This is a genomic window from Pseudomonas sp. M5A4_2d (assembly GCF_053345295.1).
Genome location: NZ_JBKEZW010000002.1, coordinates 452,983 through 568,325 on the forward strand (window position 1 = coordinate 452,983; position 115,343 = coordinate 568,325).

Consider the following 115,343-nt stretch of genomic DNA (forward strand, 5'->3'; position numbering starts at 1 on the left):
GTCCCACACCGCGTTCATGCCGGCGAAGTCGGCGTCGATGTCTTTCAGGTAAATCGTCACCGACAGCAGCTTGGTTTTGTCGGTGCCGGCCAAGTCCAGCAACCGCTCGATATTGGCCAGGGTTTCACGGGTCTGCTGTTCAATCCCGGCACTCATGTCGTCGCCGACTTGCCCTGCCAGATACACGGTACCGCTGTGAACAACGACGTGGCTCATGCGCTCATTGGTGAGCTGGCGCTGGATGGACATGTTTTGCGGACTCCTGATGGTTGCCGTAACGGGAAATATCGAGGCCTTCGGCGCTGATCTGCGGCGTTTTCTTTGCCATCAGGTCGGCCAGCAAACGACCAGAGCCACAGGCCATGGTCCAGCCGAGGGTGCCGTGGCCGGTATTCAGGAACAGGTTCTTGAACGGGGTAGCACCGACAATCGGCGTGCCGTCGGGTGTGGTCGGGCGCAGGCCGGTCCAGAAAGTGGCTTCGGTCAAATCACCGCCCTGAGGATAAAGGTCGTTGACGATCATCTCCAGGGTTTCGCGTCGACGTGGGTTCAGCGACAGGTCAAAACCGGCTATCTCAGCCATGCCGCCGACGCGGATGCGGTTGTCGAAACGGGTGATCGCGACCTTGTAGGTCTCGTCGAGAATGGTCGACGTCGGCGCCATCGCCGGGTTGGTGATCGGCACCGTCAGCGAGTAACCCTTGAGCGGGTACACCGGCGCCTTGATCCCCAGCGGCTTGAGTAACTTCGGCGAATAACTGCCGAGGGCCAGTACGTAGCGGTCGGCGGTTTCAAGCTTGCCGTCGATCCACACGCCGTTGACGCGGTCACCCGCGTAGTCCAGGCGCTGGATGTCCTGTTCAAAGCGAAACTCCACGCCCAACTGCTTGCACATGTCCACCAGGCGCGTGGTGAACATCTGGCAGTCGCCAGTCTGGTCGTTCGGCAGGCGCAGGGCACCGGCAAGGATGTCGGTGACGCTGGCAAGGGCCGGCTCAACGCGGGCGATACCGGCGCGGTCAAGCAGTTCGAACGGCACACCGGACTCTTTCAATACGGCGATGTCCTTGGCCGCACCATCGAGTTGGGCCTGGGTGCGGAACAGCTGGGTCGTACCGAGGCTGCGGCCTTCATAGGCGATGCCGGTCTCGGCGCGCAGCTCGTCGAGGCAGTCGCGGCTGTACTCGGACAGGCGAACCATGCGCTCCTTGTTCACGGCATAGCGGCTGGTGGTGCAGTTGCGCAGCATCTGCGCCATCCACAGGTATTGATCGATATCGGCAGTGGCTTTGATCGCCAACGGTGCGTGGCGTTGCAGCAGCCATTTGATCGCCTTGAGCGGCACGCCCGGTGCGGCCCATGGCGAGGCATAACCCGGGGATACCTGGCCGGCGTTGGCGAAACTGGTTTCCATGGCAGCGGCGGGCTGACGGTCGACCACAACGACTTCGAAGCCGGCCCGCGCCAAATAGTACGCACTGGTCACACCAATGACGCCGCTACCCAAGACCAGAACGCGCATTTTTATATCCTCATCACGGGCTTAGCCGCTGACGTGTGTTATTCGAGCAATGATGGGCGCAGTATAAAAAGCAATCACCAGTGCATTTCACTATATAAATGCCTATATTTGGCGACAATTCTCGGCAAAAACCCTTTTCACAGAGGCGTATCCCCTATGCGTACCAACACCCAGACCAAACGGGAGCTGGACAAGATCGACCGCAATATCCTGCGCATCCTGCAAACCGACGGGCGCATTTCGTTCACCGAGCTGGGGGAAAAGGTCGGGCTGTCGACCACGCCGTGCACTGAGCGGGTTCGCCGCCTGGAGCGTGAAGGGATCATCATGGGGTACAACGCGCGGCTGAACCCGCAGCATTTGAAGGGAAGTTTGCTGGTATTTGTCGAGATCAGCCTCGATTACAAGTCCGGCGACACCTTTGAAGAGTTCCGCCGCGCCGTACTCAAACTGCCCCATGTGCTGGAGTGCCACCTGGTCTCAGGCGACTTTGACTACCTGGTGAAGGCACGGATTTCCGAGATGGCGTCGTACCGCAAACTGCTTGGCGATATCCTGCTCAAACTGCCCCACGTGCGCGAATCCAAGAGCTATATCGTGATGGAAGAAGTGAAAGAGAGCCTTAACTTGCCAATCCCGGATTGACGGACCCGACTCAGTCATTTTTGACCGAGTACATCCGCTAGACCAGCACTTGCCGGGTGCTGGCCATGTAGTCGTGGATCTGCTTTTCGACCCGTGGATGAATCAATTCCACCGGCCCGCGCCCGTTGGGGCACGGCAAAGTCTTTGTGGTACCGAACAGGCGGCAGATCAGCGGACGCTCGTCATACACCGTGCAGCCATTCGGCCCAAGGTGCACACAGTTCAGCTCGTCCATGGCCGCGTCCTGCTCGGCAGCAGTCTTACGTGGCAGGCGCGACATTTCCTCGGGCGAGGTCGTCACCGGCCCACAGCAGTCGTGGCAACCGGGGACACACTCGAACGAAGGAATCTGTCGGCGCAGCGCGCTGATTTTCTGACTGTTGCAACTCATCGAAACACGTACCGAACGGCGAATAGGCGTGGATTCTGCCGCAAAAAGCCCTGATGAGACAGCTTCGTCCGACCGCTGTATCCTGCGTCAAATTTTCCAAACAGGGATGCTCCCCATGACTGCCAGCGCCCGGCACACCACTTCCTACTACGCCGCCAGCAGCGTGCCGCAACCCGATTACCCGGCGCTGGCGGGCGAAGTGAGCGCCGATGTCTGCGTGATCGGCGGTGGCTATTCAGGGCTTAACACGGCGCTGGAGCTGGCCGAGCGCGGTTATAGCGTGGTGTTACTGGAGGCGCGCAAGATCGGCTGGGGCGCCAGCGGCCGCAATGGCGGTCAGTTGATTCGCGGCGTCGGCCATGGCCTGGAGCAGTTCGCCAACGTGATCGGCACCGACGGCGTGCGCCAGATGAAGCTGATGGGCCTGGAAGCCGTGGAGATCGTGCGCGAGCGCGTCGAGCGCTATCAAATCCCCTGCGACCTGACCTGGGGTTACTGCGACCTGGCCAACCAACCTGACCATCTTCAAGGCTTCGCCGAAGACGCTGAAGAACTGCGCAGCCTGGGCTATCGCCATGAGGTGCGCCTGCTGCAAGCCAACGAAATGAGCAGCGTGATCGGTTCCGACCGTTATGTCGGCGGGATGATCGACATGGGCTCCGGCCATTTGCACCCGCTGAACCTGGCACTCGGCGAAGCGGCCGCCGCGCAGCAGCTGGGCGTGAAGCTGTTTGAGCAGTCCGAAGTGACACGCATCGACTACGGCCCCCAGGTCAACGTGCACACAGCCCTTGGCAACGTCCGCGCCAAGACCCTGGTGCTGGCCTGCAATGCCTACCTCAATGGCTTGAATCCACAGTTAAGCGGCAAAGTGCTGCCCGCCGGCAGCTACATCATTGCCACCGAACCGTTGAGCGCGGCCCAGGCCGCCAGCCTGCTGCCGCAGAACATGGCCGTCTGTGATCAACGGGTGACGGTGGATTACTTCCGGCTCAGTGCCGACAACCGCCTGTTGTTCGGCGGTGCCTGCCACTATTCCGGACGCGATCCTCAGGATATCGGCGCCTATATGCGCCCAAAGATGCTCAAGGTGTTCCCACAACTGGCTGACGTAAAGATCGACTACCAGTGGGGCGGCATGATCGGCATCGGCGCCAACCGTCTGCCGCAGATCGGCCGATTGGCCGATCAACCCAACGTGTATTACGCCCAGGCCTACGCGGGGCACGGCCTCAACGCCACGCACCTGGCCGGCAAGCTGCTGGCCGAAGCCATCAGTGGCCAGCAGCAGGGACGTTTCGATTTGTTCGCCCGGGTGCCGCACATCACGTTCCCCGGCGGCAAGCATCTGCGCTCGCCACTGCTGGCACTGGGGATGCTTTGGCACCGATTCAAAGAATGGGTGTAATCAGTCACGCCAGAACGGTTTCAAACCTTCATGGCGCGCCTGCTCGGCGCTGAGCCCTATGTCGAGCAGTTGCTCGTGAGTCAGGCTCAGCAGGGCCTTGCGCGTGTGGCGACGGTGCCAGAAAAGACTCCAGCGGCCGCAGGTGGGCGTCGACATCGCCCGCTCCTGCCCCGCTTCCAACTCCTGACCGTGTAATGCCAACCGCACATCGCTCATGCCGCTCATTTTGCTGCCCCTCATTTGCCTGTTGCCATGAGTGACTAGCTTGAGCGCGCGAGCAAAACCATTACAGATTCAACCCACTCTTATTAAATCAATACAGATGCTGCCTTCAGGTGGCTGAATCCTGTATTTTCTGTGTATCTGTAATGGTCCCCCGGGAGCGACCGCCATGACTCTCTACGTCAATCTCGCCGAAGTGCTGGGCACTCGCATAGAGCAGGGCTTCTATCGCCCCGGCGATCGCTTGCCTTCCGTAAGGGCCTTGAGTGTGGAACACGGGGTCAGCCTGAGTACCGTTCAACAGGCCTATCGCCTGCTGGAAGATAACGGCCTGGCAATGCCCAAGCCCAAATCCGGCTACTTTGTGCCCGCCGGGCGCGAGCTGCCGGCCCTGCCCGAAGTCGGCCGCCCGGCGCAGCGACCGGTAGAAATCTCCCAGTGGGACCAGGTACTGGAACTGATTCGCGCAGTCCCCCGCAAAGATGTAATACAGATGGGCAGAGGCATGCCGGATGTATTGTCGCCTACCCTAAAACCCCTGCTGCGTAGTCTTGCAAGGATCAGTCGTCGCCAGGATATGCCCGGACTGTATTACGACAACATCTTTGGCTGTATGGAATTGCGCGAGCAGATCGCCCGTCTGTCTCTGGATTCCGGCTGCCAACTCAACGCCGAAGATATCGTCATCACTACGGGCTGCCATGAAGCGCTGTCCGCCAGTATTCATGCCATTTGCGAACCCGGGGATATCGTCGCAGTCGACTCGCCAAGCTTCCACGGTGCCATGCAAACCCTTAAGGGCCTGGGTATGAAGGCCCTGGAAATACCAACAGACCCGCTCACCGGCATCAGCCTCGAAGCACTGGAATTGGCCCTGGAACAGTGGCCGATCAAGGTCATCCAGCTGACACCAAACTGCAACAACCCCTTGGGCTACATCATGCCGGAAGCCCGCAAACGCGCGCTGCTGACCCTGGCCCAACGCTTTGATGTGGCGATCATCGAAGACGACGTGTATGGCGAACTGGCCTACAGCTACCCGCGCCCGCGCACGATCAAGTCCTTTGACGAAGATGGCCGCGTACTCCTTTGCAGCTCGTTCTCGAAAACCCTGGCGCCCGGTTTGCGCATCGGCTGGGTTGCACCCGGCCGCTACCTGGAGCGGGTGCTGCACATGAAATACATCAGCACTGGCTCCACGGCGACACAGCCGCAGATCGCCATTGCCGAATTCCTCAAAAACGGCCACTTCGAACCGCATTTGCGGCGGATGCGCACGCAATACCAGCGCAATCGCGACTTGATGCTCGGCTGGGTCAGCCGCTATTTCCCGGCGGGTACACGGGCGAGCCGGCCACAGGGCAGTTTCATGCTGTGGGTCGAGCTGCCTGAAGGTTTCGACACCCTCAAGCTCAATCGCATGCTGGTGGAACAAGGCGTACAGGTGGCCGTGGGAAGTATCTTCTCCGCTTCCGGCAAGTACCGGAACTGCCTGCGCATGAATTACGCTGCCAAGCCAACCGCGCAGATCGAAGAAGCGGTGCGCAAGGTCGGCGCTGCGGCGATAAAAATGCTCGCAGAGACTGCAGACTGACCTTTCGCAGGAATTAGCCGTCATATGCCGACAATTGCCCTGACGTGGAAGCAGCGCCCTTGATGATTCGACGGCTTTTACCGTTTTTCCTGCTGTTTGCCCTGGCGCTGGGCGGCTGCGCGACAGTCACTGCGCCGCGCATTCCCAGCGATGCGCTGCCCGCTGCGCAATCGTCATTCGGCCGCTCGATCCAGGCCCAGGCCGCGCCATATCAGGGACGCTCAGGTTTTCGTCTGCTGCCCAATAGCAGCGAAGCCTTCATGGCCCGCGCCGAGCTGATCCGTAACGCCCAAAGCAGCCTCGACCTGCAGTACTACATCGTGCACGACGGCATCAGCACCCGCATGCTGGTGGATGAACTGCTCAAGGCCGCTGACCGTGGCGTGCGCATCCGCATCCTGCTAGACGACACTACCAGCGACGGCCTCGACCAAATCATCGCCACGCTCGCCGCCCACCCACAGATCCAGATTCGCCTGTTCAACCCACTGCACCTGGGCCGCAGTACCGGCGTAACGCGGGCCATGGGGCGGTTGTTCAACCTGTCGCTCCAACACCGGCGCATGCACAACAAGCTGTGGCTGGCGGATAACAGCGTGGCCATTGTTGGCGGGCGCAACCTGGGTGACGAGTATTTCGACGCCGAGCCGAACCTGAACTTCACCGATATCGACATGCTCAGCGTCGGCCCGGTGGCTGAGCAGCTCGGGCACAGTTTTGATCAGTATTGGAACAGCGCGCTGAGCAAACCGATTGATGACTTTGTCTCAAACAGCCCGTCCAAAGGCGACCTGGCCGCCGCACGCGTGCGCCTGCAAGACTCGCTGGCCGAATCTCGCCAGCAGAACCACGCGCTGTACAACCGCTTGCGCACCTACCAGACCCAGCCGCGCATGGACATCTGGCGCCGCGAGCTGATCTGGGCGTGGAACCAGGCATTGTGGGATGCGCCGAGCAAGGTGTTGGCCGAAGCTGACCCAGACCCCCGCTTGCTGCTCACTACCCAACTGGCGCCGGAGCTGAACGGCGTCAGCCGTGAGCTGATAATGATCTCGGCGTATTTCGTACCCGGGCAGCCCGGGCTGGTGTACCTCACCGGCCGTGCCGATGCAGGCGTGTCGGTAAGCCTGCTGACCAATTCTCTGGAGGCCACGGACGTGCCGGCCGTGCATGGCGGCTACGCGCCTTATCGCAAGGCTTTGCTGGAACACGGCGTGAAACTCTACGAGCTGCGCCGCCAGCCCGGCGCCCCAAGCGGCGGCAGCGGCCCGCACCTGTTTCGCCGGGGCGCCTTCCACGGCTCGGACTCGAGCCTGCACAGCAAGGCGATGATCTTTGATCGGGAGAAGTCGTTTATTGGCTCGTTCAACTTCGACCCGCGCTCGGTGCTGTGGAACACCGAGGTCGGCGTGCTGGTGGACAGCCCCGAGCTGGCGGAGCACGTACGCAACCTAGCGCTGCAAGGCATGTCGCCAGCCTTGAGCTACCAGGCGAAATTGCAGGACGGCCAGGTGGTATGGGTGACCGAGGACAATGGCCAATTGCACACGCTGAGCCGTGAACCCGGCAGCTGGTGGCGGAGGTTTAATGCCTGGTTCGCCACCTCAGTCGGATTGGAACGCATGCTCTAGGAACAATGAAGATCCCGTGTGGGAGCGGGCTTGCTCGCGAATGCGGTGGATCAGTCAATATTTCCGTTAACTGACACACCGTATTCGCGAGCAAGCCCGCACACATTCGATCCCGTTTAAAATCAGGCGGGCTGCGCAACGCCAAATGCGCCCTGACGCAGCAACAAAACCACCAGCCCCAGCGCGCCGGCAGCCATCAACAACGGCAATGCATGCCCACTGATCCACTGGCTGCCCGCACCGGCCACCAGCGGCCCGATCAGGCAACCGATGCCCCACAACTGCGCCACGTGAGCGTTGGCGCGTACCAGCGCGTCGTCGCGATAGCGCTCGCCGATCAGGATCAGCGACAACGTGAACAACCCGCCGGCGCTGGCGCCGAAGATCACCCACACCGGCCAGATCAGCGGCGTGTGCAACAGCAGCGGAATCGCCAGGCTCGAGCCCAGCAACAGCACCGCACAACTCAAGAACAGCGTGCGTCTCGGCAGGTAGTCAGCCAACGCGCCGATGGGCAATTGCAGCAGCGCATCGCCAACCACCACCGTACTGACCATGGCCAAGGCGATCTCGGCGGTAAAGCCTTGTTGCAGGCAATACACCGGCAGCAGCGTCAGAATCATCGCCTCGAACGCAGCGAATAACGCCACCGCCCAGGCAATCGCGGGCAGGCTCAGGCAAAAACGCCATAGATCGCCGAAGGTGACACTGAAGGAATCGGCCGTTGGCGCGCCGGAACGCCCCAGCAACAGCAGCGGCGCGACCATCAGCAGGCCCACGCCCACCCAGAAACCGTAGTCATGGTCGGTGCCCAGCACGCCCAACAGCAGCGGGCCTGACAGTTGGCTCAAGGCATAGCTGCAGCCATACAGCGCCACCAATCGGCCACGCCACTGCTCCACCACCAACTGGTTGATCCAGCTTTCGCCGAGAATAAACACAATGGTCAGGATCACCCCGATCATCAGTCGCAGCACCAGCCACACCGGATAGCTGGGCAGGACGGCCAGCAACCCGATGGACACCGCGCCGGCCCACAGGCACAGACGCATCAGGTTGGCGGTGCCGAGCCATGAGGCCATACGGCTGGAGACCTTCGCCCCCAGCAGCACGCCGAAGGCCGGCATGGCTGCCATCACACCAATGGCGAAACTGCCGTAGCCCCAGCCTTCGAGGCGCAGGGACACCAGCGGCATGCTGACGCCCAGGGCCAGACCGACGCTGAGTACCGAAGCCAGGACGGCGAAATAGGTCGCCCAACGCATTTCCACGCTCCTGTGGATAATTTCCGAGGTTGCAAACGAACTGTAGGAGCGAGCTTATGTGGGAGCCGGGCTTGCCCGCGATAGCCGATGCTTCGGTGTGTCCGTCACACCTTGGCGCTGCTATCGCAGGCAGCCAGCTCACTCACAAGCTTGCTCCTACAGGGGATCAGCGGTGTCGCTTACAGCTTGATCCAGGTCGACTTCAACTCGGTGTACTTGTCGAACGCATGCAGCGACTTGTCGCGACCGTTACCCGACTGCTTGAAGCCACCAAATGGCGCGGTCATGTCACCACCATCGTATTGGTTGACCCACACGCTACCGGCGCGCAGGGCCTTGGCGGTCAGGTGCGCCTTGGAGATGTCCGCCGTCCATACCGCTGCGGCCAGGCCGTATTGGGTGTCGTTGGCGATGGCGATGGCTTCTTCGGCACTGTCGAAGGTGATTACCGACAGGACGGGGCCAAAAATCTCTTCCTGAGCGATCTTCATGGCGTTGGTCACACCGTCAAAAATCGTCGGTTCCACGTAGGTACCGCCGGTTTCTTCCAGCGTGCGCTTGCCGCCCGCGACCAGTTTGGCGCCGTCGGCGTGGCCGGCTTCGATGTACGACAGCACGGTGTTCATCTGCTGGGTGTCCACCAGTGCGCCGACGTTAGTCGCCGGGTCCAGCGGGTTGCCCGGCTTCCAGCCCTTGAGGGCCTCAATCACCAGCGGCAGGAAGGTGTCCTTGATCGAACGCTCCACCAGCAGGCGCGAACCGGCGGTGCACACTTCGCCCTGGTTGAAGGCGATGGCGCCAGCGGCGGATTCGGCAGCGGCTTGCAAATCCGGCGCATCGGCAAACACGATGTTCGGGCTCTTGCCGCCGGCTTCCAGCCACACGCGCTTCATGTTCGACTCGCCGGAGCGAATCAACAGTTGCTTGGCAATCTTGGTGGAACCGGTGAACACCAGGGTGTCGACGTCCATGTGCAGCGCCAACGCGTTGCCCACGGTGTGGCCGTAGCCCGGCAGCACGTTGAGCACGCCTTTTGGAATACCGGCCTCAACGGCCAAAGCCGCGATTCGGATGGCGGTCAGCGGGGATTTTTCAGACGGCTTGAGGATCACCGAGTTACCGGTGGACAGCGCCGGGCCGAGTTTCCAGCAGGCCATCATCAACGGGAAGTTCCACGGCACGATCGCGCCGACAACACCGACCGGCTCGCGGGTCACCAGACCCAGTTGATCATGCGGGGTGGCGGCAACTTCGTCGTAGATCTTGTCGATAGCCTCGCCGCTCCAGCTGAGCGCATTGGCTGCGCCAGGCACGTCAATTTCCAGGGAGTCGGTGATCGGCTTGCCCATGTCCAGGGTTTCAAGCAGCGCAAGCTCTTCGGCATTGGCCTTGAGCAACGCGGCGAAACGGATCATGGTGGATTTGCGCTTGGCTGGCGCCAGGCGCGACCAGACACCGGAGTTGAACGTGGCGCGGGCATTCTCAACGGCACGCTGGGCGTCGGCGACGTCACAGCTCGCAACGGTGGCCAGCAGGCGGCCATCGACCGGGCTGATGCATTCGAACGTGTCACCGGAAACAGCGGCGGTGTACTCGCCATTGATATAGGCGCGGCCTTCGATTTTCAGGTCCTTGGCGCGTTGTTCCCAGTCGGCACGGGTCAGGGTGGTCATGCGAGTGTCCTCCTCTTATTGAATACAAGGGCCAGGTGATGTCCCCCGGCAGCCTCAAAGAATTCTTGCCCGGCCAGCCTGCTGTTCGGCTCAAGGCAGCTGCCACCCTAAACCAGCGGCTGGGGATGTTTCAATATATTTGACATAACGGCGGTAAACGCCCTTGCGATGTTCATTTTAATAAACATAGACTTTGGGCTCACCAACCCCAGGCCAGACGGGACACGCACATGAGCATCCAGGACATCGTCGACTTCAGCCAAGCCAACACCGCCCCAGACCGCTACCGTCCGGCCGCCGAGAAAATCCTCAAGGGCGATCCCGAACAAACCATCTACAACCACTACAACAGTCCGTGCGGCCAGATGAGCGCGGGCGTGTGGGAAGGTGAAGTCGGGCAGTGGAAGGTCCATTACACGGAGCATGAGTACTGCGAGATTGTGCAGGGTGTTTCCGTGTTGCGGGATGCCGACAGCAACGCCAAGACTTTGCGCGCCGGCGACCGCTTCGTGATCCCCGCCGGGTTCAGCGGCACCTGGGAAGTGCTGGAGCCGTGCCGCAAGATCTACGTGGTGTTCGAACAGAAAGCCTGATCAAGAAATCACAGGCAAAAAAAAGCCCGCATCGTGAGATACGGGCTTTTTTTCACAAGGAAGAAAATCAATTACTTGATTTTGCCTTCTTTGTAGATCACGTGCTTGCGAACGCGCGGGTCGAACATTTTCTTTTCGAGCTTGTCCGGGGTAGTACGCTTGTTCTTGTCGGTAGTGTAGAAGTGACCAGTACCGGCGCTAGAGATCATTCGAATCAATTCACGCATGATAAAGCTCCTTAGATCTTGCCAGCGGCGCGGATTTCGGCCAGCACGACAGTGATGCCACGCTTGTCGATGATACGCATGCCTTTGGCAGATACACGCAGGCGAACAAAACGTTTCTCTTCTTCAACCCAGAAGCGGTGATGCTGCAGGTTCGGCAGGAAACGACGACGGGTTTTGTTATTTGCGTGGGAAATGTTATTCCCAGTCACCGGACCCTTACCGGTAACTTGACAGACTCTCGACATGCCTCAGCCCTCTAAAACCACATGCCCAACCCGGCATGGGTTGGCCGCTTAATCTCTCAGTCATTTGGCGCCAGGCGCCGCGTTTCTTTAGGGTCTTACCGGCTACACCTACTAGCGAAGGAACCGGGCCCCTAGAAAAGAGCGCTGCTTTATACCAGAAAGACCCTAGTGCAACAACAGCCCGTGTGTTTTTACCGGCATAAATCTTGGCGACAGACGCCTGAACCGTTGCCAGGAGGGGCCGCTGTAACAGCCGACCGCTCGTCGCACAGAATGATTTACAGCGCCCCGCAGGCACAATGAAGTGCACGGCGAAACGCGCTGAGGCGCCATCAAAACAGCATTTGCGCCAAAAGCACAGGCAAAAATGGGCTAGTCATTTATCAAACAGACCACTACGGTAGGCTTTTTCCAGACTGCACTCGCAGATGGGCCTTCGATCTGCAAAGGAAACCGAATATGCGCCTCGCTGCCCTACCGCTATTGCTAGCCCCTCTATTTATCGCGCCGCTGGCCCAAGCCGCCACCAGTTTGAGCGTTTGCACCGAGGCCAGCCCCGAAGGGTTCGATGTGGTGCAGTACAACTCCCTGACCACCACCAATGCCTCCGCCGATGTACTGATGAATCGCCTGGTGGACTACGACGCCGTCAGCGGCAAGCTGGTGCCGAGCCTCGCAGACAGCTGGGAAGTGTCGCCGGATGGCCTGACCTATACCTTCAAGCTGCACCCGGGGGTTAAATTCCACCGCACCGACTATTTCACCCCGAGCCGCACCCTGACCGCCGAAGACGTGCGCTTCAGCTTTGAACGCATGCTCGACCCCGCCAACCCGTGGCACAAGATCGCCCAGAGCGGCTTCCCGCATGCGCAGTCTCTGCAACTGCCGACGCTGGTCAAGAAGATCGACGCCCTCGACCCGCTGACCGTGCGCTTCACCCTCGATCACGCCGACTCGACCTTCCTCGCCGCTCTCAGCATGGGTTTTGCCTCGATCTACCCGGCCGAGTACGCCGATAAACTGCTCAAGGCCGGTACGCCCGAAAAGCTCAACAGCCAACCGATCGGCACCGGACCGTTCGTTTTTGTGCGTTTCCAGAAAGATGCCGTCGTGCGTTACAAAGCCAACCCGGATTACTTCGCCGGCAAACCGGCTGTGGATAACTTGCTCTTCGCTATTACGCCGGATGCCAACGTGCGCCTGCAGAAACTGCACCGTGATGAGTGCCAGATCGCGCTGTCGCCCAAGCCGCTGGATGTGGGTGAAGCAGAGAAAGATCCCGCGCTCAAAGTAGAAAAAACCCCAGCCTTCATGACCGCATTCGTTGCGATCAATAGCCAGCACCCGCCGCTGGACAAGCCCGAAGTGCGGCAGGCGATCAACCTGGCCTTCGACAAGAACAGCTACCTGAAAGCCGTATTTGAAGGCACCGCCGAAGCAGCCAATGGCATTTACCCACCGAATACCTGGAGCTACGCCAAGGACTTGCCGGGTTATCCACAGGACATCGCCAAAGCCAAGGCGCTGTTGGACCGGGCCGGCCTCAAGAATGGTTTCAAGACCACCCTCTGGACTCGACCCACCGGAAGCCTGCTGAACCCCAACCCTAACCTGGGCGCACAGCTGTTGCAGGCGGACCTCGCCAAAATCGGCATCCAGGCAGAGATCCGTGTGATCGAGTGGGGCGAGCTGATTCGCCGCGCCAAAGCCGGTGAGCATGACCTGCTGTTCATGGGTTGGGCCGGCGATAACGGCGACCCGGATAACTTCCTGACCCCGCAATTCTCCTGCGCGGCAGTGAAATCCGGCACCAACTTCGCCCGCTACTGCGACCCAACCCTGGACAAACTGATCAGCGCCGGCAAGACCACCAGCGAGCAAGGTGTGCGCAGCAAGCTGTATCAACAGGCCCAGGCACAGATCCAGCAGCAGGCTTTATGGCTACCGCTTGCGCACCCTACGGCGTTCGCTCTGGCGCGCAAGAATGTCGAGGGATACCAGGTGAGCCCGTTTGGACGCCAGGACTTCTCCAAGGTCAGCGTCAAGCCTTGAAAACCTGCCCCGCCCTAATGGGGCGGGGCTACATCCACCCATATTCCGCCATCGACAGCGGGTCACCGTCGCCCACAATGATGTGATCCAGCACCCGCACATCCACGACTTCCAACGCCTTTTGCAGCAACTTGGTTAATTTTCGATCAGCCGCACTCGGCTCGACACTCCCTGATGGATGGTTATGGCACAGGATCAACGCTGCCGCGTTGTATGCAAGCGCACGCTTGACCACCTGGCGGGGGTAAACGATGGCGGTGTCGATGGTGCCCTCAAACAACGCCTCGAAGCCCAGCACACGATGTTTTGAGTCGAGAAACAGGCAGCCGAAGATCTCGTGGGGCTCATGACGTAAGAGCGCCTTGAGGTAGTCACGCACGGCCAGCGGACTCTCCAATACCGAATCGCTACGCAGGCGCTCGGCCAGGTGGCGCCGGGACATTTCCAGCACCGCCTGCAACTGTGCAAACTTCGCCGGCCCCAACCCCAAATGCTGGATGAACAGCGTCTGGCTGGCCTCCAACAACGGTCGAAGGCCGCCGAATTGCGCCAAGAGATGGCGCGCCAGATCCACCGCACTTCTGCCCGAAACCCCAGTGCGCAGGAAGATTGCCAACAACTCGGCATCGGACAGACTCGCCGCGCCCCACTCCAAAAGTTTCTCCCGTGGACGTTCAGCCACAGGCCAATCGCGAATACTCATCCCACCTCCGTGTGCATGTGCGCCGCTGTTGCCCGACGGTCGCTGTGTTATCTTAAGCCCTCTTTTTTGCGTGCGATTTCACCTGGGGAGGGGGCATCGCAGGCGTCACTGAACTGGCATCACTGAACTGGAAAGGCAAACCAATGCAGCGTCTGTATCGGAAACGCATCGTTCTCGGCGTCGGCGGCGGCATTGCCGCCTACAAGAGCGCAGAGCTGGTTCGCAGGCTCCTGGACCAAGGCGCCGAAGTGCGCGTGGTCATGACACGCGGTGGCAGTGAGTTCATCACCCCACTGACCATGCAAGCCCTGTCCGGCCACCCGGTTCACCTGGACCTGCTGGACCCGGCGGCCGAAGCCGCCATGGGCCATATCGAGCTGGCCAAATGGGCTGACCTGGTGCTGATCGCCCCAGCCACTGCCGACCTGATCGCGCGCCTGGCCCAAGGCATTGCCGATGACCTGCTGACCACACTGGTACTGGCCACCGACGCTACCGTCGCCATCGCTCCGGCCATGAACCAGGCCATGTGGCGCGACCCGGCCACCCAGGCCAACACCCAGCTCCTGCAAAGCCGCGGCCTCAAGGTGTTCGGCCCGGCCTCCGGCAGCCAGGCCTGCGGCGATGTGGGCATGGGCCGCATGCTCGAAGCCACCGACCTGGCGCAGTGCGCCGCAGAGTGCTTCCAGCACCTGGCACTCACCGGCAAACATGTACTGATCACCGCTGGCCCGACCCAGGAAAACATCGACCCGGTGCGTTACATCACCAACCATAGCTCAGGAAAAATGGGCTTTGCCTTGGCCGAAGCCGCGGTTGAGGCAGGCGCACGCGTCACCCTCATCACCGGTCCGGTGCACTTGCCAACCCCCGATCGCGTCACGCGAATCGACGTAGTCAGCGCCAGGGACATGTTGGCGGCCTGTGAAGCAGCCATTCCCTGCGACCTGTTTATCGCCTCGGCAGCGGTTGCAGACTACCGCCCGGAAGTCGTCGCCCCGCAAAAGCTTAAGAAAGACCCTACAAGCGGCGACGGCCTGCTCCTGCAAATGGTGCGCAACCCGGACATTCTGGCGACCATCGCCACCCGCCCGGACCGGCCATTCAGTGTCGGCTTCGCCGCCGAGACCGAGCACCTGCTCGACTATGCCGCACGCAAATTGAAAGACAAAAACCTCGACCTGATCGTTGCCAATGATGTCGCCAACCCGAGCATCGGCTTCAACAGTGAGGAAAATGCTATCAGCGTGATCGACCGCGGGTTGCACGCCACCGTTTTCGCCCAGACCAGCAAAGGCAAGATTGCCCGCCAACTGATCTCATTTATCGCCCAACGGCTGAACCAGGTTTAATTTACATGCACGCTTTGCAAGCCAAGATCCTCGACCCACGCATCGGCAACGAATTCCCGCTGCCGGCCTACGCCACACCGGGCTCCGCCGGCCTGGACCTGCGCGCCATGCTCAAGCAGGACACGGTCCTTGAGCCGGGCCAGACCCTCCTCATCCCTACCGGCCTGTCGATCTACATCGGCGACCCTGGCCTGGCGGCGTTGATCCTGCCGCGCTCCGGCCTGGGTCACAAACACGGCATCGTGCTGGGCAACCTCGTGGGCCTGATCGACTCGGATTACCAGGGCGAACTGATGGTGTCGTGCTGGAACCGAGGCAACACCGCGTTCAACATCGCCGTCGGCGAGCGCATCGCCCAATTGGTGCTGGTGCCGGTGGTACAGGCGCACTTCGAACTGGTACAGGAGTTCGACGAGACTCAACGCGGCGCAGGTGGTTTTGGGCATTCCGGCAGCCACTGACTAAGCTGAATCTTGCCGGACGCAGTTGTCCGGCAAGACGCCACCGCATGGCTATTCAGGATGAAGAATGCGCGGATTTATTCAGCGAGATTTCTATAACAAAATCAAAAGGTTACGCGACAGACCAAACGGAGCCAGCACTCCGATGGCACTTTTACACCACGAACTCTCTGCCGAAAACGCCGTCTTACCCTTCAGTTTGAGCCTGCCGGTCAGCCACTTTAAGGCCAGCCTTGCCCCCTTCAGATGGAGTTTCCCCCCGCGATGAGTACCGCAGCCCGAGTAGCCCCGACATTCCCCGACAGCATCTTTCGCGCCTACGACATTCGTGGCGTGGTGCCCAAGACCCTGACCGCCGAAACCGCCTACTGGATCGGTCGCGCCATTGGCTCCCAGAGCCTGGCCCAGGGCGAGCCCAATGTTTCGGTAGGCCGTGACGGCCGCTTGTCCGGCCCGGAGCTGGTGGAACAGCTGATCCAGGGCCTGGCCGACAGCGGCTGCCACGTCAGTGACGTCGGCCTGGTGCCAACGCCTGCGCTGTACTACGCCGCCAACGTACTGGCCGGCAAGTCCGGGGTGATGCTCACCGGCAGCCATAACCCGTCGGACTACAACGGCTTCAAGATCGTCATCGCCGGCGACACCCTGGCCAACGAACAGATCCAGGCCCTGCACAACCGCCTGAAGAACAACGACCTGACCAGCGGTAAAGGCAGCATTACCCAAGTCGACATCCTTCAACGCTACTCCGACCAAATCACCGGCGACGTCAAACTCGCACGCCGCCTGAAAGTGGTAGTGGACTGTGGCAACGGCGCAGCCGGCGTGATCGCCCCGCAGCTGCTCGAAGCCCTGAACTGCGAAATCATCCCGCTGTTCTGCGACGTTGACGGCAACTTCCCCAACCACCACCCGGACCCGGGCAAACCTGAAAACCTGGTGGACCTGATCGCCAAGGTCAAGGAAACCGGTGCCGACGTGGGCCTGGCCTTCGACGGTGACGGCGATCGCGTCGGCGTGGTGACCAACACCGGCGAGAACGTCTTCGCAGACCGCCTGCTGATGCTGTTCGCCCGTGACGTGGTGGCGCGCAATCCGAATGCCGAAATCATCTTCGACGTGAAATGCACCCGCCGCCTCACCCCGCTGATCAAGGAATACGGGGGCCGCCCACTAATGTGGAAGACCGGTCACTCGTTGATCAAAAAGAAAATGAAGGAAACCGGTGCGCTATTGGCCGGCGAAATGAGCGGCCACGTGTTCTTCAAGGAGCGCTGGTTCGGGTTTGACGACGGCATTTACAGCGCCGCCCGTCTGCTGGAGATCCTCAGCAAGGAAAAATCCACGGCGCAGGAGCTGTTTCAGACCTTCCCGAATGATATTTCTACGCCAGAGATCAATATCCATGTGACCGAGGAGAGCAAATTCAGCATCATTGACGCACTGCACGATGCGCAATGGGGTGAAGGCGCCAACCTGACCACCATTGATGGTGTGCGAGTCGATTACGCCAAAGGCTGGGGCCTGGTTCGCGCGTCCAACACCACACCGGTGCTGGTCCTGCGCTTCGAGGCGGATACCGAGGCTGAGTTGCAGCGCATCAAGGACGTGTTCCACGCCCAGTTGAAACGTGTTGCCCCTGATCTCCAATTACCGTTCTGATTTTTTTACCGGAGCCCTGAATGACCCTCGAACGCGAAGCCGCTGCCAATACTGCCAAGGTCCTGTCCGAAGCGTTGCCTTACATTCGACGCTACGTCGGCAAGACGCTGGTGATCAAGTACGGCGGCAATGCCATGGAAAGCGAGGAGCTGAAAACCGGCTTTGCCCGCGACATCGTGTTGATGAAAGCTGTCGGGATCAACCCGGTAGTCGTGCACGGCGGCGGCCCGCAAATCGGCGATTTGCTCAAGCGCTTGTCGATCGAGAGTCACTTCATTGATGGCATGCGCGTCACGGACGCGCAGACCATGGACGTGGTGGAGATGGTCCTCGGCGGCCAGGTGAACAAGGACATCGTCAACCTGATCAACCGTCATGGCGGCAGCGCCATCGGCCTGACCGGCAAGGACGCGGAGCTGATTCGCGCGAAAAAACTGACTGTTACCCGTCAGACGCCGGAAATGACCCAGCCGGAAATCATCGACATCGGCCAGGTAGGCGAAGTCATCGGGATCAACACCGACCTGCTGAACCTGCTGGTCAAAGGCGACTTCATCCCGGTGATCGCGCCGATCGGCGTGGGTGCCAACGGTGAGTCCTACAACATCAACGCCGACCTGGTGGCCGGCAAGGTGGCCGAGGCGCTGAAAGCTGAAAAGCTGATGCTGCTGACCAACATCGCCGGCCTGATGGACAAGGAAGGCAAGGTGTTGACCGGCCTGACAACCCAACAGGTGGACGAGTTGATCGCCGACGGCACGATCTACGGCGGCATGCTGCCGAAGATTCGTTGCGCGCTGGAAGCAGTGCAAGGCGGCGTCGGCAGCTCGCTGATCCTGGATGGCCGGGTACCGAATGCGATCCTGCTGGAAATCTTCACCGATACCGGTGTGGGCACGCTGATCAGCAATCGCAAGCGCCCTTAAACGCTGCAAACGAAAAGGCCCCGCTCAATCAGATTGAGCGGGGCCTTTTTTGTGAGGGCTTCAAAGTGGAATGCAATCCAATGTGGGAGCGGGCTTGCTCGCGAATGCGGTGGGTCAGTCACTGAATATGTTTCTGAACCACCGCTTTCGCGAGCAAGCCCGCTCCCACACAAGCCCTCTCACACAGAGAAATCAGTGTCAGACGCCGAACTGCTCGCGGTACGCCTTGACCGCCGGCAAATGCTGCTTGAGCTGCGGGTCATCTTCCAGGAACTGCAACACCTGGTTCAACGACACGATGCTCACCACCGGAATGCCGAAATCACGTTCAACTTCCTGGATCGCCGACAACTCACCGTTGCCGCGCTCCTGGCGGTTCAATGCGATCAGCACGCCGGCCGCCTTGGCGCCCTCCTGGGAAGCGATGATCTGCATCACTTCACGGATCGCGGTACCGGCAGTGATCACGTCGTCGATAATCAGCACGTCGCCTTTAAGCGGAGCACCCACCAGGCTGCCGCCTTCGCCATGGGCCTTGGCCTCTTTGCGGTTGAAACACCATGGCAGATCAAGCCCATGATGTTCAGCCAACGCCACGGCAGTCGCGGCCGCCAGCGGGATGCCCTTGTAGGCCGGACCAAACAATACGTCGAAGGAAATACCGCTTTCAACGATGGCCGCCGCGTAGAAACGACCCAGCTGAGCCAGGGCCGAGCCCGAGTTGAACAAGCCGGCATTGAAGAAGTAGGGGCTGGTGCGCCCGGACTTCAGAGTGAACTCACCGAAGCGCAAAACGCCGCGATCGATGGCAAAACGAATGAAATCGCGTTGATACGCCTGCATGAAAAAAGCCTCAGATACCACGGATTTAGCTAATTAGGTAGACGGCGTGTATCATACACGCACGCGATTTTTGGGGCCATTTATGCGGATCATCAGTGTGAACGTCAATGGTATTCAGGCTGCAGTCGAGCGTGGTTTGCTCAGTTGGCTGCAAGCACAGAATGCCGACGTCATCTGCCTGCAGGACACCCGCGCCTCCGCCTTTGAACTGGACGACCCAGCCTTCCAACTGGATGGCTACTTCCTTTATGCCTGCGATGCCGAAGTGCCCACCCAAGGTGGTGTGGCTTTGTACTCGCGGTTGCAACCCAAGGCGGTCATCAGCGGCCTCGGCTTCGAGACAGCCGACCGCTACGGGCGCTACCTGCAAGCCGATTTCGACAAGGTCAGCATCGCGACCTTGCTGCTCCCTTCGGGGCAGAACGGCGATGAAGACTTGAACCAGAAGTTCAAGCTAATGGACGATTTCGCCCGTTATCTGGATAAACAGCGACGCAAACGTCGCGAGTACATTTACTGTGGCTCGCTGTACGTGGCGCAACAGAAGCTGGATATCAAGAACTGGCGCGACAGCCAGCAATCCCCGGGTTTCCTGGCACCAGAACGTGCCTGGATGGACGAGATTGTCGGCAACATGGGCTATGTTGATGCCCTGCGCGAAGTCAGCCGTGAAGGCGACCAGTACAGCTGGTGGCCAGATAACGAACAGGCTGAGATGCTCAACCTGGGTTGGCGTTTCGACTACCAGTTGCTGACCCCAGGTCTGCGCCGGTTTGTTCGCAGCGCACGCCTGCCGCGCCAGCCACGCTTTTCGCAGCACGCACCACTGATCGTGGACTACGACTGGACACTGACCATCTGAGGTCTTTCCCAGGCACAAAAAAACCGACATCGCTGTCGGTTTTTTTGTGGATGCCTGTCGGCTGAACCCGCGTTATTTGACCACGCGCCAGGTCAAGGGATAGCGATAGGCGATCCCTTTGTTGGCTTTGATCGCACCGATGATCGTCAGCACGATGGTGGCGATTGCCAGCGCAAACATCAGGAAAAAACCGATGACCGCGAAAGCCAGCACGATGCAAGCCATCCAGGCGATGGCCACAGTGATCTGGAAATTCAAGGCTTCCTTACCCTGATCATCAATGAACGGGTCCACTTCCTTTTTCATCTGCCACAGGATCAGCGGCCCTACGACGCTGCCGAAGGGGAACACAAACCCCAGAAACGCCGCCAAATGACACAACATGGCTCCCTGACGGACTTCGTAGGAAGGCGTAGGCACGGGTAGTTGGCTGTCATTCATGGCGTTTCTCCTTGAAGCCGACTCAGTCAGCCAGTGCGGCGTTCTGCAGCTCGAAAATTTCGGTCATGCCTTTCTGGGCCAGGGCCAGCATGGCGTTCAGGTCGGCCGGCTGGAATGGCGCGCCTTCGGCGGTGCCCTGCACTTCGATGAAACCACCGGTGCTGGTCATCACCACGTTCAGGTCGGTCTCGGCAGCCGAGTCTTCCAGGTAGTCCAGGTCCAGCACAGGCTCGCCCTGGTACATGCCGACCGACACCGCAGCAATCATCTGCTTGAGTGGGTCGCCGCCCTTAAGGCCGCCGCGCTTCTTGATCACTTTCAGTGCATCGACCAGGGCCACCATGGCGCCGGTGATGGAAGCGGTGCGCGTGCCGCCGTCAGCCTGGATCACGTCGCAATCGACGTACAGGGTGACATCGCCCAGCTTGGACATGTCCAGGGCGGCACGCAGGGAGCGACCGATCAAACGCTGGATTTCCAGAGTACGGCCGCCTTGCTTGCCGCGGCTGGCTTCACGCTGGTTACGCTCGCCGGTGGCGCGCGGCAGCATGCCGTACTCGGCAGTCAACCAACCCTGGCCCTGGCCCTTGAGGAAACGCGGCACGCCGTTTTCGACGCTGACGGTGCAGATAACCTTGGTATCGCCAAACTCGACCAGTACAGATCCCTCGGCGTGTTTGGTGTAGTTGCGGGTGATGCGGATCGAGCGGAGCTGATCGGCAGCGCGACCACTTGGACGTTTCATAGGGGATACCTGTACGGAGGACGAAAAACTGCCGAGCATTATAGAGCCGCGAACCGATTCGGGGCACTTCTAAAAAATTCGGTTACGAATGGCTAGCCTATTGCCCATTGTTTGGGCGCGCTCGCCCCACTGCGCTACAATCCTGCGCCTTCGCAGCCTGTCGGCTTCAATTTACCCATCAGTCCGCATTTGTGGGACTGCATCGCGAGGTACCTCCATGGTGCACAGCATGACCGCCTTCGCCCGCGTCGAAAAAGCCGGCGTCCAAGGCACCCTGAGCTGGGAACTGCGCTCGGTCAACAGCCGCTACCTGGAGCCGCACCTGCGCCTGCCCGAGTCCTTCCGTGACCTCGAAGGCGCCGTGCGTGAAGCGCTGCGCCAGGGCATCTCCCGTGGCAAGCTGGAATGCACCCTGCGCTTTACCGAGGAAACCACCGGCAAGCCACTGCAAGTTGACCGCGACCGCGCCGCGCAACTGGTTGCCGCCGCCGAAACCATCGCCGGCCTGATCAAGCAGCCCGCCGCACTCAACCCTCTGGAAGTGCTGGCCTGGCCCGGTGTACTCGTGGCCGACGCCGCCGACCCGCAAGCCCTCAACGCCGAAGCCCTCGCCCTGTTCACGCAGGGCTTGAAGGAGCTCAAGGCCGGTCGCGAGCGTGAAGGCGCCGAACTGGCCCGCCTGATCAACGAGCGCCTGACTTCGATCGAAGCCGACGTAGTCACCCTGCGCGAGCTGGTGCCGCAGATGCTCGCCACCCAACGCCAGAAGGTCCTCGACCGCTTCACCGACATGAAGGCCGACCTCGACCCGGTGCGCCTGGAGCAGGAAATGGTCCTGCTGGCACAGAAGAGTGACGTGGCCGAAGAGCTCGACCGCCTGAGCACCCACATCCTCGAAGTGCGCCGCGTGCTCAAGTCCGCCGGTGCCGCCGGTCGGCGCCTGGACTTCCTGATGCAGGAACTCAACCGCGAAGCCAATACACTGGGCTCCAAGGCGTTTGATCCGCGCAGCACCACGGCCGCGGTCAACCTCAAGGTGTTGATCGAGCAGATGCGCGAACAAGTACAGAATATTGAGTAAGGCAACCTCCATGACCCACAGCACCGGCACCCTTTACATCATTTCCGCCCCTTCGGGCGCGGGCAAGAGCAGCCTGGTCAAGGCCCTGACCGACGCTGACGAGCAAATCCGCATCTCGGTCTCGCACACCACTCGCGCCATGCGCCCGGGTGAAGTAAACGGCGTGCACTATCACTTCGTCGAGCGCACCGAGTTCGTGAAGATGATCGAACACGGCGACTTCCTTGAGCGTGCCGAAGTCTTCGGCAACCTCTACGGCACCTCGCAAAGCCATTTGCAGCAGACCCTGGACGAAGGCCACGACCTGATCCTGGAAATCGACTGGCAAGGCGCTGAGCAAGTGCGTCAGTTGATGCCCAAGGCGCGCTCGATCTTCATCCTGCCGCCGTCGCTCGAAGCGTTGCACCAGCGTCTGACCAACCGTGGCCAGGACAGCGACGAGATCATCGAAGGCCGCATGCGTGAAGCCGTCAGCGAAATGAGCCACTACGTCGACTACGACTACCTGATCATCAACGACGATTTTGCGCATGCCCTGGACGATTTGAAGGCGATTTTTCGCACCAATCAGCTCCAGCAAAAGCGCCAACAACAGCGTTTCGGTAAATTATTGGCCGAACTGCTCGGTTGATTGGCTCTTCCCAAAACCGCTGCTAGGGCTTTACATTGGCACTTGTAGCGGTTTTGCGAGGGTCTGCGAAAAATCAGCGCTTCCCTAAACGCTGGTGATTTTTTAAACTGTTTAGTCCGCTCGCCCAACCGGGCAGCGCGCATCTTGCATTCGCTCCGAGGAATACCATGGCCCGCGTAACCGTTGAAGACTGCCTAGAACACGTGGATAACCGCTTTGAGCTGGTCATGCTCTCTACCAAGCGTGCCCGTCAATTGGCCACTGGCGGCAAAGAGCCCCTGGTCCAGTGGGAAAACGACAAGCCTACCGTTGTAGCCCTGCGTGAAATCGCTGAAGGCCTGATGAGCTACGAGTTCATCGCCAACGCCGAAATCGTTGAAGACGAACCGCTGTTTGCAGCGTTCGAGGACGAGTCCAACGAGGCCGTCTAAGCCTATGCCTGGTCGACGTAGCACGGCGCGGGGTCACAGCCAACGGCAGGAGTTAACACTTTGCCGAGCATAGACGCCCTCGCCGATCGCTTATCGGCCTACCTCGGCCCAGACCAGGTCAACCTGGTCCGCCGAGCGTATTTCTACGCCGAGCAAGCCCACGACGGCCAACGCCGCCGTAGCGGCGAGGCGTATGTCACGCATCCTCTTGCGGTGGCAAATATTCTGGCCGACATGCACATGGACCATCAGAGCCTGATGGCTGCGATGCTGCATGACGTGATTGAAGACACCGGCATCGCCAAGGAAGCGCTCAGCGCGCAATTTGGCGAAACCGTGGCCGAACTGGTCGACGGGGTCAGCAAACTGACCCAGATGAACTTCGAGACCAAGGCCGAAGCCCAGGCAGAAAACTTCCAGAAGATGGCCATGGCCATGGCCCGCGACATTCGGGTCATTCTGGTCAAGCTGGCCGACCGGCTGCACAACATGCGCACGCTGGAAGTGCTGTCCGGTGAAAAACGCCGGCGCATCGCCAAGGAAACCCTGGAAATCTACGCGCCCATCGCCAACCGGCTGGGCATGCATGCCATCCGTATCGAATTCGAAGACCTCGGCTTCAAGGCCATGCACCCCATGCGTTCGGCGCGCATCTACCAGGCGGTCAAGCGCGCCCGTGGCAACCGCAAGGAAATCGTCAACAAGATCGAAGAGTCGCTGAGCCATTGCCTGGCGATCGACGAGATTGAAGGCGAGGTCAGCGGCCGGCAGAAACACATCTACGGCATCTACAAGAAGATGCGCGGCAAGCGCCGGGCCTTCAACGAGATCATGGACGTGTATGCGTTCCGGATCATCGTCGACAAGGTCGATACCTGCTACCGCGTGCTGGGCGCTGTACATAATTTGTACAAACCCCTGCCAGGCCGCTTCAAGGACTACATCGCCATTCCCAAGGCCAACGGCTATCAGTCGCTGCATACCACGCTGTTCGGTATGCACGGGGTGCCGATCGAGATCCAGATCCGCACGCGGGAAATGGAAGAAATGGCCAACAACGGGATCGCCGCCCACTGGCTGTACAAATCCAGTGGCGACGAGCAACCCAAAGGCACTCATGCCCGCGCCCGCCAGTGGGTCAAAGGCGTGCTGGAAATGCAGCAACGTGCCGGCAACTCCCTGGAATTTATCGAAAGCGTGAAGATCGACCTGTTCCCGGACGAGGTCTACGTATTCACGCCAAAAGGCCGGATCATGGAGCTGCCCAAAGGCTCCACGGCGGTCGACTTTGCCTACGCGGTGCACACCGACGTCGGCAACAGCTGCATTGCCTGTCGGATCAACCGTCGTCTCGCGCCGCTGTCCGAACCGCTGCAAAGCGGCTCCACGGTCGAGATCGTCAGTGCACCCGGCGCGCGCCCGAACCCGGCCTGGCTCAACTTCGTGGTCACGGGTAAAGCGCGGACACACATCCGCCACGCGCTCAAACTGCAACGCCGCTCCGAATCCATCAGCCTGGGCGAACGCCTGCTGAACAAGGTGCTCAACGGATTCGACAGCGCCCTCGAAAAAATCCCGGCCGAGCGCGTGCAAGCGATGCTCCACGAGTACCGCCAGGAAACCATCGAAGACCTGCTGGAAGATATTGGCCTGGGCAACCGCATGGCCTATGTGGTCGCCCGCCGCCTGCTCGGCGAAGGCGAGCAGTTGCCAAGCCCCGAAGGCCCGCTGGCCATTCGCGGCACCGAAGGCCTGGTGCTCAGCTACGCCAAGTGCTGCACGCCGATCCCGGGCGACCCGATTGTCGGCCACTTGTCTGCCGGCAAAGGCATGGTGGTGCACCTGGACAACTGCCGCAATATCAGCGAAATCCGTCACAACCCCGAAAAATGCATCCAGCTCTCGTGGGCCAAGGATGTCACCGGCGAATTCAACGTCGAGCTGCGGGTGGAGCTGGAGCACCAGCGCGGCCTGATCGCCCTGCTGGCCAGCAGCGTCAACGCGGCCGACGGCAATATCGAGAAAATCAGCATGGATGAGCGCGATGGCCGCATCAGCGTGGTCCAGCTGGTGGTCAGCGTGCACGACCGCGTGCACCTGGCCCGCGTGATCAAGAAACTGCGCGCCCTGACGGGAGTGATCCGCATCACCCGCATGCGTGCATAGCCGTTCTCTTACAAGGAGTCACTCATGACCAAGACTGTTATCGCCAGCGACAAGGCCCCGGCCGCCATCGGTACTTACTCCCAGGCGATCAAGGCGGGCAACACCGTCTACATGTCCGGCCAGATCCCGCTGGACCCAAAGACCATGGAACTGGTTGAGGGCTTCGAAGCACAAACCGTACAAGTCTTCGAAAACCTCAAGTCCGTGGCCGAAGCCGCTGGCGGTTCGTTCAAGGACATCGTCAAGCTGAACATCTTCCTCACCGACCTGAGCCATTTCGCCAAGGTCAACGAGATCATGGGCAAGTACTTCGAACAGCCGTACCCAGCCCGCGCCGCCATCGGCGTTGCTGCCTTGCCCAAAGGCGCACAGGTTGAGATGGACGCGATTCTGGTCATCGAGTAAAACACCCGGCGCAGCCCCCAAGGGCTGCGCCGACTTCGTTTCAGAAGGATTTCGTAATGCGCAAAGCGCTTGTAGCCTCTTCGTTGCTCGCCCTGTTGCTCGGCGGCTGCGCCAGCAACCCCGCCGACCTGGATGTGAGCGGCACCTGGATCAACCAGGCCGCCATCAACGCGGCAGCCAAGGGCGGCCCTTTGCGTGAAGCCCTGCAATCCTTTGGCCCGAACCTCGAGTGGGAGGTCAACACCAAGGCTTCGCAGGCACGCTACTACAACGGTTTTGAAGTAGCGGAAGGCAAGTTGCTGGGTGAGAAATCCGGCGCCTGGAGCGTCGAGTTCTACGGCAGCTCGGCCACCGAACTCAAGCGCAAGGGCAAACAACTGCTGCAAGTGGCCAACGATAACGAGCCAGAACAAGTGTTCGCCCGCGCCAAAGACCCAGCCCCGGAGGGCGCGCCATTGGGCGCCAACTTCGAGCGGGCGCTGTATGCGGCCTATATGGGCGGCGACTGGAAGATTACCGACGGCAACGGCGACGGTGCCACGGTACAGTTCCAGGCCGACGGCAAGGTCGCTGGCCTGCCAGGCGTCGACCGGTACTCGCTGTGCCTGGCGGGAGACTGCGCCTCGATGAGCGGTGGCTATGACAGTATCTGGCTGCAACTGAACGGCCAGGGCAACCCGTGGATCTTCGTGCGCAAAGGCAAGCAGCTGGAAATTTTCCAGGCGGTGAACACCGCGCATACGGACGAAGTACCTTCGTTTACACCCGGCCCGCGACAGTGGTTGCTTGAAAAAAAATAGGCAGCCAAACACAAATCTAAATGTGGGAGCGGGCTTGCTCGCGAATACGGTGTAACAGTCAAATCATCAGTGACTGAACCACCGCATTCGCGAGCAAGCCCGCTCCCACATTTTTTAATCGCGTTTAGCCCTTTAGAATCGCTGCATACCCCTCGCGATAGGTCGGATACGTCGGCGCCCAGCCCAGCGCCTTGGCTCGGGCATTGCTGCATTGCTTGCTACCAGCCCGCCGTACACTTGCGTCATCCGCCCACTCGGTCACGCCCAGGTACTCGCGCAACCAGCCCACGACTTCCGCCAATGGCGCAGGCGCATCGTCGACGCCGATGTAGATCTTATCCAGCGAACCGCCCTGCTCCACATGCTGCAACAAAAAGGCGAGCAAGCCAGCGGCGTCATCCGCATGAATCCGGTTGCCATATAAAGGTGGATCAACCGCCACGCGATAGCCTTGGCGCACCTGGGTCAACAGCCATTCGCGGCCGGGACCATAGATCCCGGTCAACCGCACGATACTCGCCGCAATACCGCTGTTGAGGGCCACTTGCTCGGCCTCCAGCATCACCTGGCCCGAATATCCCTTCGCCAGGGTGTCGGAGGTTTCGTCGACCCACTCCCCATTCTGCTGGCCGTACACACTGCTGCTGGACACAAACAGCAGGTGCTTGGGTTCCTGGCCGTAGTCGCCCAGCCACTCCAATACATGCTGCAACCCTTGCACATACGCCGCGCGATAGCCGGCTTCATCGTGGTCCGTGGCAGCAGCGCAGTACACCAGGTAATCCACCCCGCCGATCGGCCAGGTGTCAGGACAATCCTTTTTGAACAGGTCGCCGGCAATGCCGATTACACCGTCGGGAAGCCGCGAGATATCGCGTCGCAGACCATGAACCTCCCATCCCGAGGCCAGCAATTGGCTAGCCAGCCGACTACCCACATCGCCGCAACCGGCAATTACAACAGAAGGCGCAGACATCACAAAACTCCATTCTTAAAGGCGCAGATTAGCCGCCAGAGATGACCAGCGGCCAGCAAAAGGACAAATTAAGTAACTGTATTACTTTTGTTAACAAGAATTACTTGCAATAATAACCCCCCCATTTGTCCTCGGCCTCCAAGGGTCTGGCAGGACGATCACTCATTTCTCTCTCAGGTCCGGCCAGCATGACACGTAATACAAACCCCGCTTCGCCAACCAAGCTTCACAGCCCATCCCGCGCCTGGCGTGCGATTGCTGCGCTGCTGTTCAGCGTACTGCTGGCACCGACCGCCGCATTCGCTGATGCCACCGCCCCAGCCACTCCGGCTGCTGCCGAGCACACGCCTGCAACCCCGAGTGCGCCTGTCGCAGCGCCGGTCGCTACCGACCCTGCCCAGGCTGCAAACCCAGCGCCTGTCGAAGACTCCGGTGTGGTACTCGAAGAAGACAACACCTTGGGCATGGCCCATGACCTATCGCCATGGGGCATGTACCAAAACGCCGACATCGTGGTGAAAGCCGTGATGATCGGCCTGGCCATCGCTTCGATCATTACCTGGACCATCTGGATCGCCAAGGGCTTCGAGCTGCTGGGCGCCAAGCGCCGCCTGCGCACTGAAATCGTCCACCTGAAAAAGGCCACCACCCTCAAGCAAGCCAGCGAAACGGCGACCAAGAAGGGCACCCTGGCCAACCTGCTGGTACAGGACGCGCTGGAAGAAATGCGCCTGTCGGCCAACACCCGCGAAAAAGAAGGCATCAAGGAACGCGTCAGCTTCCGCCTGGAGCGGCTGGTTGCAGCCTGTGGCCGTAACATGAGCAGCGGCACCGGCGTACTGGCCACCATTGGCTCCACCGCGCCTTTCGTCGGCCTGTTCGGTACCGTGTGGGGCATCATGAACAGCTTCATCGGCATCGCCAAAACCCAGACCACCAACCTCGCCGTCGTTGCCCCCGGCATCGCCGAAGCCCTGCTGGCAACGGCCCTGGGCCTGGTTGCGGCGATTCCTGCGGTGGTGATCTACAACGTCTTTGCCCGTTCGATTGCCGGCTACAAGGCCCAGGTATCGGACGCATCGGCAGAAGTCCTGCTGCTGGTCAGCCGCGACCTCGATCACCTGCCTACCGAGCGCAGCTCGCAACCGCACATGGTGAAAGTGGGGTAATCGGCCATGGGCCTGCATTTGAATCAAGGCGACGACGAACTCGTCGAGAACCACGAAATCAACGTCACGCCGTTTATCGACGTGATGCTGGTGCTGCTGATCATCTTCATGGTGGCGGCACCGCTGGCCACCGTGGACATCAAGGTCGACCTGCCCGCGTCCAGCGCAAAACCTGCGCCGCGGCCGGAAAAACCGATTTTCCTCAGCGTCAAAGCGGACCAGCGCCTGTTCCTGGGCGAAGAAGAAGTCAAAACTGAAACCCTGGGCCCGGTACTCGACGCCAAGACCCAGGGCAAGAAAGACACGACGATCTTCTTCCAGGCCGACAAGGGCGTGGACTACGGCGACCTGATGAGCGTGATGGATGCCCTGCGGGCAGCCGGCTACCTCAAGGTAGGCCTGGTCGGACTTGAGACGGCAGCCAAGAAATGATCACGACGCGCCACAAACTGACGCGTTATGGCACCAGCCTCGCCGTCGTGCTGGGCGTGCATGCCGTCGCGATCATCATCGCGCTCCAATGGTCCGCGCCACATCCGGTGCAACTGCCACCGGCGGCCATGGTCATCGACTTGGCGCCAATGCCCGCACCGCCGCCGCCGGCACCGCCCAAGGTGATTACGCCGCCGCAGCCGCCGGCACCGGTGGAAGAGCTGCCCCTGCCGAAAATGGCCGAGGCGCCCAAGCCAACAATCCAGGTACCCAAGCCGGTCAAGCCCAAACCGAAGCCTCAGCCACCCAAGCCAGTGGAGAAGAAGCCCGAGCCGCCCAAGGAAAAACCTTCCGAGGAGCCGCCGAGCGAAACCCCACCAACCAACACACCGGCTGAAAAATCGGCGCAGCCAGCTCCTGGCCCATCGCCACAACAGGTAGCGGCCAAAGCTTCCTGGGAAGGCACCCTGCTGGCGCACTTGCAGAAGTACAAGAAGTACCCGCCAGGTGCCCAACAGCGTGGCAAGGAAGGTTTGAACCGCCTGCGCTTTGTAGTCGATGCCGAAGGCAACGTGCTGTCTTACGAGTTGGTCGGCCGCTCCGGCAACGCTGACCTGGACCGAGCGACCCTGGACATGATCCGTCGTGCCCAGCCACTGCCCAAGCCACCGGCCGATATGTTGAAAGGTGGCAGCGTCGAAATCGTCGCGCCGTTTGTTTACAACATCGAAAAGCGTCGCCGATAACCCTCTCCGTGGGCACTCCAGGTGCCCACGGTTGCTTTTCCCCCTCCCATCGCTTCAAACCTGAACAGAGATTGAACAGGTTAAGCGTGCGCTCGATCTTCACTTGTAACATTTCAATACGAAGCTAATTATTCGCGAATGGTTCTCATTAGTGGATATTCGGCATGCCCGACCTTGCCCGATTGACTCTCGCCCTGCTCGCGCTACCTGTCGCCGCCCATGCGGATCGACTGGTCACAGTGGGCATTCAAAACCACACCTTCACACCCTCGAGCATCGAGGTGCCGGCGGGCGAACGTTTTCGCATCCAGCTCACCAGTCATGACGAGAGCGTCGATGAGTTCGAAAGCTATGACATGAAGTTCGAGAAGATCATCGTTCCCGGCAACACCGTCACCGTTTTCGCCGGCCCGCTGCACCCCGGCACCTACACCTTCTTCGATGACTACCACCCGGACCAGGCCAAAGGCACGGTCACCGCCGTCGCGCCGAAGGAGTAGGCCATGCTCGCTTGTTTATTGATTGTGTTTCGTGAAGTGCTGGAAGCCGGGATTGTGGTCGGGATTATCATGGCCGCCACTCAGGGCCTGGCACGACGCGGCCTGTTTATCGGCGGCGGGATCGCCGCCGGCGTGCTGGGTGCAGGCCTCCTCGCCCTGTTCACCGGAGCAATCACCCAGGCGCTGGAAGGGTTCGGTCAGGAAATCTTCAACGCGGCGATTCTGATTGTCGCGGTCATCATGCTCGGCTGGCACAACCTGTGGATGGCCACCCATGGTCGTGAATTGGCGACTCAACTGCGCAGCGCTGGCAGTGCCGTACTGCGTGGCGAAAAATCACTCTGGGCATTGGCCGTCGTGATCACCGTGGCGGTGTTGCGCGAAGGCTCGGAAATCGTGCTGTTCCTTTATGGCATTGCCGCCTCGACCCAGACCGACCCGCTCACAATGCTGACCGGCGGCGTACTCGGCATCATCGCCGGTGCAGCGCTTTCTTGGCTGCTGTATCGCGGCCTGATCGCCGTCAGCCTCAAGCGCCTGTTCTCGATTACCGCCTGGATGATCGCCCTGCTCGCCGCCGGTATGGCCGGGCGCGCGGCCGCGATACTGGCCGGTATCGACCTGATTCCTGCCTGGGGCTATCAGCTCTGGGACACCTCCTGGCTGGTTTCCGATGCCAGCCTCACCGGCAGAGCGCTGCAAGCGCTGGTGGGCTACACCGATCGACCGCTCGGTGTTCAGCTGGTTGCCTGGGTGGTCACGCTGCTACTCCTGGTCACGGGTAATCGATTGATTCATTCACGTTCCCCCTCCAAAGGAGCTGCCACATGAAATACCTGAGTAAACCATTGGCCACCGCGCTGGTGCTCGTCGGCGCTGCGTCCGTATCCGCCCTGGCCCAGGCCCGCGAATACCCGATTGGCGGGCCGGTACAAGCCAACGACATGGAAATCGCATCGTCCTATCTGGTGGGCATTGAGATGGCGCCTATGCCGCCAGGCATGGTCATGAGCAAGGATTCAGTGCACCTGGAAACCGACGTCCACGCCACCGCCGACAACAAGTACGGCCTGGCCAACGGAGAATGGGTACCGTACCTGACCATCACGTACTCCCTGGTCAAGCAAGGCGCGCCGGACTACAAGGAGATTGGCACCCTGCTGCCAATGGTCGCCAAAGACGGCGCACACTACGCCAACAACGTGAAGATGGACGGCCCTGGCACCTACACCGTCGTACTGCGCTACGAAAGCCCGCAAATCAAGGGTTTCTTCCACCATGTCGACAAAGAAACCGGTGTGCCCGAGTGGTGGTCTCCCTTCACCGAAACCTTTACATTCAAGTACCCACAGAGCTAAACGCGTACTTACGACACTCGATTACTGGGTGTCGTAAACACCACCGTGTCTGATAACGTGCGTCTATCGATTGCAGCCGGTATGCTTGGCCCGCAACCTCATGGACGCCCGCTATGACTCTTACAGAATTACGCTACATCGTGACCCTCGCCCAAGAACAGCACTTCGGCCATGCGGCCGAGCGTTGCCATGTCAGCCAGCCGACGCTGTCGGTGGGCGTGAAAAAGCTTGAAGACGAACTCGGTGTGCTGATTTTTGAGCGCAGCAAGAGCGCCGTGCGCCTCACGCCAGTGGGCGAAGGCATTGTTGCCCAGGCCCAGAAGGTACTGGAACAAGCCCAAAGCATTCGCGAGCTGGCCCAGGCCGGCAAGAACCAGCTGACCGCACCGCTGAAAGTCGGCGCCATCTATACCGTCGGCCCGTACCTGTTCCCGCACCTGATCCCGCAACTGCACCGCGTTGCGCCGCAGATGCCGCTGTATATCGAAGAAAACTTCACTCACGTACTGCGCGACAAACTGCGCAACGGCGAGCTGGACGCGATCATCATCGCCCTGCCGTTCAACGAGGCAGACGTGTTGACCCTGCCGCTCTACGACGAGCCGTTCTATGTATTGATGCCGGCCTCACACCCGTGGACACAGAAAGACACCATCGACGCCGGCCTGCTCAACGACAAGAGCTTGCTGCTGCTCGGTGAAGGCCACTGCTTCCGCGACCAGGTACTGGAAGCCTGCCCGACCCTGACCAAGGGCAACGACGGCGCCAAGCACACCACCGTGGAATCCAGCTCCCTGGAAACCATTCGGCACATGGTGGCTTCCGGCCTGGGCATCTCGATCCTGCCGCTGTCGGCAGTCGACAGCCATCACTACGCCCCTGGCGTGATTGCTGTGCGCCCACTCACGCCGCCCGTGCCGTTCCGTACCGTGGCCATTGCCTGGCGTGCCAGCTTCCCGCGGCCCAAGGCCATTGAGATCCTCGCCGACTCGATCCGCCTGTGCTCGGTGGCCAAGCCGCCTGCTGCGAGCTAAGCAAGCGTATGACTGAGCTGTCGCGAGTGTCGGTGACGGCACTCAAAGGTGTCGGTGAAGCCATGGCCGAGAAGTTGGCCAAGGTCGGCCTGGAGAACCTCCAGGACGTGCTGTTTCACCTACCCCTGCGTTATCAGGACCGCACACGTGTGGTGCCCATCGGCCAGTTGCGCCCGGGGCAGGACGCCGTGGTTGAAGGCACCGTCAGCGGTGCCGATGTGGTAATGGGCAAGCGCCGCAGTCTGGTCGTACGGCTGCAGGACGGTACCGGCGGGCTGAGCCTGCGCTTCTATCACTTCAGCAATGCACAAAAGGAAGGCCTCAAGCGTGGCACCCGCGTGCGCTGTTACGGTGAAGCCCGGCCTGGCGCCTCGGGCCTGGAAATCTATCACCCGGAGTACCGCGCTATCACCGGCGACGAGCCGCCTCCGGTCGATACCACGCTCACGCCGATCTACCCGCTGACCGAAGGCCTGACACAGCAACGCCTGCGCCAACTGTGCATGCAGACCCTGACCCTGCTCGGCCCGAAAAGCCTGCCCGACTGGCTGCCCCTGGAACTGGCCCGCGACTATCAACTGGCGCCGCTGGACGATGCGATTCGCTACCTGCACAACCCGCCAGCCGATGCCGATGTCGACGAACTCGCGCTCGGTCATCATTGGGCACAACACCGCCTGGCCTTCGAAGAACTGCTGACCCACCAGCTGTCTCAGCAACGCCTGCGCGAGAGCATGCGTTCGCTGCGCGCCCCCGCGATGCCCAAGGCCACGCGCCTGCCGGCGCAATACCTGGCCAACCTCGGCTTTGCGCCAACGGGCGCCCAGCAACGTGTGGGCAATGAAATTGCCTATGACCTCAGCCAGCACGAACCGATGCTGCGGCTGATCCAGGGCGATGTGGGCGCGGGCAAGACCGTGGTCGCCGCCCTCGCCGCCTTGCAAGCATTGGAAGCCGGTTACCAAGTGGCGCTGATGGCGCCCACCGAGATCCTCGCCGAACAACATTTCATCACCTTCAAGCGCTGGCTCGAACCGCTGGGCCTGGAAGTGGCGTGGCTGGCGGGCAAGCTCAAGGGCAAGGTCCGCGCGGCGGCACTGGAACAGATCGCCGGTGGTGCACCGATGGTGGTGGGCACCCACGCGTTGTTCCAGGACGAAGTGCAGTTCAAGAACCTCGCACTGGTGATTATCGACGAACAGCATCGTTTCGGCGTGCAGCAGCGCCTGGCATTGCGCCAGAAAGGTGTGGGCGGGCGCATGAACCCGCATCAACTGATCATGACCGCCACGCCGATCCCGCGCACGCTGGCCATGAGCGCCTACGCCGATCTCGACACGTCAATTCTGGATGAGCTGCCGCCGGGCCGCACGCCAGTCAACACCGTGCTGGTCACCGACACGCGGCGTGTGGAAGTGATCGAGCGCGTGCGCGGCGCCTGCGCCGAAGGGCGTCAGGCCTACTGGGTGTGCACGCTGATTGAAGAGTCCGAAGAACTGACCTGCCAGGCCGCCGAAACCACCTATGAAGACCTCACCAGTGCCTTGGGCGAGCTCAAGGTCGGGCTGATCCACGGCCGCATGAAGCCAGCGGAAAAAGCCGCCGTGATGGCCGAATTCAAGGCCGGCAACCTGCAACTGCTGGTGGCCACCACCGTGATCGAGGTCGGTGTGGACGTGCCCAACGCCAGCCTGATGATTATCGAAAACCCCGAGCGCCTGGGCCTCGCCCAACTGCACCAGTTACGCGGCCGCGTTGGCCGGGGCAGCGCAGCCAGCCACTGTGTGCTGCTCTACCACCCGCCGCTGTCACAGATCGGCCGTCAGCGCCTGGGCATCATGCGCGAAACCAACGATGGTTTTATCATCGCCGAAAAAGACCTTGAACTGCGCGGCCCCGGCGAAATGCTCGGCACCCGCCAGACCGGCCTGCTGCAATTCAAGGTCGCCGACCTGATGCGCGACGCCGACCTCTTGCCCGCCGTGCGTGATGCGGCGCAAGCGCTGCTTGAGCGCTGGCCGGATCACGTCAGCCCGTTGCTCGATCGTTGGCTCAGGCATGGGCAGCAATACGGCCAAGTGTGACGCCTGACTCACTTATCCAACCAACAGTTGTATCAAGCTGGTTATACTTCGATGACTGTAAGAAATTGGATCAGGCCATGTCAGAAGTCGCCCTCGCCACAGCCCCACTGACCGCCCCGCCGGTCATTCGGGCTCTGCTCGCAAAGCTCGCCATCCCTTACACGGAGGTTGTCGAACAGCCTGGCCTGAATCCCGCGCAAAAAGTCCAGGCAGTGTTGCTGGAAGACGCCGTCGGCGCGCTCATGGTGTTGTTCCCGCAAAGCCAGTTGCTTGACCTCAACCGTCTCGCCGAACTGACCGGCCGCCGCCTCATAGCCGTGTCGCCGGAGCGCATCGAGCGCATGTTGGCCAAGCATGATCTGAGCCTGCTGCCCGGACTGCCGGCACTGACCAGCTCGCCTTGCCTGTACGAAGGCAGCCTGCTCAGCGAGCCAAGCCTGCTGGTGCACTCAGGCGAAGCCGGGCTGCTGCTGGAAATCGCCAGCGGCGACTTCAAGACCATGCTCACCAAGGCCAGCGCCGGGCACTTCGGCGAACCGTTGAGTAACATCCGCCCCAACCTCGACCGCCCCAATGATGACCGCGAGGAAATCACCCAGGCCATGCAGGCTTTCACCGCTCGCCGAATCCAGCAGCGCCTGGAAGCAACTATCGAGATTCCACCCCTGGCCGACACGGCGCAGAAGATTATCAAGCTACGTGTCGACCCCAACGCCACCATCGATGACATCACCGGCGTAGTCGAGACCGACCCGGCCTTGGCCGCCCAAGTGGTGAGCTGGGCGGCGTCGCCGTACTACGCGTCGCCAGGCAAGATTCGTTCAGTGGAAGACGCCATTGTGCGCGTGCTCGGCTTTGATCTGGTGATCAACCTGGCACTGGGCCTGGCCTTGGGCAAAACCCTGAGCCTGCCGAAAGACCACCCGCACCAGGCCACGCCGTACTGGCACCAGTCGATCTACACCGCCGCCGTAATCGAAGGCCTGACGCGCGCCATGCCCCGCGCCCAGCGCCCGGAAGCTGGCCTGACTTACCTGGCCGGCTTGCTGCACAACTTCGGTTATCTGCTGCTGGCCCACGTGTTTCCGCCGCACTTTTCGCTGATCTGCCGCCACCTCGAGGTCAACCCGCACCTGTGCCACAGCTATGTCGAGCAACACTTGCTGGGCATCAGCCGCGAGCAGATCGGCGCCTGGCTGATGCGCTACTGGGACATGCCAGACGAGCTGTCCACCGCCCTGCGCTTCCAGCACGACCCGACCTATGACGGGCAATATGCTGAATATCCGAATCTGGTGTGTTTGGCTGTGCGCTTGTTGCGCAGCCGTGGCATTGGCTCCGGGCCGGATGAGGCGATTCCGGATGCGCTGCTTGAGCGTCTGGGCTTGAGCCGTGACAAGGCTGAGGAAGTGGTCGGCAAGGTGTTGGATGCCGAGGTGCTGTTGCGTGAGCTGGCATCGCAGTTCAGCCAGGGCTGACACTGTCGCCTGATAAACCGCTATCGCACGCAAGCCAGCTCCCACATTCAACTGCATTCCAACGGTGCAGCTCGGTCGAATGTGGGAGCGGGCTTGCTCGCGAATGCAGGCGGCTCGGTATTACTGAATAACCTTCAGCCCTTCTTCTTTTTCTTCGGCTTCAAATACTTGGTCAGCCCCTGGAACCAGATCACCAGCGCCGGGTTGCCCTTGATCTGGATCGATTTGTCCTGAATCCCCGTCATGAACGCCAGTTGCTTGTTCTTCGCCTGCATCGTGGCGAAGCCGTAGGCCGCATCTTTGAAAGCAATGGCAAATGCCGGTGCAGGGTGAACCCCTGAACGGCTGGTGATGCGCTGGTCTTTGACGATGAAGTGACGGGCAACCTTGCCGTCGAGGGTCTGCAACTGGAACGCCAGGTCTTTGTCACCCAGTTGTTGCTGGAAAGCGGGGTTGGTGCGGCTGGCTTTGCCCATCATCAGGCCAAGCACCCACAGCAGAAGACGAAATTTCATGCACACGGCCTCGGTGTATTTATTAAGTGGCCGCAGCAGTGTAACGATTTGCAGAAGGAACGCCACCGATCTCGTGCTTTAGCAGGAGATCGGTTGGCGTTTAACGCTTATAGCAACATGTTGCTTAAACGTTAGGGCAAGGCACCGGCGCCCAGTCGGCGAGGTTTGGATCGCGGCAAGTGCCTTCGATCTGTGCTTTACCGGCGCTGGCGACCTGCTTGCTTTCAGCTTGTTTGGCCTGGACGGTCTGGATGCTCTTCTCGGTGGTCACCGCTTCTTTCGGCACGGTTGGCAATACCGGCTTCTTCGCAACTTTTGCCGGCGTCTTGCCCTTCTTGGCCGGCACGACTGGCGGCGTCACGTCTGCCTGGGCAACGGTTACCACGTCGTTGCGCTGCACACCGACTTGCTGCAGGTCTTTCTCGTAGGCCTGGGTGTAGTTATTCAGGTCTTCGCTGGCTTTACCGTTGACCGCAACGATCAGGTCATTGGATTCCTTCAAGCCTGCAACGATTTCCGCCAGGCGCTTGCGGCCTTCGGTGTCGTTGACGGTCTTGGCTTTACGATCGGTCACCAGCTTGGTGAACGCGCTCTGATAGCACTGCTGGGACGCCTTGGCGTAGGCGGTGCTACGGTCGATGTCGGAAGCGCTTTTGTTGAAGTCCGTGGAGTAGGACGCGATGCGCTGGTTGTCATCCGTGATCTGCTTCTGACGCTCGGTGTAGTAACCCGCTGCGCCGCCGGCCAGGGCGCCGCCCGCTGCACCGATAGCGGCGTTACGGCCGCGCTTTTCGGAGTCGCCGGTCAGGGCACCCAACAGAGCACCGCCGGCCGCGCCGAGGGCCGCACCGGTCACAACCGACTTGGTCATGTTCGAATCGGTCGCGCGCAAGTGCTGCACCGGCTCGTAGCAGTTCGGGTAGTACTCGACCTTGGTGCTTGACGCGACCTTGGAGGCCGGCGACGTGGCGCAACCAGTCAACACGGTGCTAAAACCGGCTGCGATCAGCAGCAGGTGACGCTTGGAAACCGCCTTACGGGAAAAAAGCATAGGTGTGTTCTCTTTTAAGTTTGACTTGCCCAGCACGGCCCACCGCCGCCTGAGTCCCTTCCAAGCTCGCCATACAACCAGCGGTCAAGACCGCTGACCGCTCGCTGCGAGCAATTCCTTCAATATCGTTGCCGGGTCGGCCCGCTGTTGCTTGCGGTAGTTGCCGACATGGCGAACGAACAGTGTCGCGCGCGTCACCAGGCTTTTACCGAGCACTGGCTTGCGATCCAACTCTTCCTTGATACGTTGAAACTGCGCCTGGATAACCGCATCGGTGTAGCGCGTGCCGGTGGCCAGGTTGTCGATGTAGATCGCCACCGCGCCATCAAGCGCGCTGCGCCCATTGTCGATGGCCGTGGCAAACAGCTGGGCGCTGGCCGTGTCCTTGTTGTCCACGGCCTGCTGGCGACTCTTCTGCAGGTTGGTCAGGCGAATGTTGTAGTTGCTGATGGTCTCGGCCACCAACGCGGCCGACTGGATCAGGTTGCCCGCCGCTTCTTCGCGTTGTTGGGCGATCAGCGAGACGTTGCGCTTGAGCTCTTCGTTGACCAGCCCCAGTTCGGCTTGCAGCTTGGGATCGACGCTGGCCGAGATAATGCTGTCCAGGCGCTTGGTCGGGTCCTGGGCGTCGTCAATCGCGTCGGTCAACGAGGCCAGGCGGCCCTCTTTTTGCCACTGGGCGAATAGCTCCTTGTAACGCGAGCGCGGCGCCGACAACGCCCCCACCGCCACGCGAAAACCGGTGGTCTCGTTGCTTTGCTCGGTGCCGTCAGCGGCGAACAGCGGATACTCGCGGCGCATGCCGGTGAACAGCGTACCCTCGCCTTCCAGGTAATTGCCGCCCTTGACCACAAAGCCGCCGTAGGTGCCCTGGCGACGCCCGGCATGCACCAGCTGGAAGGATTCCTGGACCATTTCCGCCGCATTGCCGATCACGTCGAACATGCCGATCGGGTTGGGCAGTTTGGTGCCGATGGGCATCAGGCGCGCGGCCTGACCAGTGCCGCCGGCAACCTGGTTGAATACCGCGTAATCCGCCAGCGGGCCGTCGCTTTCGCTGCCTTCGACGCGCCGTGGAAACAGGCGCCCTTCCAGGTCCTGGCGGCTCACTGCCTGGCCACCGCGCGCGGCGTATTCCCATTCCACTTCGGTGGGCAGGCGCACAAAGCCCAGGCCACCGTCTTCCGCCGAGGAGCCACGGCCGCTTACCGGCAGCAAGTCACGGTGGTATTTCATCAGCCAGGCGCTGTACACCGCCGAGAAGCGCTCGGCTTCAAAGCGCGACAGTTTCACCTTGGGCAAACGCGCGGCCATGCCGGTGGGCAAATCGCAGGCCGGGGCCGGCTCGCCGCTGGCCAACGACTGCGCCTGGGACATCACCTGGGCGTACTGGCGTGCGGTCACTTCGTACTTGCCGATGAAGTACAGCATCGGCTTGAGCGGGGTTTTCGCGTCGGTCTTCGGCATCAAGGGCGCGATGACTTTGTTCCAGTCTTTGGGCAAATCCTTGAGGGTGAACTGGCCGTTAATAAAATCGCGGCGGTAGCCGGAAATAAACGACTGCTGATAGCCCGCCTCACCTTCGGCGAAGGGGTAGCCGAGGCTGATCTCACGGTCATCCAAGGTGCCCTGGGCCAGCACGTAGGCATAGCGGAACACCATGTTGCCTTCGCAGGGCAGCGGCAGGCTGACGTCGTCCGGCAGCGGTTTGGGGTTGTCGAGTTTGTCGCTGGCCTCATCGGCCCACGCCATCGACGCCAAGCTCAGCGCCACACAGGCGCCCAGTAACTTATACATCTCTGATTCCTTCAGAAGCCTGGATACGCGCCACTCGCCAACCACCACAGGCCGCCGCCACGGCGCTGACGCCAAGGATTGCAACCAGGGCCAGGCCGTAGTGACGCGCCAGCAGGTGACTGGCGTATTCGCCCGGCACCTGCACAAATAATTGATTCAAACCCATCTCGGCCAAGCCATAGAGCCCGGCACTCAGCCCGGCGGCGAAACCAGCGCTGTAGAGCGCCTGCGTCACCACAAACAGCAACAGTGCGCCGGTGGAAAACCCCAGCAGGCGCAACACGGATAACTCCCGGCGCTTGCGCGCCACGGCGGCCAACGCCCCGGCAAAGATCGCCGCAAACGCGCCAGCCAAGGCCAGCCCGGCGATAATCCAGAACACGATCGACAGGTTGCGGCTCAACGACTGCACTTGGGCGATGGTTTGCGCCTGAGTCGAGACCAACAGATTCTGCCCGGCGAAATACACTCGCAACGGCTCTACATCGGTGAGGGTGCGTGCGTACAGGCGAAACGCCGGGTACACACGCTGCTCACTCACACCGACCGCGTCACCTTCCCAACCCAATGCGGGCACCGCTCGACCGTCGCGGTAATCTTCGGCCGCTTCCAGCAGGCCCAAATCAGCGAACAAACCATCGCGGGCAAAGGCTTCCAGCGGCAATACCGCCTGCACCTGCAACCGTGTGCGCTGGGCTTCGACGCGCCCCGCCACTTGCCGCGCAAAACTGGTCTCCAGCCAATCGCCAGGCCGCGCCGCGAGCTTTTCAGCGGCGGTGTGGCTCAGCACAATCTGGTCCAGGCCCCGAGGCATCGGCAAACCCGCCAGCAAGGGATCGCCCGGTGCCGTCGGCAGCATTTCCAAGGTGAGTGTGCCCACCTGCGCGGTCGCCGCAATCTGCCGGGTACGCGGCACGGCAAACCCGACATCGCTGCGCAGGCCGAGCTGCTCGATAAACCCGCTGCTGAATCGACCACCGCCCAACGGAATGATTTCACGGGTAGCGGGATCGGTCTCCAAACGTTCGGTCAAACTGCTAACCAGTCCAAATTTCAGGCCGAATAACACCAGCAACGGCACCATGACTGCCACCAGCGCCAGCACCGAACAGGCGGACAGCCAGGCATCGTTGCGGTAATCCTGCCAGGCCAGTGAGGCAACCAGACCACTGCGCATCAGCACGCCTCCCCGAGGGTAGCGGTGACGCCGCCGTCAGTGTCACGACGGCAAGTGATGCGCCGCACCGGCAAGCCGCTGGCACGGGCCAGGGGTTCGTCATGCGTGGCGATCACGCAGGCCGCACGGTGTTCGAGGGCCTGCGCCAGCAACGCCTGCATGACACGCTCAGCGTTAAGCGGGTCCAGGGACGCCGTCGGCTCATCCGCCAGCACCAGTTGCGGCGCATGGGCCAGGGCTCGGGCGCAGCTGACGCGCTGGCGTTGGCCCACCGACAGCGCGGCCGGTTTTTTGGCCAACTGATCGCTGATTTCCAGTTGCTCGGCCAGTCGCGCCACGCTGCCGTCGTCCTTCAACCCCAACAGTTGCCGGGACAGGGCGATATTGCCGCGCACATCGAGAAACCCCAGCAGTCCACCGGTTTGCAGCACATAGCCCAGGTGCCGGCTGCGTAACTCGGCCAACGCGGATTGCTGATCGGCACGCCACAGGCCGCCAATGTCGACCTGGTTGAAGGCAAACCGGCCAACCTGATCCGGCGCCAACACCAGCGCCAACAGATCCAGCAACGTGCTTTTGCCACAGCCACTCGGCCCGACAATTGCCAGTTGCTCACCGGCACCCAGCGTCAGCGCCGGAATCACCAGGCTATAGCGCTGGCTACCGAGGCCCCGGGTCTTGTGCACTGCGCTCACATTCAACATCACGGCAGCGTCGACAACGGTACGCGGTACAACGCATCGCCCGGTTCGGCATCGCCGAAACGGACCCAATTGGCCACGTCATTGTGGAAGGTTTCGTAAAGACGGATTTTCGAATCCAGCTCGTCAATAAAGTCTTCCTGCTCGGCGACGCTCAACGACAACCACAAGTCCTGCGTCATGTTCAGCGACTTGCTGCGGTACGGCAGGCCTTCCAGGTATTCACCGAGAAGGCCGCCGTCGGCCAGGTTGCCGCCCTTGCGCAGGGCTTGCGGGTCGCGGCTCATATAGGCCGAGGCGCTGGCGATTTCCTGGAAGAAGTCTTTGGGCGAAGTTTGGGTTTTGCGCGCGGCATCGACGATCAGCTTCAACGACTGCTGCAGGTCATTGAGCTGCAACTTGGTCAGCATCACGCACACCTGGAACGCCGGCAGCGCCGGGTTCGTCAGGTCACGGTCGGCGGTCCAGGCGCTGACCAATTGCGGGGCCTGGCTCGCGGTTTTGCGGCCGAGAAAATCCATGTGCATGGCGTAGCCGACAGCGGCGGACTTATCGGCCAGGCTTGGCGCGGAACTCAACAGGGGCACCGGTTGCGGCGTATTGCTGCGCACTTGATGAACGAGGTTGGCAAACACGCTGCCGATCTCATCGACACGCTCACCCAGCTTGCGTACATCACCGCCCGGCACCGGCGTATAGAGGTCGCCGATCTGCGGGTTGGCGTCGGCGGTGAGCACGCGATATTGGCTTTCCGCACCGGCATGGGTTTTCTTGCCGGCGTCGGTGCGCAGGTGCAGGGCGTAGATCTTGATCTGCTTGCCCAGTGCCGCCTGGCGCACTTCGGCTTCGTTCATTTGGGTGGCGGCAAACGGGTCGTTTTTGCGCAGCGCGCCGGCGTCGGTGACCAGCAGGATAATGCGCCCGCCGTAGCCGGACCAATCCATGTCATCCACCGCCTGCATGACCCCGGCAAACGCATCCTCGTTGAAGGAGTGGCTGGAAACGGTGGACGCCTTGACCTGGCGCGCCATGTCGAGGAAGCGTTGCGGATCGCGCCCCTGGTCGAGGGTGATCAGGGTCTTGGCCACGTATTCCAGGCCAGGGGTTTTCTTGATGCTGTTGCGGAAACCCACCAGGCCGAAGCTGACGCTGTCCAACTCGCCGCGCTCGGCAATGCGCGTTTGCAGCTCGTGTACGACGTCGCGGACTTGGTCGATATACGGCTGCATCGACACGGTGGTGTCGACCACCAACACCACGGCGGTGCGGAACGCATCGGCGTTGGTGCTGATCACACGGGCGGCCGGTTTGGCGGCGGCAGCACTCCCGGGGTCGATGGACGCCACGTTAAGCAACTGCACCGGCTGGCCGTTTTCATCGAAGCTCTCTTTGGCGTCGAAGATCGGCAACAGGTAAAACTGGTTTTGCGGGACCGCGCTGGCCGTCGGCTCAAGCGCCAGCACTTGTTGATTGTCTTCGCTGTTTTTCTGCGCCTTGGCCAATACGGTCTTGGCGGCGGCGGGATCAGCCAGGAGCTTTTCCACCTCCGAGGATTGGCGCAGGAACATCACCGGCGCCCGGCCCGAGCGCTCGGTGAACTTGAGCACCAGGCTTTGCTTCCAGTCGCTGACCTGGGAAGCCGGCAACCAACCATCGCTGCGCCCATCGGTGGCGGCACCAACACGCACCCATGGGCTGCCATCGACGTCTTTGCGCTGGTAAACGTAGAGCACGGAAAACGCCGGCAGCGCTTCGCCGGCTGCACCACCGGCGTCATGGGACAGCTTGGCGCCCGGCTTGCTGAGCACACGCTGAAACAAGGTCTTTTTGCCGGCCATCAGCAAAGGCCGCTGACCGCCATCCACATCCGCCACGGCCGGTTTTACTGGCGCAGATGGCGGCGTCGGCGTCGCAGGTGTTTTCGGGACTACGGCGGCGGGCGGTGCAGCAGGCGTATCGCCGCTGCTCAGCCACCAGTAACTGGCACCGCCTATCGCCAGCGCAACGGCCACCGCGACTGCCGCCAACGCCAGCACCGGCCCACGACGCTGTTCGGACACGGCGTTGTGCTGCGTCGGCGTCACCACCGGCTGGCGAATCGGTTGCGGCTGAGGCTTTTCAGTCGGAATTTCGATGGACACCGGCGTCATGCCCGCCAGATCAAAACTCAGCGGTATCGGCAGCGGCCGCACCAGCGTCGCTTCAGGCGAGTCCGCCGGCAGTTGATCCAGGGCCCGCAACAACGCCGCCGCATCCGGGAACCGCTCGGCCGGGTCCTTGGCCAACAGCTTACGCAGCACGTCCTGATAACGGCCGTGGTGCACCGGCAACTCCGGCAGCGGCTCGGTCAGGTGAGCCAGCGCGGTGGAGAGCGCATCGGTGCCGGTGTAGGGCAACTTGCCGACGAGGATTTCATAGAGCACCACGCCCAGCGCGTACAGGTCAGCGCGGCCGTCAATCTCCTGGCCCCGCGCCTGTTCAGGGCTCATGTAGCTCGGCGTGCCCACGGCAAATCCAGCCTGGGTGAACTGGGTGCGGTCGTCCAGCGACTTGGCGATACCGAAGTCCGACAACACGGCGGTGCCGTCGGCGCGGAACAGAATGTTCGCCGGCTTGACGTCGCGGTGCACCAGACCCTGGGCATGCGCATAGCCCAGGGCGGAGGCGATCTGGCGGATCAGGGTCACGCCCTGCTCCGGTGTCAGCCCGGCGGCGATGCGCTCCTTGAGCGTGCCGTTGGGCAGGTACTCCATGGCCATGTAATACAGCTCACCGACATTGCCGATGTCATGGATGGTCACCGTGTGCGGGTGGGACAGGCGCGCCAGGGTCTTGCCCTCGCGCAGGAAACGCTCGCAAAAGCTCGGGTCAGCCGCCAGCGCCGCCGCCATCACCTTCAACGCCACCTTGCGCTCCAGCGAGCGCTGGGTCGCCAGGTACACACTGGCCATGGCACCTTCGCCAATCTCGCCTTCGATGTCGTAACCCGCAATCACAATGTTCATGGCGAGACCTTCACGACGATAGCGGTGATGTTGTCCGGTGCGCCGCGATTAAGTCCCAGGTGCACCAGGCTGCGTACGATTTCATCCGGTGCGTCATGGCTGAGCACCTCGCAGATTTCATGGTCTTCGACGGTCTTGTTCAGGCCATCGCTGCACAGCAGGTAGCTGTCACCGGGGGCGATCAGCAGGTCAGCCACCGCCAGCTCCAGCTGCGCTTCCACGCCAACCGCGCGGGTGACGATATTGGCGCGCGGGTGAACGCGGGCATCAGCTTCGCTGAGCAGGCCGCTGTCTTGCAGGTCTTGCACGTAGCTGTGGTCGCGGGAGATGCCTTCGAGCACGCCATCGCGCAGGCGATACAGGCGACTGTCACCGGCCCACAAACACACGCCACGCAGGCCGCGCGCCGCCAGCACAACGACGGTGCTGCCCATCATGGTCACACCACGGTTGGCGGTTTCTTCACGCACGGTCGCGTTGATGCGGATCAGGTCATTGCGCAAGGCCGCCGAATACTCATCCAAAGAGCGACCCACCGGCACACTGCGCAGGCTGTCGACGATCAGGCTGCTGACGTAGTCCCCGGCCGCATGCCCGCCCATGCCATCAGCCACCACCCACAGGCGGTTTTCCGACAGGTCCAGGCACGCGTCTTCATTGACCTGGCGCACCATGCCCACATGGCTTTTGCTCGCGGATTTGAACGTCGACCCCATCTACACCACACCTTCTTGTCCGAGCAAAAACTGCGCAAAATCGCCGGCGGCAGGCAAACCCTGACACCGCAATAAACCAGGGGAAATACGTTGGGAGCCACGGCCCCACCACAGGCTGGCGCCTTCGCAGGCCTGTTCGGCGAGCGCGGTCATTCGGCTGTGGGGCACGGTGGCGGCAACCCGTTGCAGGCCTGCAAAGCGGCTGTCCACAGCGCGCGGCTCACTTGCCGGAATGCCGAGTTTGTCGAGGTCGTCGTTGAAGCCTTCAAAGGTCGCGCCAGTATCCAGGGTGCTGAGCAACAGCTCTTCAGCCTGTTCGAACCAGGTGTCCGGGCCGCCGACCAGCGACGCCGGATTGGTGTCGTGATCCAGCAAAGCGACCACCGCCAACGGAAAATACCGCCCGACCCGGTCAATGCTCGGCATCACCACGCCCGCCGCAGCGTCCGGCCCGCACACACCCGGTGCCAGCACAAAGCGCCACAAGGGGCTGACCAGGTACACGTTGAGCCAGTCGCCGCCCAGGCGGTTCTGGCTGGCGAGCAAACCGGCCGCCAGCCAGCTGTCCCACGGGCCGATAAAACTCTGGGGCAAGGCGCGACTGACAAAGTCACCGCGGCTGGCCAACTTGCCGTAGAAACCCAGCGTCGTCATAACCGCTCCGGCAGGCTGAAGCCGCTGAGTACTCGGCTCTTGAACGGGTTGAAGGCGCTGTTGGCGCGCAACTCGTAGGCGATGCTCGCCCCGTCCACCCGCAGGCGCAGGTTGAAGCGGTCCGGCGAATTACCGGCGGTGAGATCCGATTGCTCCAGCAGGCGGAACCAGGCCCACGGCCCGTCCAGGGTCACGCCCGAACGGCCGCTGGCCGACGGCGGCATGATAGAAATACGCACCACGCCAATGCTGCCCGGGTTCGGCCATTGCATGGCCACCGGGCGGCTTGGGCCGTGGTCGTAGCTCAATTGCTGGCCGTCCAGATCCAGCAGGAACTGAGTGATCGTCGGGTCCATCGACACCGGCTTGAGTTCGAAACGCACAATCGGTTGGGTGCCGCCAGCGCGGAAGAACGCATCACGAATGGCCGCCGCACGCTGGAAGGTTTGCAGCACGCCCGGCGCAATCCCGAGCTTCTGCGCCGCGCCCGGCTGCCAGCGCCAGGTCGGCGCAGACGTGTCCACATAAGGCTGCAGGTATTTGCGGAAGTAGTTATCCATCACCCCGCCCACACCAAAAAACTGGCCAAAGTCATCCAGCGTGGCGTCGCGCGCGCTGCCCGGCGACATCGGGTAACGACCGGCCAGGGACTGGCGGTACACGTTGACCACTTCGCTGACCCACGCTGCGTTCAGTTGGTTGCGCACGCCGCCCATCATGCTGTTGGTGGTGGAATTGACCACCGACTTGACCATGCCCTGCACCAACGGCGGCTGGCGCTCGGCATTCAGGCTGACCCGCGTGGCTGCTGCCGCCGCCTGGTTCTTCGCCTCGCCGAGCAAGGCATCGCCACTGGCACCGACCATGGCGCTGACCTGCACATACAGCGCGTTCATATCCGCGAGCAGGCCGTCGATGGCGGCCGGTTCGCCTTCATTCTTGCTGACGATGCTGTTGAGTTCAGCGAAATGCGCGGTCACCGGATCATCCGCCGCTTGCGCAGTGCTGGTGGTCTGTTGCTCCTGGCCGAGCAGGCTGCCGAGGCGCTCCTTGAGCTTGTCGACACCCCCTTCCACCGGCACGCCTTTGGCGGCCAATTGGCGCTCTTCGGCTTGCAGATCAGTTTCCTTGGCCACCGCCACCAGCAGTTTTTTCAGCGGCGACGTCGGGCCGGAAATCACTCGCAGCACATCGGCCGCCTGGGCCACGCTGGTGATCGGCACAAAGTCGATATCCGCAAGCAAGGCATCCCACTGGCGCTGGTAATCCTGGAAATACAGGCGGCGCACATCGGCGGCGAGGCTCGCCACGTTTTGCTGGTCTGCCTGTTCGCGGCCCAGCACCCACTGCTCTTCAGCCAGGGTGCCGGTTTGATTCAAGCTGCTCAGCAAGAACGCCTGACGATAGCCCTTGGCGGTGAAAAACCCACTCAACGGCTCGCCCAGCGGCTTGCCACTTTTACGGCTGAACACCAGCGCGGCATCACGGCCTGCGGCTTCGTTGATACGGAAGTCAGGAATGCCGTCGGGCAGTTTCTGGCGTTTAACGCGGTCATAGACGCGCTGAGCCACCGGCAGTTGTTGCAGTTGGCGACGCAGGTCGTCGATCAGCCGTGGGTCGAGTCGCGCGCTCGGCGGATGGCGCTCGAACAGCGCCTGCAAATGCCCGGTCAACGCCTGGCGCTGATCGGCCGGCAGGTCACGCGGCAGGCTACGGTCCCAGTCGAGGGCGATCCAGGCCTTGATGAAGTCCGGGTCGTAATGCTCGTTGTCGGCGAGCATCAGGTAAGCCTTCAGGCCTTCATAGAGGAAGTCGGAATTGCCACCGCCGTGCAGTTGTTCTTCGATACGCGTCACCAGACGGGGGGCGAATACGGCGATCAACAGCTTGCGGTAGACACTGGCGGACTCGGCTTCGAGCATGTCGCCTTGATACAGGCCCAGCCCTTCGGACCAACTCGGCGAATCACCCGCGAGGTTCTTCACCGCATTGAGCAACGGCAGCACGGCGAGGACTTCGCGCTGCGCCGGGCTGAGGTTCTGTACCGTCTGGCCCAGCGGCGCGACCTTCTGGTCGACTTGGGTGATGTAGGCCTGATTGGCGCGATAACTCACCCACCACAAACTGCTCACCACCACCACCAAGGCCACGGTAGCGGCTAATACGCCGCGTGCGATCCACTTGCGCCGCCGCTCGACCTTCGGGTTCACCCCCACCAGCCCACGCTCGGCGAACGCCACGGCGGTGAACAGTTTTTCGATGAAGTAACTGCGCCCGGTACCACTCTGGCGCGCCAGGTGCTGGCGGTCCAGGTTCATGCTCTGGGCCATGGCGCCGATCAAGCGATCAATCGGGCTGCCTTCCTGGGTGCCGCTGGTGAAGTACACGCCGCGCAGCAATACGCGCTCTTCAAAGGCATTGGGCTTGAACACGCCTTCAAGGAAGCTTTGCAGGCAATCCTTCAACGCACCGAACTGCTGCGGGAAGCCGTAGATCAGGTCGCGCCGCGCCGGGTCGCGCTCCTGTTGCAAGCGTTCCACCAAGCGTTCGTTGAGACGCTGCTCCAGGCCTGCAAATTCGCTTTGCAGATGGGCCAGCGGGCTGTCGCTGTTCTTGCCGTCATCCAGGGCAAAGGTCATGCCCCACACCTGGGCGCGGTCTTCCTTGCTCAGGTTGTCGAAAAACTCCATGAAGCCCGGCACCAGGTCGAGCTTGGTCAGCATCAGGTAGATCGGGAAACGCACGCCCAACTGGGTATACAGCTCCTGGATACGCAGGCGAATCGCAGCGGCATGCGCGGCGCGCTCGGCGTCGCTGCCCAGTAGCAAATCGGACAGGCTGATAGCGATAAAGGCGCCATCGATCGGGCGGCGCGAGCGCTGCTTTTTCAGCAGGTCAAGGAAGCCCAGCCACGCGGCTTTATCCACCGTGGAGTTGCTGTCCTGCGTGGTGTAGCGGCCAGCGGTGTCGAGCAAAACCGCTTGATCGGTAAACCACCAGTCGCAATTGCGCGTACCGCCAACGCCTCGCACCGCACCGGCGCCCAATTGCGCGGCCAGCGGAAAATGCAGGCCGGAATTGACCAGCGCGGTGGTCTTGCCCGAACCCGGCGGGCCGATGATCACGTACCACGGCAGCTCGTAGAGGTTGCGGCGCTCGTCACCGCCGAGCTTGGCCTTTTTCAGCAGCGTGAGGGCTTCGTCCATGCGCTGACGCAGGGTCGATAGCTCTTCGGCAGTGGCGACGCTGTTGGGGTCGGCCGGTGTTTCGGCCGCTAGGCTGCGCATCACTTCGGCGGCCTGACGCCGGGCCTGGATAATGCGGAACACGCGGTAAGCGATCCACACGGCAAACACCAGGATGATCAGCGCCCAACGGCGCCCTTCCGGCACCAGGAAGTCGAGCAACGGCCCGACAAACCAGATGATCAGGCTGAGGGCGATCAGGCCCAGCAATGGGATCACCCAGCGAATCATGAAACTGAAAAACGCCTTCACTCGACGCCCTCCGCCAATACGGTGATTTCAACCCGACGATTGCGGGCACGGCCTTCGGCAGTGGCATTGGTAGCCACCGGCGTGGTGTCGCTTCTGCCTTCGGCGCTGAAGCGATCCGCCTGGCCGGTCTTGGCCGCCAGAATCTCCAGCACCGACTTGGCGCGCGCTTCGGACAGCGCCCAGTTGGACGGAAACCGCAGCGTGGCAATCGGGCGGTTATCGCTGTGCCCGGTGACGCGCACCTGGCCCTTGACCTTGCGGATGGCATCGGCGATGCGCAGCATCAGCGGCTGGTAGTCATCGACAATGCTGGAACTGGCTGACGCGAACAGCTCATCACCCCGAATCGTCACGACGGAACGGTCGACCTTGTCTTCCACGGCCACGCGGCCCGCCTTGATGTCTTCCACCAGGAAGCCCGCCAGGCGTGGCCGTTCAATCACTTTCGGTTGCGCCACGGGACGGTCGATGGCCTGCACCGGGATCTCGCCCAGGGCATGGATATTCTTGAACACCGGCTCGGCATCCGACGCCAGCTTCATGCGCAAACCGAACAGCAACGCCAGCAGCAGCGCCAGGCCGATGGCCACGGCGATCCATGGCGGCATGAATTGCGCCAGGCGATCACGCGCCACGGTCACGCCGCGCCAATGCGGCGACAGCTCACGCTCGTGCTCGCCACGGGCGCTGCGAATGGCCGCAGCGGTGCGCTCACGTAAGGCTTCCAACTGGCTGCGACCGTCGTTCATCACGCGGTAGCGGCCCTCGAAACCCAGGCACATGCACAGGTACAACAGTTCCAGCAAATACAGGCGCTCGCGCGGGCTTTGCAGGCAGTGGTCGAGCAACTGAAAGACTTTTTCGCCGCCCCAGGCTTCGTTGTGCACGGTGATCAACAAGCTCTGTTTGCCCCAGTCACTGGTGCTGCCCCATGGCGTACTCAGCACGGCCTCATCGAGCGCGGTGCATAGCGCGTAACGCGCCAACAGCACTTCGTTGCGCGCCACACCGGCGGCTTCGGCGCGTTCTTCGAACTGGCGCAAGTAGGCCAGTAACTGCGCACGCAAGCTGGCCGGCGCCGGGTGCGCGATGGTGTTGCGCAGGCGTGTCAGCAGCGCAAGCAACGGGCCAGCAGCGCTTTCCAGCGGGTTGAGGCCTTGGCTTTTACCGGTCAGGATCGGCGCGGCCGGCATCGAAAGCGGTGCCGGCTCTGCGCGCGCAGGTTCCGGCGCGCGGCCACCCGGACGCGGCATGAACTGGGTGCGGTCATCATCATTGGGATGCATCGCGGATTATCCTCGGATCGCCCAGAAGGCCAGATTCAAACCCGGGAACTGCCCGGCGATATGGAAGGCAAAACCGCCGGAGTTGTTCAGTTGCTGCCAGTGCTCGCTGCCCCGGTCCAACTCGTAATAGGTGCTGCCTGCGTGGTACGGGATCTGCCGTGGCGCCACCGGCAATGGCAGCAGGCCAATGCCCGGCAGTTGCAGGTTGACCATGTCGCGGATGTGTTCCACCGAACCAACCTTGCTCTGCTGGCCGAAGCGCGCGCGCAGGGTTTCGCCAGGCACGTCAGCGCGCACCACCAGGATGAAACTGGCGCTGTCGAGCAGGGTTTTATCAGCAAGCATCGCCACGTGGATGCCGTAGGCTTTCTCCACAATCGGGATGGGCGTGGCCTTGCTGTCGATCAGCATCGACAGCGCTTCACGCAGGGCCGCCATCACCGGGACGAAACTCAGGGACAGGTCGTCGTGCTGGTATTGCGGGTATTCCTGGGGGCGACGGCCCGAGGTGGAGAAGGTGGAAAACTCCCCGGCCAGGCTCACCAGCTCGCTGAAAAAGCGTTCCGGGTGCAGCGGGCTCAACTGGCTGAAATGCTGGAGCAGCGGCTGCGCGCGGTTGACCAATTGCAGCAGCATGAAATCGGCAATCTCCGACGCGCCACCGGCGCCCGAGGCGACGACACGGCCAGCCAGGGCTTCGCCGCGCTGGTGCAGCAGGCCCAGCAATTCGCTGCGAAAGGCGCTCAGCGGTTTGCTCGCGGCCACGTCCAGAACCGGCGGAATGTAGGTGTCATCGAGGACCAGCGCGCGGTCAGCGCGTTTTTCCTTGATGCGTACCACGCCGATGGCAGCGTAATCGCTGATGCCATCTTGCGCGGTCAGCAAGCGCAGGGCACGGGAACCCACGGCCACCGGCGCGCGGTTTTCGAACGGCGCGTTGTCGTCACGGACTTCACGCACCTGGCTCACATAACGTGCGGCGCCAAGGTCTTCGCCCTCGTCGACGGTGTCACGGGCACCCGCGCGCTTGAGCGGCAAGGCCAGGTACACCAGGCCATCGCGCAGGTTATCGTCGATGTTCAGCGGGCTCGGCGCCAGGTCGTCCTGGGGGATATTGAACGGCGTGCCATCAGGCAACAGGCCGCGCGCCGAAACGATCGCCAGCTTGCCCTGCGCCAGCAGGCCTTGGTCGATCAGCAATTCGGAAAAGCCCCACGCGCCAGCGGATAACGGACGACTGCGGGCGTCGATCAGGTTTTCCAGATAACGGTCATGCTGCTGGAAGTGCTGCGTTCCAATGAACATGCCTTCCGACCAGACCACGCGATTGTTCCAGGACATGGGGGCTCCGATTGCTTCTTATTGGGCAGGGCTGGATGGGGGAACCACGACGTCGGCGCGCACGGCGCGCACATCGAGGCTGATCTGGTATTCGGTGTACTGGCGAGCCGGCACGTTGAGCACCGTGCGCCATTGCGCGCGGTCCAACTCGCGATAGCCCACCAGCAAACCGATTTGGCGTGTGGAGGGGTCGAGGTCGCGTTGAATGCTCAATTGCTGGCCGGGTTGGACCATCACTTCGTCCTGGTCCAACAGGTCCAGGCCGAGGGTGGATTGCGCGCGGTCAGCCAGCGCGAAGTAGTCGGAGCGGCTGAAGGTGGCGGCGTTTTTCAGTTCGAAGATGCGCACCCGCACCGGCGCTGCCTGGCCGTTGGCGCCGGGGTTGAGCCCGGTAATCGCGTGAAAGTGCAACTCGACGGCGGCGGTGTCCGCCTCGGCCTCGGCAACCGCCTGGGGTTTGGCGGCATCCTTGGCACACGCCGTCAGCAGCAACGCGGTGGCTGCTGCGAGTAAAAACCTGGGAATCATCCTGCGTCCTCAATGACGTACTTAGCTATCCGTTTTATCCATTACTGCGGCGCGATTTAGCGTCGCTGTCGTGCGCTGTGTGCTTCGTAGGCTCGGCTGAATTCGCGGCCGAACAGGTCCTGGAAATCTTCCTGGGCCTCGCGGGAAATATTGCTGTAAAGCTCGGTGAACTGCTGCCAGTACTGGGCCTGGCGCGAGCCGTTAAAAAGGCTCGACAGCCCGCCGGGCTTGCCCATGCGCTCTTCCAGCTGTGCCGGCTCAAAACGCGTGAGCAGGTGTTTGATCGCCGCTTCCACACCGGCCATTACTGCCAGTTGATGGGCGCGCAAGTCGTCGAAACTGTCGCGCACGGCGATGTCCGGCGCCATAAACGCTTGGTTACCGTGGCGAAGCAGCAGCAGTAAAGCTTCGTCGGCATTCGGCGCGAATTTCAACGGATTGTTTTCGGCTGGCCGGATCATCGTCTGCTGCATGCGGAACTCGCCCTTGAGGCTGGCACGGGCACGCAAGACGTCGATCAGGCCTTCGACCATCAACCGGTAGCTGCGGCCGATGCTTTCCATTTGCGCGCAGGCGTCGGCTTTGTCGAGGCGCAGTTGGTCAAGGCCGGCGCCGCGCAGGAAGGCTTGCAGCAGGTCGGGCTGCTGGGTGTCCGGGGCGGCTGGCGGGAGGATCGGCGCAGGTGGCGGTTCGGGCGGCGCAACAGGCTGGGGGGCTGTGACGACAGGCGCTGGCGTGTCGCCAAACAGGTCCCAGTCTTCGGGAATGACTGAACCGGATACGACCGGCTTCTCGACCACCGGCACGGCCACCGGCGTCGGTGGACGGAAGTCGTGTTGCTCGGAGGGTACGTGGTCCGCCACAGTCGGCGGCGGTACGGTGGTCGGGGTGAGGAAGTCGAACAGATCCGGCAGCGTGTCCATCGACGAGGCGCCCTGGAACTGCGGCGCAATTGCCGGCGTCGGCGCAGGCGAGTTCACCACCGCCCCCATCAGCGCCTCAAAGCTGTTCGGCGAATCGCCAGCAAACAACTGGCTATCAACCGCTTGCACGTTGAAGTCGATACGCGCCTGGATTTCGTAATCGCCGATGCGGATCAGCTCACCATCTTGCAACGGCTCGCTGTTACCCCGGCGCATACGAATACCGGCGTTAACCAGCTCCACGCCGTTTGTACTGTTATCGGTTAAATAGTAACGGCCATCTTTGTATTGAATAACGCAGTGCTGCGAAGAGACAAGGCGCTCTGGGTCGGGCAATACCCAGTCATTATCGGAACTGCGGCCAATAGCCATCACGCCCTGATTCATGGACTTTTCAGGGCATTGCCCAGGGGTGATTTTGTGATAACTAGTGATAGTCAAACACAGCGACATCTTGCCTCCTTGCTGATACATCGCGCGCGGTCTATCCAGGGGCTACCCAAAGGGACCCGTCTTCCCGAGAGATCACCGCCAGGTCGTGCAAACGACCTTGAAAACCTGCTTTTATCAGCATGATCGCTGATCTTACTCGGCCTCTATGACAAAAATCCTGCCTTGGGGCGCCGTTAGACCCGTCAGTCGCGCAGGGTGTTAAACACCGCACATCTGTCACAGAGGGCGAATAGCTTACCTTGACAAGGCGTAACTACTACACCAAAAATGCACAACTTCTTGAACATCGGTAGTGGCACATTAGTGGCACCGCTGCATATATGACCAAGAACCCATGCAAAGTTCATTACGCAACTATTGCATGAATTGCCCGATATCTAACGGGCCGATAGGGAGATCGAATCAAGTGGATGTGCCGTTGCTGCTCGCCGCCGTTTCCGCGACTTCGCCATGTGGCGAAGACATGGAATATGACGCGGACTTTCTCCACCTGGAGCGTGCCGCCAAGGGCCAACCCGAGCGCAGCATGGGCGACTCCATCCTGCCCGCTGAACCGCCGGACTGGCGCAGCATCCAGCAGCAAAGCCTCGACTTGTTGCAGCGCAGCAAAGACCTGCGTATCACCCATTTTCTGTTGCAAAGCTCCCTCGCCCTGCAGGGTCCGGCCGGGCTGGCCGAAGTCCTCACGCTGATCAACGCGCTGCTGCGCGAATACTGGGCCGACCTGCACCCGCGCCTGGATGCCGACGACGATAACGACCCCACCGTGCGCATCAACGCCCTCTCGGGCTTGACCAGCGACGCGACCATTCGTCTGCTGCGCGAAAGCATCCTCACGCGCTCACGCACGTTCGGGCCGGTGAGCCTGCGCGCCGCGCTGAACGCCAGCGGCCTGATGAGTTTCCCCGATGAACAACTCGGCGCCCAGCAACTGAACGCCGCGTTCCTCGACAGCGACCCGGAACAACTGCAAGCCACCCACGACGCTTTGAGCGCTGCGCGTGCCGCCTGCGAAGCCATCGAACAACAGGTCAGCGACCAGGTCGGTTCGGCCCAGGGCGTGGACCTCAGCCTGTTGAAGCAACCGCTCAAGCAGGCGCTGCAAGTCCTCAACCAATTCGTACCGAATAGCGATACCAGCAGCGAGCCCGAGGCCGTCAGTGACGACAATGCCCCCTCGGTTGAATACGCCGCTGCCCCCGCCGCACCGCGCCCAACGGGTGACATCGCCAGCCGCGATGACGTGCTGCGCAGCCTCGACAAGATCCTTGCGTACTACACCCGGCACGAGCCTTCGAGCCCGCTGCCGGTGCTGTTGAACCGGGCGAAAAATCTGGTGCACGCCGATTTTGCGGCCATCGTGCGCAATCTGATTCCCGACGGCATGTCCCAATTTGAAAACCTGCGCGGCCCGGACGGCGAGTAAGCCGCTCGACTGTGCAGTAACAACACCGTCGCTCAAGCGACCAGGAGCAGCAACGTGGCGAAGCAAAGTTCTCAGAAATTCATCGCGCGCAACCGTGCGCCTCGAGTGCAGATCGAGTACGACGTCGAGCTTTACGGCGCCGAGAAAAAGGTCCAGCTGCCCTTCGTGATGGGCGTGATGGCCGACCTCGCCGGCAAGCCTGCCGAACCGCTCGCACCTGTGGCCGACCGTAAGTTCCTTGAAGTGGACGTCGATAACTTCGACTCGCGCCTCAAGGCCATGCAGCCGCGCGTGGCGTTCCATGTACCGAACGAGTTGACCGGCGAAGGCAACCTAAGCCTGGACATCACCTTCGAAAGCATGGACGACTTCAGCCCGGCCGCCGTGGCCCGCAAGGTCGACTCGCTCAAACAGCTGCTCGAAGCCCGCACTCAGCTCGCCAACCTGCTGACCTACATGGACGGCAAGACCGGCGCTGAAGAAATCATCATGAAAGCGATCAAGGACCCGGCATTGCTGCAGGCCCTTGCAAGCGCGCCTAAGCCGGCAGGGGACCAGTAATCATGACCGAGAATACCGTCCGCGAAGGCTCCCAGATCCTGGGCGCTACCGAAGAAGCCAGCGAGTTCGCGAACCTGCTGCTGCAAGAATTCAAACCCAAGACCGAACGTGCCCGCGAAGCCGTGGAAACCGCCGTGCGCACCCTGGCCGAACAGGCTCTGGCGCAGACGGACCTGGTGTCCAATGACGCGATCAAGTCGATTGAATCGATCATCGCCGCCATCGACGCCAAGCTCACCGCCCAGGTTAACCAGATCATCCATCACCAGGATTTCCAGCAACTGGAAAGCGCCTGGCGTGGCCTGCACTACCTGGTCAACAACACCGAGAGCGATGAGCAGCTGAAGATTCGCGTGCTCAACATCTCCAAGCCGGACCTGCACAAGACCCTGAAGAAATTCAAGGGCACTGCGTGGGACCAGAGCCCGATCTTCAAGAAGATGTACGAAGAAGAATACGGCCAGTTCGGCGGCGAACCCTACGGCTGCCTGGTGGGCGACTACTACTTCGACCAGTCGCCACCCGACGTGGAGCTGTTGGGCGAGCTGTCGAAAGTCTGCGCCGCCATGCACGCCCCATTCATCGCTGCGGCTTCGCCGACCGTGATGGGCATGGGCTCCTGGCAGGAACTGTCGAACCCGCGCGACCTGACCAAGATCTTCACCACCCCGGAATACGCCGGCTGGCGCTCGCTGCGTGAATCGGAAGATTCGCGCTACATCGGCCTGACCATGCCGCGCTTCCTGGCACGCCTGCCGTATGGCGCCAAAACCGACCCGGTGGAAGCCTTCGCCTTCGAAGAAAACACCGACGGTGCGGACAGCTCCAAGTACACCTGGGCCAACGCCGCGTACGCGATGGCGGTGAACATCAACCGTTCGTTCAAACACTACGGCTGGTGCTCGCGCATCCGTGGCGTGGAGTCCGGCGGTGAAGTGGAAAACCTGCCTGCTCACACGTTCCCGACCGATGACGGCGGCGTGGACATGAAGTGCCCGACCGAAATCGCCATCAGCGACCGCCGCGAAGCGGAACTGGCGAAGAACGGCTTCATGCCGCTGCTGCACAAGAAAAACACCGACTTCGCTGCCTTCATCGGCGCCCAGTCGTTGCAGAAACCGGCCGAATACGATGACCCGGATGCCACCGCCAACGCCAACCTGGCCGCGCGCCTGCCGTACCTGTTCGCCACCTGCCGTTTCGCTCACTACTTGAAGTGCATCGTGCGCGACAAGATCGGTTCCTTCAAAGAGAAGGACGAGATGCAGCGCTGGTTGCAGGACTGGATCCTCAACTACGTCGACGGCGACCCGGCGCACTCCACCGAAACCACCAAGGCCCAGCACCCGTTGGCAGCTGCCGAAGTGATCGTGGAAGACGTCGAAGGCAACCCGGGTTACTACAACTCGAAGTTCTACCTGCGCCCGCACTATCAGCTTGAAGGGCTGACCGTGTCGCTGCGCCTGGTATCGAAACTGCCTTCGGCGAAAAGCGCGTAAGTAGCTGTTGAACCGGCTCTTCTGTGGGAGCCGGGCTTGCCCGCGATTCAGGCGACGCGGTCTGTCAGTCAGACCGCGTTGATGCGATCGCAGGCAAGCCTGCTCCCACAGAAAAGCACTGCCCCATTGGCAGTAACCAAATCGAGTGGCGCACGCCACACAGGGAGAAAACATGGCTGTTGATATTTTCATCAAGATCGGCGACATCAAGGGCGAGTCCATGGACAAGGCCCACAAGGACGAAATCGACGTGCTGAACTGGAGCTGGGGCATGGCCCAGTCCGGCAACATGCATGTTGGCGGTGGCGGCGGCGCAGGCAAGGTGAATATCCAGGACCTGTCGCTGACCAAGTACGTCGACAAGGCGTCGCCGAACCTGATGATGCACTGCGCCAGCGGCAAGCACATCGACAAGGTCAAGCTGACCGTGCGTAAAGCCGGTGGTGAAAGCCAGGTCGAGTACATGGTGATCAACCTGGAAGAAGTGCTGGTCACTTCCCTGAGCACCGGCGGCTCGGGCACTGATGATCGCCTGACCGAAAACGTCACCCTCAACTTCGCCCAAGTGATGGTCGACTATCAGCCGCAGAAAGCCGACGGCACCAAAGACGGCGGCGCGATCAAGTTTGGCTGGAACATCCGTTCCAACACCAAACGCTGATAGCCCTGGAGGCCGTGGCCCTGCGCTACGGCCCCTGGCACCTGCCCCGCTGCAAAACCGTCCCTCTCACAACCCGTCCGTGGAGCTGCTTTGGTGGTAACTGAAATCGCTTCCCGCGACCGTCTGCAACCGTCCTTGCTGGACCGGCTGACCGACGACGACCCAACCAATCCCAAGGAAAGCGCCGACAAACGCGTGCTGTCCCTGACCCAATTGAAAGCCTCGGTTCTGCGCGACCTGGCGTGGCTGCTCAACACCACGTCGTTGCTGGATGCCGATGCCACGCTGCACACCCCGGCCGATACGTCGGTGGTCAATTACGGCCTGCCGGCACTGGCGGGCAACAGCGTTTCCAGCGTCGACATTAAAGCTCTGGAAGCCCTGATCTACCAGGCAATCGCCACCTTTGAGCCACGTATTCTGCGCCACACCCTGCGCGTCAAAGCCCGCGTCGGCCATGGCGAGATGAACCACAACGCCCTGAGTTTCGAGATCGAAGGCGACCTGTGGGCACAGCCGGTGCCGTTGCGCCTGTTGCTGCAAACCGACCTCGACCTGGAGTCCGGCCATGTGCGCGTGGTGAATGCCGACCAGCGGAGGCGCCCATGAACCCGCGCCTGCTGGAGCTGTACAACCAGGAACTGCACCACGTGCGCGAAAGCGCCGCCGAGTTCGCCAAGGAATACCCGAAGATCGCCAGTCGGCTGACCCTGTCCGGTATGGACTGCGCCGACCCTTACGTCGAACGCTTGCTCGAGGGTTTTGCCTACCTCACGGCCCGCGTACAGCTCAAGCTCGACGCCGAGTACCCGACCTTCACCCATAACCTGCTGGAAATCGCCTACCCGCACTACCTGGCGCCGACGCCGTCGATGACCGTGGTGCAATTGCAGACCGACCCCGACGAAGGCTCGCTGGCCAGCGGCTTCCCGCTGCCCCGCGACACGGTTTTGCGGGCCGCACTGGGCCGCGAAACCCAGACCTGCTGCGAGTACCGTACCGCACACCCGGTGACGTTGTGGCCGTTGCAGGTCAGCGGCGCCGAGTACTTCGGCAACCCCGCCGCCGTACTCGGGCGACTGGCTGCCAGCGAGCCGAAAGCCAAGGCCGGCTTGCGCCTGACCCTGCGCACCGGCGCCGAGTTGGCGTTCAACAGCCTCGACCTCGACAGCCTGCCGCTGTACCTCAGCGGCGCCGATGAGCAACCGTTTCGCCTCTACGAACAATTGCTCGGCAACGCCTGCGCGGTGTTTGCACGCAAGCCCGGCGGTGACTGGGTTGAACGCCTGCCGCAAGACGCGCTGCGCTCACGGGGTTTTGACGATGCCGACGCGGCCATGCCGGTGGTGGCGCGCGCGTTTCAGGGCTACCGGTTGTTGCAGGAATATTTCGCCCTGCCCCATCGCTTCCTGTTCGTCGAGTTCGCCGAACTGAGCCGTGCAGTCAAACGCTGCGACGGCCAGGAGCTGGAACTGATCGTGTTGTTCGACCGCCACGAGCCGAGCCTGGAAGGCAGTGTCGGCGCGGCGCAGTTCATACCGTTCTGCACGCCCGCGATCAACCTGTTCCCGAAACGCGTGGACCGTATCCACCTGTCTGACCGCGTCAACGAACACCATGTAATCGCTGACCGCACCCGGCCGATGGATTTCGAGATTCACTCGCTGAGCGGCATCACGGGGCACGGCACCGGGCCGGAGCAGCCGTTTCTGCCGTTCTACGCGGTGCGCGACCCATCGCGCTATGGTCGCGACAAAGCGTATTACACCGTACGCCGTGAACCACGCGTACTGTCCAGCGACCAACGCCGCAACGGCCCGCGCTCCACCTATGTGGGTAGCGAAACCTTCGTCAGCCTGGTCGACAGCCAACAAGCGCCGTACCGCCACGACCTGCGCCAACTCGGCGTGACCGCACTGTGCACCAACCGCGATTTGCCGCTGTTCATGAGTATGGGCAACGGCAAGACCGACTTCACCTTGGCCGACAGCGCGCCTGTGTTGTCTGTGCGCTGTGTGGCCGGCCCAAGCCGCCCGCGCGCCAGCCACGCCCACGACGCCAAGGCCTGGCGCCTGATCAGCCAGTTGTCGCTCAATTACTTGTCGCTGAGCGAGCAAGGCCAGGGCGCCGGCGCCTTGCGCGAACTGCTGCGTTTGTACGGCGATAGCAATGACGCTGCCCTGCAATTGCAGATCGAAGGCCTGCGCGAAGTCAGCAGCAAAGCCGTGACCCGGCGCTTGCCGATGCCTGGCCCGATCGTGTTTGGCCGCGGCTTGGAAATCACTCTGGAATTTGATGAAAACGCGTTTCGCGGCACCGGCGTGTTCCTGCTCGGTGCGGTGCTGGAACGCTTTCTGGCACGTTACGTGTCGATCAACAGTTTTACCGAGACGGTGATCCGTACCACCGAACGCGGCGAGATCATGCGATGGAAAGCCAAGCCCGGGCGTCGTCCGACCCTGTGAACACACTGGATGCGATGCATCAGGAGCCCTGGGAATACGATTTCTTCCAGGCGCTGCGGCGTATCGAGTGCGAATCGCCAGAGCTGCCGCGACTGGGCCATTCCCTGCGCCTGGCGGATGACCCGTTGCGTCTGGGGCAGCAAGCCGATTGCACCTTCGCCCCGGCCACCTTGGCCTCGGTCGATCCCGGCGGCGACGGTAAGCCTGCGCGACTGGAACAGTTCTTCTTCGGCCTCGGCGGCCCCAACGGCCCGTTGCCGCTGCACATCACCGAGTACGTGCGCGAGCGTCAGCGCAACAACGCCGACAGCACCAGCAAACAGTTTTTGGATGTGTTCCACCATCGCCTGCTCAGCCTGTTTTACCGGGCCTGGGCCGAAGCGCGGCCGACGGTCAGCCACGACCGACCGGACGATGATTACTGGTCGGCACGCCTGGCAGCACTGAGCGGCCGAGGAATGCCGAGCCTGCTGAATCAGGGGCTGATTCCCGATACGGCGAAGCTGCATTACAGCGGCCACTTGTCGGCACAGACCCGCTACCCGGACGGTTTGAAGGCGATCCTCAGCGAATACTTCGGCTTGCCGGTTGAGATTGAAGAATACGTCGGCCAGTGGCTGGAACTGCCCGAGCGCAGCCGCGTCAGTGTCAGCGCCAACCAACTGGGCGTGGACTTTTGCCTGGGCAGCCACGTGTGGGACCGCCAGCATAAGTTCCGCATCCGCCTGGGCCCGCTCAAGCTGGATGACTACATGGGCATGCTGCCTGGCAGCCAGCCATTCAACGAGCTGGTGGCGTGGGTGGCCGAGTACCTGGGCCATGAATTGGACTGGGACTTGAACCTGGTTTTGCAACAACCTGAAGTCCCGAAGCTGCAGCTTAACGGCCAGTTCCGCCTGGGCTTCAACACATGGCTCGGCTGCCCCGCGCACGACGCCAACGACCTAATCCTGGCCCGGCATTACGCCGATCACGCCACCACCTCAAGGAATCCAGAGCATGGGTGAAATCAGTCGCGCCGCACTGTTCGGCAAACTCAACAGCGTGGCCTACAAGGCCATCGAAGCCGCCACCGTGTTCTGCAAACTGCGGGGCAACCCGTACGTGGAACTGGCTCACTGGTTTCACCAACTGCTGCAGCTGCAGGACTCGGACCTGCACCGCATCGTTCGCCAGTTCAACGTGGAGCCGGCGCGCCTGGCCCGCGACCTGACCGAAGCCCTGGACCGGCTGCCGCGCGGCTCGACGTCAATCACCGACCTGTCGTCCCACGTGGAAGAAGCCGTGGAACGCGGCTGGGTTTACGGCAGCCTGATGTTCGGCGAGAGCCAGGTGCGCACCGGTTACCTGGTGCTCGGTATTCTCAAGACGCCGAGCCTGCGCAATGCGCTGCTGGGCTTGTCTTCCGAGTTCAACAAGATCAAGGCCGACACCCTGAGCGAACGCTTTGACGAATACGTCGGCGACTCGCCGGAAAACGCCCTCAGTGCCAGCGACGGCTTTAACGCCGGTGCAGTCCCGGGCGAGGCCAGTGGGGCCATGGCGCCGAGCGCGATGGGCAAGCAGGAAGCGCTCAAGCGCTTTACCGTCGACCTGACCGAACAGGCCCGCAGCGGCAAGCTCGACCCGATCGTTGGGCGTGATGAAGAGATCCGCCAACTGGTGGACATCCTGATGCGTCGGCGCCAGAACAACCCGATCCTCACCGGTGAAGCCGGTGTGGGCAAAACTGCCGTGGTCGAAGGTTTCGCCCTGCGCATCGTCGCCGGTGACGTGCCGCCCGCACTCAAAGACGTGGAGCTGCGCAGCCTCGACGTGGGCCTGCTGCAAGCCGGCGCCAGCATGAAAGGCGAGTTCGAACAGCGCCTGCGCCAAGTCATCGAAGACGTGCAGGCCTCGCCCAAACCGATCATCCTGTTTATCGACGAAGCCCACACCCTGGTGGGTGCCGGTGGCGCTGCCGGGACCGGTGACGCAGCAAACCTGCTCAAGCCCGCCCTCGCCCGTGGCACCTTGCGCACCGTAGCCGCCACGACCTGGGCCGAGTACAAAAAACACATCGAAAAAGACCCGGCGCTGACCCGCCGCTTCCAAGTGGTGCAAGTCGCCGAGCCGTCGGAAGACAAGGCGCTGCTGATGATGCGCGGCGTGGCCTCGACCATGGAAAAACACCATCAGGTGCAGATCCTCGATGAGGCCCTGGAAGCCTCGGTGAAGCTGTCGCACCGCTACATTCCCGCCCGCCAGTTACCGGATAAATCCGTGAGCCTGCTGGACACCGCCTGCGCCCGTGTTGCCATCAGCCTGCACGCGGTGCCCGCCGAAGTGGACGACAGCCGCCGCCGTATCGAAGCGCTGGAAACCGAGCTGCAAATCATCGCCCGCGAGCATGCCATCGGCATCGTGATTGGCGCGCGCCAAAGCAACAGCGAAGCCTTGCTGAGCGCTGAACGTGAACGCCTCGCGACGTTGGAAAGCCGCTGGGCCGAAGAGAAAGCGCTGGTGGATGAGCTGCTCGCCACTCGCGCGACGCTGCGTGAGAAAGTCGGTGAAGTCGACAGCGGCAACGATGCATTGCGCGCACAGCTGGTGGACCTGCAACAACGCCTCACCGCCCTGCAAGGCGAAACCCCGCTGATCCTGCCGACCGTGGATTACCAGGCTGTGGCCTCGGTGGTCGCCGACTGGACCGGCATTCCAGTGGGCCGCATGGCGCGCAACGAACTGGAGACGGTGCTTAACCTCGACCAGCACCTGAAAAAACGCATCATCGGCCAGGACCACGCCCTGCAGATGATCGCCAAGCGCATCCAGACCTCTCGCGCCGGTCTCGACAACCCGAGCAAGCCGATTGGCGTGTTCATGCTCGCCGGCACGTCCGGCGTGGGCAAGACCGAAACCGCCCTGGCCCTGGCCGAAGCCATGTACGGCGGTGAGCAGAACGTGATCACCATCAACATGAGCGAGTTCCAGGAAGCCCACACCGTGTCGACCCTCAAGGGCGCGCCACCGGGCTATATCGGCTACGGCGAAGGCGGCGTGCTGACCGAAGCGGTACGGCGCAAACCCTACAGCGTCGTGCTGTTGGACGAGGTGGAAAAAGCCCACCCGGACGTGCATGAAATCTTCTTCCAGGTGTTCGACAAGGGCGTGATGGAAGACGGTGAAGGCCGCGTGATCGACTTCAAGAACACGCTGATCCTGCTGACCACCAACGCCGGCACTGAACTGATCTCCCGCGTCTGCAAAGACCCGGCGAACATGCCCGAGCCGGAAGAGATCGCCAAGGCGTTGCGCCAGCCGTTGCTGGAGATTTTCCCGCCGGCACTGCTGGGCCGTTTGGTGACGATCCCTTACTACCCGCTGAGCGACGAGATGCTCAAGGCAATCACCCGCCTGCAACTCAACCGCATCAAAAAGCGCGTGGAGAATACGCACAAAGTTGCCTTCGACTACGACGACGCGGTGGTCGACTTGATCGTCTCGCGCTGCACCGAAACCGAAAGCGGCGGGCGCATGATCGACACCATCCTCACCAACAGCCTGTTGCCGGACATGAGCCGTGAATTCCTCACGCGCATGCTCGAAGGCAAGGCACTGGCGGGTGTGCGCATCAGCAGCCGGGACAATGAATTGCACTACGACTTCAACGACGCCGATTGACCTGACGAAATGCGATCACAACTGTGGGAGGGGGCTTGCTCCCGATAGCGGTGAATCAGTCACCTCATGCATCAACTGACGCACTGCTATCGGGAGCAAGCCCCCTCCCACAGTTGGATTAGGTTTCGTCAGATATAACGACATTTACGGGTTAACCGATGCTATTCAACCAAGCCTCACGCCTGGCCAAGATCACCAGCCCCCTTGGGCCGGATGTGCTGTTGCTCAATGAAATGGGGGGCGGCGAAGAGCTGGGCAGGTTGTTCAACTATGAGCTGCAACTGACGTCACTCGACGCCAACATCGACCTCAACCAGCTGCTGGGCAAGCCGATGAGCGTGGGGGTGCAACTGGCGGACGGTGGCGAGCGGCATTTCCACGGCATCGTCGCGCGGTGCAGCCAGAACATCGACCAGGGCCAGTTCGCCAGTTACCAGGTGACGCTGCGCCCATGGTTCTGGCTGCTGAGCCGCACCTCGGACTGCCGGATTTTCCAGAACCTGAGCATCCCGCAGATCATCAAGCAGGTGTTTCGCGACCTGGGCTTTTCCGACTTCGAAGACGCCCTGAGCCGCCCGTACCGCGAGTGGGAATACTGCGTGCAGTACCGCGAAACCAGCTTTGATTTCGTCAGCCGCTTGATGGAACAGGAAGGCATTTACTACTTCTTCCGCCATGAACAGGACCGCCATGTGCTGGTGCTGGCTGACGCCTACGGCGCCCACACCACGGTGCCGGGCTACGCGTCGATTCCGTACTACCCCAAGGACGAGCAGCAGCGCGAACGCGACCATATGCACAACTGGCACCTGGCGCACGAGGTGCAGCCGGGGTCGCTGGAGCTGAACGACTACGACTTCCAGCGCCCCAGCGCCAGCATCGACGTGCGCTCGGCGATGCCGCGCCCGCACACTGCCGGCGACTACCCGCTGTACGACTACCCCGGCACTTATGTGCAAAGTGAAGACGGCGAACACTACGCGCGCACCCGCATTGAAGCCCTGCAAACCCTGCATGAGCAGATCGAGTTCAGCGGCAACGCGCGAGGCCTTGGTGCGGGCCACTTGTTCAGCCTCACCGGCTTCAGCCGCCAGGACCAGAACCGCGAATACCTGATCGTCGGTTGCCGTTACTACATCGTCCAGGAAAGTCTGGAAAGCGGCGGCGGCTCGGGCTCGGCGCAATTCGAAAGTAGCCTTACCTGTATCGATGCCCAACAAAGCTTTCGACCTTTAGCCAGCACGCACCGGCCCATTGTCAAAGGCCCGCAGACTGCTCTCGTGGTCGGCCCCAAAGGTGAAGAAATCTGGACCGACCAGTATGGCCGCGTAAAGGTGCACTTCTACTGGGACCGCCATGACCAATCCAACGAAAACAGCTCGTGCTGGATTCGTGTATCGCAATCCTGGGCTGGTAAAAACTGGGGCTCGATGCAGATCCCGCGGATCGGCCAGGAAGTGATTGTGAGCTTTCTGGAAGGTGACCCGGACCGGCCGATCATTACCGGCCGGGTGTACAACGCCGAGCAGACGGTGCCTTACGACCTGCCGGAGAATGCCACCCAGAGCGGCATGAAAAGTCGCTCCAGCAAGGGCGGCACACCAGCCAACTTCAATGAAATCCGCATGGAGGACAAGAAGGGGCTGGAGCAGTTGTATATCCATGCCGAGCGCAATCAGGACATCGTGGTGGAAGTGGATGAAAGCCACTCCGTCGGGCATGACCGCAACAAGAGCATCGGGCATGACGAGACGGTGACCATCGGGAATAACCGTACGCGCATCGTCAAGCAGCAGGACGTCCTCTTGGTCGGCCAGAGGAAGACCGACAGCATCAGCCAGAGCTACATCATCGAAGTGGGTGAAAACCTGCGCCTGGTCTGCGGCAAAAGCATCCTGGAGCTGAACGCCAGTGGGCAGATCAACCTCACCGGCGTGAATATCAGCTTCTATGCCAGCGGCGATGCCGAGTTCAACACCGGCGGCGTACTGCATCTGAACAACGACCACGGCCCCGGCGCCACGCCCGATGGCCAGGGCATCAAAAAAAGCATCGACGCCAATATCAAAGCCGTCTTCCCCGCGCCTAAAAGCTCCTGACGAGACCCGTTTGCCATGACGTACCGAATCAACGAATTCCAGTTCCAACTGCCTGCGGGCGAGCTGCAAGACGCGTCGATCAACATCCTCAAGTTCCCTGAGCTGGGCACGTCCTTGATCATCAGCCGCAGCTTCCTCACCGACGGCGAAACCCTGCACAGCAACTTCGACGACCAGCTCAAGCGCCTGGAAAAACAGGTGCAGGACTTGCGCTGCCAACCGAGCGTGACCGTGCGTTTGGGCGCCGCCCAAGAGGTGGAAGGCATTGAGCTGCGCAGCCAGTTCAACAAGGGCAATGACAAGGTGTTCCAGTACCAGCTGGCGCTGGTGCTGCCGGGTACGCGCAAGATGCTCGCCTTGAGTTATGTGAAGGCGGACACGCTTGGGGATGCCGAGGCGGCGCACTGGGCATTGATAAAAAATTCGCTGTCGTTCGACGCTATTTCTTGATGAGCAGCCTGCATGTCTGACGCGTTATGGGCGGCCCGCTTGGGCGATGGTTTATCCCATACATCAGTGATGGCCGATATCCTTGGCGGCGTGTTGGAGATCGCAGCCAACGTTGCAATCACCGCGCTGGCGACGGCAGCGGTGGTGGCCGCTACCGGTATCACCGTCGCGACGGGAGGCCTGGGTGCCTGCCTGCTTGGCGCAGTGGTTGGTGTGGTGGTTGGCCTTGCCATGAGCAAGACAGGGGCTGACAAAGGTCTAAGTAACATGTGCGAGGGCATCGCTAACGCGCTGTTTCCCCCCATGGTCATGGCCACGATACTTAGCGGTTCTACCGATACGTTGATCAATTCGACACCCGCTGCCAGAGCGGCTGGAGCGGTGCCGTCCCATGTCTCCCCCTCGGGCACGGAAAGTGAGCAACCGCCAGCCGCTCAGGAGAACCCCGAAGATCCGAGCTATCTGGATATGGCCAAGGGTTTTTTCTCGCAGATGTGGCGCCCCACGGTCGCAACCCCTGCACCCGGTGCTGTACCAAAACCGCTGGACCTGGTGACCTGCATGAAGCATCCGCCGATGCCACCGCAGTTCCTCGCCGAGGGCTCAGAAAAGGTTACGGTCAATAGCCAGCCCGCCGTACGTAGCGGCGACCGCAGTACATGCGATGCGACCGTCGTATCGTCCGGTCTTATATCGCCAAACGTGACCATCGGCGGCGGTTCAGTCGTTGTGCGTGAAATACGCAGTGGTAAAACGCCAGGTGTCGGTCTGGCTGTTACCGCGCTAATGATGCTTAAAGGTAGCAAAGGCAAGTTTCTCAGCAACCTACCCTGCATGTTGCTTAGTGGCGTGAGTTCCTATGCAGTCAGCCAGGCAGTCAACGCCGTGGCCAATGCCGCCATTGGCTCACCCAATCCTGTTCATGCGGCAACAGGCGCCAAAGTTCTCGGCGCCGAAGATGAACTGGACTTTGTCTTGCCGGGAACACTGCCCATCGAGTGGCAACGCGTCTACAACAGTCGCGACGAGCGACGAGACGGTTTGTTTGGCGCAGGCTGGAGCGTTGCCTACGAAATCAGCGTGCAGGTTCTTGAGCATCCGGATGGTGGCGACCAATTGCTCTACATTGATGAGCAGGGACGCCGCATCGACATGGGCTCAATTGCTCTTGGAAGTGCAGTATTCAGCACAGGTGAGGGGCTTGCCGTACGAAGGAATAGCAATGGTCAATTGCTGATTGAAAGCGCCGATGGTGTGTATCGCTTGTTCGAACCCACCCCGCAGGCGCCTGCACGGCTGCGGCTGGCGCAACTGGGCGACCGCAACGACAACCGTATTTACCTAGACTATGACAACAGCGGTCGACTGAAACATCTTCGTGACACGCTGGACCAAGTTCGTATCGAGTTGAGCTATCACCTGGGCCGCCTGAGCCAAGTCGAACGCCTCTATAGCGATCAACGACGCGAGGTGTTGGTTAATTATTCCTACACTACCAGCACGGATTTGGCTGAAGTCCGTGATGCGAGCGGCCAGGTCCAGCGCCGCTTTGCCTACGACACCGGGCGACGGATGATTGAGCATCAATTGCCAGCTGGCCTACGCTGTTTTTACCAGTGGGCCTGCATAGACGACTTGGAGTGGCGGGTTGTCCAGCATTGGACAGAGGATGGCGACCTCTATCGCTTCGACTATGACCTAAAGTCGGGAACTACCCGTATCACCGACGGCCTTGACCGGGTCAGTACGCGCAAATGGAATCGTCAGTTTCAAATTATCCAGTTCACCGATGCGCTCGATCAGACCTGGCTTTTCGATTGGAACGAAGAACGCCAGTTCATCGGTGCAACGGATCCCCAAGGTGGGCGCTACGAACTCAGTTATGACGATACCGGTAACTTGACTGGCAGCCTCGATCCACTGGGGCGCAACGAGTCCACAACTTGGCTGGAACATTGGGCGTTGCCGGTATCAGGCACTGACAGTGAGGGAAACTCCTGGCAGTTGCGCTACGACCAACGAGGTAACTGCATCGCTGAGACGGACCCTCAGGGCCATGTCACGCAATATCGTTATGACAATTGCGGGCAATTGGTGGAGATCATCGATGCGGCCGGAAAAAGTAAAAAGCTGCGTTGGAACCCCTTCGGCCAGCTCATTGAGCATATTGACTGCTCCGGTTACCCGACTCGTTTCAATTACGACGAAAGAGGCTATTTGCAAGCCATCACCGATGCACTGGGTGAACGAACGACCTTTGTTTGCGATGTGCGGGGCCTGGTGCTGAGTACCGAGCTGCCTGACGGCCGCGTTGAACATTTCCAACGCGATGGCAGCGGTCAATTGATCGCCCATACCGACTTCGCCGGGCACTCTACGTACTATCAACGTAATCGCCAGGGGCAGGTTTGCCAACGCCTCGATGCGCACGGACGCCAAGTTAACTTTGCCTACGACAGCTATGGCCGCCTTCAAACCCTGACCAACGAAAACAGTGAGCGATATCGCATCGCCTGGGATGCCAACGACCGCGTAGCTGAACAGCAAGACCTGGATGGTAGCGTGCGCCGCTATCACTATGACGCACTGAACAACATCACACGGATGGAAGCTATTCCAGCACCTCACGGTAGCGGGATGGCACTGGTATCAATAACGCCCGAAGCACCTATCGTGCATTGCTTTGAGCGCGACGCGTCAGGGCGTCTGGTGGCAAAGGTCACCGATGATGGACGAACGGAATACACCTACGACTCGCTGGACCAACTCAAGGCCATCACGTTTACCGACAATGCCGGTGAGCACCAAACGATCAACTTCGGCTACGACACGGTTGGTCAACTGATCGAAGAGAGGAGCGCCGCAGGAGTACTTCAGCATCATTACGACGAACTTGGAAACCTGGGCCAAACTCACTTGCCTGACGGACGCTGGCTCAATCGGCTGCACTACGGCAGTGGGCACCTCCATCAGATCAACCTCGACGGGCAGGTCATCAGCGACTTCGAGCGCGACCGCCTGCACCGCGAAGTACTACGTACCCAGGGCCACCTCAGCACTCGTCACTATTATGACCGCTGTGGGCGCTTGCGTGCTTGTGAGCGAGGCCAGATCACTCGGGGATCAGTACTTCCTGCAGCGGTACAGAAGCAGTTCGAGTACGACCCCGCCGATAATCTAATTGGCAAACTTGAGCAACAGCCTAGCGGCCAGCGCAGACAACTGCTGCACTACGACGCCACCGACCGGGTAGTCGCCAGCCAAGACAATCTCGTGGGCCAGCGCGAAACCTATTCCTACGATGCAGCCGCGAACCTTCTCGACGGCCCGCGACCTGGGGCGGGGCTGGTGCAGCACAACAAACTCCTGACGTTTCAGGACAAACGTTATCGTTACGACGGTTTCGGTCGAATGATCGAAAAACGCAGCGCCAATCGTGGTGTCCAGCGCTTCACCTATGACGCCGAACATCGCTTGATTGAAGTGCACAACGAGCACGGCGGGCAGCGGTCAGTCGTCAGGATGACCTATGACCCCTTAGGAAGACGAACAGCCAAGGCCACCCACGATGGGAATGGCTATTTGTTGAGCGAGACCCGCTTCACCTGGGACGGACTGCGCTTGCTCCAGGAACACAAGCATGCCCAGACCAGCCTTTACATCTACAAGGACGAGGGCCACGAACCGCTGGCGCGCGTTGATGGTAGCGGCGCCCAGCAGAAAGTCCGCTATTACCACAATGACCTCAATGGCCTGCCCGAGCTGCTCTCGGAAGCAGAAGGTCAGACCGTCTGGCATGCCAGCTATCAGATTTGGGGAAATACAGTTCAGGAAACACGTGAACCCTACTATATCGAAGAACAAAACCTGAGGTTCCAAGGCCAGTACCTGGACAGAGAAACCGGCCTGCATCACAACATATTCCGCTTCTATGACCCGGATATCGGCCGCTTCACTACTCCCGATCCCATCGGGCTCGCAGGGGGGCTAAACCTTTACCTGTACTCAACCAATCCACAGACCTGGATCGACCCTTACGGATTAAGTCCCGAAGACTTGATGCGTTACAAACCCAAGGCATCTATCACACCGGAAGCCGGTGATCGTGCAACGGCGATCAACCGGGCATGGGGGCAGGAACGAGAGTTGGTATCACGTGGTGGCGGATCAAGAAATTGGACAGCCCCCGAACGCGATATGATCAAGAACACCACGAACAACGCTCAACTCAATTCCAAGATGTCAAAAGCAGGGTATACCGGACACCATATCAATAGCGTCAAGGGCAATGGTGCATTGGGCCCGGCGTGGAAAGGTGACCCGAGGAACATCGTATTCTTGCAGAACGCCAAACACCCCAGTGGTGTAGACGAGCATATGAATAGCCCTCAAGGACACCGTAAAAGCTATACCAGGGCAAGCAAGGGACGATTGATCGACCGTGTTAACACTCCCGGAAAGCCGGGCTGTGGTAAATAATTTTCTGCTGGAGAAGACATGAGCGCACTAGATAATTCATTCAATGAACTGCGCCGGGTCCACAAGAAATTTGATCTTGAGGGCAGCTTTGAAACCAACCGACAGGCAAACGCCAAATGGCCAAAGACACTGGCCCACTCTGCCGAGATCGACTATTTCTACGATAATTGCGAACCGGTCGACGTGGAGATTGAAACCGGTACCACGCCAATCTGCTTCTTCGATTTGAGCAAGATAGAAGATGCCCAGGTTGGCTATAAATGGATGGGCGATTCGAACAAAACAGAAATCAACGAGGACTGGCTCGATGATTACTTAGTGCTTATGGATGATATGGGTGGCGGTAAACCCATCATTGCAATCACGAGCACCATTGGTACGCCCGTGTGGGCGAGCTACGACGCGGTCGACCCTTTCAAGATTGCCGATACACTGGCCGATTTCTTTTTGGCGTTTGCCAAACTGATTGAGATCGTCCATGGCGAGTACGATATTTTTGGTATCTATAACGATGACGATACGCTATCGACGGCCTTTAGAGAGCGGTTGATTGAGGATGTCAGCCCTTTGCTCGGAACGGGAAATTTCGAACGCTTTTTTGATTACTTCTATGGCTAAGGGTTAACCAAGGCTATGCCGCTGATAAGTCCAGCTGGGCAATACCAAGGTGTTCCAGTGCTGCCGGGCACGCGCAAGATGCTCGCCTTGAGTTATGTGAAGGCGGACACGCTTGGGGATGCCGAGGCGGCGCACTGGGCATTGATAAAAAATTCGCTGTCGTTCGACGCTATTTCTTGATGAGCAGCCTGCATGTCTGACGCGTTATGGGCGGCCCGAATGGGCGATGCGCTGTCCCACACCTCGATGATGGCGGACATCCTCGGCGGTGTGCTGGAAGTGGCGGCCAATATCGCGATCACTGCGGTGGCGACCGCTGCCGTGGTGGCTGCCACCGGCATTACCGTGGTCACCGGCGGCCTCGGCTGCTTCCTGCTGGGCGCGGTAGTGGGCACGATTGTCGGCCTCGCCATGAGCAAGAGTGGCGCGGACAAAGGCCTGACCAAGATATGCGATGCCTTTAGCAACGCCCTGTTTCCTCCCTCGGTGCAGGCGAACATTCTCACCGGTTCCACCGATACCCTCACCAATAACATGCCTGCCGTCCGCGCGGCCGGGGCGATCAGCTCCCATGTCACACCGGCTGGCACCGAGCTGGAAGCGTCCAAGCCTGAACCAGAACCCAGCTACCTGGACATGGCCGAAGGTTTCTTCTCGCAGATGTGGCGCCCCACCGTCGCGACGCCCGCGCCGGGCGCCGTGCCGAAGCCGCTGGACCTGGTCGTGTGCATGAAGCACCCGCCAATGCCGCCGCAGTTTCTTGCCGAAGGTTCGGAAAAGGTTACGGTCAATGGTCAACCTGCCGTGCGCAGCGGTGATCGCAGTACCTGCGATGCGACGGTGGTGTCGTCCGGCTTGATCTCATCCAACGTGGCCATCGGCGGCGGCTCGGTGGTGGTGCGTGAAATTCGCAGCGGCAAGACCCCGGGTGTCGGCCTGGCGGTCACGGCGTTGTTGATGCTCAAGGGCGGCAAGGGCAAGTTCTTCAGCAAGTTGCCGTGCATGTTGGTCAGCGGCGCGACCTCGATGGCAATCAGCAGTGCGATGGGGGCTGCGGCCAACGCCGCGATGGGCTCGTCGAACCCGGTGCATGCTGCGACGGGCGCGAAGATACTCGGCGATGTCGAGGAACTGGATTTCGTGCTGCCGGGCATTTTGTCGATCGGCTGGCAGCGCTTTTACAACAGCCGCGACGAACGCCAAGGTAGCCTGTTCGGTACCGGTTGGAGCGTGGCCTACGAGGTGTGCGTCGACATCCAGCCGCATCCCGAGGGCGGCGAAACGCTGGTCTACACCGATGAACAGGGCCGGCCCATCGACATGGGTTCGATTCCGTTGGGCGGCGCAGTATTCAGTGCCGGTGAAGGGCTCGCGGTGCGGCGACACCTGAATGGGCAGTTGCTGATCGAAAGTGACGCCGGCGTGTACCGCTTGTTCGAGCCGACACCGGCAAACCCGTCGCGACTGCGCCTGAGCCAGTTGGGTGACCGTAACGACAACCGCATTTATCTCGACTATGACGACGCCGGGCGCCTGGTGCGTCTGCGCGATACGTTCGATCTGGTGCAGGTTGAGCTGATCCGTGATCAGGGCCATGTGACCCACATCGAACGCCTCTATCCGGATCAACATCGTGAATTGCTGGTCAGTTATGGCTATGACGCCGAGGGCAATCTGGCGCAGGTGCGCGACGCAACCGGCCAGGTGCAGCGACGCTTCGCCTACGATGCCGGGCGGCGCATGGTTGAGCATCAATTGCCCACCGGGTTGCGCTGCTTCTATGAGTGGGCGTTGATTGAAGGCCTGGAATGGCGTGTGGTCCGGCACTGGACCGATGAGGGTGACGCCTACCAGTTCGACTACGACTTGCAGGCGGGCCTGACCCGCATCACCGACGGTTTGCAACGCGTCAGCACTCGACACTGGAACACTCAGTACCAGATCATTCAATACAGCGACAATCTCGGCCAGACCTGGCTGTTCGAATGGAACGACGAACGCCAGTTACTCAGCGCCACCGACCCGCAAGGCGGCCGCTATGAGTACAGCTACGATGAGAGCGGCAACCTGATCGGCGAAACCGACCCGCTCGGGCGCAGCGACTCCACCTTATGGCTGGAGCACTGGGCATTACCGCTGGTGGAGACCGACGCCGCCGACAACAGTTGGCAGTATCGCTATGACCCGCGCGGCAATTGCATCGCCGAGACCGATCCGCTGGGTTACATCACCCGCTATCGTTATGACGCCCACGGCCAGGTCGTGGAAATCATCGACGCCACCGGCAAAAGCAAACAACTGCGCTGGAACCCGTTCGGGCAACTGGTCGAGCATATTGATTGCTCGGGCTACCCAACGCGCTTCAGCTACGACGAGCGCGGTTATTTGCAGCTCATCACCGATGCCCTCGGTGAACGTACCCAATTCAGCTACGACGCCCAGGGCCGATTGCTCAGCAGCCAACTGCCGGACGGCCGCACCGAACATTTCCAGCGCGATGCCAGCGGGCAGTTGGTGGGCTATACCGATCCCGCCGGGCACACCACGCTCTATCAACATAACCGGCGTGGCCAGGTGCGCCAGCGCACCGACGCCCATGGTCGCCAGGTGCAGTTCGGCTACGACAGCTACGGGCGGCTGCAAGCGTTGGTCAATGAGAACGGTGAAAGCTATCGGTTTGCGTGGGATGCCGGCGATCGGCTGGCTGAACAGCAAGACCTCGACGGCAGCGCCAAGCGCTACGACTACGACCGGCTGGCCAACATCACAGCGGTGACTGCCGTTCCGGCGCCTTATGGCAATGGCTTGGCGGTGGTCCCCGAAACGCCGCCAGCGCCCATCGTTCATCGGCTGGAGCGTGATGCGGTCGGCCGACTGGTCGCCAAGACCACCGACGATGGCCGCACTGAGTACAGCTACGATGCGGTGGATCAGCTCACGGCGGTCACCTTCACTGATCTGCAAGGCAATGCCCAGGCGTTGGGTTTCGCCTACGACGCTGTCGGCCAGTTGCTTGCCGAACAAAGTGCCGGCGGCAGGCTGCAACATCACTACGACGAACTCGGCAACCTGATCCAGACCCAACTGCCGGACGGGCGCTGGCTCAATCGCCTGTACTACGGCAGCGGCCACCTGCACCAGATCAACCTCGACGGCCAGGTCATCAGCGACTTCGAACGCGACCGCCTGCACCGCGAAGTACTGCGCACCCAAGGCCAGCTCAGCACCCGCAGCGAATACGACCGCAGCGGCCGCCTGCGCTCACGCCAACGCCGCCTTAACAGCCAGCCATCGCTGATGCCTGCGGCGACGCAAAAGCAGTTCGAATACGACCCCGCCGACAACCTGATCGGCAAACTCGACCAGCAACCCGCGGCACAACACCGCCAACTGCTGCACTACGACGCCACCGGCCGCATCATCGCCAGCCAGGACAACCTGCACGGCCAGCGCGAAACCTTCGCCTACGACGCCGCCGCCAACCTGCTCGACGGCCCGCAGACGGGCGCCGGGTTAGTGGTGCATAACAAGCTGCTGACCTATCAGGACAAGCGTTATCGCTACGATGCGTTTGGACGGATGATCGAAAAACGCAGCGCCAAGCGCGGTGTGCAGCGGTTTGTGTATGACGCAGAAAGCCGGTTGGTTGAGGTGCGTAATGAAAGCGGCAGCGTGGTCAGAATGGTCTACGACCCGCTGGGGCGGCGGGTTGAAAAAACCGAGCATGGCAGCGATGGGTATCCGTTGGGGGAAACCCGGTTCATGTGGGATGGGCTGCGGTTGTTGCAGGAGCACAAGCACAGTCAGACGAGCCTTTACGTCTATGAAGACGAAGGCTACCAACCTTTGGCTCGCGTCGACGGTGCCGGGCCGTTGCAGAAGATTCGTTACTACCACAACGACCTGAACGGGTTGCCGGAGCAACTGACCGAAGCTGACGGACACAGCGTCTGGCAGGCGACTTATCGGGTGTGGGGCAGCACGCTGGAAGAGGCGCGCGAGCCTTATTACATCGAGGAACAAAATCTACGGTTTCAGGGGCAGTATCTGGACCGGGAGACGGGGCTGCATTTCAATACGTTCAGGTTTTATGATCCGGATGTGGGGCGGTTTACGACGCCGGATCCGATTGGGTTGGAAGGAGGCCTTAATCTTTACCAATACGCTCCAAATCCTATTGGCTGGGCAGACCCGTGGGGCTGGGCGTATGCAGGGGTGGACTTCACTGGGAGCAGTGACCTGTTCCCGACGACAGGCTCACAACGAAATATCGTTACTATCAAAATGCAAGGTCGGAGAACGCGAGATTTCACGCAGGCCTTCAAAGAGGCAGGTATTCCCAAAAGCGCTGCAACAGGCTACACCTGGCACCACGTTGATGACTTCAACTCAAAAACGGGGACGACGACCATGCAGTTGGTCAAAACGTCAGCTCATGAAGCCACGTTCCCACATGGCGGGTCGGTCGCGCAGTTCGAAAAACACTTCAAGGTTAAGTACGACAAAAGCGAAGCAGTCCTTGCAGCCTCCAAAAAGGGTTGGCTGGCGAACAGAATTCCCAAAAATAAACTCAACCCTGGGCGCTGCTCATGATTGGAGATAAAGATGATCGAAAACAAATTCTCAGGTAGTAGCCCAACTATCGCCTCAACGGACTTGGACCATTTGGAGTCTATTCTCGGAAAAAAACTGCCGTCGCCATTCCGAAATCACTATCTAAAGTACAACGGCGGTACGCCCGAACGTACCTATTGGCAAAGCGAAGATTTTGAAGAGCCCGTAGAAGTTTCCGTTTTCAAGCCAATTTCGAATGGCGAATCTACAGTGCTGTCCACTTATCAGTTAATGCTGAAAAAAAAGGTTATTCCTGCACACCTCCTACCATTCGCGAATGATTGGGGCGGCAACTTTTTTTGCCTGAATCTCGATACCGGAGCTGTTAGTTATTTCACGACAGATACTTTTGATAGCGACCTGAGCCCTGAAGAAAATCATGCGGAATCCGAAAAGCCCATTTGCCCAAATTTCCTGAGATTCGTTCAGGGGCTGATTGGTGAGGATGATGTCGACGAGGGATAAGTAAAATAACGAGTTCTCACAAAGATCGCCCCACCTAGGGAATCAAAGCAGACATGCGTGTTCTGCCAGTGAGGTGCCCCGCTGGACGGCCGCCGGCTCAACCGCCTTTACTACTGGAGCGGCCACTTGGACCAGATCAATCTCGACGGCCAGGTCATCAGCGACTTCGAACGCAGCCGCCTGCGCTCACGCCAACGCCGCCTTAACAGCCAGCCATCGCTGATGCCCGCGGCGACGCAAAAGCAGTTCGAATACGATGCCGCCGCCAACCTGCTCGACGGTCCGTAGGCAGGCGCCGGGTTGGTTGAGGTGCGTAATAAAAGCGGCAGCGTGGTCAGAAATGAGGAGTTACTGATGAAAAAGATGCCCGGCATCACCAACCTGTTCAGCACCGTCAACTCCCATACCGATAACGACTGGGTCTATACCAACCTGGATAAATGGGAAGAAGGACCAGAGAAAGCAATTTTCTACCTCATTTCCGAGGACGAAATTGACGATCTCGAGGAAGACGATAAAACAGTCGAGAATTCTGCCGGCGAGCTTATCCCAAAGTCCTTGGAAAAAGAAAACGTCGAAACCTGGCTGGATGTGCAAACGCTTCAAGCCATATTCGAAGTTATTCAAAAGAAGGTTAAGGCGCCAGATAGTGATATTTTGATCCGAGCAATCAATCACTATCGGGAATACGACGACTTCATGGAAGCCTGATTCCTATCCAAAAAAATGGGCACCCGACCCAGTCGGCGTGCCCATTTTTTTCCAACCCGCCTCCCTTCAGACGGTACCGCTCTTACGGGTTGACGCTGTCTTTGAGCGACTTGCCCGGCTTGAACGCAACGGTGTTGCTCGCCTTTATCTTCACAGGCTCACCGGTTTGCGGGTTTTTGCCGGTGCGGGCGCCGCGGTGGCGTTGCAGGAAGGTGCCGAAGCCAACCAGTGTGACGCTGTCCTTGCGGTGCAGGGCGCCGGTGATTTCTTCGAGAACGGCGTTGAGGACGCGGTTGGCCTGTTCTTTGGTGAGATCCGCTTTTTCAGCGATGGCGGCTGCGAGTTCTGGTTTACGCATAAGTGAAGCCTCTTTGACGGTTTTTTGTTGTTATGTCCGTGCTGCTCTCTTATGGAGCAACGCCCAAGGCGCCGCAGGCTCTACTCTGCGGCAGACGGGAGTGAGGATGGCATGCCCTCGCACGCTCCGCCAGTCTCGCGGCGACCTTTCTAGAGCGAAAAACAGGGTTATTCCGACAGAACGACCGGTATTTACGCCAGCAACGGCGGAAGTTCTTTGTTCAGGGCCAGTTTTTCCATCACCGCACTGCCGGTCAGCGCGTAACCCAGCAGGCGGCCGCTGGCGTCGCGGCACAAGGCCTTGATGTTGGCGCCCTGCCCTTCGACGCTCCACACGCCTTCGGTGCCGCGTGGCGGGGGCGAGACCACCAGCGGGCAGATCGGGGTTTTCACGGTGATCGGCATCGGCCCATAGCTGACGGCCGTAGCGTTGCCGGCCAGGGTCTGGGCCAGGGCGCGGGCGCAACTCATCAGTGGCATGACGTAGAGCAGGTTCAGGCCATCAACCTCGGCGCAGTCGCCCAGGGCGTAGATGTTGGCGTGGGAGGTCTTGAGGTGGCGGTCCACCATGATCCCACGGTTGATTTGCAGGCCGGCGGCAGCCGCGAGGTCGACGCGCGGGCGCAGGCCGATGGCCGAGACCACCAGGTCGCAGTGGATGACTTGACCGTCCGAAAGGTGCGCTTCCAGGCCGTCAGCGGTGCGCTGCAGGCGGTTGAGCACCGGGCCCAGGTGGAAACGCGCGCCAAGGCCTTGCAGCCCGGCTTGTACCGCTGCAGCGGCGGCTGGGTGCAGCAGGGTCGGCATGACCTGCTCGCACGGCGCCACCAGGTCGATTTCGTAACCACCGAGGATCAGGTCGTTGGCGAACTCGCAGCCGATCAGGCCCGCGCCCAGCACCAGCACGCGGCGTTTGCCGGCGGCAGCGGCGCGAAAGCGTGCGTAGTCCTCGAGGTCGTTGATCGGGAAAATCAGCTCAGCCGCATCACCCTCAACCGGAACGCGCACAGTTTCTGCGCCCCAGGCCAGGATCAGGTCACGGTAGGCCACCGCTTCCTCGCCGATCCACAGGCGCTTGTGGCCAGGGTCGATGCCGCTGATGCGGGTGTGGGTGCGCACTTCGGCCTTGAGTTGCTCGGCCATGGCACCCGGTTCAGCCATGCTCAGGCCATCGGCTTCCTTGTTCTTGCCAAAACCGGTGGAGAGCATGGGCTTGGAGTAGGAGCGCCCATCATCCGCAGTGATCAGCAGCAATGGGGTCTCGCTGTCGAGCTTGCGAAACTCCCGGGCCACGTTGTAACCGGCCAATCCTGTGCCGATGATCACGACAGGTGCGTTCATTCCTTTCTCCTTGTAGTACGTTTCTTAAATCGATGATTAACCGATTTCGATCATTTCGAAATCCATTTTGCCCACGCCGCAGTCCGGGCACAGCCAGTCTTCGGGAACGTCCTGCCACAGGGTGCCCGGCGCGATACCGTCATCCGGCCAGCCATCTTTTTCGTCATAGATCAGGCCGCAGACTACACATTGCCACTTCTTCATTACTTGCTTCCTCAGGGTCCAGGCATCTTGGCCGACGGTCGATAGACCTACGTTGCCGTGCGGCTCAGGGCGTTTTGTACTGATCGGGGCCGGCAGATGCAAGCGCGATCGACGCATGGGGCCGGTTCAGCACGGCAAAAGCCCAGGACGCCATGGTAAGCTCGCCGCCTCTTTTGCTGCCAATACTCACTCACCGTGCCGCACTCAATCGCCCTTCCCGATGCTTGCCAATGGCTGACCCAGAGCCTCCTGAGCCCATTGCCCGCGCCCTTGACCCTTGATTGGCTGTTCGACGAAGGCTCGCTGACGCGCCGGCTCACGTGGCTGTCCAACGATGGGTTCAGCGTGACGCCGCTGTTCGAAGGCTGGCAGCCGTTGCGCGAGGATGAATGTAGGGCGCTCGGCCTGGCCCCGGCCACTGTCGGCTGGGTGCGCGAGGTGTACCTGCGCGGGCATGGCCAGCCATGGGTGTTCGCCCGCAGCGTGGCGGCGCGCAGTGCCTTGCAGGGCGACGGGTTGCACATGGACGAGCTGGGCAGCCGTTCGCTGGGCGAGTTGCTGTTTTGCGATCACGCCTTCACCCGCCAGGCCATCGAGGTGTGCCATTACCCACGGCAATGGCTGCCGACCGTGGACCAGGCCGACGGCTTGTGGGGGCGCCGCTCGCGCTTTGATCGCGGGCCGCTGAGTGTGCTGGTGGCGGAAATTTTCCTGCCGAGCTTCTGGCACGCGTTGCATGACCATCCGGAGAACTGCTGATGTATCAACGCCTGCTCAAATCCTTGAACCGCCTGAACCCCAGGGCCTGGGATTTCATTCAGTTGACCCGCATGGACAAGCCCATCGGCATCTACCTGCTGTTATGGCCAACGCTGTGGGCGCTGTGGATCGCCGGCAAGGGCTCGCCGTCCTTGATCAATATCGTGATTTTTGTACTGGGCGTGGTGCTGACCCGTGCCGGTGGCTGCGTGATCAATGATTGGGCGGACCGCAAGGTCGACGGCCATGTGAAACGCACCGAGCAACGCCCGCTGGTGAGCGGCAAGATCAGCGCCAAAGAGGCGCTGGTGTTTTTTGCGGTGCTGATGGGCATCAGTTTCCTGCTGGTGCTGCTGACCAACGCCACCACCATCCTGCTGTCCCTCGGCGGTTTGGCGCTGGCGGCGAGCTACCCGTTCATGAAGCGCTACACCTATTACCCGCAAGTGGTGTTGGGCGCGGCGTTTTCGTGGGGCATGCCGATGGCGTTCACCGCCGAGACTGGCCATCTGCCGGCCACTGCGTGGCTGCTGTACATCGCCAATTTGCTGTGGACGGTGGGTTACGACACGTATTACGCGATGACCGATCGGGACGATGACTTGAAGATCGGGGTGAAATCCACGGCCATTCTATTTGGCGATGCCGACCGCGTGATCATCCTCACTCTGCAAGGCCTGTCGCTGGCCTGCCTGTTGCTGGCGGGCGCGCGGTTCGAGCTGGGAGGCTGGTTCCACCTGGGGTTGCTGGCGGCGGCGGGCTGTTTTGCCTGGGAGTTCTGGTACACCCGCGACAAAGACCGCATGAAATGCTTCAAGGCGTTTTTGCACAACCACTGGGCCGGGTTGGCGATTTTTGTCGGGATTGTGGCGGATTACGGGTTTCGATGAGGGGCCAGGCCCCTCATCGCCAGCGGGTTTAACTAAGGCTTGGCGACCTTCCAGGCGCCTTCCATTTTGCCTTCACCGGTCATGTCACCGGCCTTCTTGTCCATGACGAAGGTGTAGAGCGGTTTGCCGCTGTAGGCCCACTGGCTCTTTTGATCGTCACGGGTGATGACGGTCCATTTGCCCATCGGCTTGTCGGTGGATTCGGCCATCAACGGCGGCCAGTTGGTGGCGCACTTGTCGTTGCACATGGACTTGTCAGCAGAGTCCTTGGCAAAGGTGTAGAGCGTCATACCCTTGTGGTCCACCAACATGCCGTCTTTGGTCATCGCAGGCTCGGCCGCCAACGCCAGTGTCGGCAGCGTCAACGCGGCCGTTACCAGCAGGGCTTTCCAGGAAAAAGTACTGTGAGTCATCGGAACCTTCCTTTTGTGGTTGTCAGGATTCGGACCCAAAGGGTAGTCCAGAGTGCCAAGAATTGCCCAAGCGACTAAATTACTGTCACACGACTGCAATAATTCCGTTATCTAATGCGGCGCAAGACAGTTAAATGACAAGAGGATTTAGGCATGGTTGGCAGGAGCATTCTGATCGTTGACGACGAAGCGCCCATTCGCGAGATGATCGCCGTTGCGTTGGAAATGGCCGGCTATGACTGCCTGGAGGCGGAGAACTCCCAGCAGGCCCATGCCATTATTGTCGACCGCAAGCCGGACTTGATCCTGCTCGACTGGATGCTGCCCGGCACTTCCGGTATCGAGTTGGCCCGCCGTCTCAAGCGTGACGAGCTGACCGGGGATATCCCGATCATCATGCTCACCGCCAAGGGTGAAGAGGACAACAAGATCCAGGGCCTGGAAGTCGGCGCTGATGACTACATCACCAAGCCATTTTCCCCACGTGAACTGGTCGCCCGTCTGAAAGCTGTATTGCGCCGCGCCGGCCCTACCGATGGCGAAGCGCCGATCGAAGTCGACGGCCTGATTCTGGACCCGATCAGCCACCGCGTGACCATCGACGGCAAGCCGGCCGAGATGGGCCCGACCGAATATCGCCTGCTGCAATTTTTCATGACCCACCAGGAGCGCGCCTACACCCGTGGCCAATTGCTCGACCAGGTGTGGGGCGGCAATGTGTACGTGGAAGAGCGCACCGTGGACGTGCATATCCGCCGCCTGCGCAAAGCCTTGGGCGATGCCTACGAGAATCTGGTACAAACCGTGCGCGGCACCGGCTACCGCTTTTCCACTAAAGGCTGAGCCAGCCCTTCCCTTCCTTAACAGCTGACAAGGACGCATGTTTAAGTGAACCAAAACTGGCATGGCACCCTGATCCGCCACATGCTGCTGTTGATCACCGGCTGCCTGGTGGTAGGCCTGGTCAGCGGCTATTACGGCTGGAGCCTGGCCGTCGGTATCGGCCTGTATCTGGGCTGGACGCTCAAACAGCTGCTGCGCCTGCATGAATGGCTGCGCCAACACAAACCCGATGAAGCACCACCCGATGGCTACGGCCTGTGGGGCGAGGTGTTCGACAGCATCTACCACCTGCAACGCCGCGACCAACGGGTACGCGGGCGCCTGCAAGCGGTGATCGACCGTGTGCAGGAGTCCACCGCCGCGCTCAAAGATGCGGTGATCATGCTCGACAGCGACGGCAACCTGGAATGGTGGAACCGCGCCGCCGAGACCCTGCTGGGCCTCAAGACGCCTCAGGACAGCGGCCAGCCGGTGACCAACCTGGTGCGCCACCCGCGCTTCAAAGAGTATTTCGAGCAGGAAAACTACGAAGAAGCCCTGGAAATCCCTTCGCCCACCAACGACCGCGTGCGCATCCAACTGTACCTGACACGCTACGGCAACAACGAACACCTGATGCTGGTGCGCGATGTCACCCGCATCCACCAGTTGGAACAGATGCGCAAAGACTTCGTCGCCAATGTGTCCCACGAGCTGCGCACACCGTTGACGGTGATCTGCGGCTACCTGGAGACGTTGCTGGACAACGTCGACGAGATCAACCCGCGCTGGAGCCGTGCCCTGCAGCAGATGCAACAGCAAGGTTCACGCATGCAAACACTGCTCAACGACCTGTTGTTACTGGCCAAACTGGAAGCCACGGATTACCCGTCGGACAACCACCCCGTGGCGGTGCAAAGCCTGTTGCAGACTATCAAGAACGATGCCCAGGCACTTTCCGGCCAGCGCGAGCAACAAATCACCCTGGAAGCCGACCCGTTGGTGCTGCTCAAAGGCAGCGAGGGTGAGTTGCGCAGCGCATTTTCCAACCTCGTGTTCAACGCTGTGAAGTACACCCAGGACAAGGGCAATATCCGCATCCGCTGGTGGGCCGACGAGCACGGCGCGCACCTGAGCGTGCAGGATTCCGGCATCGGCATCGACGCCAAGCATCTGCCCCGCCTGACCGAGCGCTTCTACCGCGTCGACTCCAGCCGCAACTCCAACACCGGCGGCACGGGGCTTGGCCTGGCGATCGTCAAACACGTGCTGCTGCGCCACCGTGCACGGCTGGAAATCAGCAGCGTGCTGGGCCATGGCAGCACTTTTACCTGTCATTTCCCACCCGTGCAGGTGACCCGCTCGCGGGTGATCGGCACAGATGAATAACCCGAAAACGACGCTGGACTAAGGTGGGAGCGGGCTTGCTCGCGAAGGCGGTGGGTCAGCTATGAATGTGTTGGCTGACCCACCGCATTCGCGAGCAAGCCCGCTCCCACATTGGACATGCAGCGTGTGGACGAATGTATTCCAGGCCCCGCCCGGCAGCGGGCACTAGGCAAGCGCCCTTTCAGCCGCTACATTGGCCGACTTGCGCCTGCTTTTCAGGCCCTCCTGTCACCCCTTATTGAACACACGGAACCTGCAAAACCCCATCATGGACCCTTCCCCTGGTATCACCCTCGCCACACTCTTCGCCGACTTCGGCATGATTCTTTTTGCACTGATCCTGGTACTGCTCAACGGTTTTTTCGTTGCGGCGGAGTTTGCCATGGTCAAATTGCGCGCCACCCGGGTCGAGGCCATCGCCCATAAAAACGGCTGGCGCGGACAGATCCTGCGCACCGTGCACAGCCAGCTCGACGCCTACCTGTCGGCCTGCCAGCTGGGTATCACCCTCGCCTCCCTGGGCCTGGGCTGGGTCGGTGAGCCGGCCTTTGCGCACATCCTCGAGCCGTTGCTGGGCGCCGTGGGCGTGCAATCGCCTGAGGTGATCAAGGGCGTGTCGTTCTTTGCCGCCTTCTTCGTGATTTCCTATCTGCACATCGTGGTCGGTGAATTGGCACCCAAATCCTGGGCGATTCGCAAACCCGAGCTGCTGTCGCTGTGGACGGCAGTGCCGTTGTACCTGTTCTACTGGGCGATGTACCCGGCGATCTACCTGCTCAACGCCAGCGCCAACGCCATCTTGCGTATCGCCGGCCAAGGCGAGCCCGGCCCACACCATGAGCACCATTACAGCCGCGAAGAACTCAAGCTGATCCTGCACTCCAGCCGTGGCCAGGACCCGAGCGACCAAGGCATGCGCGTGCTGGCCTCTGCGGTGGAAATGGGCGAACTGGAAGTGGTGGACTGGGCCAACTCCCGGGAAGACCTGGTGACCCTGGACTTCAATGCCCCGCTCAAGGAAATCCTGGCGCTGTTCCGCCGCCACAAATTCAGCCGCTACCCGGTGTACGACGCAGTGCGCAATGAGTTCGTCGGCCTGCTGCACATCAAGGACCTGCTGCTGGAACTGGCGGCCCTGGACCACATCCCCGAATCGTTCAACCTGGCCGAGCTGACCCGCCCGCTGGAGCGCGTGTCGCGGCACATGCCGTTGTCGCAGCTGCTGGAGCAATTCCGCAAAGGCGGCGCGCACTTCGCCCTGGTGGAAGAAGCCGACGGCAAGATCATCGGCTACCTGACCATGGAAGATGTGCTGGAAGTGCTGGTCGGCGATATTCAGGACGAACACCGCAAGGCCGAGCGCGGCATCCTCGCCTACCAGCCGGGCAAACTGCTGGTGCGTGGCGACACGCCGCTGTTCAAGGTGGAACGCCTGCTGGGCGTCGACCTGGACCACATCGAAGCCGAAACCCTGGCCGGTTTGATCTACGACACCCTCAAGCGGGTGCCGGAAGAGGAAGAAGTGCTGGAGGTTGAAGGCTTGCGCATCATCATCAAGAAGATGAAAGGGCCGAAGATCGTGTTGGCCAAGGTGCTGTTGCTCGATTGATCAGATCAACGCAGGAGCGAGCAACTCGCTCCTGCGCCATTGATTATGCCTGCAGCGGGGAGAAGCAGATGTCGACCTCCAAATGCGCTGCGGCAGACAAATTGACCAGCGCGTCCAGTGAGAACTTATCGATCTTGCCATTCAGAATGTTATTGAGCCGAGGCTGACTGATATTGAGCCGCTCGGCGGCCGCTTTCTGCGACAACTCCCAACTGCGAATGGTGTTGCACAGTTCCAGCAGCAACTTTGAGCGCAGCCGCATGTTGGCGGCTTGCTGCGGAGTATCCTCCAAAGCATCCCAGACGCTACTGAAACGTTCGGTTTGAATTTTTGAGTCTGTCATAGGCTTAACCTAACTCCTGCAATCTGGCACGAGCCAGTTCGATATCCCGCCCTTCGGTTTTCTGTGTGGTCTTGCGCAGCGCGTGCAGCACATAGACAGCTTCCGGCCGATTGACCACATAGAACACTCGAAACGCTCCCGATTCCTCCGTGATCCGAATCTCGCTGACGCCCCTCCCGATAGTTTTCATCGGCTTGCAATCAAAAGGCTGTTCACCCTGTTGCAAAAGATCCAACTGAAAACCGGCTGCCCTTCGGGCGTCGAGAGGAAACTCCTTGAGATCCTTGAGCGAGCTACCTAGAAACACCACGTCCTTGTGCCTTGGCATTGGCTTCTCCTTTCCTGGAAAGAAAAAGCGTAATAGACGATTCAGGCGAAGGCGGTGCAGCTTTGTTTCAAGGCATAGCAAAAGCGCGATCGCACTGATGCCCTATCGAAAGACTATATCGAAACAGATATAAATCAAGTCACCTGACGGGAATCAGACAGTCGGTCGATTCCCGTTATTCAGGCGGTCACGCACCCGGCACAAAGTGCTTCTGCGCCGTGCCGCGCGCGATCAGGCGGGAGATGTAGTCGAGCTTCTGCGCATCCTGGTCGATAAACCGGAAGGTCAGTTGCAGCCAGTCGCTGTCGGGCCTCGGCTCATAGGCGACGATCGCGTGCAGGTAGCCGTTGAGGCGTGCGACTTCGGCGTTGTCGCCTTGCTCAAGGTCCAGCACCGCGCTTTCCAGCACCTGAGGCAGGACTTCGCCACGACGCACCACCAGCAGCGCCTCCTTGATGCTCAGCGCCTTGATCACGCATTGCTGGGTGCCGCTGGACAGGCGCAGTTGGCCTTGACCGCGCCCACCAGCCGGCGAAGCAGCCGGAGCCGCCTGCACAGGCTGGCTGTTAAGCAGGCCGTTGCTCGGGGCCGCCACAGGGGCAGCTTTGACGGCTTCAGGCCTGCCGCCAGTCAAGGCGCTCAGGGAATCGTTGCCGAAGGCCGAGTTCATCTTGGTCGGCGCGCTGGCGACCAGCGCGTCAAGGCGGCCGACCTTGTGCAGGGCCTGTTTGACCTTGCTCAGCAACTGTTCGTTGGTGAACGGCTTGCTGACATAGCCGGAAACCCCGGCCTGGATCGCCTGGACTACGTTTTCCTTGTCGCCACGGCTGGTCACCATCACGAAGGGCATGGCCTTCAGATGGGCTTGCTCACGGCACCAGGTCAGCAATTCAAGACCGGACATCTCGGGCATTTCCCAGTCACACAGCACCAGGTCGAAGGTCTCGCGCATCAGGATGGTTTGCGCCTTTTTGCCGTTCACCGCGTCTTCAATCTTGATCCCAGGGAAGTAGTTGCGCAGGCACTTCTTCACCAGGTCGCGGATAAACGAGGCGTCATCCACCACCAACACACTGACTTTACTCATCGACCCTTCATCCTATAAAAACTTCGGCACGCAAAACGCCTGACTGATGGCATTTTGCCAAAACTCGCTGGTCGCAGAAGGACTATATTGCTCCTGCTGCGCAAAATATTCAGATACCTCAAACGAAAACGCCCGACCAAAGGCCGGGCGTTAATTTCTCGGGCAACCTTACTTATCGTCAGATTCGCCCGGAACATTAGGGATTTGATCAGCGGTGCCTTCAACTTCGGCCTTCATACGCTTGAGCCCCATGTGCCGTACGTCGGTACCGCGCACCAGGTAAATCACCAGTTCCGAGATATTGCGCGCGTGGTCGCCGATACGCTCCAGGGAGCGCAGCACCCAAATAATGTTCAAGACCCGCGAGATAGAGCGCGGGTCTTCCATCATGTAGGTGGCCAGCTCACGCAGTGCGGTCTTGTATTCGCGGTCGATGGTCTTGTCGTACTGCGCCACCGACAACGCCAACTCGGCGTCGAAACGGGCAAACGCGTCGAGGGCGTCGCGCACCATGTTGCGTACCTGGTCACCGATATGGCGCACTTCCACATAACCACGCGGTGCTTCGCCTTCTTCGCACAGCTGAATGGCACGGCGGGCGATTTTGGTCGCTTCGTCGCCAATGCGCTCCAGGTCGATTACCGACTTGGAGATGCTGATGATCAAACGCAGGTCAGACGCTGCCGGTTGGCGACGCGCCAGAATGCGCAGGCATTCTTCGTCGATATTGCGTTCCATCTGATTGATCTGGTCATCGATCTCGCGCACTTGCTGGGCCAGACCAGAGTCGGCCTCGATCAGCGCAGTGACGGCATCGTTGACTTGCTTCTCCACCAGCCCGCCCATCGCCAGGAGGTGGCTGCGCACTTCCTCAAGTTCGGCGTTGAACTGCGCGGAGATGTGATGGGTAAGGCCTTCTTTGCTAATCATGTTGGCGTCCTTGGAACGTCCGGTAAGGTGCGGAGAACCGCAGCATTCAGTGCAATCAGAACCACCGCCTACTAGCCATAGCGACCGGTGATGTAGTCTTCGGTCTGCTTCTTCGCCGGATTGGTGAACAGGGTATCGGTGTCGCCGAATTCCACCAGCTTGCCCATGTACATGAACGCGGTGTAGTCGGAAACCCGCGCCGCCTGTTGCATGTTGTGGGTCACGATGACGATGGTGAACTTGGACTTGAGCTCGTAGATCAGTTCTTCGACTTTCAGCGTCGAGATCGGGTCAAGTGCCGAGCACGGTTCGTCGAGCAGCAAAACTTCCGGTTCCACGGCGATGGTACGGGCGATCACCAGACGCTGCTGCTGGCCGCCGGACAGGCCGAGTGCCGAATCGTGCAGGCGGTCTTTGACCTCTTCCCACAGTGCCGCGCCTTTCAGGGCCCACTCCACCGCTTCGTCGAGGATGCGTTTTTTGTTGATGCCCTGGATGCGCAGGCCATAGACCACGTTTTCGTAGATGGTCTTGGGGAACGGGTTCGGCTTCTGGAACACCATGCCCACGCGGCGACGCAGCTCGGCCACGTCCTCGCCCTTGCGGTAGATGTTGCTGCCGTAGAGGTTGATTGCACCATCTACGCGGCAACCGTCCACCAGGTCGTTCATGCGGTTGAAGGTGCGCAGCAGCGTGGACTTGCCGCAGCCGGACGGGCCGATAAAGGCGGTCACGCGCTGCTTGGGAATGTTCATGCTGACATCGAACAGCGCCTGCTTTTCACCGTAGTACAGGCTCAGGCCTGGCACTTCGATGGCCACGGTTTCCTGGGCCAGGCTCAGGCTCTGCTTGTCGCGACCCAGGGCCGACATGTTGATGCCGTGGGTGTGGGTTTCATGTTGCATGGGATGCTCCCTGTGCTACCAATTCGTTTCGTTGAACCACTGGCCTCATGATTGGGCCTGGCGGTTTACCTCAAATCTGTGTCTGGCGCGGTCCAGTGTGGGAGCGGGCTTGCTCGCGAAAGCAGTGTGTCAGCTGACAGATGTGTTTCTGATACACCGCATTCGCGAGCAAGCCCGCTCCCACATTTAGTCCGCGCTCATTTCAATTAACTATCCAGCGCTTTGTATTTTTCGCGCAGGTGGTTACGAATCCACACCGCCGACAGGTTGAGCGTGGCGATCACCAGCACCAGCAGCAAGGCGGTGGCGTACACCAGCGGTCGTGCGGCTTCGACGTTGGGGCTCTGGAAGCCGACGTCATAAATATGGAAGCCCAGGTGCATGATTTTCTGGTCCAGGTGCAGGTACGGGTAGTTGCCATCCAGCGGCAGCGATGGCGCCAGTTTCACCACACCTACCAGCATCAGCGGTGCCACTTCACCGGCGGCGCGGGCCACGGCGAGGATCATGCCGGTCATCATCGCCGGGCTGGCCATTGGCAGCACGATCTTCCACAGCGTTTCCGCCTTGGTCGCGCCAAGCGCCAACGAACCTTCACGCACCGTGCGAGGAATCCGCGCCAGGCCTTCTTCGGTTGCTACGATCACCACCGGCACCGCGAGCAACGCCAGGGTCAGCGAGGCCCACAACAGGCCAGGCGTGCCGAAGGTCGGTGCCGGCAGGGCTTCGGCGAAGAACAAACGGTCGACCGAGCCGCCGAGCACATACACGAAGAAACCCAGGCCGAACACGCCGTAGACGATGGCCGGTACGCCGGCCAAGTTGTTCACGGCGATACGGATAATCCGGGTCAGGGTGTTCTGCTTGGCGTATTCACGCAGGTACACCGCTGCCAGCACGCCGAACGGGGTCACGATCATCGCCATGATCAGGGTCATCATCACGGTGCCGAAAATCGCCGGGAAGATCCCGCCTTCGGTGTTGGCTTCCCGTGGGTCATCGCTGAGGAATTCCCAGACCTTACTGAAGTAGAAGCCGACCTTGGTCAGCGTGCCCATGGCGTTCGGCTGGTAGGCATGCACCACTTTGCCGATGCCGATTTCCACTTCTTTGCCGTTGGCGTCGCGAGCGGTCAGGCTGTCGCGGTTGAACTGGGCGTGCAGGTCAGCCAGGCGCGCTTCGATGTCCTTGTAGCGGTTGTTCAGTTCGGCACGGCCTGAATCCATGTCCGCTTGGGCGGTAGCATCGAGCTTACCTTCCAGCTCCAGCTTGCGACCGTGCAGGCGGATGCGCTCCAACCCGGCGTTGATCGCGCCGATATCGGTTTTTTCCAGGCTCTTGAGCTGGGCAGCCAACTTGTTCACGCGGTCGACACGGGCTTGCAGCTCCGGCCACGCGGCTTCGCCTTCGGCGATGACCTTGCCATCCTGCTTGACGTTGACCAGCGTGCCGTAGAAGTTGCCCCACTCACGCCGCTCGATGGTCATCAGGTTGGCAGGCTTGGTCTGGTCCTTGAGCCACTCGCCGACGATCCAGGTGAAGTCATTGCCGTTCAAGTCACGGTTGCCGACCTTGATCAGCTCGCGGGTCATGAATTCCGGGCCTTGGTCCGGTACCGGCAGGCCAGCGCTTTTCAGGCGCTCGCGCGGTACTTCTTCCTTCTGCACCACTTCGCCGATGACGATATGGTTTTCCTGGCCCGGCACGTTGTAGTTGGCCTGGATCAGGTCAGCCGGCCAGAAGTGGCCCAAACCGCGCACCGCAATCACAGCCAGCAAACCAATGGTCATGATGACCGCGATGGACACCGCGCCACCGCTGATCCAGACGCCGGGGGCGCCGCTCTTGAACCATCCATTCAGGGAGTTCTGTTTCACAGACTTCTACCTTTCTTAAAGCGACGAGTATTTCTTGCGCAGACGCTGACGAATCAGCTCGGCGAGGGTGTTCATGATGAAAGTGAACAGCAGCAGCACCAGCGCCGAGAGGAACAGCACGCGGTAGTGACTACCACCGACTTCCGACTCAGGCATTTCCACCGCGACGTTGGCCGCCAGGGTGCGCAGGCCTTCGAACAGGTTCATCTCCATCACCGGGGTGTTACCGGTGGCCATCAGCACGATCATGGTCTCGCCGACGGCGCGGCCCATGCCGATCATCAGCGCCGAGAAAATCCCCGGGCTGGCGGTCAGGATGACGACGCGCGTCATGGTCTGCCATGGCGTGGCGCCCAGGGCCAGGGAACCCAGGGTCAGGCCGCGCGGCACGCTGAACACGGCGTCTTCGGCGATGGAGTAGATGTTCGGGATCACCGCAAAGCCCATGGCCAAACCGACTACCAGGGCGTTGCGCTGGTCGTAGGTGATGCCCAGGTCATGGGAAATCCACATACGCATGTCGCCGCCGAAGAACCAGGTTTCCAGGTACGGGCTCATGTACAGCGAGAGCCAGCCCACAAACAGGATCACCGGAATCAGGATGGCGCTTTCCCAACCATCGGGCACACGCAGGCGGATCGACTCAGGCAGGCGGCTGAACACAAACCCGGCGACCAGAATGCCAATCGGCAGCAGCATCAGCAGGCTGAAAATCCCCGGCAAATGCCCTTCCACATACGGCGCCAGGAACAGGCCGGCGAAGAAGCCGAGGATCACCGTCGGCATCGCTTCCATCAATTCGATCACCGGTTTGACCTTGCGGCGCAGGCTCGGGGCCATGAAGTAAGCGGTGTAGATCGCAGCGGCGACGGCCAGTGGCGCGGCCAGCAGCATGGCGTAGAACGCGGCTTTGAGCGTACCGAAGGTCAGCGGCGCCAGGCTCATCTTGGGTTCGAAGTCGGTGTTGGCGGCGGTCGATTGCCAGACGTATTTAGGCTCGTCGTAGTTCTCGTACCAGACCTTGCTCCACAACGCGCTCCAGGACACTTCCGGGTGCGGGTTGTCCAGCAGCAGCGGTTGCAGCTTGCCACCGGCTTCGACGATCACACGGTTGGCGCGTGGCGACATGCCGAACACGCCCTGGCCATCGACCACCGGGTCCACCAACAAGGTGCGGTGCGCGGTGCTGTGGAACACGCCGAACTTGCCGGACGCATCGAGCGCCGTGAAGCCTTTGCGACGTTCTTCAGCGGTGATTTCCACAATCGGCGCGGTGCCCATCTGGAAGGTACGGATCTGCTTCAGGCGCTGTTCGCCATCCGGGTCGCGCGCCATGAACCACTGGGCCAGGCCACCCTTTGAGTTGCCGACGATCAGCGAGATACCGCCCACCAGCTGGGTGCTGGCGGTGATTTCGGCGTTGCCGTCTTCGAGCAGTTTGTAGCGACCGTTGAGGCTCTTGTCGCGCAGGCTGAACACATCGGCCAGGGCGCGACCGTTGATCACATACAGCCACTGCTGGCGTGGGTCGATGAAGATCGCCTTCACCGGCTCGGTCATTTGCGGCAGCTCGATACGCTTCTGCTCGCTGGTGACTTCACCCGTCATCATGTTTTCTTCGCGGCTCAGGGCCAGCACGTTCAAGTGCGAACCGGCCGAACCGGCGACCACCAGCGACGAGTCGGTGGCATTGAGGGCGACATGTTCCAGCGGGCGACCGGCTTCATCCAGCACAATCGGCGTTTCGCCGTAAGGGTATTCAACCGCAGGCGTAATGGTTTTCTTGCCGTCCGGGTAGGACACCTTATAGGTGTGGCGGAACACCAGGGACTGGCCATTCGACAAACCGAGGATCACCAGCGGGCTGCCCGGCTGGTCTTCACCAATGGAGGCAACAGTGGTGCCTGCCGGAAGCGGCAAGTCGACACGCTTGAGTTCGGCACCCGTGTCTACATTAAAGAACAGCGCCTGGCCCTTGTCGGAAACCCGCATGGCGACCTGGTTCTGTTCTTCGAGGGAGATCATCAACGGCTTGCCGGCGTCCTGGATCCAGGCTGGCGTCAGCGCGTCCTCCTTGGTCAGCGAGGCACCTTGGAACAACGGCGCAACGACATAAGCGAGGAAGAAGAAAATCAGGGTAATGGCGCCGAGGACGGCGAGGCCGCCGATTAACACGTACCAACGGGTCAGGCGATCTTTCAGCGCGCGAATACGGCGCTTGCGTTGCAGCTCAGGCGTATTGAAATCAATGCGCTTGGGGGGAGAAGTCGTCGTCATGGTGGAATTGGCCAGATCATTCATGCGCACACCCTAGCGATCCTGTATGACAGAAAGATGACAATGCAGTGACGCAAGAAATCCGCCGCGGAGCAGAGCTGGCAGCGGACTAAAAAATTAGGGGTGTAGACGGTGAGTGGGGGAGCGGTTTTGCCCGCGATGGCGTCATACGGTTCAACTCTAAACCGCGTCGCCAGCATCGCGGGCAAGCCCGCTCCCACAGAAAAACATGCGTCTACACCAGGTCTTGCAGGCTTAGTTGCCTTCTTTCAAACCCAGGTCAGCCAGGGCCTTGGCGGCAACTTTGGCTGGCAGTGGGATGTAGCCGTCTTTGACGACCACTTCCTGGCCCTGTTTGGACAGAACCAGTTTCACGAACTCAGCTTCCAGCGGGGCCAGAGGCTTGTTCGGGGCTTTGTTGACGTACACGTAGAGGAAACGCGACAGCGGGTATTTGCCGTTCAGGGCGTTTTCTTCGCTGTCTTCGATGAAGTCAGTGCTGCCTTTCTTGGCCAGGGCCACGGTCTTCACGCTTGCAGTCTTGTAGCCGATGCCCGAGTAACCGATGCCGTTCAGCGAGGAACTGATCGACTGCACGACCGACGCCGAGCCTGGCTGTTCGTTCACGTTAGGCTTGTAGTCGCCTTTGCACAGGGCTTCTTCTTTGAAGTAGCCGTAGGTGCCGGATACCGAGTTACGACCGAACAATTGCACCGGCTTGTTGGCCAGGTCGCCGGTCACACCCAGGTCGCCCCAGGTTTTCACGTCGGCTTTAGCGCCGCACAGACGAGTAGACGAGAAGATCGCGTCGACTTGTTCCATGGTCAGGTGCTGGATCGGGTTGTCCTTGTGCACGAATACAGCCAGGGCATCCACAGCCACCGGAATAGCGGTTGGCTTGTAGCCGTACTTCTGCTCGAAGGCCGCCAGTTCGGTGTCCTTCATTTTGCGGCTCATCGGGCCCAGGTTGGAGGTGCCTTCAGTCAGCGCAGGAGGTGCAGTGGCGGAGCCGGCAGCCTGAATCTGGATGTTGACGTTCGGGTATTCCTTTTTGTAGGACTCAGCCCACAGGGTCATCAGGTTAGCCAGAGTGTCGGAACCAACGCTGGACAAGTTGCCCGAGACGCCAGTGGTCTTGGCGTAAGCCGGAATTGCCGGGTCAACACCAGCGGCCACCGCGTGGGCGGTCGCAACGCCAGCAGCGACAAAAGTCATTGCCGCCATCAAACGCTTCAGTTTCATGCCTTGCTCCTAGCAGATAGGGATAGTTGGATCGGGGCCAAGTATCGGTAGGCCGTGTGAACACTCTATGTCCGCAATGTGACAATTAGATGAAAGGCCAGCATTTATGAAAAACCTGACAGGAAGGGGAAAGATCAATAAATACGGGGCTTGCGAGGAGGTTGACGCGCTTGAAGCGGTGTTTCAGAAATACTCTGTAATCTATGACCGTTCCTACACAGCTGCGTAGGAACGATCTTCAAATATCGGCTTACCGCCCGCGCTTCCACAGGTACCCACCGACCAACGTCCCCATCACGCACAACACGGCGACATAGTAAGCAGGGCCCATGGGGCTTTCCTTCATCAGCAGCGACACCGCCAGCGGCGTCAACCCCCCAAACACGGCGTAGGCGACGTTGTAGGAAAACGACAACCCGCTGAAACGCACTACCGGTGGGAAGGCTTTCACCATCACGTAAGGCACCACGCCGATCACGCCGACAAACAGACCCGTCAGGGTGTACAGCGGGAAGAGCCAGTTCGGGTGATCGATCAGGCTGTGGTAAAGCGTCCACGACGTCGCCAACAGCAACAGGCAACCGATGACCAGTACGCGGCCGGCGCCAAAGCGGTCGGCCAGGGCGCCGGAGGCGACACAGCCGAGGCTGAGGGTAACGATGGCCAGGCTGTTGGCTTGCAGCGCGATGGTCGGGCTGAAGTGATAGACGGTTTGCAGCACGGTCGGGGTCATCAGGATGACCACGACAACACCGGCCGACAGCAACCAGGTCAACAACATCGACAGCACGATGGCGCCACGGTGGTCGCGCAATACGGCGCGCAAGGGCAGTTCGGCAGCCAGGGTTTTGCGTTGCTGCATTTCGGCGAAGATCGGCGTTTCATGCAGCCAGCGGCGCAGGTACACCGAGAGCAGGCCGAACACGCCACCCAGCAGGAACGGGATTCGCCAGGCGTAATCCGACACTTGCTCCGGGCTATAAAGGGTGTTGATGGCGGTGGCCACCAGCGAGCCGAGCAGGATGCCGGCAGTGAGGCCGCTGGTCAGGGTGCCGCAGGCGTAGCCGATATGGCGCGGCGGTACGTGTTCGGAGACGAACACCCAGGCGCCTGGTACTTCGCCGCCAATCGCCGCGCCCTGGATAACGCGCATCAACAGAAGCAGGAGCGGCGCCCACAGGCCGATCTGCGCATAGGTCGGCAGCAGGCCCATGATCAGGGTCGGCACGGCCATCATGAAGATGCTCAAGGTGAACATTTTCTTGCGACCCAGCAAGTCGCCGAAGTGCGCCATGATGATGCCGCCCAACGGCCGCGCCAGGTAGCCGGCGGCGAAGATGCCGAAGGTCTGCATCATGCGCAGCCATTCCGGCATGTCGACAGGGAAAAACAGTTTTCCGACCACGGTGGCGAAAAACACAAAGATGATGAAGTCGTAAAATTCCAGCGCCCCGCCCAAGGCAGACAGTGACAGGGTTTTGTAGTCGTTGCGGGTGAGCGGGCGCGACGGTTGCGCACTGCTTGCGGGCACGGAGGACATGGCAAGGCTTCTCTTATAGTAGTGACGGCAAGCCCGGGACTTGCGGCGGGTCTGGCAAGATAGCAAATCGCTTGAAAAAGCACAGCGCCCTCCGAATAACAGTTTAAAGGCGCGCGTTATTCCCCGTTCCTGCGCTTTATTAGCCATCAGAAGCACAGTTGCGGGAAAAAGCCGCATTACAGCCGCGATTTGCCGACCAAATGAGTGCCGGGAGGTCGTCGCGGCGCCAGGGTCTCGATATACTCGGCCCGTGCAAGCGCCAAACCCGCTGTCTTGACGGGCTGCTGTGCCAAAACGTCGTTGGGTGCCATCCAGCCGATTTGGCAGAGTTTCCCTTTAGTACGCCTTATGAGAAACGTATCGAGCGGTGTATGTTGGTGCTGAAACGTTTTTCCGGAAGACGGCTATCCACTTGAAATACCCATGAAGCGTCACGGGTCAGAGGCACCCTCGGCATGATCGAACTCGAACAAGAAGATCCTATCCCGCAGGGCGATCTCGCCCTGCAAATCACCGCCCTCCCGCGTGAAACCAACGGTTTTGGCGATATTTTCGGCGGCTGGCTGGTTGCGCAGATGGACCTGGCCGGTACGGCCATGGCCAGCAAGGTAGCGGGCGGACGTGTGGCCACCGTGGCCATCGATCGCATGGCGTTCCTGGTACCGGTGGCGGTGGGCGCGCAATTGTCCTTCTATACCCAGGCTCTGGAAATCGGCCGCAGTTCGATCCAGATGATGGTCGAAGTCTGGAGCGATGACCCGCTGTCCAGCGAATGGCGCAAAGTCACCGAGGCGGTGTTTGTGTTCGTCGCGATTGATGGCAGCGGCCGCACGCGTTCGGTGCCGTCACGCGCACGTTAAACCTCGCCGGGTTTTGACGGTCAATTGCCCCATTGCCTGCCATAAAGAGTGCTCTGTATGCCTACGCCCCACGTTGAAACCGTGAAAATCGACGAGCTGGACTGCTGGCGCATCCGTCACAACGGCGCCGAACTGCTGGTGGCCCAACAGGGCGCACATATCTTCAGTTACCAGCGTCAGGGCGAGCAGCCGTTGATCTGGCCGAACCCCGAGGCGGTGTTCAAGCAGGGCAAAGGCATTCGTACCGGCGTGCCGGTGTGCTGGCCTTGGTTCGGCGTGTTCGACCGTAACCCGCAAAGCGTACAAACGATGCGCCAGAGCGATCAACCTGCCGGCGCCCACGGTTTTGTACGGACTGCACGCTGGGAATTGGCCGGGACCACGATTGAAGGCGATGCAGTGCGCGTCGACCTGGTATTGCCAGTGCCTGCAGGCGGTTTCCCCGGCTGGCCCCATCAGGTCGACCTGAAGCTGAGCCTGCTGCTGGACGATCAACTGCATATCCAGCTGACCAGCCACAACCGTGGCACCGATACGGTAACCCTCAGCCAGGCGCTGCACACCTATTTCGCCGTGAGCGACGTGCGCAACGTACAGGTCGGAGGCCTGGACGGGCTGGCGTATATCGACACCGCCGACGGCTGGAGCAACAAACAGCAATCCGGGTTGCTGCACTTCACGGCCGAGACCGACCGTATCTACCTCAATACCCCGGCGCAGTTGAACATTGTCGATAAAGACTGGCAGCGCCGCATCGAGCTCACCAGCCAGGGCTCGAACTCGACGGTGATCTGGAACCCCTGGACCGAACGCGCCAAGGCGTTCGACGACATGGCCGATGATGGCTGGCAGGGCATGCTGTGCATCGAGACAGCGAATGTGCTGGATGATGTGGTGAGCTTGGCGCCGGGTGAAAGCCATACCTTGGGCGTAAGCATCATCAGTCTCGCCCTGTAAACCCAATCAAAAATGTGGGAGCGGGCTTGCTCGCGAATACGGTGTGTCAGCCACACATGCAGTGACTGACACCCTGCATTCGCGAGCAAGCCCGCTCCCACATTGGGTTCTGCGTCAGCTTAAAGATCCGATTCCTTCACCACCCGCACTTTCCCCGCATCCAGCGCATACGCCGCATCCGCCAAATCGTTATTCACCTTCTCCACCTTCAACGTGCCCGTGACCCACAGCGGCGTGTAGATATCATCCAGCTTCAACCCCTTGGGATAACGCACCAGCACCAACTGGTTAGGCGGCGGTGGCGGCACATGGATGCAGGCGCCCGGGTAAGGCACCAGGAAGAACAGCGTGCTGCGGCCTTTGGCATCGGTTTCCAACGGCACCGGGTAACCGCCGATACGGATGTTCTTGCCGTTCATGGCGGCCACGGTCTTGGTCGAATACATCACCGCCGGCAAGCCTTTGCTTTGCTTCAAGCCACCTTTGTCGGTGAACGTGCCTTGGGCTTCGGGGGAGTTGTGGTCGATCTCGGGCATGGCTTCGAGGGCTTTCTGATCCGACAGCGGCATCAGTTCGAGCCAATCGGTTTCTGGCAGTTCGCCAGCGTGGGCCAGGCCGGAGCCCAACAAAAGGAGAGTCAAAAGAAGGCGGCGCATGGAGAGGCTCGGCAATTACAAGTGACGAGCATTCTAGCCCTCTGCGCCTGCGCAGCGCAGAGGGCTTTGTCGCTTAATTATTTTTTACGCAGCAGACCGTAAATCACCAGCAACACGATGGCGCCGATCAGCGCACCGATAAAGCCTGCGCCTTGACCCGCCTGGTAGATGCCCAGGGCCTGACCGCCATAAGTGGCGACCAGGGAACCTGCGATACCCAACAGGATGGTCATGATCCAACCCATGCTGTCGTCGCCAGGCTTGAGGAAACGCGCGAGCAGACCGACGATCAGGCCGATAAAAATGGTTCCGATGATACCCATGGCATTTCCCTCTGAATTGAATGTGAGTCATGCCAAAGCCTAGTCAGGCTTTGCCATCCTGCAATCAGAGAGACGGCGGCAACCAATGGTTCCCGCCGCCCCCCGGGTTATTGCTCGGCGATCAGCGCTTCGACCTTGAGGATCTGCCCTTGCAGGGTCGCGCGGTCCTTGCAGCGCAGGTTGGCGTGGCCGACCTTGCGCCCGGCCTTGAAGGCCTTGCCGTAGTGATGCAGGTGGCAGTCGTCGATGGCGATAACTTTTTCCACCGGCGGTACAACACCGATGAAGTTGAGCATGGCGCTCTCACCGACTTTGGCCGTGGAGCCCAACGGCAAGCCCGCCACCGCCCGCAGGTGGTTTTCGAACTGGCTGCACTCGGCGCCTTCGGTGGTCCAGTGCCCGGAGTTGTGCACGCGCGGGGCGATTTCGTTGGCCTTGAGGCCACCGTCGACTTCAAAGAACTCGAACGCCATCACGCCGACGTAATCCAGCTGCTTGAGCACACGGCTGGAATAGTCTTCGGCCAAGGCCTGCAACGGATGGTCAGTGCTGGCCACGGACAGCTTGAGGATGCCGCTGTCGTGGGTGTTGTGCACCAACGGGTAGAAGCGGGTTTCGCCATCACGGGCACGCACGGCGATCAGGGAGACTTCACCGGTGAACGGCACGAAACCTTCCAGCAGGCAGGCAACGCTGCCCAGCTCGGCGAAGGTGCCGACCACATCGGCAGCCGTGCGCAGGACTTTCTGGCCCTTGCCGTCGTAACCCAGGGTGCGGGTTTTCAGCACGGCCGGCAGGCCGATGGAGGCAACGGCGGCGTCCAGGTCGGCTTGGGACTGGATGTCGGCGAACGCCGGCGTCGGGATGCCCAAATCCTTGAACATGCTCTTCTCGAACCAGCGGTCACGCGCGATGCGCAAGGCTTCGGCGCTCGGGTACACCGGTACGAACTGCGAGAGGAAGGCCACGGTTTCGGCCGGGACGCTTTCGAACTCGAAGGTCACCAGGTCGACTTCGTCGGCCAGTTGGCGCAGGTGATCCGGGTCGCTGTAGTCAGCCCGCAGGTGCTCGCCGAGTGCCGCCGCGCAAGCGTCGGGCGCCGGGTCCAGGAAAGCAAAGTTCATCCCCAGCGGGGTTCCCGCCAAGGCCAGCATGCGGCCCAATTGGCCGCCACCGATTACACCGATCTTCATCGTCAACAACCTCAGGCGATGCGTGGGTCTGGATTGTCCAGCACGCTGTCTGTCTGCTCAGCACGGAATTTTTTCAGCACCGCATGGAACTGCGGGTGCTTGGCGCCCAGGATGCTGGCGGACAACAACGCGGCGTTGATAGCGCCGGCCTTGCCGATCGCCAGGGTCGCCACCGGGATACCGGCCGGCATCTGCACGATGGACAACAGCGAATCCACGCCCGAGAGCATCGACGACTGCACCGGCACGCCGAGCACCGGCAGGTGGGTCTTGGCCGCACACATGCCTGGCAGGTGCGCCGCACCGCCGGCACCGGCGATGATCACCTCGATGCCACGGGATTCTGCTTCATCGGCATACTGGAACAGCAAATCCGGGGTGCGGTGGGCAGAGACCACTTTCACTTCATACGGAATGCCGAGTTTTTCCAGCATATCGGCGGTGTGGCTAAGGGTGGACCAATCGGACTTGGAGCCCATGATCACGCCAACCAATGCACTCATCGTCGTGCCTCTTCTCTCTGGGCGCCCGCAGGCGCGTCAAAAAACAACAAGCCACGCGGGAAATCCGGCGTGGCTTGTTGTACGAAATTTGGCCGGTTGGACCGGCCGAAGGCCGCGCAGTATACCGTAATAATCCAGATAAACAGCCCCTGGAATGACCATCTGTCCAGCGGCGCAAACCGGCGGTTTTATTGACTTTCAGGTCAGCGAAAACACCGCCGATCAACCATGGGACTTGGAACAATGTGGGAGCTGGCTTGCCTGCGATAGCATCACCTCAATATGCCTGATGTATCGAGGTGCCCGCATCGCAGGCAAGCCAGCTCCCACATTTGATCTTCATCCCTTTCAGGTGCCTTGTGCAGCACCACCTTCCAACTTACGCCACAACAACCGCACGTTCGCCTTGCGCACCAACGCGCAGCGATACAAGCGAATTTCCAGCGGTACATGCCATTGCGGCCCGCCGCAGACCACCAGTTCACCGCGCGCCAGTTCGGCCCGCACGCTCAGTTGGGGCACCCAGGCAATGCCGAGGCCTTCCAGCGCCATGCTCTTGAGGCTGTCGGCCATGGCGGTTTCGTACACCGTGGTAAAACGCAGTGCGCGTTGGCGCAGCAACAGGTTCACCGAGCGACCGAGAAAGGCCCCGGCGCTGTAGGCCAGCAGCGGCACACTGCCCTCGCCTTCCAGGTCGAACAACGGCTTGCCGTCGGCATCGGCTGCGCACACCGGGAGCATTTCGGTATTGCCCAGGTGCAGCGACGGGAAGATCTCCGGGTCCATCTGCATAGCGGCATCCGGGTCGTAGAACGCCAGCATCAAATCGCAGCCGCCTTCACGCAGGGCGTGCACCGCGTCACCGACGTTGGTGGCGACCAGCCGTGTAGCAATATTCAGCCCTTCGTTGCGCAGTTGCGCGATCCAGCGTGGGAAGAAGCCCAATGCCAAAGAGTGAGCGGCCGCCACTTGCATGACTTCGCCCTGCCCGCCTTCCAGGTGATGCAAATGGCGCAGCACTTCACCGAGTTGCTCGACCACCGTGCGCGCAGTCACCAGGAACAACTGCCCCGCCGCCGTCAATTCGACTGGCGTGCGCGAGCGGTTGACCAGGGTCAAGCCGAGCGCAGCTTCCAGGCTACGAATACGACGGCTGAACGCTGGCTGGGTAACAAAGCGCCGCTCCGCCGCCTGGGAAAAGCTGCGAGTCGCCGCCAAGGCGCTGAAGTCTTCCAGCCATTTGCTCTCAAGGTTCATCACTTCCTCCCACGGGTACGCACCATTTTGGCACACACGCCCGCCATGATAGCTGGGTCACACCTGCATTATGCCGTTTGTGCATAGGCCAGTGTTTAACAGCATTGGCCCAAAAACTCCCACAAGCCTAGCATTCGCAGCGTTCCGGCCAGTTCCGGGTCCATATCGAGATGATTTCCGTCATGTCCTCCGCTGCATCATTCCGCACAGAAAAAGACCTGCTTGGCGTACTCGAAGTACCTGCTCAAGCGTATTACGGCATCCAGACCCTGCGAGCGGTGAATAACTTCCGCCTCTCGGGCGTTCCGATTTCGCATTACCCGAAATTGGTGGTCGGCCTGGCAATGGTCAAGCAAGCAGCCGCTGACGCCAACCGCGAGTTGGGCCAGCTCAGCGAAGCCAAGCACGCCGCCATCAGCGAAGCCTGTGCCCGCCTGATCCGTGGCGATTTCCACGAAGAATTCGTGGTGGACATGATTCAAGGCGGCGCTGGCACTTCAACCAACATGAATGCCAACGAAGTCATCGCCAACATCGCGTTGGAGGCCATGGGCCACAACAAGGGCGAATATCAGTACCTGCACCCCAACAACGACGTGAACATGGCGCAGTCGACCAACGACGCCTACCCGACCGCGATCCGCTTGGGTCTGCTGCTGGGCCATGACGCGCTGCTGGCCAGCCTCGACAGCCTGATCCAGGCGTTCGCCGCCAAGGGCGTCGAGTTCAGCCACGTGCTGAAAATGGGCCGCACCCAATTGCAAGACGCCGTGCCGATGACCCTCGGTCAGGAATTCCGCGCCTTCGCCACCACCCTCGGTGAAGACCTGGCCCGCCTGAAAACCCTGGCGCCTGAGCTGTTGACCGAAGTGAACCTGGGCGGCACCGCCATCGGCACCGGCATCAACGCCGATCCGCGCTACCAGGCCCTGGCCGTACAGCGCTTGGCACTGATCAGCGGCCAGCCGCTGGTACCGGCTGCCGACTTGATCGAAGCCACCTCCGACATGGGCGCCTTCGTGCTGTTCTCCGGCATGCTCAAGCGTACCGCGGTGAAACTGTCGAAGATCTGCAACGACCTGCGCCTGCTGTCCAGCGGCCCACGCACCGGCATCAACGAGATCAACCTGCCGGCACGCCAGCCAGGCAGCTCGATCATGCCCGGCAAGGTCAACCCGGTGATCCCGGAAGCTGTTAACCAGGTGGCGTTCCAAGTCATCGGTAACGACCTGGCCCTGACCATGGCAGCCGAAGGCGGCCAGCTGCAGCTGAACGTGATGGAGCCGTTGATCGCGTTCAAGATCTTCGACTCGATCCGCCTGCTGCAACGCGCCATGGACATGCTGCGCGAGCACTGCATCGTCGGTATCACCGCCAACGAAGCACGCTGCCGCGAACTGGTGGAGCACTCCATCGGCCTGGTCACCGCGCTGAACCCGTACATCGGTTATGAAAACGCCACCCGCATCGCGCGCATCGCCCTTGAAAGCGGTCGTGGTGTGCTGGAGTTGGTGCGCGAAGAAGGCTTGCTCGACGACGCCATGCTCGACGACATCCTGCGCCCCGAAAACATGATTGCCCCACGTTTGGTCCCGCTGAAGGCCTAAGCGTTTGTTGCACCGCTCACCAGGTTGAGGGACTAGACACCTCTCACCTTTTGAGGGCTTGGAGAACCATTCTCCAGGCCCTTTTTTTTGCCTGTCGTAAAGCCTCGACAGTTACAAAAGCAAGCGCCCTCTTTTTCGTGTGTGAAGTCCTGCGCGGACGTTGCAGACCAGACAAATTCTTAATCTCTGCCCATTGTTAAACGTGCAATGTTCGGCCATAAACACTGTGCACTTGTGACCTGCGGAACGTGCGACAGAAACGTTGTCATGCACAGCCAAACGGTACGCAACGTGCATGGCAATCGAAAAGGGATTTCCACTTTCGTAATAAAAAGAGTCAAGGAGGACACCACCGTGAAAAAAGCCAGGATTGAACTCGATTCGGTTGATATGAAAATTTTGAGCCTCATACAGGCCGACTGCCGGATCACCACCTCCAAGCTTGCTGAAGTCATGTCGATGAGCGAAACCCCCTGCTGGCGCAGAGTCAAACGCCTTGAAGCAGAAGGCTTTATATCGGCCTATCAAGCAGTCCTGAACAAAGAGGCGCTAGGCTTTCAAATTACTGCCTTCCTGCATGTTTCCGTCGACACCCACACGGAAGAAGTGACACGCCAACTGGAGCGCAAGATCACCTCGTGCCCCGAAGTGATGGGTTTATACAATGTCACTGGCGACTATGATTTCTTAATACAACTGGTCTGCAAGAACATTCAGGCGTGTACGTTTTTTATTGAAAATACACTGCGTGATATCGACTGCGTGAAGCAAATAAAAACCTCCATTACATTGCGCGAAGTGCATAAAAGTAACTTACTGCCGTTGGCCGAGTGCATCTAGCTCGGCAGTATTAACAGGCAACAGGCACTGCTTTTCGTTACGAGGAGCAGTCGCCGACAGCACCTTTCGTAACTCATTGTTACAGTTAGAAAAAATCAAAAACCAGGAAGAATATTTCAATTCGACACATCAGAATGGAATATTTTTGCGTATTTTCAGAGTTTCATGACGAATTTAGCAATTTTATTTTGTTCAGCGTGTGGAAGTATTTCGGGTGAGCCGGGGTCAGGTATTGCGTAGCGAACCTGTGTATGTGAGCTACGTAGATAGCGCCCGTTGAAGGTGGCTCGCCCATAATCTATCTGATGAGGAATACTCAATGTCCAACACTACAGAAGTTCAGCGCCCTCAAGAGCCCGTTGTCGCCACGCCGAAAAAGATTGTGATCAAAGCCAAAAGTGATCGTCCGATCCTGATGGCCGCCCACCTGTAACGTAGCGCCGTGCCGGGCAACTTAGGTTGCCCGGTTTATCCATGGAAAATAGGATGGACCGTCATGGGCGATAGGTATGTAACTTACGGTCGTTTCTCAAAAAGTAACGACGACGCTGTAAAGCTTTATGTGGCTTCTGGTATCGAACACGAAATACAGAACCTGCAGGGCGATTACCTGGAGTGGAACAGGGCACTCTCCATGTTTGATGGCGAGCACTCGACTTCAGCAGTGTGCGAGCAAAACACGCAACTCGACCCCCATGAAATCCATGATTTGATAACGGCGCTGGGCGACGCCAATCTGGCGTTCAAGCAAGCGTCCGGTGCGCAGTTTGTCAGTGGTGATGAAGCGATTCTAGAGATCGAAGACCTGCAGGCACAACTGCTTCATGATCATCTGTATAAGAACAAATTCTGGTTGGCCATGCAGCAACCCGAAACGGTTCCTCAGAATGTCTATTATGGTATGGCCATCGAGAACTTTCATTTTCTCTTCCGAGAAAGCTGGTTTGATTCTCCCGTACTCAATTTCGTTGCCTCCACAAAAGCCCGTTTAATAATGAACGCGTTTTATGCCGAGGAATACGGCCACGACGAGCTGATATTTAAAGCCTTGCAAACCCTCGGTGTGTCGCGCGAAAGTATCAAAGAAACGATCCCTCTCCCTGAAACCCTTGCACTTTGTAATGCGCTGGCTTACTGGGCGGCAAACGACCCGCTGTTTTTTTTCACCACGATGGGTGTGCTCGAAGGCAAGGATATTGAGGTTGATAGTTTTATTCTTGCTATGCAGAACAGCAAAAAAATAAGCCCCGAATTTATCAAGCCCATCCTCGATCATGCCAACATCAACATTGGTGCCGAGCATGGCGTGCTGACCCGGGAGCTGTTCAGGGAAATCCCCGTGGTCACCCTCGAGCAGCTACGACAAATGCGTGCCAACACTCATATTTTTGTGGAGCTGTACGACAATTTCCATACCGCCGTCTGGAACCATTACTCCACCTCACATGAGCTATTGAGAACGCTGTCAGGCTTGCCACTCGGGGGACCCGCGCATGCAAACTAGTGCTAAACGCTTCAACTACCCAAAACTTCGTCAGGGTGTTGTTTACACTAAAATCGCCGATGAACATCACCTGGACTATCGAAACCAAAGCCTTATTTTAGAGGAGGCCGATGCGACGTCACTTACCTTGGTCATTCAGGATCTTCAGCAAGGCACACTGACGACCGAAGCCTTTTATGCCAAGCATGCAGCGCATTATCCTGACGAGCAGTTGGAAGTCTTGATTGCCGACCTCGACAAAAACTATTTGCTCACCGAAGGTCAATACCCGGTGATACAGGGCGTACTGTCAGGCGTGGAGTTTTCGAAAAAGCTCAAACTGTTGACCGCCGCCCTTCACGGCAAGCTTGGTCACTCGGCACTGTATGAAAAGATGCGTGATGGCTCAGCCACTCGCTCCCAGTTAATCGGGTTTGCCATTGAGTATTATCATATCGTCAAGAGTGCGCCCAAGGTAATTTCTCCTGCGCTGGCGCACAACAGCCCGCCCGAAGTTTATCAGGGCATCAAACAATTGTTTCTTGAGGAACATGACCACGAATCGTTGTTGGCTAACGCGTTGAGCCATGTGGGCGTTGAACGTGCACAGTTAGCCCTGACGTCGCCTTTGGACACGACCTTCGCCATCTACTCAACGCTGGGCGTGTATGCGCGCCAGCACATCATCAGTTTCATCAGTGCGTTGTTTTTATTTGAAGAGCCGTACCCGGAGTTCAATAAGCTGTTTATTGAATCCTGTTCACGACTGGGGCTACCAGACGCTTTCTGGAAACCCATTATTGGGCATTCCGAAGTGAACAGTGATGCCGACCATGGCGCCATCACTGACTCGCTGTTGGTTCACTATTCGGCGATTGCTGAAGAAGAATGCAGAGTCACACTGATCCATACCTGTGCACTGTTAGAGTTAATGTCGGCCTGGGACAGGCAAATTTGTACGCATTATGCTAACGGCGTCAATCTCAGACTCTTCAACTAATGCGAGGATAGGCTATGGACTCCTGGTCTCTGGAAGCATTTAAAAAGCCTTATTTGAAAGTCGGCCATATTGAAAAGACCGGTGCCGGGGTTTTTGAACTGGGCGAGTCCGGCTCCGAGTTTGTGATAGAAAGCCCGGCATGCGATGAACTTATCGCCACCGTTCAGGACCTTAAGAGCCCCGACAACGCACAGTGGCGCTCATTGAGCGAGCGCCATGAACAAGATGAAGTGCGCGCACTGATTGATCATTTGAATGAAGCCGGGCTAGTGCGCGAGTCCAGCCCCGAACATACGTTGCAGGGTAAGCGAAACATTACCCAGGACAGTTTGGCGGAAGCCCTGGATGCTTTGCAGACAACGCACTTTGATGACCCCGCCCTGTGCCACCAATTGCTCGATTTTATCGACAACCTGCACCACACCTCGGTCAGGCATGTGCTGGCCGAAAGCGGGCATGTGTATGTCAAGTACACCAAGCTGACGCTTTTATGCTGGACGGTTACCTGCCCCCCCGCTGTCAGGGCGGCGAAAAAGCTACTGAACGCCCTGACAGGTCACGATGCCAGCGAGTCCTCCATCGAGTACTCCGCTTTTTGGGCCGGCGAGCTCAGAAAGTGTCTCAGTGTGTTGGTGTGGTTATTGAACAGGAGCCAGAAAGTCGATGCGCGCAAGGTGGATTTTCCGGCACTGCATATCGAGGAAATAGACTCCGGGGTCAACCTGGCTGTCCGCCTGGAGCGCTGGGGACTGGATTTCATGGAGCACGTAGCACCCAGCCAGTATCAGCAGGCACTGGCCAGGACCGGTCCTGGTCGTGATGCCTTGATTGCCGCCAGCTACGCGCAGGAATACTACATTACAGATCGATTTGTAGATCTCATCTCACCGGCCATCGCGCAACGCCTGCCTCGCCCGTTGAAGAAACTGGCGCGCCGTTATTACATGGAAGAAGCGGGTCACGAGCTCTATGAATTAAAGACCTGTAAGGCGTTGGGAATGACGGAAGCGCAGCTCCATTCGTCGCTACCGACCCCCTTTGGCCAACTGGTTTGCGATCTCTACACCTGCCTGGCCTCCAAAGAACTGGTGGCTTATTTTGCTGCGGCAACCATTACCGAAGGCTTGCCTGGCCAGGTTAATTTGTTGAATGAGTTGTCCGCGGCGAACAACGCTACGCCGTTGTTCAACAAAACATCGCGCAAACACGAGTCGCTCAACGACAAGCTGGGCCATCAGTACATTTCCAGAATCATGCTGGCCGAAGTCGGTGAGTTGAGCATCGAAGAACAACAAACGGCGGCCAATGCTTATGCCTTGCTCCTGGACCTGAATATTCGCGCGTGGGAGCAGCTCCATGACTTCCACATCACCTTGCAAATGCCAGCCATCAATCACCGCATGCTTGATTACATTGCATGAGCGCCTTGATTGCGCGCTATGAAGCGTTCATCAACCCTCATTGGAGTGAGGTCCTGCACCAACTGGGGGAACAGCCGGTATTTGTACGTGCCAAGGATGAGTATTTATACGACGACTCAATGACCCCTTGGCTGGATTTGGTGGGTCATTACGGCGCAGCGATATTCGGCCATAACCGCCAGGAGCTCAAGGAAGCGTTATTTACCGCCCTGGAGGCGGATATTCCCTGCGTCACACCGCTGGGGCTCAATGATTTTTCGGCCCAGTTGGCTATTGCGCTGATTGAGCGCCTGAACCTGAGCGGCCCCTGGCGACTATCCACACTGACTACCGGAACCGAGGCTGTGGAAGGCGCGATCAAGGCGGCGCTGATACACACAGGCCGCTCTCGCCTTTTAGTCCGCCGTGGGTGCTTTCACGGCAGCAGCAGCCTGGCGATGCACCTCACCGATAATGAGTTGTGGCGCCAGGGCTTTGAAGCACTGCCTTGCCCGCTGGACGTGGTGTATTTCGACGACATCCATCAGGCAACGCGCGAGCTGGCCAGCGGGACGTTTGCGGCCATGTTGATAGAACCTTTTCAGGCCATCGGTGGCGGCGTCAGGTGTTCGGCGCAGGATGCTGAACAGCTGCTGGATGCCTGCACGGCTTCAGGAACGGTGAGTATTTGTGACGAGATTTTTTCCGGACTCGGACGCTGTGGTCACTACAGTGCGATGCAAGCACTGGGTTGGACAGTGCGACCGGACATCTTATTGCTCTCGAAGTCATTGACGGGCGCCTTCTTCCCCAGTGCCCACCTACTCATCAGGGCGCCTATTGCCGATTCAATTTTCGGTCGGCCGGGCTGTCAGAAAATACTGGGATCAACCTTCGCCAATAATGCGTTGGGTTTCAGCGTGGCCCTCACTGCACTGGCGTTACTCGACAGATGCCTGGCTGACAGCATTGCCGTCCAACGTCGCAATGCCTTTGTGCAGGCACTGCATGGTGTGGCGCAGACTGTTGACCCGCCGCTTCAGGTTCAGGCACTGGGCGCCTGCGTCATCGTGGAGTTTTGCGATGCCCAGACGTGCTTTTTTGTTTGGCATTCGCTGTTCGCCAATCAAATATTGACCACGGTCTGCAGCAACAAACCCAGTTGTTTAAAAGTGCTTCCATCGTTGACGATGCATGCAGACAGCTATAGCCGATTTATCGACGTATTCAGCGCAGTAGTGGCGGAGTGTTGAGCCATGGATAGCAAGCCAACTGTTTTGTTGCTCGGGCCCACCGATGATTACCTGAAGAAAGTCGAAGCCAAGGCTGACGTGGTGCTGATCACTGAACCTGCTCGGGTCACCCCCTACCAACGCAGGTTTATCGATCCGGCCAACCTCCTGGACTTCAACGACGTCAACGCCTTGGTCAGACGCGCACTGGAGTTACAGCGTCAATTCACGTTTGATGGGGTTTACTCGTTTACCGAGTTGGGTATGGAATGCGCGTCGATACTTGCATCGGTCTTGGGTGTCCCTGGGCCCGACCTGCACTGCTCCTTTACCTGCCGGGACAAGTTAATGACCCGACAGGCGTTGGAGCGCAGGGGCCTGAACACGGTGGCGTTTGAATGGATGGGGCCTGGCGATATCGACGAACCGCTGATTGCACCTGGCAAGAAAGTGCTCAAGCCTGTCGATGGCACCGGAAGTGTGGGCGTTCGCATTATTGAAGAGGGTGACCTGATTGGCTCGCCCTCCAATCGGTGCATCCTCGAAGACTATGTCGAGGGCCGCGAATTCAGCTGTGAAACCTTCAGCATTGATGGCCAGCACTTCAAACTGGCGGTGACCGAGAAACGCTTGTCGCAGCCCTGCGGGGTGGTGGAAGTCGGTCATGTCATTGATCCTGCACAGACGTTTATCAATCCCGCCCAGTGGGGCTATCTACAACAGGTGCTGGATGCGATCGGGCTACGAAACGGGCCGGGCCATATCGAGTTCAAGTTGCACGATGAAGCGCTCCATATCATCGAGTGCCATAACCGGCCGGGCGGTGACAGGATCTGGAACCTGGTGGAACTCGCTACCGATTTCGACATGATCTCGGCCTCGATTGACAGGTTGCTGGGCCTGCCCGTCGAGGTGCGACTACTTAATCGTCGCTGCGCCGCCATCCACTACTTTGAGTACTCACCGGGCATTGTCCGGCACTGCAAAGCCTGGCAAGGGAGTTTGCCGGCGGATATTCACTGGCTGGACTGGAAGCTTTCCCCTGGGATGGTGATAGCGCCAATGACCAGTTCCTCGGATCGGTACGGCAGCTTCATTGTCTCGGCCGATTCAAGATCCGAACTGCTCGGACGTATCACTGAGGTCGAGCGTCAGTTCGAGGTTGAAATATCGTGAATATCTTGACGATGATAAGAGCGCTGCCGGTGTCGGCCATGCGCGTGCTGTTGATTCAATGGCTGACGGCAATCGGGTATTTCTCGGTTATCCCGTTTTTCATGGTCTACCTGGTGCGGTACCTGCATTTTTCTCCGACCTTCGCAGCCACTCAGCTGACACTTTTCCTGGTCGGCCAATATGGTGCCTCTTTCCTGGGCGGCTATATTGGCCACACCAAAGGCCCACTGTTGGCGATGCGGCTGGGGCTCGGGCTGCAAATTATCTGCTACCTGGTCTTTGCCTGCGGGATCGACGATGCGCTGTACCTGAGTTGTTTCAGCCTGCTGCTAGGCGTAAGCAAAGCGTTTTTTACACCCGCCTCCAAGGCTTTGCTCTCTACGCTAACGCCCGGGCAAGATCAGCTATTGCTGTTTTCCCTGCGTAGCACCATCAACAATCTGGGGGTTGCCATTGGGAGCGCCATCGGCGCGTCCATGCTGGATTTCAATGTCGTCGGGTTTTTTATCGCCGCCGCCGCCGTACAGATAGTTGCCCTGTTTCTGTTATTGACCCTGCGATTACCCGCCATGGCCATCGTGGCGGACCTTAAGAAGGCGAGCTTTATCAGCGGCGTGAAGAGCTTGATGGTTAAGCCTTTTTTTCTGTTATTGCTGGTTTTGTACGCGCTCTACAGCTTTTTATATATCCAGCTCGAATATTCATTTCCGCTGCATGCCGCGCAGGGTTGGGGCAATGAAATGGTGACCTATATCTTTTGGGTCAACGCCCTGGTCGTGATGGGCCTTCAAGTGCCGCTCAATATGTATTTATCGCGCTTCATTTCTCACTGGGCTGCCATTTTTATTGGCTTTCTATTCATGGTGCTGGCGTTTCTGATCATCGGCATGTCTAGTCTCAGTACGCCTTTTTTGCTGGCCATCGCGTTCTTCACACTGGGCGAGTTAATCATTGACCCAGCGATTGATACCGTGGCCGGCAGTCGAAGCGAAAAGCACTACCTGGCAATCGCTTTCTCCTTGCTAGGGCTGGCAGGCCTGGTAGGCAGTGTCAGCGGAAACCTGATAGCAGGAGCACTCAGTACGGAGGATGGAGCCTTCCAGCGCAATCTATGGTTTTTGAATGTGCTGTTAGCTATGGTGGGCGCAGGGCTTGTCGCACTCACGGCCAGGGTCAAATTCTTTAGTAAAATGGAACTTTATAATGAAAAAGAATGATGATTTTTTTACTGCCGAGGGCTATCGCCTGAACGCAGACAAGCGCCTGCTGGACCTGGACTTTATCCATGGGTTTCTCGTCCAGTCGACGTGGGCCAAAGGCATTACCCGTGACCGTGTGCAATTAAGCATTGATAACAGTTTATGCATGGGCGTCTATCACCATGAGCGGCAAGTCGGTTTTGCCCGGCTGGTGACGGATTTTGCGACGTTCGGCTATTTGTGCGATGTGTTTGTCGACGAACAATATCAAGGTAAAGGCCTGGGCCGCTGGGTGTCCGAAGGCATACTGGCGGGCCCCGAGGCCGAGCAGCTGCGCCGCATCATACTGGCCACTACGACAGCGCCGTGGCTGTATGAAAAGATGGGCTTTGTGCCGGTTAACCAACCGAACTACATCTGGCAAGTCTTCCGCTCCGATATCTACCAGCGCTGAAACCTCGTTAAACCCCGCCTGGGGAACCGCCCCAGGCGTGAGCGTTCATCGGTCCATAAGCCGGTGGTCACTGACCGCTGCATCTTCCTTTAATCGCCTCATGCAGACGTATGCCGTTCGGCTAGGTATAGTGCGGCCCCTCTTCGCGTCTGCGGCCGTCGGTAACGAGGCCCGGATACAACGCGAAAGCGCATGAATAACAACACCCGCAAAAGGATTGGGGCGAAGCGTCGTGCACTGCCTGGTGCTGAGCGACGCGTCGGACCGTCCTGCGTTTGCCATTAGAAAAATCAGCGAGGAACACTCCATGCTCGAAGTCATCAACGACTTCCTCTCAGGGAAAGTACTGATCGTGCTCATTGTCGGGCTCGGCGGTTATTTCACGATCCGCTCGCGTTTCGTTCAATTGCGTCACTTTTTCCACATGTTCTCGGTGTTTAAAGACAGCCTGAAGAGCAGCGCCGGCCAACTCAGCTCGTTCCAGGCGCTGATGCTCAGCCTGGCCGGCCGCGTCGGTGCCGGTAACATCGCCGGTGTCGGCATTGCCGTCACCCTGGGTGGCCCGGGTGCCGTGTTCTGGATGTGGGTCACCGCGCTGGTGGGCATGTCCTCGAGCTTTATCGAATGCTCGCTCGGCCAGCTGTATAAGCGCACCGACGCTGAAGGCACCTACCGTGGTGGCCCGGCCTACTACATCCAGCACGGCCTGCATAAGCGCTGGCTGGGTATGGTCATGGCGTTCCTGTTGCTGGTGACCTTCGGTTTCGCCTTCAACGGCCTGCAAGCCCACGCCGTGACCCACTCGCTGAACAATGCTTTTGGCCTCGACACCACCTACACCGGCCTCGCGCTGGCCGTATTGCTGGGCCTGGTGTTCATCGGCGGGATCAAGCGTATCGCCTCGATCGCCGACCTGCTGGTGCCGGTCAAGACCCTGGTCTACATCGCCGTGACCCTCTACGTGATCGTGCTGCAATTCGACCACGTGCCGGCCATGCTCGCGACCATCGTCAAGAGCGCTTTCGGCCTAGACCAAGCCTTCGGTGGCCTGGTGGGCAGCGCAATCATCATGGGTGTGAAGCGCGGCGTGTTCGCCAACGAAGCCGGTTTGGGCAGTGCGCCTAACGTGGCAGCCGTGGCCTCGGTAGAACACCCGATCGCCCAAGGCGTGGTCCAGGCATTCAGCGTGTTCCTCGACACTTTCGTGATCTGCACCTGCACCGCGTTGCTGATCCTGCTCTCCGGTTTCTACACCCCAGGTTTTGAGGGCGACGGCATTGCCCTGACCCAGAACTCCCTGGCAGCCGTGGTCGGCGACTGGGGCCGCATGTTCATCTCGGTGGCCCTGGCGTTGTTCGTGTTCACCTCGATCATGTACAACTACTACCTCGGTGAGAGCAACCTGCGCTTCCTGGTGGGCAACAACCGCAAGGTGCTGATGGGCTATCGTGCGCTGGTGCTGGTGCTGATTTTCTGGGGCTCCATCGAGAACCTGGGTACCGTGTTCGCCTTCGCCGACATCACCATGACCATGCTGGCGTTCGTCAACCTGTTCGCCCTGGCGTTCCTGTTCAAGATCGCCATGCGCATCCTGAATGACTACGACGGCCAGCGGGCTGCGGGCATCAAGACGCCAGTGTTCGACTCCAGCAAGTTCCCTGACCTGGACCTGGACCGCAAAGCGTGGCCGGCAAACCCGGCGACGCCTGAGCCTGGCGCTCAAGCATCGGCTGAACTGAACGCTCAAGCGCAACGCTGAGCGTAGAAAGCCTAGATAGATGACACGCCGCCCGGCCTTGGGCATGCTCTGGGCCCGGCGGCGTTTTTCGTTCAGGAGAATTCTCGATGTCCAAAGCTAACAACATCATGGTGCTCTACACCGGCGGCACCATCGGCATGCAAGCCAGCGCCAACGGCCTGGCCCCGGCTTCCGGCTTCGAGGCGCGCATGCGCGAACAGCTTGCCGACCTGCCAGTGCCTGCCTGGCGCTTCCGGGAAATGGCGCCGCTGATCGACAGCGCCAACATGACCCCCGCCTACTGGCAGCGCCTGCGCACCGCTGTGATTGAAGCCGTGGAAGACGGCTGCGACGCCGTGCTGATCCTGCACGGCACCGATACGCTGGCCTACAGCGCCGCGGCGATGAGTTTCCAACTGCTGGGCCTGCCGGCGCCGGTGGTGTTCACCGGTTCCATGTTGCCTGCCGGCGTGCCAGACAGCGATGCCTGGGAAAACGTCAACGGCGCCCTGCTGGCATTGGGCGAAGGCCTGGCACCGGGCGTGCAGCTGTACTTCCACGGCGCGCTGATGGCACCGACCCGATGCGCGAAGATTCGCAGCTTTGGTCGCCATCCATTTGCCGCCTTGCAGCGCAATGGCGGCGTAGCCAAGGCCGATGCACTGCCGCCAGCCCTGGATTATCGCCAACCCAAAGCGCTGGCCAACGTCGGCGTGCTGCCGCTGGTACCGGGTATCGCCGCCGCGCAACTGGACGCACTGATCGACAGCGGCATTCAGGCGTTGGTGCTGGAATGCTTCGGCAGCGGCACTGGGCCGAGCGATAACCCGGCGTTCCTCGCCAGCCTCAAACGCGCGCAGGACCTGGGCGTGGTGGTGGTGGCGATCACCCAATGCCATGAAGGCGGCGTGGAACTCGACGTCTACGAAGCCGGCAGCCGTCTGCGCGGCGTGGGCGTGCTGTCCGGTGGCGGCATGACGCGCGAAGCGGTGTTCGGCAAGCTGCAGGTGCTGCTGGGTGCCGGGCTGGCGACCAGCGAAGTA

At 60.3% G+C, this 115,343-nt stretch carries 102 protein-coding genes and 3 pseudogenes (2 of these 105 only partly in view); 61 read left to right on the plus strand and 44 right to left on the minus strand.

Features of this window, described 5'->3' with window-relative positions; translation table 11 throughout:
* Together ACLBW8_RS09095 and dadA are read right to left on the minus strand one after the other, a co-directional pair.
* A protein-coding gene (locus tag ACLBW8_RS09095; protein WP_447805200.1) for a RidA family protein crosses the window boundary here: on the minus strand, positions 1-249 show its 5' portion. Its footprint begins 105 nt before the window's first position; the window shows 249 of its 354 coding nt (coding positions 1-249); its start codon is at positions 247-249; its stop codon lies off the left edge, out of view.
* Positions 221-1,522 carry a D-amino acid dehydrogenase gene (gene dadA, locus ACLBW8_RS09100; RefSeq protein ID WP_064454711.1) on the minus strand — a complete coding sequence of 434 codons (1,302 nt, stop codon included), beginning with the start codon at positions 1,520-1,522 and terminating at the stop codon, positions 221-223. The genes ACLBW8_RS09095 and dadA overlap by 29 nt, the downstream gene beginning before the upstream one ends.
* 156 nt (positions 1,523-1,678) lie before the next feature.
* Here dadA and ACLBW8_RS09105 point away from each other — a divergent pair, with 156 nt between their 5' ends.
* Entirely contained in the window at positions 1,679-2,167 is a 489-nt protein-coding gene (locus tag ACLBW8_RS09105) for an Lrp/AsnC ligand binding domain-containing protein (protein WP_003176896.1), read from the plus strand.
* Positions 2,168-2,204: 37 nt separating this feature from the next.
* Here ACLBW8_RS09105 and ACLBW8_RS09110 read toward each other — a convergent pair whose 3' ends face one another.
* The gene (locus ACLBW8_RS09110) at positions 2,205-2,558 is read right to left on the minus strand and encodes a YkgJ family cysteine cluster protein (protein ID WP_053258651.1); all 354 of its coding nucleotides are present in this window, start codon (positions 2,556-2,558) and stop codon (positions 2,205-2,207) included.
* 115 nt (positions 2,559-2,673) lie between these two features.
* Here ACLBW8_RS09110 and ACLBW8_RS09115 point away from each other — a divergent pair, with 115 nt between their 5' ends.
* Positions 2,674-3,966 carry an NAD(P)/FAD-dependent oxidoreductase gene (locus tag ACLBW8_RS09115; protein ID WP_447805201.1) on the plus strand — a complete coding sequence of 431 codons (1,293 nt, stop codon included), beginning with the start codon at positions 2,674-2,676 and terminating at the stop codon, positions 3,964-3,966.
* Here ACLBW8_RS09115 and ACLBW8_RS09120 read toward each other — a convergent pair whose 3' ends face one another.
* Positions 3,967-4,191: a DUF1127 domain-containing protein gene (locus ACLBW8_RS09120; protein WP_064454713.1), complete on the minus strand. Its 225-nt coding sequence runs from the start codon at positions 4,189-4,191 to the stop codon at positions 3,967-3,969.
* A gap of 166 nt (positions 4,192-4,357) precedes the next feature.
* Here ACLBW8_RS09120 and ACLBW8_RS09125 point away from each other — a divergent pair, with 166 nt between their 5' ends.
* Both ACLBW8_RS09125 and ACLBW8_RS09130 read left to right on the plus strand, forming a co-directional pair.
* The gene (locus tag ACLBW8_RS09125) at positions 4,358-5,782 is read left to right on the plus strand and encodes an aminotransferase-like domain-containing protein (protein WP_447805202.1); all 1,425 of its coding nucleotides are present in this window, start codon (positions 4,358-4,360) and stop codon (positions 5,780-5,782) included.
* Positions 5,783-5,844: 62 nt separating this feature from the next.
* Positions 5,845-7,413 carry a phospholipase D family protein gene (locus ACLBW8_RS09130; RefSeq protein ID WP_447805203.1) on the plus strand — a complete coding sequence of 523 codons (1,569 nt, stop codon included), beginning with the start codon at positions 5,845-5,847 and terminating at the stop codon, positions 7,411-7,413.
* A gap of 122 nt (positions 7,414-7,535) precedes the next feature.
* Here ACLBW8_RS09130 and ACLBW8_RS09135 read toward each other — a convergent pair whose 3' ends face one another.
* Both ACLBW8_RS09135 and ACLBW8_RS09140 read right to left on the minus strand, forming a co-directional pair.
* Positions 7,536-8,678 (minus strand): MFS transporter, encoded by a 1,143-nt coding sequence (locus tag ACLBW8_RS09135; protein WP_447805204.1) that lies wholly within the window; start codon positions 8,676-8,678, stop codon positions 7,536-7,538.
* 179 nt (positions 8,679-8,857) lie between these two features.
* On the minus strand, positions 8,858-10,351 hold the full coding sequence (locus tag ACLBW8_RS09140) for an aldehyde dehydrogenase (protein ID WP_064454716.1): 1,494 nt from the start codon (positions 10,349-10,351) through the stop codon (positions 8,858-8,860).
* Between the two features lie 230 nt (positions 10,352-10,581).
* On the opposite strand from ACLBW8_RS09140, the gene ACLBW8_RS09145 reads away from it, so the two are divergent.
* A complete protein-coding gene (locus tag ACLBW8_RS09145) occupies positions 10,582-10,944 on the plus strand; it encodes a cupin domain-containing protein (protein ID WP_447805205.1) in 363 nt (120 codons plus the stop codon).
* A gap of 71 nt (positions 10,945-11,015) precedes the next feature.
* On the opposite strand, the gene rpmG is transcribed toward ACLBW8_RS09145, so the two are convergent.
* Both rpmG and rpmB read right to left on the minus strand, forming a co-directional pair.
* Positions 11,016-11,171: a 50S ribosomal protein L33 gene (rpmG, locus tag ACLBW8_RS09150; protein ID WP_003176906.1), complete on the minus strand. Its 156-nt coding sequence runs from the start codon at positions 11,169-11,171 to the stop codon at positions 11,016-11,018.
* 11 nt (positions 11,172-11,182) lie between these two features.
* Positions 11,183-11,416 (minus strand): 50S ribosomal protein L28, encoded by a 234-nt coding sequence (gene rpmB / locus ACLBW8_RS09155; protein WP_003176907.1) that lies wholly within the window; start codon positions 11,414-11,416, stop codon positions 11,183-11,185.
* 459 nt (positions 11,417-11,875) lie between these two features.
* On the opposite strand from rpmB, the gene ACLBW8_RS09160 reads away from it, so the two are divergent.
* Entirely contained in the window at positions 11,876-13,468 is a 1,593-nt protein-coding gene (locus ACLBW8_RS09160; protein WP_432751370.1) for an ABC transporter substrate-binding protein, read from the plus strand.
* Positions 13,469-13,496: 28 nt separating this feature from the next.
* Here ACLBW8_RS09160 and radC read toward each other — a convergent pair whose 3' ends face one another.
* A complete protein-coding gene (radC, locus tag ACLBW8_RS09165) occupies positions 13,497-14,171 on the minus strand; it encodes a RadC family protein (protein WP_064454719.1) in 675 nt (224 codons plus the stop codon).
* 143 nt (positions 14,172-14,314) lie between these two features.
* Between radC and coaBC the strand changes: the two genes are divergently transcribed.
* The 4 genes and pseudogenes from coaBC (at position 14,315) to argB (ending at position 18,572) form a co-directional block, all read left to right on the plus strand.
* Positions 14,315-15,523, plus strand: a complete 1,209-nt coding sequence (coaBC, locus tag ACLBW8_RS09170) for a bifunctional phosphopantothenoylcysteine decarboxylase/phosphopantothenate--cysteine ligase CoaBC (protein WP_447805206.1) — start codon at positions 14,315-14,317, stop codon at positions 15,521-15,523.
* Positions 15,524-15,528: 5 nt separating this feature from the next.
* Positions 15,529-15,984, plus strand: coding sequence for a dUTP diphosphatase (gene dut, locus ACLBW8_RS09175; protein WP_447805207.1), 456 nt, complete (start codon positions 15,529-15,531; stop codon positions 15,982-15,984).
* Between the two features lie 240 nt (positions 15,985-16,224).
* Positions 16,225-17,646: pseudogene (locus ACLBW8_RS09180) on the plus strand (phosphomannomutase/phosphoglucomutase); the annotation flags it as partial.
* 20 nt (positions 17,647-17,666) lie between these two features.
* Positions 17,667-18,572: an acetylglutamate kinase gene (argB, locus tag ACLBW8_RS09185; RefSeq protein ID WP_017735763.1), complete on the plus strand. Its 906-nt coding sequence runs from the start codon at positions 17,667-17,669 to the stop codon at positions 18,570-18,572.
* Between the two features lie 198 nt (positions 18,573-18,770).
* Here argB and pyrE read toward each other — a convergent pair whose 3' ends face one another.
* Positions 18,771-19,415 (minus strand): orotate phosphoribosyltransferase, encoded by a 645-nt coding sequence (pyrE, locus tag ACLBW8_RS09190; protein WP_053258663.1) that lies wholly within the window; start codon positions 19,413-19,415, stop codon positions 18,771-18,773.
* Positions 19,416-19,497: 82 nt separating this feature from the next.
* Between pyrE and ACLBW8_RS09195 the strand changes: the two genes are divergently transcribed.
* Positions 19,498-20,277: an exodeoxyribonuclease III gene (locus ACLBW8_RS09195; protein ID WP_003195493.1), complete on the plus strand. Its 780-nt coding sequence runs from the start codon at positions 19,498-19,500 to the stop codon at positions 20,275-20,277.
* 72 nt (positions 20,278-20,349) lie between these two features.
* On the opposite strand, the gene ACLBW8_RS09200 is transcribed toward ACLBW8_RS09195, so the two are convergent.
* Complete coding sequence (locus ACLBW8_RS09200; RefSeq protein WP_064454724.1) at positions 20,350-20,718, minus strand: DUF4870 domain-containing protein; 369 nt, start codon at positions 20,716-20,718, stop codon at positions 20,350-20,352.
* A 22-nt stretch (positions 20,719-20,740) separates the two neighbouring features.
* The gene (gene rph, locus ACLBW8_RS09205) at positions 20,741-21,463 is read right to left on the minus strand and encodes a ribonuclease PH (RefSeq protein ID WP_003213280.1); all 723 of its coding nucleotides are present in this window, start codon (positions 21,461-21,463) and stop codon (positions 20,741-20,743) included.
* A gap of 217 nt (positions 21,464-21,680) precedes the next feature.
* Here rph and ACLBW8_RS09210 point away from each other — a divergent pair, with 217 nt between their 5' ends.
* From ACLBW8_RS09210 to ACLBW8_RS09235, 6 genes are all read left to right on the plus strand, one after another.
* Positions 21,681-22,544, plus strand: coding sequence for a YicC/YloC family endoribonuclease (locus ACLBW8_RS09210; RefSeq protein WP_064454725.1), 864 nt, complete (start codon positions 21,681-21,683; stop codon positions 22,542-22,544).
* Positions 22,545-22,554: 10 nt separating this feature from the next.
* Entirely contained in the window at positions 22,555-23,175 is a 621-nt protein-coding gene (gmk, locus tag ACLBW8_RS09215) for a guanylate kinase (RefSeq protein ID WP_010168203.1), read from the plus strand.
* Between the two features lie 167 nt (positions 23,176-23,342).
* On the plus strand, positions 23,343-23,606 hold the full coding sequence (rpoZ, locus tag ACLBW8_RS09220) for a DNA-directed RNA polymerase subunit omega (RefSeq protein ID WP_003176920.1): 264 nt from the start codon (positions 23,343-23,345) through the stop codon (positions 23,604-23,606).
* 60 nt (positions 23,607-23,666) lie between these two features.
* Positions 23,667-25,772: a bifunctional GTP diphosphokinase/guanosine-3',5'-bis pyrophosphate 3'-pyrophosphohydrolase gene (gene spoT, locus ACLBW8_RS09225; RefSeq protein ID WP_053258667.1), complete on the plus strand. Its 2,106-nt coding sequence runs from the start codon at positions 23,667-23,669 to the stop codon at positions 25,770-25,772.
* A 24-nt stretch (positions 25,773-25,796) separates the two neighbouring features.
* Entirely contained in the window at positions 25,797-26,177 is a 381-nt protein-coding gene (locus tag ACLBW8_RS09230) for a RidA family protein (protein ID WP_447805208.1), read from the plus strand.
* Positions 26,178-26,233: 56 nt separating this feature from the next.
* On the plus strand, positions 26,234-26,977 hold the full coding sequence (locus tag ACLBW8_RS09235; RefSeq protein ID WP_447805209.1) for a hypothetical protein: 744 nt from the start codon (positions 26,234-26,236) through the stop codon (positions 26,975-26,977).
* Positions 26,978-27,101: 124 nt separating this feature from the next.
* On the opposite strand, the gene ACLBW8_RS09240 is transcribed toward ACLBW8_RS09235, so the two are convergent.
* Complete coding sequence (locus ACLBW8_RS09240) at positions 27,102-27,953, minus strand: SDR family oxidoreductase (protein WP_447805210.1); 852 nt, start codon at positions 27,951-27,953, stop codon at positions 27,102-27,104.
* 188 nt (positions 27,954-28,141) lie between these two features.
* Here ACLBW8_RS09240 and exbB point away from each other — a divergent pair, with 188 nt between their 5' ends.
* The 9 genes from exbB (at position 28,142) to ACLBW8_RS09285 (ending at position 36,754) form a co-directional block, all read left to right on the plus strand.
* Positions 28,142-29,122, plus strand: a complete 981-nt coding sequence (exbB, locus tag ACLBW8_RS09245; RefSeq protein ID WP_447805211.1) for a tonB-system energizer ExbB — start codon at positions 28,142-28,144, stop codon at positions 29,120-29,122.
* Between the two features lie 6 nt (positions 29,123-29,128).
* Positions 29,129-29,554, plus strand: coding sequence for a TonB system transport protein ExbD (gene exbD, locus ACLBW8_RS09250; protein ID WP_017526806.1), 426 nt, complete (start codon positions 29,129-29,131; stop codon positions 29,552-29,554).
* Entirely contained in the window at positions 29,551-30,300 is a 750-nt protein-coding gene (locus ACLBW8_RS09255) for an energy transducer TonB family protein (RefSeq protein ID WP_064454729.1), read from the plus strand. The genes exbD and ACLBW8_RS09255 overlap by 4 nt, the downstream gene beginning before the upstream one ends.
* 164 nt (positions 30,301-30,464) lie before the next feature.
* Positions 30,465-30,800, plus strand: a complete 336-nt coding sequence (locus ACLBW8_RS09260) for a cupredoxin domain-containing protein (RefSeq protein WP_064454730.1) — start codon at positions 30,465-30,467, stop codon at positions 30,798-30,800.
* A 3-nt stretch (positions 30,801-30,803) separates the two neighbouring features.
* Positions 30,804-31,631 carry an FTR1 family iron permease gene (locus tag ACLBW8_RS09265; protein WP_128589680.1) on the plus strand — a complete coding sequence of 276 codons (828 nt, stop codon included), beginning with the start codon at positions 30,804-30,806 and terminating at the stop codon, positions 31,629-31,631.
* Positions 31,628-32,158 carry an iron transporter gene (locus tag ACLBW8_RS09270; protein WP_064454732.1) on the plus strand — a complete coding sequence of 177 codons (531 nt, stop codon included), beginning with the start codon at positions 31,628-31,630 and terminating at the stop codon, positions 32,156-32,158. Before ACLBW8_RS09265 ends, ACLBW8_RS09270 begins: the two co-directional genes overlap by 4 nt.
* A 113-nt stretch (positions 32,159-32,271) precedes the next feature.
* Positions 32,272-33,192 (plus strand): hydrogen peroxide-inducible genes activator, encoded by a 921-nt coding sequence (locus tag ACLBW8_RS09275; protein WP_003213305.1) that lies wholly within the window; start codon positions 32,272-32,274, stop codon positions 33,190-33,192.
* Positions 33,193-33,200: 8 nt separating this feature from the next.
* On the plus strand, positions 33,201-35,276 hold the full coding sequence (gene recG, locus ACLBW8_RS09280) for an ATP-dependent DNA helicase RecG (protein ID WP_221295902.1): 2,076 nt from the start codon (positions 33,201-33,203) through the stop codon (positions 35,274-35,276).
* A gap of 77 nt (positions 35,277-35,353) precedes the next feature.
* The gene (locus tag ACLBW8_RS09285; RefSeq protein ID WP_447805212.1) at positions 35,354-36,754 is read left to right on the plus strand and encodes an aminoacyl-tRNA deacylase and HDOD domain-containing protein; all 1,401 of its coding nucleotides are present in this window, start codon (positions 35,354-35,356) and stop codon (positions 36,752-36,754) included.
* 134 nt (positions 36,755-36,888) lie between these two features.
* Here the strand turns inward: ACLBW8_RS09285 and ACLBW8_RS09290 are convergent, their stop codons facing one another.
* The 13 genes from ACLBW8_RS09290 to tagH all read right to left on the minus strand — a co-directional run bounded on the left by ACLBW8_RS09290 (position 36,889) and on the right by tagH (position 54,398).
* Positions 36,889-37,269 (minus strand): hypothetical protein, encoded by a 381-nt coding sequence (locus ACLBW8_RS09290; RefSeq protein ID WP_064455030.1) that lies wholly within the window; start codon positions 37,267-37,269, stop codon positions 36,889-36,891.
* A 124-nt stretch (positions 37,270-37,393) separates the two neighbouring features.
* Positions 37,394-38,320, minus strand: coding sequence for a type VI secretion system-associated lipoprotein TagQ (gene tagQ / locus ACLBW8_RS09295; protein WP_128589686.1), 927 nt, complete (start codon positions 38,318-38,320; stop codon positions 37,394-37,396).
* 84 nt (positions 38,321-38,404) lie between these two features.
* The gene (locus ACLBW8_RS09300; RefSeq protein WP_447805213.1) at positions 38,405-40,117 is read right to left on the minus strand and encodes a formylglycine-generating enzyme family protein; all 1,713 of its coding nucleotides are present in this window, start codon (positions 40,115-40,117) and stop codon (positions 38,405-38,407) included.
* Positions 40,110-41,294, minus strand: coding sequence for an ABC transporter permease (locus ACLBW8_RS09305; RefSeq protein ID WP_447805214.1), 1,185 nt, complete (start codon positions 41,292-41,294; stop codon positions 40,110-40,112). The genes ACLBW8_RS09300 and ACLBW8_RS09305 overlap by 8 nt, the downstream gene beginning before the upstream one ends.
* The gene (locus ACLBW8_RS09310) at positions 41,294-41,998 is read right to left on the minus strand and encodes an ABC transporter ATP-binding protein (RefSeq protein ID WP_064454737.1); all 705 of its coding nucleotides are present in this window, start codon (positions 41,996-41,998) and stop codon (positions 41,294-41,296) included. The genes ACLBW8_RS09305 and ACLBW8_RS09310 overlap by 1 nt, the downstream gene beginning before the upstream one ends.
* A complete protein-coding gene (locus tag ACLBW8_RS09315; RefSeq protein WP_447805215.1) occupies positions 41,998-45,000 on the minus strand; it encodes a serine/threonine-protein kinase in 3,003 nt (1,000 codons plus the stop codon). Before ACLBW8_RS09315 ends, ACLBW8_RS09310 begins: the two co-directional genes overlap by 1 nt.
* Entirely contained in the window at positions 44,997-45,716 is a 720-nt protein-coding gene (locus ACLBW8_RS09320) for a PP2C family protein-serine/threonine phosphatase (RefSeq protein WP_447805216.1), read from the minus strand. Before ACLBW8_RS09320 ends, ACLBW8_RS09315 begins: the two co-directional genes overlap by 4 nt.
* Positions 45,717-46,370 carry a type VI secretion system-associated protein TagF gene (gene tagF, locus ACLBW8_RS09325; RefSeq protein WP_064454740.1) on the minus strand — a complete coding sequence of 218 codons (654 nt, stop codon included), beginning with the start codon at positions 46,368-46,370 and terminating at the stop codon, positions 45,717-45,719.
* Positions 46,367-49,867 (minus strand): type VI secretion system membrane subunit TssM, encoded by a 3,501-nt coding sequence (gene tssM / locus ACLBW8_RS09330; RefSeq protein ID WP_447805217.1) that lies wholly within the window; start codon positions 49,865-49,867, stop codon positions 46,367-46,369. Before tssM ends, tagF begins: the two co-directional genes overlap by 4 nt.
* Complete coding sequence (locus ACLBW8_RS09335) at positions 49,864-51,153, minus strand: DotU family type VI secretion system protein (protein ID WP_221295907.1); 1,290 nt, start codon at positions 51,151-51,153, stop codon at positions 49,864-49,866. The genes tssM and ACLBW8_RS09335 overlap by 4 nt, the downstream gene beginning before the upstream one ends.
* 6 nt (positions 51,154-51,159) lie before the next feature.
* Positions 51,160-52,494: a type VI secretion system baseplate subunit TssK gene (tssK, locus tag ACLBW8_RS09340; protein ID WP_064454743.1), complete on the minus strand. Its 1,335-nt coding sequence runs from the start codon at positions 52,492-52,494 to the stop codon at positions 51,160-51,162.
* A gap of 18 nt (positions 52,495-52,512) precedes the next feature.
* Entirely contained in the window at positions 52,513-53,022 is a 510-nt protein-coding gene (gene tssJ, locus ACLBW8_RS09345) for a type VI secretion system lipoprotein TssJ (RefSeq protein WP_407016400.1), read from the minus strand.
* 56 nt (positions 53,023-53,078) lie between these two features.
* Positions 53,079-54,398 carry a type VI secretion system-associated FHA domain protein TagH gene (gene tagH, locus ACLBW8_RS09350; RefSeq protein WP_447805319.1) on the minus strand — a complete coding sequence of 440 codons (1,320 nt, stop codon included), beginning with the start codon at positions 54,396-54,398 and terminating at the stop codon, positions 53,079-53,081.
* Between the two features lie 406 nt (positions 54,399-54,804).
* On the opposite strand from tagH, the gene tssA reads away from it, so the two are divergent.
* The 17 genes and pseudogenes from tssA (at position 54,805) to ACLBW8_RS09435 (ending at position 78,109) form a co-directional block, all read left to right on the plus strand.
* The gene (gene tssA, locus ACLBW8_RS09355; RefSeq protein WP_064454746.1) at positions 54,805-55,824 is read left to right on the plus strand and encodes a type VI secretion system protein TssA; all 1,020 of its coding nucleotides are present in this window, start codon (positions 54,805-54,807) and stop codon (positions 55,822-55,824) included.
* 54 nt (positions 55,825-55,878) lie between these two features.
* Positions 55,879-56,385, plus strand: a complete 507-nt coding sequence (gene tssB, locus ACLBW8_RS09360) for a type VI secretion system contractile sheath small subunit (protein ID WP_017135823.1) — start codon at positions 55,879-55,881, stop codon at positions 56,383-56,385.
* A 2-nt stretch (positions 56,386-56,387) separates the two neighbouring features.
* Positions 56,388-57,884: a type VI secretion system contractile sheath large subunit gene (gene tssC / locus ACLBW8_RS09365; RefSeq protein ID WP_064454748.1), complete on the plus strand. Its 1,497-nt coding sequence runs from the start codon at positions 56,388-56,390 to the stop codon at positions 57,882-57,884.
* 172 nt (positions 57,885-58,056) lie between these two features.
* On the plus strand, positions 58,057-58,545 hold the full coding sequence (locus ACLBW8_RS09370; protein ID WP_005792512.1) for an Hcp family type VI secretion system effector: 489 nt from the start codon (positions 58,057-58,059) through the stop codon (positions 58,543-58,545).
* A 93-nt stretch (positions 58,546-58,638) separates the two neighbouring features.
* On the plus strand, positions 58,639-59,154 hold the full coding sequence (gene tssE, locus ACLBW8_RS09375) for a type VI secretion system baseplate subunit TssE (protein WP_447805218.1): 516 nt from the start codon (positions 58,639-58,641) through the stop codon (positions 59,152-59,154).
* Positions 59,151-61,010, plus strand: a complete 1,860-nt coding sequence (gene tssF, locus ACLBW8_RS09380; protein WP_447805219.1) for a type VI secretion system baseplate subunit TssF — start codon at positions 59,151-59,153, stop codon at positions 61,008-61,010. Before tssE ends, tssF begins: the two co-directional genes overlap by 4 nt.
* On the plus strand, positions 60,974-62,017 hold the full coding sequence (gene tssG, locus ACLBW8_RS09385; RefSeq protein WP_221295911.1) for a type VI secretion system baseplate subunit TssG: 1,044 nt from the start codon (positions 60,974-60,976) through the stop codon (positions 62,015-62,017). The genes tssF and tssG overlap by 37 nt, the downstream gene beginning before the upstream one ends.
* Positions 62,010-64,673, plus strand: a complete 2,664-nt coding sequence (tssH, locus tag ACLBW8_RS09390; protein WP_221295912.1) for a type VI secretion system ATPase TssH — start codon at positions 62,010-62,012, stop codon at positions 64,671-64,673. The genes tssG and tssH overlap by 8 nt, the downstream gene beginning before the upstream one ends.
* A gap of 158 nt (positions 64,674-64,831) precedes the next feature.
* On the plus strand, positions 64,832-66,772 hold the full coding sequence (locus tag ACLBW8_RS09395) for a type VI secretion system Vgr family protein (protein ID WP_447805220.1): 1,941 nt from the start codon (positions 64,832-64,834) through the stop codon (positions 66,770-66,772).
* 15 nt (positions 66,773-66,787) lie between these two features.
* A complete protein-coding gene (locus ACLBW8_RS09400; protein WP_179610029.1) occupies positions 66,788-67,222 on the plus strand; it encodes a DUF1795 domain-containing protein in 435 nt (144 codons plus the stop codon).
* A gap of 12 nt (positions 67,223-67,234) precedes the next feature.
* The gene (locus ACLBW8_RS09405) at positions 67,235-71,701 is read left to right on the plus strand and encodes an RHS repeat-associated core domain-containing protein (protein WP_447805221.1); all 4,467 of its coding nucleotides are present in this window, start codon (positions 67,235-67,237) and stop codon (positions 71,699-71,701) included.
* An 18-nt stretch (positions 71,702-71,719) separates the two neighbouring features.
* Positions 71,720-72,319 (plus strand): hypothetical protein, encoded by a 600-nt coding sequence (locus ACLBW8_RS09410; RefSeq protein WP_447805222.1) that lies wholly within the window; start codon positions 71,720-71,722, stop codon positions 72,317-72,319.
* A gap of 39 nt (positions 72,320-72,358) precedes the next feature.
* Positions 72,359-72,499 (plus strand): annotated as a pseudogene (locus ACLBW8_RS09415) (DUF1795 domain-containing protein); the annotation flags it as partial.
* Positions 72,500-72,511: 12 nt separating this feature from the next.
* Entirely contained in the window at positions 72,512-76,912 is a 4,401-nt protein-coding gene (locus tag ACLBW8_RS09420; RefSeq protein WP_447805223.1) for an RHS repeat-associated core domain-containing protein, read from the plus strand.
* Positions 76,913-76,924: 12 nt separating this feature from the next.
* A complete protein-coding gene (locus tag ACLBW8_RS09425) occupies positions 76,925-77,398 on the plus strand; it encodes an SMI1/KNR4 family protein (RefSeq protein WP_447805224.1) in 474 nt (157 codons plus the stop codon).
* Between the two features lie 84 nt (positions 77,399-77,482).
* Positions 77,483-77,674 (plus strand): annotated as a pseudogene (locus ACLBW8_RS09430) (hypothetical protein); the annotation flags it as partial.
* Between the two features lie 78 nt (positions 77,675-77,752).
* Positions 77,753-78,109 carry a DUF7716 domain-containing protein gene (locus ACLBW8_RS09435; protein ID WP_447805225.1) on the plus strand — a complete coding sequence of 119 codons (357 nt, stop codon included), beginning with the start codon at positions 77,753-77,755 and terminating at the stop codon, positions 78,107-78,109.
* Between the two features lie 82 nt (positions 78,110-78,191).
* Here ACLBW8_RS09435 and ACLBW8_RS09440 read toward each other — a convergent pair whose 3' ends face one another.
* From ACLBW8_RS09440 to ACLBW8_RS09450, 3 genes are all read right to left on the minus strand, one after another.
* Positions 78,192-78,467, minus strand: coding sequence for an HU family DNA-binding protein (locus ACLBW8_RS09440; protein ID WP_003213368.1), 276 nt, complete (start codon positions 78,465-78,467; stop codon positions 78,192-78,194).
* A gap of 191 nt (positions 78,468-78,658) precedes the next feature.
* Positions 78,659-79,807: an NAD(P)/FAD-dependent oxidoreductase gene (locus tag ACLBW8_RS09445; protein WP_447805226.1), complete on the minus strand. Its 1,149-nt coding sequence runs from the start codon at positions 79,805-79,807 to the stop codon at positions 78,659-78,661.
* A 36-nt stretch (positions 79,808-79,843) separates the two neighbouring features.
* Complete coding sequence (locus ACLBW8_RS09450) at positions 79,844-80,011, minus strand: rubredoxin (RefSeq protein WP_003213373.1); 168 nt, start codon at positions 80,009-80,011, stop codon at positions 79,844-79,846.
* Between the two features lie 195 nt (positions 80,012-80,206).
* Here ACLBW8_RS09450 and ACLBW8_RS09455 point away from each other — a divergent pair, with 195 nt between their 5' ends.
* Together ACLBW8_RS09455 and ubiA are read left to right on the plus strand one after the other, a co-directional pair.
* The gene (locus tag ACLBW8_RS09455) at positions 80,207-80,770 is read left to right on the plus strand and encodes a chorismate--pyruvate lyase family protein (protein ID WP_447805227.1); all 564 of its coding nucleotides are present in this window, start codon (positions 80,207-80,209) and stop codon (positions 80,768-80,770) included.
* A complete protein-coding gene (gene ubiA, locus ACLBW8_RS09460) occupies positions 80,770-81,660 on the plus strand; it encodes a 4-hydroxybenzoate octaprenyltransferase (RefSeq protein WP_064454757.1) in 891 nt (296 codons plus the stop codon). Before ACLBW8_RS09455 ends, ubiA begins: the two co-directional genes overlap by 1 nt.
* 32 nt (positions 81,661-81,692) lie before the next feature.
* Here ubiA and ACLBW8_RS09465 read toward each other — a convergent pair whose 3' ends face one another.
* Positions 81,693-82,073: a COG4315 family predicted lipoprotein gene (locus ACLBW8_RS09465; RefSeq protein WP_262666584.1), complete on the minus strand. Its 381-nt coding sequence runs from the start codon at positions 82,071-82,073 to the stop codon at positions 81,693-81,695.
* A gap of 153 nt (positions 82,074-82,226) precedes the next feature.
* On the opposite strand from ACLBW8_RS09465, the gene phoB reads away from it, so the two are divergent.
* The 3 genes from phoB to ACLBW8_RS09480 all read left to right on the plus strand — a co-directional run bounded on the left by phoB (position 82,227) and on the right by ACLBW8_RS09480 (position 85,893).
* Complete coding sequence (gene phoB / locus ACLBW8_RS09470) at positions 82,227-82,916, plus strand: phosphate regulon transcriptional regulator PhoB (protein ID WP_003195617.1); 690 nt, start codon at positions 82,227-82,229, stop codon at positions 82,914-82,916.
* Between the two features lie 81 nt (positions 82,917-82,997).
* A complete protein-coding gene (gene phoR, locus ACLBW8_RS09475; RefSeq protein WP_237140928.1) occupies positions 82,998-84,284 on the plus strand; it encodes a phosphate regulon sensor histidine kinase PhoR in 1,287 nt (428 codons plus the stop codon).
* A 268-nt stretch (positions 84,285-84,552) separates the two neighbouring features.
* Positions 84,553-85,893 (plus strand): hemolysin family protein, encoded by a 1,341-nt coding sequence (locus ACLBW8_RS09480; RefSeq protein ID WP_053258701.1) that lies wholly within the window; start codon positions 84,553-84,555, stop codon positions 85,891-85,893.
* A gap of 43 nt (positions 85,894-85,936) precedes the next feature.
* On the opposite strand, the gene ACLBW8_RS09485 is transcribed toward ACLBW8_RS09480, so the two are convergent.
* From ACLBW8_RS09485 to ACLBW8_RS09525, 9 genes are all read right to left on the minus strand, one after another.
* Entirely contained in the window at positions 85,937-86,236 is a 300-nt protein-coding gene (locus ACLBW8_RS09485) for a helix-turn-helix domain-containing protein (protein WP_447805228.1), read from the minus strand.
* A gap of 4 nt (positions 86,237-86,240) precedes the next feature.
* Positions 86,241-86,564 carry a type II toxin-antitoxin system RelE/ParE family toxin gene (locus ACLBW8_RS09490; protein ID WP_064454761.1) on the minus strand — a complete coding sequence of 108 codons (324 nt, stop codon included), beginning with the start codon at positions 86,562-86,564 and terminating at the stop codon, positions 86,241-86,243.
* Between the two features lie 187 nt (positions 86,565-86,751).
* Positions 86,752-87,651, minus strand: a complete 900-nt coding sequence (locus tag ACLBW8_RS09495) for a response regulator (RefSeq protein WP_221295916.1) — start codon at positions 87,649-87,651, stop codon at positions 86,752-86,754.
* Positions 87,652-87,819: 168 nt separating this feature from the next.
* Positions 87,820-88,581, minus strand: coding sequence for a phosphate signaling complex protein PhoU (gene phoU / locus ACLBW8_RS09500; RefSeq protein ID WP_053258703.1), 762 nt, complete (start codon positions 88,579-88,581; stop codon positions 87,820-87,822).
* A gap of 71 nt (positions 88,582-88,652) precedes the next feature.
* The gene (pstB, locus tag ACLBW8_RS09505) at positions 88,653-89,486 is read right to left on the minus strand and encodes a phosphate ABC transporter ATP-binding protein PstB (protein ID WP_221295917.1); all 834 of its coding nucleotides are present in this window, start codon (positions 89,484-89,486) and stop codon (positions 88,653-88,655) included.
* A gap of 206 nt (positions 89,487-89,692) precedes the next feature.
* Positions 89,693-91,363, minus strand: coding sequence for a phosphate ABC transporter permease PstA (gene pstA, locus ACLBW8_RS09510; protein ID WP_447805229.1), 1,671 nt, complete (start codon positions 91,361-91,363; stop codon positions 89,693-89,695).
* A 15-nt stretch (positions 91,364-91,378) separates the two neighbouring features.
* A complete protein-coding gene (locus ACLBW8_RS09515; RefSeq protein ID WP_221296161.1) occupies positions 91,379-93,412 on the minus strand; it encodes an ABC transporter permease subunit in 2,034 nt (677 codons plus the stop codon).
* Between the two features lie 483 nt (positions 93,413-93,895).
* Positions 93,896-94,882, minus strand: a complete 987-nt coding sequence (locus ACLBW8_RS09520) for a phosphate ABC transporter substrate-binding protein PstS (protein ID WP_053258707.1) — start codon at positions 94,880-94,882, stop codon at positions 93,896-93,898.
* Positions 94,883-95,132: 250 nt separating this feature from the next.
* A complete protein-coding gene (locus ACLBW8_RS09525; RefSeq protein ID WP_064454766.1) occupies positions 95,133-96,422 on the minus strand; it encodes an MFS transporter in 1,290 nt (429 codons plus the stop codon).
* Between the two features lie 455 nt (positions 96,423-96,877).
* Here ACLBW8_RS09525 and ACLBW8_RS09530 point away from each other — a divergent pair, with 455 nt between their 5' ends.
* Together ACLBW8_RS09530 and ACLBW8_RS09535 are read left to right on the plus strand one after the other, a co-directional pair.
* Positions 96,878-97,282, plus strand: a complete 405-nt coding sequence (locus tag ACLBW8_RS09530) for an acyl-CoA thioesterase (protein ID WP_003176975.1) — start codon at positions 96,878-96,880, stop codon at positions 97,280-97,282.
* A 57-nt stretch (positions 97,283-97,339) separates the two neighbouring features.
* Positions 97,340-98,239, plus strand: a complete 900-nt coding sequence (locus ACLBW8_RS09535; protein ID WP_447805230.1) for a D-hexose-6-phosphate mutarotase — start codon at positions 97,340-97,342, stop codon at positions 98,237-98,239.
* Positions 98,240-98,358: 119 nt separating this feature from the next.
* Here ACLBW8_RS09535 and ACLBW8_RS09540 read toward each other — a convergent pair whose 3' ends face one another.
* From ACLBW8_RS09540 to ACLBW8_RS09560, 5 genes are all read right to left on the minus strand, one after another.
* Positions 98,359-98,895 carry a DUF3299 domain-containing protein gene (locus ACLBW8_RS09540; protein ID WP_447805231.1) on the minus strand — a complete coding sequence of 179 codons (537 nt, stop codon included), beginning with the start codon at positions 98,893-98,895 and terminating at the stop codon, positions 98,359-98,361.
* A gap of 77 nt (positions 98,896-98,972) precedes the next feature.
* The gene (locus tag ACLBW8_RS09545; protein ID WP_010168336.1) at positions 98,973-99,218 is read right to left on the minus strand and encodes a GlsB/YeaQ/YmgE family stress response membrane protein; all 246 of its coding nucleotides are present in this window, start codon (positions 99,216-99,218) and stop codon (positions 98,973-98,975) included.
* A 107-nt stretch (positions 99,219-99,325) separates the two neighbouring features.
* Positions 99,326-100,411, minus strand: coding sequence for a 5-(carboxyamino)imidazole ribonucleotide synthase (locus tag ACLBW8_RS09550; protein WP_053258711.1), 1,086 nt, complete (start codon positions 100,409-100,411; stop codon positions 99,326-99,328).
* Positions 100,412-100,422: 11 nt separating this feature from the next.
* A complete protein-coding gene (gene purE / locus ACLBW8_RS09555) occupies positions 100,423-100,914 on the minus strand; it encodes a 5-(carboxyamino)imidazole ribonucleotide mutase (protein ID WP_003195648.1) in 492 nt (163 codons plus the stop codon).
* A gap of 348 nt (positions 100,915-101,262) precedes the next feature.
* Positions 101,263-102,171: a LysR substrate-binding domain-containing protein gene (locus ACLBW8_RS09560; RefSeq protein WP_064454769.1), complete on the minus strand. Its 909-nt coding sequence runs from the start codon at positions 102,169-102,171 to the stop codon at positions 101,263-101,265.
* A 182-nt stretch (positions 102,172-102,353) separates the two neighbouring features.
* Here ACLBW8_RS09560 and aspA point away from each other — a divergent pair, with 182 nt between their 5' ends.
* From aspA to ACLBW8_RS09615, 11 genes are all read left to right on the plus strand, one after another.
* Complete coding sequence (gene aspA / locus ACLBW8_RS09565) at positions 102,354-103,778, plus strand: aspartate ammonia-lyase (protein ID WP_053258714.1); 1,425 nt, start codon at positions 102,354-102,356, stop codon at positions 103,776-103,778.
* A gap of 267 nt (positions 103,779-104,045) precedes the next feature.
* Entirely contained in the window at positions 104,046-104,618 is a 573-nt protein-coding gene (locus tag ACLBW8_RS09570; RefSeq protein ID WP_447805232.1) for an Lrp/AsnC family transcriptional regulator, read from the plus strand.
* 496 nt (positions 104,619-105,114) lie between these two features.
* A complete protein-coding gene (locus ACLBW8_RS09575) occupies positions 105,115-106,122 on the plus strand; it encodes an iron-containing redox enzyme family protein (RefSeq protein ID WP_447805233.1) in 1,008 nt (335 codons plus the stop codon).
* Positions 106,112-107,101 (plus strand): iron-containing redox enzyme family protein, encoded by a 990-nt coding sequence (locus tag ACLBW8_RS09580; protein ID WP_447805234.1) that lies wholly within the window; start codon positions 106,112-106,114, stop codon positions 107,099-107,101. The genes ACLBW8_RS09575 and ACLBW8_RS09580 overlap by 11 nt, the downstream gene beginning before the upstream one ends.
* Before the next feature lie 14 nt (positions 107,102-107,115).
* On the plus strand, positions 107,116-108,522 hold the full coding sequence (locus tag ACLBW8_RS09585; RefSeq protein WP_447805235.1) for a hypothetical protein: 1,407 nt from the start codon (positions 107,116-107,118) through the stop codon (positions 108,520-108,522).
* Positions 108,519-109,754 carry an aminotransferase class III-fold pyridoxal phosphate-dependent enzyme gene (locus ACLBW8_RS09590; RefSeq protein ID WP_447805236.1) on the plus strand — a complete coding sequence of 412 codons (1,236 nt, stop codon included), beginning with the start codon at positions 108,519-108,521 and terminating at the stop codon, positions 109,752-109,754. Before ACLBW8_RS09585 ends, ACLBW8_RS09590 begins: the two co-directional genes overlap by 4 nt.
* Before the next feature lie 3 nt (positions 109,755-109,757).
* Positions 109,758-110,909 carry an ATP-grasp domain-containing protein gene (locus ACLBW8_RS09595; RefSeq protein WP_447805237.1) on the plus strand — a complete coding sequence of 384 codons (1,152 nt, stop codon included), beginning with the start codon at positions 109,758-109,760 and terminating at the stop codon, positions 110,907-110,909.
* A complete protein-coding gene (locus ACLBW8_RS09600; protein WP_447805238.1) occupies positions 110,906-112,126 on the plus strand; it encodes an MFS transporter in 1,221 nt (406 codons plus the stop codon). The genes ACLBW8_RS09595 and ACLBW8_RS09600 overlap by 4 nt, the downstream gene beginning before the upstream one ends.
* Positions 112,113-112,562: a GNAT family N-acetyltransferase gene (locus ACLBW8_RS09605; protein ID WP_064454770.1), complete on the plus strand. Its 450-nt coding sequence runs from the start codon at positions 112,113-112,115 to the stop codon at positions 112,560-112,562. Before ACLBW8_RS09600 ends, ACLBW8_RS09605 begins: the two co-directional genes overlap by 14 nt.
* A gap of 307 nt (positions 112,563-112,869) precedes the next feature.
* Positions 112,870-114,321 (plus strand): alanine/glycine:cation symporter family protein, encoded by a 1,452-nt coding sequence (locus ACLBW8_RS09610; protein WP_221295920.1) that lies wholly within the window; start codon positions 112,870-112,872, stop codon positions 114,319-114,321.
* Between the two features lie 86 nt (positions 114,322-114,407).
* Positions 114,408-115,343, plus strand: the 5' portion of a protein-coding gene (locus ACLBW8_RS09615) for an asparaginase (RefSeq protein ID WP_447805239.1). It continues 42 nt past the right edge of the window; only the first 936 of its 978 coding nucleotides appear in the window; its start codon is at positions 114,408-114,410; the stop codon falls past the right edge of the window.

What these genes read in the sequence shown, in the direction of transcription:
- argB (WP_017735763.1), top strand. Translation starts at nt 17,667, where the DNA reads ATGACCCTCGAACGCGAAGCCGCTGCCAATACTGCCAAGGTCCTGTCC.
- dadA (WP_064454711.1), bottom strand. Translation starts at nt 1,522, where the DNA reads ATGCGCGTTCTGGTCTTGGGTAGCGGCGTCATTGGTGTGACCAGTGCG.
- pstB (WP_221295917.1), bottom strand. Translation starts at nt 89,486, where the DNA reads ATGCAACATGAAACCCACACCCACGGCATCAACATGTCGGCCCTGGGT.
- rpmB (WP_003176907.1), bottom strand. Translation starts at nt 11,416, where the DNA reads ATGTCGAGAGTCTGTCAAGTTACCGGTAAGGGTCCGGTGACTGGGAAT.
- ACLBW8_RS09465 (WP_262666584.1), bottom strand. Translation starts at nt 82,073, where the DNA reads ATGACTCACAGTACTTTTTCCTGGAAAGCCCTGCTGGTAACGGCCGCG.
- ACLBW8_RS09495 (WP_221295916.1), bottom strand. Translation starts at nt 87,651, where the DNA reads ATGAGTAAAGTCAGTGTGTTGGTGGTGGATGACGCCTCGTTTATCCGC.
- purE (WP_003195648.1), bottom strand. Translation starts at nt 100,914, where the DNA reads ATGAGTGCATTGGTTGGCGTGATCATGGGCTCCAAGTCCGATTGGTCC.
- ACLBW8_RS09105 (WP_003176896.1), top strand. Translation starts at nt 1,679, where the DNA reads ATGCGTACCAACACCCAGACCAAACGGGAGCTGGACAAGATCGACCGC.
- ACLBW8_RS09335 (WP_221295907.1), bottom strand. Translation starts at nt 51,153, where the DNA reads ATGCATCCCAATGATGATGACCGCACCCAGTTCATGCCGCGTCCGGGT.
- ACLBW8_RS09370 (WP_005792512.1), top strand. Translation starts at nt 58,057, where the DNA reads ATGGCTGTTGATATTTTCATCAAGATCGGCGACATCAAGGGCGAGTCC.
- ACLBW8_RS09420 (WP_447805223.1), top strand. Translation starts at nt 72,512, where the DNA reads ATGTCTGACGCGTTATGGGCGGCCCGAATGGGCGATGCGCTGTCCCAC.
- tssF (WP_447805219.1), top strand. Translation starts at nt 59,151, where the DNA reads ATGAACCCGCGCCTGCTGGAGCTGTACAACCAGGAACTGCACCACGTG.
- ACLBW8_RS09315 (WP_447805215.1), bottom strand. Translation starts at nt 45,000, where the DNA reads ATGAACATTGTGATTGCGGGTTACGACATCGAAGGCGAGATTGGCGAA.
- ACLBW8_RS09445 (WP_447805226.1), bottom strand. Translation starts at nt 79,807, where the DNA reads ATGAACGCACCTGTCGTGATCATCGGCACAGGATTGGCCGGTTACAAC.
- ACLBW8_RS09480 (WP_053258701.1), top strand. Translation starts at nt 84,553, where the DNA reads ATGGACCCTTCCCCTGGTATCACCCTCGCCACACTCTTCGCCGACTTC.
- ACLBW8_RS09140 (WP_064454716.1), bottom strand. Translation starts at nt 10,351, where the DNA reads ATGACCACCCTGACCCGTGCCGACTGGGAACAACGCGCCAAGGACCTG.
- ACLBW8_RS09575 (WP_447805233.1), top strand. Translation starts at nt 105,115, where the DNA reads ATGGGCGATAGGTATGTAACTTACGGTCGTTTCTCAAAAAGTAACGAC.
- tssG (WP_221295911.1), top strand. Translation starts at nt 60,974, where the DNA reads ATGGAAAGCCAAGCCCGGGCGTCGTCCGACCCTGTGAACACACTGGAT.
- dut (WP_447805207.1), top strand. Translation starts at nt 15,529, where the DNA reads ATGCACGCTTTGCAAGCCAAGATCCTCGACCCACGCATCGGCAACGAA.
- ACLBW8_RS09275 (WP_003213305.1), top strand. Translation starts at nt 32,272, where the DNA reads ATGACTCTTACAGAATTACGCTACATCGTGACCCTCGCCCAAGAACAG.
- ACLBW8_RS09550 (WP_053258711.1), bottom strand. Translation starts at nt 100,411, where the DNA reads ATGAAGATCGGTGTAATCGGTGGCGGCCAATTGGGCCGCATGCTGGCC.
- phoB (WP_003195617.1), top strand. Translation starts at nt 82,227, where the DNA reads ATGGTTGGCAGGAGCATTCTGATCGTTGACGACGAAGCGCCCATTCGC.
- ACLBW8_RS09610 (WP_221295920.1), top strand. Translation starts at nt 112,870, where the DNA reads ATGCTCGAAGTCATCAACGACTTCCTCTCAGGGAAAGTACTGATCGTG.
- ACLBW8_RS09305 (WP_447805214.1), bottom strand. Translation starts at nt 41,294, where the DNA reads ATGCGCAGTGGTCTGGTTGCCTCACTGGCCTGGCAGGATTACCGCAAC.
- tagQ (WP_128589686.1), bottom strand. Translation starts at nt 38,320, where the DNA reads ATGCTTTTTTCCCGTAAGGCGGTTTCCAAGCGTCACCTGCTGCTGATC.
- coaBC (WP_447805206.1), top strand. Translation starts at nt 14,315, where the DNA reads ATGCAGCGTCTGTATCGGAAACGCATCGTTCTCGGCGTCGGCGGCGGC.
- ACLBW8_RS09560 (WP_064454769.1), bottom strand. Translation starts at nt 102,171, where the DNA reads ATGAACCTTGAGAGCAAATGGCTGGAAGACTTCAGCGCCTTGGCGGCG.
- tagH (WP_447805319.1), bottom strand. Translation starts at nt 54,398, where the DNA reads ATGTCGCTGTGTTTGACTATCACTAGTTATCACAAAATCACCCCTGGG.
- ACLBW8_RS09135 (WP_447805204.1), bottom strand. Translation starts at nt 8,678, where the DNA reads ATGCGTTGGGCGACCTATTTCGCCGTCCTGGCTTCGGTACTCAGCGTC.
- phoU (WP_053258703.1), bottom strand. Translation starts at nt 88,581, where the DNA reads ATGATTAGCAAAGAAGGCCTTACCCATCACATCTCCGCGCAGTTCAAC.
- ACLBW8_RS09120 (WP_064454713.1), bottom strand. Translation starts at nt 4,191, where the DNA reads ATGAGCGGCATGAGCGATGTGCGGTTGGCATTACACGGTCAGGAGTTG.
- ACLBW8_RS09160 (WP_432751370.1), top strand. Translation starts at nt 11,876, where the DNA reads ATGCGCCTCGCTGCCCTACCGCTATTGCTAGCCCCTCTATTTATCGCG.
- ACLBW8_RS09125 (WP_447805202.1), top strand. Translation starts at nt 4,358, where the DNA reads ATGACTCTCTACGTCAATCTCGCCGAAGTGCTGGGCACTCGCATAGAG.
- ACLBW8_RS09265 (WP_128589680.1), top strand. Translation starts at nt 30,804, where the DNA reads ATGCTCGCTTGTTTATTGATTGTGTTTCGTGAAGTGCTGGAAGCCGGG.
- radC (WP_064454719.1), bottom strand. Translation starts at nt 14,171, where the DNA reads ATGAGTATTCGCGATTGGCCTGTGGCTGAACGTCCACGGGAGAAACTT.
- ACLBW8_RS09240 (WP_447805210.1), bottom strand. Translation starts at nt 27,953, where the DNA reads ATGTCTGCGCCTTCTGTTGTAATTGCCGGTTGCGGCGATGTGGGTAGT.
- ACLBW8_RS09130 (WP_447805203.1), top strand. Translation starts at nt 5,845, where the DNA reads ATGATTCGACGGCTTTTACCGTTTTTCCTGCTGTTTGCCCTGGCGCTG.
- ACLBW8_RS09590 (WP_447805236.1), top strand. Translation starts at nt 108,519, where the DNA reads ATGAGCGCCTTGATTGCGCGCTATGAAGCGTTCATCAACCCTCATTGG.
- ACLBW8_RS09570 (WP_447805232.1), top strand. Translation starts at nt 104,046, where the DNA reads ATGCACAGCCAAACGGTACGCAACGTGCATGGCAATCGAAAAGGGATT.
- recG (WP_221295902.1), top strand. Translation starts at nt 33,201, where the DNA reads ATGACTGAGCTGTCGCGAGTGTCGGTGACGGCACTCAAAGGTGTCGGT.
- pyrE (WP_053258663.1), bottom strand. Translation starts at nt 19,415, where the DNA reads ATGCAGGCGTATCAACGCGATTTCATTCGTTTTGCCATCGATCGCGGC.
- tssH (WP_221295912.1), top strand. Translation starts at nt 62,010, where the DNA reads ATGGGTGAAATCAGTCGCGCCGCACTGTTCGGCAAACTCAACAGCGTG.
- ACLBW8_RS09260 (WP_064454730.1), top strand. Translation starts at nt 30,465, where the DNA reads ATGCCCGACCTTGCCCGATTGACTCTCGCCCTGCTCGCGCTACCTGTC.
- ACLBW8_RS09580 (WP_447805234.1), top strand. Translation starts at nt 106,112, where the DNA reads ATGCAAACTAGTGCTAAACGCTTCAACTACCCAAAACTTCGTCAGGGT.
- ACLBW8_RS09110 (WP_053258651.1), bottom strand. Translation starts at nt 2,558, where the DNA reads ATGAGTTGCAACAGTCAGAAAATCAGCGCGCTGCGCCGACAGATTCCT.
- ACLBW8_RS09285 (WP_447805212.1), top strand. Translation starts at nt 35,354, where the DNA reads ATGTCAGAAGTCGCCCTCGCCACAGCCCCACTGACCGCCCCGCCGGTC.
- ACLBW8_RS09490 (WP_064454761.1), bottom strand. Translation starts at nt 86,564, where the DNA reads ATGCCAAGGCACAAGGACGTGGTGTTTCTAGGTAGCTCGCTCAAGGAT.
- ACLBW8_RS09605 (WP_064454770.1), top strand. Translation starts at nt 112,113, where the DNA reads ATGAAAAAGAATGATGATTTTTTTACTGCCGAGGGCTATCGCCTGAAC.
- ACLBW8_RS09230 (WP_447805208.1), top strand. Translation starts at nt 25,797, where the DNA reads ATGACCAAGACTGTTATCGCCAGCGACAAGGCCCCGGCCGCCATCGGT.
- ACLBW8_RS09435 (WP_447805225.1), top strand. Translation starts at nt 77,753, where the DNA reads ATGAAAAAGATGCCCGGCATCACCAACCTGTTCAGCACCGTCAACTCC.
- ACLBW8_RS09405 (WP_447805221.1), top strand. Translation starts at nt 67,235, where the DNA reads ATGTCTGACGCGTTATGGGCGGCCCGCTTGGGCGATGGTTTATCCCAT.
- ACLBW8_RS09535 (WP_447805230.1), top strand. Translation starts at nt 97,340, where the DNA reads ATGCCTACGCCCCACGTTGAAACCGTGAAAATCGACGAGCTGGACTGC.
- rpmG (WP_003176906.1), bottom strand. Translation starts at nt 11,171, where the DNA reads ATGCGTGAATTGATTCGAATGATCTCTAGCGCCGGTACTGGTCACTTC.
- ACLBW8_RS09425 (WP_447805224.1), top strand. Translation starts at nt 76,925, where the DNA reads ATGATCGAAAACAAATTCTCAGGTAGTAGCCCAACTATCGCCTCAACG.
- aspA (WP_053258714.1), top strand. Translation starts at nt 102,354, where the DNA reads ATGTCCTCCGCTGCATCATTCCGCACAGAAAAAGACCTGCTTGGCGTA.
- gmk (WP_010168203.1), top strand. Translation starts at nt 22,555, where the DNA reads ATGACCCACAGCACCGGCACCCTTTACATCATTTCCGCCCCTTCGGGC.
- ubiA (WP_064454757.1), top strand. Translation starts at nt 80,770, where the DNA reads ATGTATCAACGCCTGCTCAAATCCTTGAACCGCCTGAACCCCAGGGCC.
- ACLBW8_RS09485 (WP_447805228.1), bottom strand. Translation starts at nt 86,236, where the DNA reads ATGACAGACTCAAAAATTCAAACCGAACGTTTCAGTAGCGTCTGGGAT.
- ACLBW8_RS09235 (WP_447805209.1), top strand. Translation starts at nt 26,234, where the DNA reads ATGCGCAAAGCGCTTGTAGCCTCTTCGTTGCTCGCCCTGTTGCTCGGC.
- ACLBW8_RS09530 (WP_003176975.1), top strand. Translation starts at nt 96,878, where the DNA reads ATGATCGAACTCGAACAAGAAGATCCTATCCCGCAGGGCGATCTCGCC.
- ACLBW8_RS09400 (WP_179610029.1), top strand. Translation starts at nt 66,788, where the DNA reads ATGACGTACCGAATCAACGAATTCCAGTTCCAACTGCCTGCGGGCGAG.
- ACLBW8_RS09410 (WP_447805222.1), top strand. Translation starts at nt 71,720, where the DNA reads ATGAGCGCACTAGATAATTCATTCAATGAACTGCGCCGGGTCCACAAG.
- tssK (WP_064454743.1), bottom strand. Translation starts at nt 52,494, where the DNA reads ATGTCCTGGAACAATCGCGTGGTCTGGTCGGAAGGCATGTTCATTGGA.
- ACLBW8_RS09540 (WP_447805231.1), bottom strand. Translation starts at nt 98,895, where the DNA reads ATGCGCCGCCTTCTTTTGACTCTCCTTTTGTTGGGCTCCGGCCTGGCC.
- ACLBW8_RS09320 (WP_447805216.1), bottom strand. Translation starts at nt 45,716, where the DNA reads ATGGGGTCGACGTTCAAATCCGCGAGCAAAAGCCATGTGGGCATGGTG.
- ACLBW8_RS09300 (WP_447805213.1), bottom strand. Translation starts at nt 40,117, where the DNA reads ATGTATAAGTTACTGGGCGCCTGTGTGGCGCTGAGCTTGGCGTCGATG.
- ACLBW8_RS09585 (WP_447805235.1), top strand. Translation starts at nt 107,116, where the DNA reads ATGGACTCCTGGTCTCTGGAAGCATTTAAAAAGCCTTATTTGAAAGTC.
- ACLBW8_RS09310 (WP_064454737.1), bottom strand. Translation starts at nt 41,998, where the DNA reads ATGTTGAATGTGAGCGCAGTGCACAAGACCCGGGGCCTCGGTAGCCAG.
- ACLBW8_RS09270 (WP_064454732.1), top strand. Translation starts at nt 31,628, where the DNA reads ATGAAATACCTGAGTAAACCATTGGCCACCGCGCTGGTGCTCGTCGGC.
- ACLBW8_RS09145 (WP_447805205.1), top strand. Translation starts at nt 10,582, where the DNA reads ATGAGCATCCAGGACATCGTCGACTTCAGCCAAGCCAACACCGCCCCA.
- ACLBW8_RS09115 (WP_447805201.1), top strand. Translation starts at nt 2,674, where the DNA reads ATGACTGCCAGCGCCCGGCACACCACTTCCTACTACGCCGCCAGCAGC.
- ACLBW8_RS09545 (WP_010168336.1), bottom strand. Translation starts at nt 99,218, where the DNA reads ATGGGTATCATCGGAACCATTTTTATCGGCCTGATCGTCGGTCTGCTC.
- ACLBW8_RS09255 (WP_064454729.1), top strand. Translation starts at nt 29,551, where the DNA reads ATGATCACGACGCGCCACAAACTGACGCGTTATGGCACCAGCCTCGCC.
- ACLBW8_RS09440 (WP_003213368.1), bottom strand. Translation starts at nt 78,467, where the DNA reads ATGCGTAAACCAGAACTCGCAGCCGCCATCGCTGAAAAAGCGGATCTC.
- rpoZ (WP_003176920.1), top strand. Translation starts at nt 23,343, where the DNA reads ATGGCCCGCGTAACCGTTGAAGACTGCCTAGAACACGTGGATAACCGC.
- ACLBW8_RS09595 (WP_447805237.1), top strand. Translation starts at nt 109,758, where the DNA reads ATGGATAGCAAGCCAACTGTTTTGTTGCTCGGGCCCACCGATGATTAC.
- ACLBW8_RS09200 (WP_064454724.1), bottom strand. Translation starts at nt 20,718, where the DNA reads ATGAATGACAGCCAACTACCCGTGCCTACGCCTTCCTACGAAGTCCGT.
- exbB (WP_447805211.1), top strand. Translation starts at nt 28,142, where the DNA reads ATGACACGTAATACAAACCCCGCTTCGCCAACCAAGCTTCACAGCCCA.
- ACLBW8_RS09395 (WP_447805220.1), top strand. Translation starts at nt 64,832, where the DNA reads ATGCTATTCAACCAAGCCTCACGCCTGGCCAAGATCACCAGCCCCCTT.
- ACLBW8_RS09450 (WP_003213373.1), bottom strand. Translation starts at nt 80,011, where the DNA reads ATGAAGAAGTGGCAATGTGTAGTCTGCGGCCTGATCTATGACGAAAAA.
- ACLBW8_RS09525 (WP_064454766.1), bottom strand. Translation starts at nt 96,422, where the DNA reads ATGTCCTCCGTGCCCGCAAGCAGTGCGCAACCGTCGCGCCCGCTCACC.
- ACLBW8_RS09210 (WP_064454725.1), top strand. Translation starts at nt 21,681, where the DNA reads ATGGTGCACAGCATGACCGCCTTCGCCCGCGTCGAAAAAGCCGGCGTC.
- exbD (WP_017526806.1), top strand. Translation starts at nt 29,129, where the DNA reads ATGGGCCTGCATTTGAATCAAGGCGACGACGAACTCGTCGAGAACCAC.
- rph (WP_003213280.1), bottom strand. Translation starts at nt 21,463, where the DNA reads ATGAAACGTCCAAGTGGTCGCGCTGCCGATCAGCTCCGCTCGATCCGC.
- phoR (WP_237140928.1), top strand. Translation starts at nt 82,998, where the DNA reads ATGCTGCTGTTGATCACCGGCTGCCTGGTGGTAGGCCTGGTCAGCGGC.
- ACLBW8_RS09290 (WP_064455030.1), bottom strand. Translation starts at nt 37,269, where the DNA reads ATGAAATTTCGTCTTCTGCTGTGGGTGCTTGGCCTGATGATGGGCAAA.
- tssC (WP_064454748.1), top strand. Translation starts at nt 56,388, where the DNA reads ATGACCGAGAATACCGTCCGCGAAGGCTCCCAGATCCTGGGCGCTACC.
- ACLBW8_RS09195 (WP_003195493.1), top strand. Translation starts at nt 19,498, where the DNA reads ATGCGGATCATCAGTGTGAACGTCAATGGTATTCAGGCTGCAGTCGAG.
- tssJ (WP_407016400.1), bottom strand. Translation starts at nt 53,022, where the DNA reads ATGATTCCCAGGTTTTTACTCGCAGCAGCCACCGCGTTGCTGCTGACG.
- ACLBW8_RS09520 (WP_053258707.1), bottom strand. Translation starts at nt 94,882, where the DNA reads ATGAAACTGAAGCGTTTGATGGCGGCAATGACTTTTGTCGCTGCTGGC.
- tagF (WP_064454740.1), bottom strand. Translation starts at nt 46,370, where the DNA reads ATGACGACGCTGGGTTTCTACGGCAAGTTGGCCAGCCGCGGTGACTTT.